Raw genomic sequence first — 83,931 nt, 5'->3', positions numbered from 1 at the left:
TGGGAGAAGACAAGGTTACAATGGACTTGCCTCTTGCCATAGCTTTTAATATCAAAAAAGAATGTGTACAAAACTACTAAAAGCAGGAAAGAGAAGGAGTGCACACACTATATTTATCTTTATCAGACCACGTGTGACTCAAAATACGACGAATATTAAGCCTTATTACCTAATTACTGAAAAAATAGTCGCATAGACAAAAAAAGAGGAATGACTATTTTATATTAAAAAAAGAAGGGGATGTGCCTTAGTTTTGACACAGCCCCCTTCTATTTTCAGACAAGAAAAGAGGAAATCAAAAGTAGCTATCAGTATGACATACTAAAAAAACACCTTTCTTAAAAAGAGAATATTTACACTATTTATGAAGACGATAATTACACATAATTTTCAAGAAAAACCAAAGAACTGCGTGCATTTACAAATACAATATTCCTCTGTATTGCCTTCCGAGACATTCACACATCTAATTGCAGGATTTTCCTCATTTTATCTTTCATTTTTAACCCTATAAAAAAAGTATAGCTACATTATATTATTTTTTTCTCTCCATATTTACAGATCAACTAGAAAAAAATCAGTTCAAAACACCTCTTTTATGACCTCCCTATCGGCTAAAGATAAGTTCCTCGGTGAGGAAAGACGCGTTGGTTTTAAACCAACGGCACTTTGGTTTAAAACCAACAGGTGCTTTTTCTACAAAAAAGCTACATATATCATGCAGTTTTATACAGAATCAGCCTACTTTTCTGCATATTATTGCGTTTTTTTTGCAGTTTAATCTCCAGTTTATTAGTTTTTGAGCTGTTTTCTCCTATAGTAATCTTAAAAACAGAACATTTCGATGATAAGAATGATATGGAACCACAACACAGACATATAAAATTGATAAGGCAGAAAGAAGCGGGACGATTATATAATCATGAAATTGTATCTGTTCATTAGGTTTATATAACCGAAAAGAATTATCTTTGCTACATATCAACAGTTGGACTAAAAGGAATTTATGACGAAAGCTTTATTTTTTGATATAGACGGAACGCTGGTTAGTTTCGAAACACACTGTATCCCGTCTTCTACCATTGAGGCATTGGAAGCCACCCACGCAAAAGGGCTTAAAATATTTATCGCTACCGGACGCCCGAAAGCCATTATCAACAATCTTTCCGAATTGCAGGACCGGAACCTGATCGATGGATATATAACCATGAACGGAGCCTATTGTTTTGTCGGAGAAGAAGTAATTTACAAAAGTGCCATCCCGCAGGAAGAAGTAAAAGCAATGGCTGCTTTCTGCGAAAAGAAAGGAGTCCCCTGCATCTTCGTGGAGGAGCATAATATCTCTGTTTGCCAACCGAATGAGATGGTGAAGAAGATCTTTTATGACTTCCTGCATGTAAATGTCATCCCGACAGTTTCCTTTGAAGAAGCAAGCAATAAGGAAGTGATCCAGATGACTCCCTTCATCACGGAGGAAGAAGAAAAAGAAGTGCTTCCATCCATCCCGACTTGCGAAATAGGCCGCTGGTATCCGGCTTTTGCGGATGTCACAGCCAAAGGCGATACCAAACAGAAAGGCATCGATGAAATCATCCGGCACTTTGGTATCAAGTTGGAAGAAACGATGTCCTTCGGCGACGGAGGAAACGATATCAGCATGCTCCGCCACGCAGCTATCGGAGTCGCTATGGGGCAGGCCAAAGAGGATGTAAAAGCCGCAGCCGACTATGTGACAGCCCCCATTGATGAGGACGGCATCAGCAAGGCTATGAAACATTTCGGGATTATCTAATTCATTTATCCGGTCAGCACATCTGCTTATCCGTCACTAACTTTATGAGCGTAGACACTAATAACGCAGCTTTTCAGGACGCCCTGAATCTTATTCAGTATACCCGCCAGTCGGTTTTTCTGACCGGAAAAGCGGGTACAGGTAAATCTACATTCCTACGTTATGTCTGCGAACATACCAAGAAGAAACATGTCGTTCTCGCACCTACCGGCATCGCAGCCATCAACGCCGGAGGAAGTACGATGCACAGTTTCTTCAAACTCCCCTTCTATCCGTTACTGCCGGACGATCCGAATTTAAGTCTCCAGAGAGGACGCATTCACGAGTTCTTCAAGTACACCAAACCGCACCGGAAATTACTGGAACAGATTGAACTGGTCATCATAGACGAAATCTCTATGGTACGGGCGGACCTCATTGATGCCATCGACCGCATCTTACGTGTATATTCGCATAACTTACGGGAACCTTTCGGCGGCAAACAGTTGTTATTGGTAGGCGATGTTTTCCAGCTGGAACCTGTCGTGAAGAATGACGAGAGGGAGATTCTGAACCGTGCCTATCCTACTCCATACTTCTTTTCGGCAAGAGTATTCAGCCAGATCGATCTGGTATCCATCGAACTCCAGAAAGTATACCGGCAGACTGATTCCGTCTTTGTCAGCGTTCTCGACCATATCCGTACCAACACCGCCGGAGCAGCCGACCTGCAACTGCTGAACACCCGATACGGAAGCCATATCGAAGAATCGGAAGCCGATATGTACATCACGCTTGCCACCCGAAGGGATACGGTTGACTCGATCAATGAGAAGAAACTGGCCGAGCTGGCAGGAGAACCGATCACCTTTGAGGGAAGCATTGAAGGAGATTTTCCCGAAAGCAGTCTGCCGACCTCACAGGAACTCGTTCTGAAACCGGGTGCTCAAATCATCTTTATCAAGAATGATTTCGACCGCCGGTGGGTAAACGGTACCATCGGAGTGATTGCCGGTATCGACGAGGAAGAAGAAACGATATACGTCATCACCGACGATGGCAAGGAATGCGATGTAAAACGGGAATCATGGCGCAACATCCGCTATCGCTACAACGAAAAGACAAAAGAGATTGAAGAGGAAGTACTGGGCAGCTTCACCCAGTATCCCATCCGGCTGGCCTGGGCCATTACCGTCCACAAGAGTCAGGGACTGACTTTCAGCAGGGTAGTGATTGACTTCACGGGAGGTGTATTTGCCGGCGGACAGGCGTATGTAGCACTCAGCCGCTGCACCTCGCTGGATGGCATCCAACTCAAAAAGCCGATCAACCGGGCGGATATCTTTGTGCGTCCCGAGATCGTAAACTTTGCCGGACGGTTCAACGACCGGCAAGCCATCGATAAGGCCCTGAAACAGGCACAGGCCGATGTTCAGTATGCCGCTGCCGCACGTGCATTCGACAAAGGGGATATGGAGGAATGTCTGGAACAATTTTTCCGTGCCATTCACTCCCGTTATGACATAGAGAAACCTGTTCCCCGCCGATTAATCCGTCGGAAACTGGGGATTATCAACACCTTGCAGGAGCAGAACAAAAAGCTCAAAGAGCAAATGCGGGAACAGCAGGAACGTCTGCGGCAATATGCCCACGAATATCTGTTAATGGGAAATGAATGTATCACCCAAGCCCACGACGCCCGTGCCGCCATCGCCAATTATGACAAAGCGCTCAGCCTCGATCCTAATTATATAGATGCCTGGATACGGAAAGGAATCACCTTGTTCAACAGCAAAGAGTATTTTGATGCGGAAAACTGTTTCAATACCGCTGTCAGCCTTCATCCTGCAAACTTTAAAGCTGTGTACAACCGTGGAAAACTGCGTCTGAAAATCGATAATACAGAAGGGGCAATTGCAGACCTGGACAAGGCTACAAGTCTGAAACCCGAGCATGCCGGCGCACACGAGCTCTTCGGAGATGCCCTGTTAAGAGTGGGGAAAGAAGTGGAAGCCGCCATACAATGGAGAATTGCCGAAGAACTCAGAAAGAAAAAATCATAAATAAGTTGGTAGTGTATCAGAAGTCTTCTGATTGTGAAAGTTATTGAATATCATCTTACATCAAAAACTTTTTATTAACTTTGCCTTCGTATGTACGTCAAACTCTTAAAAGAAAAGCAAATGAAAAAAGGTTTGAAAATCGCAGCTATCGTTGTAGGGGTAATAATCATTCTGATGCTCCTCCTTCCTTTCGCCTTCCAAGGGAAGATAGCAGGTATTGTAAAAACAGAAGGCAACAAGATGCTCAATGCACAATTTGATTTCAAGAAACTCAACATTAGCCTGTTCCGCAACTTTCCGCAGGCTTCTGTTACTCTCGAAGATTTCTGGCTGAAAGGCGCGGGAGAATTCGCAAACGATACCCTTGTACAAGCCGGAGAGGTGACTGCCACCATCAATCTGTTCTCCCTTTTCGGAGACAGCGGTTATGACATTTCCAAAGTATTCATAGAAGATACCCGCCTGCACGCCATCGTCCTGCCGGACGGTCATGTCAACTGGGATATCATGAAGCCCGACACGACAGATACGCAGGAAACGCCTGCCACGGAAGAAGAGTCATCTCCTTTCAAAGTCAAGCTGCAACGTTTCGTCATCAAGAACATGAATTTGATTTATGACGACCAGCAAAGTAAAATGTATGCCGACATCCGTGATTTCAACGCCCTTTGTGCCGGTGACCTGGGCAGTGACCGCACTACGCTGAAACTGGAAGCGGAAACCAAATCACTGACTTACAAGATGAATGGCATTCCTTTCCTTGCAAACGCCAACATCTCCGCCAAGATGGATGTAGACGCCGATCTTGCCAACAACAAGTATACACTGAAAGACAATACCATTCGCCTCAATGCCATTCAGGCAGGTATCGACGGTTGGGTGGAACTGAAAGATCCCGCCATCGACATGGATCTCAAACTCAATACCAATGATGTAGGCTTCAAGGAAATACTTTCTTTGATTCCTGCCATTTACGCAACGGAATTCTCCAGTCTGAAAACAGACGGAACCGCTACTCTTGCCGCATCAGCCAAAGGTACGCTGCAAGGAGATACTGTCCCCGCATTCAACATCGATATGCAAGTCAAGAACGCTATGTTCCGCTATCCGGCACTGCCCGCAGGAGTCGATCAGATCAACATTAATGCCAACGTCCGGAATCCGGGAGGAAATATAGACCTGACCAGCATCCAAATCAACCCGTTCAGCTTCCGTCTGGCAGGGAATCCTTTCAGTCTGACTGCGGACGTGAAAACTCCGGTCAGCGACCCCGATTTCAAAGCTGAAGCAAAAGGTACGCTCGATCTGGGCATGATCAAACAGGTATATCCTTTGGGAGATATGGAACTGAACGGAACCATCAACGCCGATATGCAAATGTCCGGACGCCTTTCTTATATAGAGAAAGAACAGTACGACAACATGAAAGCCTCCGGAACCATCGGTCTGACCAATATGAAACTGAAAATGCAGGATATGCCGGATGTGGATATCAAGAAATCACTCTTCACCTTCACCCCGAAATATCTGCAACTGAGCGAAACGACGGTCAATATCGGTAAGAACGATATTACTGCCGACAGCCGTTTCGAAAACTATATCGGCTATGCTCTGAAAGGTACTACGCTGAAAGGAACGCTGAACATCCATTCCAATTATTTCAATCTGAATGATTTCATGACAGCCTCCGCAGATAGCGTTGCAACTACTGAAGCTGCTGCTACAGACTCCACGGCGATTGCCGGCGTGATAGAAGTTCCGCGCAATATCGACTTCCAGATGGACGCCAATCTGAAACAGGTGCTGTTTGACAAGATGACATTCAACAACATGAACGGTAAACTTGTTGTCAAAGACGGAAAGGTAGATATGAAGAATCTTTCTATGGGTACTATGGGCGGCAACGTGGTGATGAACGGATATTACTCTACCGCCAATGCGAAGAAACCGGAAATGAAAGCCGGATTCAAACTGTCGGATATCAACTTCTCACAGGCATACAAAGAACTGGATATGGTTCAGCAACTGGCTCCTATCTTTGAGAACCTGAAAGGAAACTTCTCCGGCAGCATCAATGTGCTGACCGACCTGGACGCAGCCATGAGCCCGGTACTGGAAACGATGCAAGGAGACGGCAGCTTGTCTACCCGCGACCTCAGTCTGAGTGGTGTGAAAGCAATCGACCAGATAGCCGACGCCATCAGCCAACCGAGTCTGAAAGAAATGAAAGTAAAAGATATGACACTGGACTTCACCATCAAAGACGGACGGGTGGAAACCAAACCGTTTGATATCAAAATGGGTGACTATAATCTGAATCTTTCCGGTAGCACAGGACTTGACCAGACCATCGACTACTCCGGCAAGATCAAGCTTCCGGCATCCACCGGCATTTCCAAGCTGATGACGCTCGATCTGAAGATCGGAGGTTCATTCACTTCCCCGAAAGTCAGTGTCGATACAAAGAGTATGGCCAATCAGGCACTTGAATCCGTAGCCGACGAAGCGATCAGCAAACTGGGAGAAAAGCTCGGACTGGATTCTGCCACGACTGCCAACAAAGATTCCATCAAACAGAAAGTGACGGAAAAAGCTACAGAGAAAGCACTTGATTTCTTAAAGAAGAAACTTAAATAAGAAAAGGAGAAGAGAGTATGCTTCTGAAACTGTACGATAAAAACAATAACCCGCAGGACTTGCAACGGGTAACCGACATCCTGAACGACGGCGGACTGATCATCTATCCTACGGATACGATGTACGCCATCGGATGCCACGGGCTGAAAGAACGTGCTATTGAACGGATTTGCCGGATCAAAGATATTGATCCGCGCAAAAACAACCTGTCTATCATCTGCTACGATCTAAGCAGTATCAGCGAGTATGCCAAAGTGGGTAATAATGAGTTCAAGCTCATGAAGCATAATCTCCCCGGCCCGTTCACGTTTATCCTGAATGGCACCAACCGGCTGCCCAAAATCTTCCGTAACCGAAAAGAGGTGGGTATCCGTATGCCGGACAACAATATCATCCGTGAAATCGCCCGCTTACTGGATGCTCCTATTATGACCACCACACTGCCATATGATGAGCATGAAGATCTGGAATATATGACCGATCCCGAACTGATTGACGAAAAGTTCGGTGATATCGTGGATCTGGTAATCGACGGAGGAATAGGAGGCATAGAACCTTCTACAGTAGTGAAGTGCACAGAAGATGAACCGGAAATTGTCCGTCAGGGAAAAGGCTGGCTGGAAGGGATTTAATCCCGAAGACTATTAACTTAGAGAATATATAAATCAGGCACGGACTACACGGATTTCACGGTTTTAAAAGATTACATATCTAAAAAACGTGTTAATCCGTGAAATCCGTGCCTGAATATTTCTTACTTAATCAATGATTCCGGATCCAGATGACCTGCTTCGATATCCTTGAAGTAACGGTAAGTACCTACTTTCAACTCTTCCGTAGCAGCATCGTCACAAACGATAATACCCTTTTCGTGCATCTGCAAAGCACTGATAGTCCACATCTGAGTGATAGAACCTTCTACTGCATGATATAATGCGCGGGCCTTATTGTGACCATTTACGATAATCATCACTTCTTTAGCAGAAAGCACAGTGCCTACACCAACAGTCAGAGCTGTCTTCGGAACTTTGTTAATATCGTTGTCAAAGAAACGGGAGTTCGCAATGATTGTATCCGTAGTCAGCGTTTTCTGACGGGTACGGGAAGTCAGTGAAGAGCCCGGTTCGTTGAATGCGATGTGTCCGTCTGGACCAATGCCACCCATGAAAAGGTCGATGCCACCATAAGACTTAATCTTTTCCTCGTAGCGTGCACATTCTGCATCCAGGTCGGGAGCATTACCGTTCAGGATATTCGTATTTTCCTTTTTGATATCGATATGGCTGAAGAAGTTATTCCACATAAAAGAGTAATAGCTTTCCGGATGTTCTTTCGGCAAGCCTACATATTCATCCATATTAAATGTTACGACGTTCTGGAAAGAAACGATTCCTTTCTTATTTAAATCGATCAAAGCTTTATACATACCCAGAGGTGAAGATCCCGTAGGACAGCCCAATACAAAAGGTTTTTCCGGAGTTGGGTTGGCAGCTTTTATTTTTGCGGCAACGTAATGTGCAGCCCACTGAGATACGGACTGATAGTCCGGCTGAATAATAAGTCTCATAAGTCGATTGTTTTATAGGTTAGTAAATAATTGTTCATTCTTTATTTAGCGGTCTTTTTTCAAGCGGTCCGCCATCGCACGTGCCAGATTCTCACACTGGGTATAGGTAATATCCTGCATCGCCTGTTTCATCTCTACCGGATCGCCTACCAGTTCGAACTTACTCTTTTCCGCAAATTCAGCCATACGCTTCACAGCAGCTCCTGCCCAGGTGAAGGAACCGAAGTATCCCAAATAACGTCCTTTGAGTTCGCGAACCAGAATCTTAGACAATAACGATTCCACTTCCGGGAATATCTGATTACTGTATGTCGGAGAACCGACAATCAATCCTTTATAACGGAAAATATCTGCAAGGATATAAGAAGGATGACTCTTCGTCACATTGTGCATCACAATATTCCTGATTCCCTGTGCTGAGAGTTCCGCAGCAATAGCTTCCGCCATCTGTTCCGTATTTCCATACATACTGCCATATACGATAACCACACCTTCGTCCGCATCATAACGGCTCAGACGGTCGTAGATACCAATCACCCTGGAAATATTCTCTGTCCATACCGGTCCGTGTGTAGAGCAAATGGTAGTGATAGGCAGTCCTCCCAATTTTTGCAGGGCTTTCTGTACCGGACTACCGTATTTGCCAACGATATTGGAGTAGTAACGCACCATTTCACCCCAGTACCTATCTACATTGATACGGGTATCCAGAAATCCTCCGTCTACAGTGCCAAAGCATCCGAATCCGTCACCTGAGAAAAGGATTCCGTCCGTTTCATCAAATGTCATCATCGTTTCGGGCCAGTGCACCATCGGAGTCATATAGAAACGAAGCATATGCTTGCCTAATGCAAGGAAGTCTCCGTCTTTCACCAGATATTGCTCGCCGGTAACACCGTAGAATCCTTCAATCATACCGAAGGTTTGCTTATTGCCGACAATAATAATATCCGGATAGTGTTGTTTAATCAATCGGATGGAGCCCGAATGATCCGGTTCCATGTGATTTATAATCAAATAGTTAATAGGACGTTCGCCGATTACTTGCTTGATCTTGCGCAAGTAGACTTCAAAATAACAGATATCTACAGTATCCACCAACGCCACCATTTCATCATCAATCAAATAAGAGTTATACGAAACTCCATAGGGCAACGGCCATAACGCCTCAAAACGGTGTTTATTACGGTCATTTACTCCCACATAGTGGACATTTCCTTTAATTCTTGTTTTCTGTTCCATTCTTCAACTTTAATTAATTTCTGCTCACCAGCTATGATCCTCTGAGGACAGAGATTTATTCTGTGGTGAAGTTATCTTCCGCAAAAATAACTCTTTTTTCTGAATCCCTGTACTTCTTACCTTGATAAGCTCCCCTTTCTTTCATTCTTTTTTGCAAACGAGTTACAAATTCATAATTCTTCAGTCCCCAGTCCGGAGCAATCAGCAATTCTTTGGGAGACTGCGAAACAAAACGTTCCAATACCAGATCCGGGCGGAGATGCTCTACATAGTCAATCACCAGGTCAATATATTCGTCCACTTCCGTAAACAGATGAAAACCTTCCGGATTCTCTTCGTATTCATGCGCCATGCGAGTACCACGAATCAACTGTAACTGATGAATTTTGAGTGTGGACAAAGGAAGCGCGGAAAGGATTCCTGCCTGCTCTACCATTGTATCATGTGTCTCTCCCGGAAGACCGAGGATGACGTGCCCGCCCGTCAGTATGCCACAGGCGGCGGTACGCTGAACAGCCTCTACCGTATCCGCATACGTATGTCCGCGATTGATACGCCGCAATGTCTCATCACTGGCACTCTCAATGCCATATTCCACCATCAGGAATGTATGGCGGTTCAGTTCTTCCAGATACTGGAGCAGTTCTTCCGGCATACAATCCGGACGCGTACCGATCACCAATCCTACTACCCCGTCTACCTGCAACGCCTCTTCATATTTACGTTTCAGTCCTTCCAGTTCTGCATAAGTATTGGTATATGCCTGGAAATACGCCAGATATTTCATCTCCGGATATTTATGGGCAAAGAAACATTTCCCCTCCTCCAGTTGGGTAGCAATCGACTTTTCCGTCCGGCAATAGTCCGGGTTGAAAGTCTGGTTATTGCAATACGTACAACCGCCCCATCCCTTCGTCCCATCCCGATTAGGACAAGTAAAACCGGCATTTAATGATATTTTCTGCACTTTGTAAGGAAAATGTTTTCGCAGAAAGGTTGGGAAATCATTATATTGTATTTGATAAGACATATCTATTTAATTCATTTGTTATTTGTGTGGCAAACATAAGAAAAAACAGCGAGTTACGGAAAGATGCCCCAAAATATCTTCAATATATTAAAAAAAACATAAAGTGCATAAGATAAATTAATATTTATTGCGAAAGCAGAAACTATTTAGTTAGTTTTGTGTGATTTTAAGCATTGACGGGAGGATACTTGTGAAAGTCTTGTGCAATTATTCCCCAATTATGATTTCATCTCACCATACCCCATGCGACTCTCGTCAATAAACTATCCTCTTTATGTTCTAAAAACAGAATATAAAGAGGATTTTTAGCATAAGCAGGCAGACAAGACAGCGAAAGGGAGGAAAAAATAGGCAAACTTTCGTATTATCCGTTCAATGTAGCGTCCGGGCTTCTTGTTTTCCATCCTTTTACTTATTTTTGTTCTAACAAAAAACACCGATATTATGAAACGCGCCTGGCTCCTTCTTATTTCTCTTTTTAACTTTTGCATATTAGTGGCCCAGCCTACCTATCAGATCAAGCATTATTCCGTCAATGACGGAATGTCTCAAGGAATAGTACAGACGATCATACAAGACAAAAAAGGATTTCTATGGTTCGGCACCTGGAACGGGCTGAATAAATTCGACGGATATACATTCAAAAACTATAAGACATCTTACAAAGACGGCTATATTCTGAATACCAACCGGATCAGTCAGATAGCGGAAACGAAATATGGGGATATCTGGTGCCAAGCCTATGACGGACGGGTGTATATGTTCGACAATCAGACAGAGAAGTTCATCGACATTTTAGGTTCAGTAGCAGAAACGATGATAACGAATAATTATGCCGACCATATTTATACCCTTTCCAAAGGAATCTCATGGATCACCTTTCAAAACGAATGTGCCGCCATCCGCATAGATGACCAACTTTGCAAACAGGGGAAAGGAATCACTCTATACAGCTCCTTCAAACAAAACTTGAAGGGAGACAAGATATATACCGTTTTCGAAGATTCCGAAGGAGATGAATGGATACTGACCAACAAAGGAATTTCTATCATAGGAAAGAAGCAGGTAGACAGCGATTTCCCGTTCCAATATATTAAAGAAGCGGATGGAATTATTTATCTGGTTTCCCAATCGGACAAATTGGCCTCTTACAACTTTAAGACCAGACAATTCAAATTCATAGAGATTCCTTATCATGTTTCGATGATTAACGAAGTCAAGAAGTTTGACTCCAATACACTTTTGCTGGCTACAGATAACGGACTGATTATTTATAAGATAAAAGAAAAAGAATTCCAGTTGATTGATATACGCACATCAACGCAACCTTCCAACGTCGTACAGTCAGTTTATCAAGACCATTACAAGGAACTATGGCTATTCCCCCAAACGACAGGAGTGATCCGTTATAATCCATCCACCGAGGAAATGCAGCATTTGTTCACACCGGCCGACGAAGTGATCAGATATGAACGGAAAAATAAGAATGTGATCTTTGAAGACCGGCAACACACGTTATGGGTTCTCCCCCCGGAAGGGAATCTGTCTTATTATGACCGTGAAAACAAAGAACTGAAACCCATGCTGAAGGACAGCAACAATCCGAAGTCTGTTTTCAGTCCGCTCGTCCGCTTTTACACACTGGACAATCAAGGCAACTGCTGGCTGACCAGTACACGTGGCATTTACAAATTGTCCTTCTTTCCACATACCTATAATCTGGTGCATATTGACAATGGATTCGAGACCCGCGCTTTTTTATGCGACAGTGAAAAGAGGCTGTGGGTTTCTTCGAAGGCACAGGTGATCAGAGTGTACCAACCGAACGGACAGTTGGAAGGCTATCTGACGCCACAAGGAAAAATAAGCAAAGACAAACAGAGTTTTACAAGCGTATATTGCTTTCTTGAAGATCATGAAGGCAATATCTGGATAGGAACAAAAGAAAACGGCATTTATCTGTTAAAGAAAAAATCACCGGATTCCTATTCCGTACAACAATTCACTCATCAACCGAATATGCCATACAGCTTGAGTGGCAACAGTGTATATTCCATTTTTCAAGATAGCCATAAACGTATCTGGATAGGCTGCTATGGCGGAGGAATCAATTTGCTAACCTACAATAAGGACGGTAAGACAGAATTTATACACAGCGATAATGAGTTGAAGAATTACCCGACCGGCTACGCTTCGAAAGTCCGCCACATATCCGAAGCGCCGGGCGGTGTGCTGTTAATAGGAACCACCAACGGATTACTGACTTTCTCCAATCAATTTGAGAGACCGGAAGAAATCAAGTTTTATCGTAATTGTTGCGAGTCAGGAATAAGTACCAGCCTGAGCGGAAATGATGTGATGCATACGTACACCGACAAGCAAAAACGAACCTATATAGCCAGCTTTACGGGAGGCATCAGCCAAATCGTATCCAAGAACCTGCTCAGCAACAAGATTGAGTTCAAGACATATACAACGGATGACGGACTGGCTTCGGACTTGGTACAAGCCATGCAGGAAGATCAACAAGGCAACTTATGGATTCTTTCGGAAAACGCTATATCCAAATTCGACGCTCAAAGAGAGACTTTTGAGAATTACGGGCTTAACTCTCTGCACCAGGAATTTAACTTCTCAGAAGCGGCACCGGTGATCAACGCGCGAAATCAAATCGTATTCGGTACAGACAAGGGCTTCATTGAGATTTCTTCCAAAGAGATGCAGAAAAGTTCCTATGTTCCTCCCATTGTCTTTACCGGTTTGAAAGTGCAGGGACAATCTTCTGTCATCGCCATTGACGATCTGGAAGAATTACGCCTCACTCCCTCTCAGCGTAATGTTACTTTCCAGTTTGCGGCACTCGATTATGTCGATTCCAAAGAAATCCGTTACGCATACCGACTGAAAGGACTGGAAGAAGAGTGGCACGACGGCGACAAGAACCGTTCTGCCAGCTACATCAACTTGCCGAACGGCAAATATAAACTGCAAATCAAATCCACCAACAGCGACGGCGTATGGATGGACAATATCCGCACTTTATCCATCAACGTACTGCCTACTTTCTGGGAGACGGGCTGGGCATGGCTGCTCTACGTTATTCTCTTCGTTCTCTTTACGGGCAGTATCGTATATGTACTTTTTTATATTTATCGGTTGCGCCACCAAGTGGATATCGAGCAACAACTATCCAATATCAAGCTCCGTTTCTTTACTGACATATCTCATGAACTCCGGACACCGCTGACTCTGATCAGCAGTCCGGTCAATGAAGTTCTGGAAAATGAAGACTTATCCGCCACAGCCCGTGAGCACTTGACTGTGGTACAAAAGAATGCCGAACGTATGCTACGTCTCATGAATCAGATTCTGGACTTCCGTAAGATACAGAATCAGAAGATGAAAGTGCTGGTGGAGAAGACAGACCTGATTCCACTTCTTGAAAAAGTAATGATCAACTTCCGATTGATTGCAGAAGAAAAGAAGATTAATTTCCGGTTGGAAAGCGAACTTAAATCAATATATGCATGGATAGACCGCGATAAGTTTGAAAAGATATTCTTTAATCTGATATCCAACGCATTCAAATATACACCGGCTGAGAAGGCGATTACAATAGAAGTGACAAAACAGACAGATAAAGTGACAATCTCTGTGGTGGATGAAGGCATCGGAATTGAACCGACTAAACTGCGTACTTTGTTCCAGCGCTTCGAAACACTGGCACAGCAGAATATGCTCCAACCGTCTTCCGGCATCGGCCTGTCATTGGTAAAAGAAATGGTCGACATGCATCACGGTACAATCAAAGTAACGAGCGAACCAGAAGCAGGAAGCCGTTTCATGGTAACTCTGCCTCTTCAAAAAGAAGTCTTCGAACAAGACAGTCAGGTGGAATTTATTCTGAATGACAGTCAAAGTCCGACTACCCATCCGGACAGCAGCCTCCAGACTGAGAAAAGACCAGAAGCGGAAGACAAAGAAGATATGGAGAATAATGCGGCTCCGGATACGTTTACTATATTGGTGGTTGAGGACAATGAAGAACTGAAAGCTTTCTTAAAAAACATCTTGTCTGAGAATTATACTGTTATCACCGCTCCGAACGGAAAAGAAGGATTGCAACACGCAGTTGATAATATCCCCGATCTTATCATCAGTGACGTAATGATGCCGGTTATGGACGGCTTGGAGATGATTCGGAAAATCAAAGAAAACAATAACATCTGTCACATTCCCATTATTGTATTATCGGCAAAAGCCTCTTTGGATGACAGGATTGCCGGACTGGAGCAAGGTATAGATGACTATATCACAAAACCTTTCAGCGCCACATATCTGAAAACACGTATCGCTTCACTGCTCCGCCAACGCAAATCCTTGCAGGAAATCTATATGGCCAAACTGACGGAAGGGAAAGAAATAGCTGTCGCAGAAGCTCTTACCCCGTCGCAACCGCAGATTACTCCCTACGACGAGCAATTCATGCAAAAGGTAATGGAGTTCATAGAAGAACAGATGGATAATGCCGAACTGACCATCGACGAATTTGCAGAGCATCTGATGCTCAGCCGCACCATCTTCTATCGGAAACTGAAGTCCATCATCGGACTGACTCCTGTAGACTTCATACGTGAAGTACGCATCAAACGTGCAGCACAGCTAATAGACAGCGGGGAATATAATTTCTCACAGGTAGCCTATATGACCGGTTTCAATGACCCGAAGTATTTCAGTAAATGCTTCAAGAAGGTAGTAGGTATCACGCCTTCCGAATATAAAGAGAAGAATAAATAAAAAAAGAAGCCGACCGTACGCATTCATTAATCACCATAACCGGCTATTTTCTTTCGTAGCACCTAGGTCAGACAATTGTAGCACCCAGGTCAGATAACTGAAGCACCTAGGTAACACATTCGTCTCACCTAGGTGCAACGAAAGAAAAACGACTAAAGACATAAAAGATTTTGGCTAGCAGGATACTTATTTATCCCTATGTTCCAATAAGTTAGCAACAGTTCCGAATCTGTTAATTCCGCTGATTTCCGGAAAGCAGCATTTTTCCGGAATCCTTTTTATATTCTTTCCCGTTAATAATAATGCCTGTAGCATTTTTTATCTGTATGCCCGGAGCCTCGGGATCCTCCACTTTGATATTCTCCATATTCACCTGAGAAGCCTGATTGATTACAATACCTTTCTTGGCATTGGTTACAGTCATGTTCTTGATAAAGATATTCTTAAGAGGCATTTCCGGCAGCCCGTTGAAATATACTGCCCGTCCCGCACCTCTGCAAAGAACATTTGAAATATAAATGTTCCTGAAAACAGGAGTTTCCTCATTCACATCCGGTATCGGAGTTTCCGGAAAGTCATTGACAGCATAATACAAATCCATCGTCAGAGCATCATTGGGAATATCAATCATGTTGATATTATCTATGAAAATGTTCTCCACTACGCCACCACGTCCGCGGGTACTCTTAAACCGCAAACCGACATCTGTGCCCACGAAAGAACAGCCCGATACGTATACATTCCGGACACCACCGGACATTTCGCTGCCGATTACAAATCCGCCATGCCCATGCAAAACCGTATTATTCTTAATAATCACATTCTCACAAGATTCTCCCCGCCTGCGTCCATCCTCATCTTTACCCGATTTCAGACAGATAGCATCATCCCCCGCATCAAAAAAACAATTAGTGACCAGTACGTTTTTACACGACTCCACATCCAGCGCATCGCCATTTTGCGAATACCAAGGATTGAACACCTTCACATCATTCAAAGTCAAAGATTCGCAGGACAAAGGATGGATACACCAGCCCGGTGAGTTCTTGAAAGTCACCCCTTCCAGCAGAATCCGTTTGCTCTTTACTATACTCAGCATGACAGGGCGCAACCAGCTTTTCATGTAAGTCCACTCTTCATCGGTTATTTCTTTCTGCCCGTTATTTTGTCCGGTCATAAGTACAGAAGCTTTCAAAGCACCCGCATCAGGATACCATACTTTTCCGTTCTCATCCACTTTACCACCCGAACTCACCAGATTTTTCCATTGCCGTTCCGTCATCTTGTCTTTCTTGACCGGACGCCATCTATCTCCTGCCCCATCGAAAACACCATTGCCGGTGATGGCTATATTTTCAGCATTCATTGCCGAAATCGGCGATTGGCAGCGCTTAGTGTCCAGCCCTTCGAAAGAAGTGTCGATAATGGGATATAGAGATGTATCGCTGCTAAATACAATGAGAGCATTCTTCTCGGCATATAGATTAACGTTACTCAAAAGTACGACGGGCCCCGTCAACCATAATCCTTCGGGTATGATAACTTTCCCCCCTCCTTTGGAACTTACCGCCTTGATTGCATTGTTTATCGCCTCTGTGTTCAAGGTCACACCATCGCTGAGTGCGCCGAAATCACGGATATTAACCTCATAATCGGGAAAGGAAGGTTGGCTCACTTCAGGCATTGAAAACGGAAGATTCCTGTATACGTCTCCCTGTTCTTTTGTTCCACTTTCCGGATTTGAATAAACCTGATATGATATAAATATCATAACGCCTGTCAGCACAACTCTCAAATCCTTTTTCAAAATTCCATTCATCTCTTTTTAATTTATTTTATCGGGTTCCTATTGATAACTACTTACAGAAATATCCATATCTTCATTGATATGTTTTTCCCATTTCACAAGCAAAAGTAATGGAAGTCTACTCCCCCTAAGTTCAATTATTGACAGATTAGGAGTAAAAAATAGTCATTTACCTGTTCGTCTATTAAAATTGTACTCAAACAAAGTATATCTCCGGAAAATAATTCATAAAAAAGCCATAGTAGAAAAGTATTATAAAATTCTTCCTTACTATGGCCCTTAATCTAATCCTGAAAACAGTTTTAATCTATGGTCAGAGTTTCATCATCTTGCCAATCTATAGTTCCGGCAGCACCATTTTGGTCTGTCCAGCCTTTGGTCTGTCCGAGCCAGGAGTTATTGTCCAAAATATCTTTTGACAGACCCATTATATAATAATTAGATCGCCATCCGATCTTAATCCATTCATTGCTGTTGTTCTTATCAGGTTGCACATTGGGCTCCCCGTACTGGAAATTAGACTCCCAAAAATCAGCCACTTCTTTAAGTTGCTTCTGGAAATCGGCAGATTCAGGGTCTGCAAATATATTCTTACGCAGTTCCGACAACACATCTTTACTGCCTGGAGTATATCCATCTTTTACATCCACATATTTAGCTGTACGATATCTTTCGGTCAACGGAGTTACTCCCAGGAATGAACAGGTATTAGTGGTACTCAACTGCATAGCTTCTCCCCGTCCTCCATCATAAAGCATCCAACGCCAAATATCCCAATATCTTTTGCCTTCATATGCCAGTTCGACCTGACGTTCACGCAAACAGGCAGCCAACGCCGATGCCCGGTCAAACACATAAGTATCCAAACCGTAATTATTAGTGGAAGGAATCCCAACCCGCGCACGCAATTTCCCGATTGCCTGTTTACATAAATCAATCTGATTGGTTGCCGCATAACACTCGGCAAGATTCAATTGCAATTCCGCATAACGGAAATCATAGATATGCACTCCCGAAGCTTCGTAGTTGTTGGCAGAAGCAGTATTGAGTCCACTCATCTTACGTACGAATACCGGACTGGTTATATTTACTCCTTCACTATAGGCAAAGCCGCTGGTAGTTGACTCCGAAGTTCGCCAACGATAAGCCCAGACCGTATCATTGGTGACATCTTTATGTCCCCACTTCAAACCATTAAAGGCAAATGTCTGGTAGAAACGCGGATCACGGTTTTCCATAAAGCGCAAACTACCTTCGGTAACCTGATGAGCGGCATCAGGAAGTGTACCGTCAGCCATAGGGAATACATCGATCAACTCAATAGGAGCACCTTTTCCACCGCTTCCTCCTTGAGAACTCAAACGGATATTCTTCTCCCAGCGATTATTCTTGTAACCTAATGACGAGTTGCTTTCCTTAGCCAATAGTCGGACAACTAATGTTTCTCTGTTAGAATGTTCATTATCGTCATCCGCCAATATTTTACTCCAGCTTGCAGCATCCGTCACACCGTCCAATCCACTGGCAGTAATACCGGAAATAGCGTTCTGAGTAGCTTCCAGGGCTTTTTGCCAACGAAGGTTGCCCGGATCATTCCAATTCTTATTAAAGATGGGGCTGGCATAGAATAATAACACACGGCTCTTGTATGCCAATGCTCCGCCACGTGTGAGACGTCCGTAATCGTTTGTTCCCCATTCATCCGGCAGCAAAGCGGCCGCATCGGTCAAGTCTTTCACAATCTGTTCCACACATTGGGTCACAGAGGCTCTTGGCAGTCCTGCATCGGTCACCTCAGCATTCAGCACTGTTGTCACAATAGGTACGCAACCATACATACGAACCAAATCAAACAACTGCATGGCACGTAGAAAGAGGGCCTGCCCTTTTGCCTTATCTTTGGTATCCTGCGAAACCGAGGAAGCATCAATGTCACGAAGCAGGATATTGCAGTTACGTATACGCGTATAAGCATTGTTTGTAACACTTGAACCTAGTGCCTTGCCGAAATAACCGGCAAACAACGGGTCGTAACTTTTACCGCTGGATACATCTGTCTGTGTTTTTATATCATCAATGGTCGAATATTGCGTACTCGGGTCAATCCGGCTGGTAGACGTGATTCCCCACATCTCATCCGTGAATTCGTTAAAATCCTGCGCATAAGAAGTATACAATCCCAAATACTGAGACGTCGGAGATGTATAGTTTTCAAAACTAGTCTGATATAATCCGGCCAGATACCAGGTGATTTTCGTTTCAGAATTAAAATCATCATAAGCTCCGTAATTATTCATATCCAAAAATGAATCACTGCAACCGGACATAAACATACCGAGGGCTAAAGTTCCTGTATATAAAAAGTTTTTCTTTTTCATCGTTGACACAATTATTAAAATGTAACATTAACACCTAATGACCAAGTTCTTAAAGTAGGATAATCTGTAGAAGAAGCATCATACATATTACGGTAATGGTTAGGGTACGGATTGTACAAATCCCACAAATTATTACCGGTCAGATTCAGACGGACAGCCGACATTTTCAACGGAGCAATCCACTTTTTAGGAAGTGTATAGCTGACAGACAGATTACGTATGTAACAACGGAAGGTACTAATCATCCAGAAATCAGAGTTGGCGATAGCCGAACTGGAAATCAGAGATTCTGTTCCCAAGTTAGGGTATTTACCATTCGGATTGTACATTTCGTCAAACATATCTCCCCAGAAAGAATCCGGCGCCCATATCATTGTACTCTTATTACCACCCATAGAAGCACGATCTATAAAGCGTACTCCACCCCATGAAGTAGCGATATTGGCACTGATAGCAAGTCCTTTCCAGCTGGCACCCAGTCTTGTCGATACATTATAAGTCTTATTCTTTTCACATAACTTTCCATAATCCTGTTCCAATACAATCTGTCCGTTGGGACCTTGTTGAACTCCATTGACCATTTCGCCCCCTAAATCCTGGTAAGCCAGCATACCCGGACGCAAATCGTCTTTACTTGTCTTATCCAGATATTTAGTTTGTCCGCCTTCGGGAGTATATGATTCCAGATAAGACCAATACCTGTTAATATCATCCTGCGTACGCAAAATTCCGTCACCATTCGAGGTTCCTTTCCATACCTTGAATCCCCATACCGGCAGATAAGTAGACATTCCTTCCTCCCAGCTTGAGCTGGACGGATATTTGTTATAGCGCAAACCCGGCACCCACTCTTTCACTCTACTACCGTTCAGACCGAAATCCATACCGATATTATAGTTCACCTGTCCTACCTTGTCACGCCATGTCAAAGACAACTCGCCGCCATATGTATCAACACGGCCAAAATTTTCTTCAGCATACGAACCACCGGCATACACGGGAATTCCCGGTTGGCTAGCCATAAACTGATTCAAGATGTTATCATTGATATCATAGTAGAAATCGAATACCGCACTTAAACGACCATCAAAAAAACGAGTATCAAAACCAAGATTAAACTTGTCGGAAACATCCCATTTCACATTACGGTTCGGAGATGACTGTGGGATCAGACTGGTACCTGGCTTTCCGCTTTCGGCACCGAACTGCATTCCTTTCAAGTCCATCTTGTACTGTTCTTTCCATTTCCACATTTTGATGTTGTCACGTCCCGTACGTCCCCAGGATGCACGTACCTTCAAGAATTCAAACCAAGGAAGCGAGCGTTTGAACCATGATTCTTCAGACATGATCCATCCTGCAGAGATACCGGGAAAGAATCCCCAGTAATTCTCCGGAGCAAACTTAGTCGAAGCGTCCGAACGGAAAATAAACTGCAACATATAGCGGTCAGCATAAGAATATGCCACACGTCCCAAGTAAGAAAGCGAGCCCGATTCACCTTTAAGCGTCACTGTATTGTCGGAAGCCAGAGCTGACTTGCCGTCCGGCCCGACGATGGAGGGACCGCCGACTCCCAGATAAGTATCAGAAATGTCATGAGCCAGATCGGCATATTCAATATCACGAGAATCATAGAATGATTCATAACGCTCGATGGAAGCCATAGCCGAAATGCTATGTTGGCCAAACGTACGGTCATAGTTTACGTAAAAGTTCATCTGACGTCTTTCCGCCTGTTTATCTTTAAATGATAATGTACTGTTTTTATCAAAGATAGCCGTTTTAAAGGAACTGCTCGGGATGGTATAAACCAAATGCTGATCGGCAGGCATTCTGCCGCCTACATACGCCAGTTCATAAGGGAAACTAGCCTGCTCGGTTGCTTCACTTGAGTGCGAAGACGAATAAGTGGCACGGAGTGACAAACCTTTCACAAAAGGAACTTCGTAGGTCAATGAGATATCAGCATTCCAGCTGTTGCTTCTGTTCTTACTGAACGAACCACTATTATTCAACGCAAAATAATTCCAGGAAGTGACATAATCTCTATTAAAACTCGGACTACTATATGTATTCTCTATAGGTCCCAACCAATATTCCTGATCTTGCCCGTTCTCATCCGGTAAAGTCACACTCCAAGGCATATGGTTGGGCATATGATGCAAAGCACTATAGTCTGATTTTTCCGTACTTCCACTCATCCCGTACAGTTTAAAGCGAGCCCCTTTTGTATAGATCTGATCGGATTTACCCTCATTACCGGCAACCGTGGCTGATAATTTAATATCATTCGTCAAACGCACATCAACACCGGCACGGTAAGTATAACGCTTATAGCTTTGATCACCCAAATTAGCTCCCTGGTCAAAATAAGTAGCTCCGGCATAATATGTAGCACGTTCACTTCCACCGGTAACATTCAGTGTATGTGTCTGTTGGAAAGCCGATTTCCAACCTGCTTTATCCAGCCAATCATAATTCAGGTTGTCCATCTCAGCCAGTTCCATATCACTATACAGCACGTCGAGGTCATCATAACCACTCGCTTTATTGGAACCTATCGCCAAAGCATTATAGAAACGTCCATAAGCAGAACCTTTCAGCACCTTGGAATGACTAACGGCATCATTCACGGCAAATTTACCTGAATAGGAAATAACAGGTACTCCTTTTTTCCCTCTTTTGGTCTTTACAAGAATTGCACCATTGGCAGCACGAGAACCGTAAATCGCTGCGCTGGCATCACGTAACACAGTTATACTTTCTACTTCCGAAGGGTCCAGCATATTAAACTGCTCCATACTCGGCTGACCATTCGTTCCTAACTGAATGACATCATCAATAATAATCAAAGGGGTGGAATTACCACCATCCTTGGATATTCCGGTGAAAGTCCGGTTCTGACGGATATAAACCTCATTGGCATTCGTACCCGGACGGCTGGAGCCTAACTGTACATTCAAGCCATTCACCATTCCCTGCAAGGCTTCCGAAAGATTGGATACCGGAAGATCTTCCAGTTCTTCAGCAGAAATAGTCGATACGGAACCGGTAATGTTTTTCTGTTTCATACTACCGTAACCTACTACGACTACTTCATCAAGTTTCTGGTTATCTTCCTGAAGAATGACTTTCAAAGTATCGCCTTTCGGCAGGATTACTTGTTTCAGATATCCGATATAAGATATTACCACCTTTTTTCCATCCGGCACATTCAGCGAAAAGTGACCGTCAATATCAGTAATAGTACCTGTCGTAGCATCCTGTAACCGTATAGTAGCTCCGATAATCGGCTGACCACTTTCGTCCACTATCTGTCCTGTAACCTTTCGGGTCTGTGCGTTAGCTGACAGCGCAAATGCTACGAAACACAATAACACTCCTACCTTTTTAATGAATGAAGAACTTTTGAACTTCATCAATACAATGTGTTTATTCATATTATATATATTATTTAATGCGCGGTTCATCGTCTCCATTTTGAAGCACCTACGCTGGAACAACCTGTGAATAACTCGTTCAATTTAAAATTGTTAGTCCCCGGAGCAGTGAACAGAGTGGTAGTTGACATTTTAGAATCACTCAGTCCGAGGTTTCCTTTGCTTGAGGTACGATCATTAGCCTGAAAACTATTAACCGAACTGAAAGGATATACGCCGGTATAATCATCCTGTCCTCCGGACCCCAGTTCATTAAATTTCGGAAGTTTTCCATCTATTTTCATGGAACCGCCAAATACACAATTTTCAATCTTGACAGCAATACTCGGATCTACCCGGAATAAGAAGGAGTTTTCCATCGGCGCATAACAGAATGTAGTGTTTGTAATCGAAATACTCTTTCCGCTGCTACTATTCCGCAAATCTGCAATACCGCAAATATTAGTGATAGTACACTCATCAAAAGAGACATCATTGATGTAATTTCCATTTTTGCCATCAGTCGAAACTATACCCTGATTACCGATTGCGTTAATGGTACATTCTTTGAAAGCAATAGCTCCTACATTTCCTGTAGCCTTTTTTGAACGGACAATAGAACGGAAATTCTCAATATAGCAATTAGTGAAATCAATCGTGTTAATCAGAAAAACATCGGACTCCGGACAAATCACTTGTTTACCACTCAAACTGTTATCAGCAACCTCACTTAATGATTTGGAAGCCCTAAGATTGATGCGTTTAAAAGTAACCTTGTCTACAACTCCGCCTTCTACTATACGGAAAGCGTTATCAAAACTAAATGTCGGATAATCTTCCAACGTTTGCGGAGTAACAAAATGAACTGAATGTGCAAACTCAATAACAGTTTCTCCACTATTCAACACGTACGTCTTACCTGCCGGAAGCACAAAGGTTGTACCTTCTGCCAGAGAGTTCCAGTCAAGTTTATTAAAATAATCAGGATCAAATGCTTCGTTACGCAAATCTATCCGGTTTGCCGTCCCATAATCTTCATCCAGATTTTCGGTTACAGTTGTCTTTACTTCTATGCGTGCCTGATAAGTATCCGAACTCTGTTCATCACCCGAATAAAAACTAACACGATAAGAAGTCTCCGGAGTTAAATCATCTATAATTTTGGAGCCGGCCAGATATTCTTCGGAAGAAACGTTATAAACCTTTATATCTTGAAAATTAACAGTCTCCAGCCCCATCGGAACAGCAGTCAGAGCTGTAATCACAACAGTATCATTAGGCATCCACGAAATAAGAGCCTGTGTATCTATAGTACGAGCTTCTCCTAACTCTATCGACAAAGGGCGGTAAAGAACACCCGTCACCTCTGTTTCCCAATAACCGGACAGCCTTCCGTTACCTTCACATTTCACCTTAAACTTGTAGTTTTCTTCCCAGTCTAAATCTATCACACAGGAAGAACGGTCACCCGGCACGGTCTCCGTCTTATAAAGTTCTTCCCCTTTATCCACCACCTTATACACCTCAACGATATATTCGGTCGCTCCTTCTACGCTTTTCCAACTAAGATATGCCTTGTTTTGCACTATCTCCATAGCAGTAACCGGTCGTAACAATACTTTTGAGCCGGCATCATCATCGTCCGAACAGCTTGTCATCAGTCCTGAAAAACAACTTAACAGGCACCCTACTGTCATTAATTTCAATAAATTCATAGCATTCTATTTTAATATTAACACTGATTTCACTTCTTAAAGTTGTAGGAAATACTTTCACCTACCAGACTATTAAGATATACTTCCAAAGCTGTATAACCAACCTCTGTTGTCCTGTTACGGTCTTCCGGATTAGCAGGGTCCAAACCAACCTTTTTCTCCCAGGCATCATCCATGCCATCCTGATCCGCATCCGTAATGGTTCCGCTGGTTTTATACGTCAGTCCATCCAGACCTTCAGCCTCATCCGGGCTATTTATTATGCCCGGGATAGCACCACTATTGGCGTCTCCGGCTCCTGTATAAGTACAAAGTCCGCTCTTCACTTCTTTTACAATACGCGCATCTACTTTATCACGGGGAAATGCGCCGGCACCACTTTTATCAGCCAACACAGATTGATAAGCTTTCTCCGCAGATTCATATTGGTCAGATAAAGTGTATGATTCCCAGTCGAACCAATATTGTTCATAATTCTCTTTCCCTGAAGGAATAATGAAAGAAGAAGCTTTCATCTCATCGATAGAATAAGGATAATTACCATCCGTATATACACCTTCCCAATTGTCGGAAGTCAGTTGAGAATTACCCTCCATTACATTACCATGAAAGTACCACTTTGAAACGGCACGCAAAGGTGCCTTATTGGGTTCACGGGCGCTTGATTGCCGGAAGAATTTCAGTTCTTTTACCCGGGCTGTCGTAGCGGGCCCCGGTTTATAATAATTATTCACAAAGTTACATGACCATCCATGATGTTCCGGATCTTGAGACTCGTCCATACCTCCATAAGTAGCCATTTGGCTACCCCAATTATAATTCACATTATTAATATATTCCATATAAACAACGATATCCTGTCCAGGATCCTTCCCCCGTGCGCCATTCATCAATGGTGTCCGGCTATTACAATGAGCAAACAGATTATGGTGATAAGTAGATGAAGTTCCTCCCCACGCACCACCATAAGCACGTGCACCTTTTTTATTGACCGAATAATAAAGCCCCTCGCTGGAAATGCACCATTGCACTGTAGAAAAATGAGTATCAATAAAATCGGTATTCTCTTCACTAGCCCAGCTGAAGGAACAGTGGTCAATTATAAAGTTATTCGCATTTTCCACCCGCAGACAGGCAGCATTATGTTCCTTTCCACTCGCATCTTTTTCACCGACACGAAAACGCATATACCGAATAATAAAGTTCTCCGAACCACCAAAATTTATTTCATTCTTTATGATACAAACACCATCACCGGGAGCTGTTTGTCCAGCCAGCGTGAAGTTCTTAGCTTTGCAACGGATTTCCGACTTTAATTCTATTTTGCCCGAAACTGCAAAAACAACAGTAGTTGCTTCGTTTTGTGAGCATTGCTGCAATGCCCATCTAAAAGAGCCCTCTCCGTCATCGTTGGTATTGGTCACTATAACGACTTTTCCTCCACGACCTCCCGTAGCATTTTTACCGAAGCCTTCAGCTGTAGGGAAAGCCTTTAATACCTCCGGTCCTTTCGCATAGGGACCTAACTCCATATTAGTAAACCCTTTGACATCGGTACACGCCCCTAAAAATAAAAGACAAGCACAAAAAGGATATTGTACCAGGTAACGTCTGAAAAAGACTGGAGTTACCACAAACGTCGTTCTAATAAGCACAGGAAAGCGTTGATACCAGGATTTCCATTTCTTAATAAATGCACAATTTTTCATTCATTTCAATTTAAAGTTAATACATATTACTATCTAATCAATACTTATATTACATGCAAATCAATCGTTGAAAACATGGGGAAAATTGAAACAGGAATTATCTTATGTTTATTCATTAATATTCCTGGTTTATAGTTCTTATTTTTTGTTTCATATGTGCAAAAGAAGTTATATAAAACATAAAGCGAGGGGACTTTTTGAGCGTTTAGGTGCACTATTTTATCACTAAAATATCAGATACGAGATTTTGGGATTAAAATACCAAAAATTCCATATTTTACTTTACATAGTAATTTCGACTAGTCATTTTCAGTATTTGCTTGGATTAGAATAAAAGTGTCCATCAGGCGACTAGCATTCATTACTCTAAATGCTAGCCGCCTGATGGACACTCAAATTTTAGCTGATAACGAACGAAAATGAATCATCCGTTGATCAAATAGCTATTTCTTATAGTCCTAAACGTTCTTTTAATAACCTGTAACCCGAAAGGCTTACCCGAAGTTTAACCCCATTTTTCAATAATAGCTGGTACGTTTCCTTCCCAAACAATTCTACACGGGAGATTTGAGTGACATTGACAATCGTTGAGCGATGGACACGAACAAAGGTATCGGAAGGCAAATGAGTCTCAAAATACTTCATCGTCTGTTCCTTCAGATATTCCCCCGAAGGAGTAATCAGCATAACGTAGTCTCCGCATGCTTGTATGTAGATTAATTCATCCGTTTTAATCAAATGAATTTTCGAACCGTCTTTCACTGTGATACGGTCGATCTGCTCTATCTGCGGTTCTTCCGGCAGGCTAACCGGTTGATGCATTATCAATTCTTTTTCCAGTTCCTGATTCAGTGCATCTTCTTTAGCGACAATCAAACGATACCAAAGAAGAATGGCAACCCAGGTCGGAATGCCAAACAACAGACGAAAAGGGATGGTAGACGCAAAAGTGATATAGGGTATACCGGCTATCCTTGTTACAATATCGTAAACCATAAAGCTGCCGGCTATCCAGATCAGTATTCCTGCCACCAGAGTAATGACTTCCGTCTGAAAGATAGAGACTACTCCGACAACAAACCAGACCAAATAACCTAATGCCATCAACCAACCGATTGTCGCTATTCCGTCTATGACAGCAGGCACATAGTCCGCACCTGTGTATACACTCATTATCATTACCTGAGCTACCACCAGAACCAGCGCTACCACCAGTACCGGCACCCAACGATAAGGATAATCTATAATCGGATGTGTTTTCATACGTTAGTCTTTAACTTCCAGTCCGCCAAAAGAAAGCCTTCCCCGAATGACTAATACACTTTCCTTGTTAATATTCCCGTTTTGCCAGCGTTTGTCATCACAACCGCCAAAGAAAGCATTGCACTTAAATACTACTTTCCAGTCAGAAGGGACATATATTTCGATGCCTCCCCAGCTGCAATCCAAATCGATGTATGTTTCTCCCGGTGCGATATGAGTATGGCGCAGGTCAATCGTTGTTCCTCCACAAGAGGTACGGACGACTGCTCCTTTAAAAAGTTCATCAAGCACAACATGACGTGCAGCTCCAAAAGTGTTATCAGAACGCAGAAAGCCATCTTCCGATTCACTTTGCTGCTGATTGTTGGCAAAGTTCATACCCGCATGACCATAATGTCCATGTTTCATCCATTCTCTATGGTCACGAAACATACGCTGTTTATCATTCCATGGTCCTCTGTGTCCGGATTTAAAAAGAAATAAAACTCCGACTATGATCAAAGCTAAGGGCCAGACCATTGCCTGAGAATTCTCAGGCAGCCATGAAAGACCTCCTAGCAAAAAATAAACACCTATCAATACAAGGATAATTCCACCAACAAAATGACGGCGTATCATCGAATAAATTCCCATTATAATAAAAAGAGAATACCATGATACTATTATACTAAATAATTCAGCAGTAATCCAACCCATATTGCGGGCGAACAACAAAATCCCTGAAAGGATAAATAATGAAGCTACCAAAAGTTTTCCTGAAAAACCTGTAGGAGATGAGAATTTAGATTTCTGTTCCATCGTTTCTATGATTAATGATTGATGGTTCAAAGATACATCATTTCTTTGTGCTCTTACAGGCTTTTCAGATGATTTCCGGTCAGTAAACCGATGAATACCGGATAAAAATCGGTGAATGGAACAGAGTAAAGCGCAATAAATTATGCTCTAATTGAATCTAATAACAAAAAATACAATGTGAAAAACAAATATTGCACACCGACGTCTTTTCTTCCCTATACATTTGCAACCATATAATTAACACAATACGTGAGTACAACCAATATTTTAAAGAACTAATGCCATGAATAAAACTTTTTTAGGAGCTTTTCTTGCATCTGTCTTCATATCATTCACAGCCTGTTCGGAAGAAAATCTCGAACAGGACACAAATCCTCCAACAGAACAGCCGGGAGATTCTACTGATCCGGATGATTCGGGAGAGGATCAGCTGCCGGAGTATCCGACTCCCGACCGTTCGACAGTCGCAGCTTTTCCCGGTGCCGAAGGAGCCGGAAAACGAACTAGTGGTGGAGCCGGAGGAACAGTATATACAGTAACTTCTCTCAAAGATGACGGTTCAGAAGGTACTCTCCGTTGGGCGATAGAGAAGTCGGGCAAAAGAACGATTGTATTCGCTGTAGGTGGAGTCATCCCTTTAACCAAACAGTTGCAAATAAAGAATGACGATATAACCATTGCAGGTCAAACTGCTCCCCACCCCGGTATTTGCCTGAAAAATTACACTTTACGTGTCAACGCAAACAATGTCATTATCCGATTTATCCGTTCACGTATGGGGGATGAATGTAAGACGGAAGATGATTCGATGAATGGGTATCAAGATTCTTATCCCGGCAAAAGGAATATTATTATCGACCATTGCTCAATGAGCTGGAGTACGGACGAATGTACTTCATTTTATGGAAATACCGACTTTACCATGCAATGGTGTATCATCAGCGAGAGTCTGACAAATTCTCTTCATAACAAAGGAGGACATGGATATGGTGGAATATGGGGAGGCAGCCCTGCAACCTTCCACCATAATCTGCTGGCTCACCATAGTAACCGCACGCCCCGCCTCTGCGGAAGTCGCTACTCCAACAGAGAGGATATGGAAAAAGTCGATTTATGCAATAATGTAATCTATAATTGGACTGGCGAAGGGGCCTATGCGGGAGAGGGAGGTTCTTATAATATCATGAATAACTATTATAAACCGGGACCTGTTAATGCCATAGCGAAAGTACATTGCCGTATTTTCACCGCTTATCTGGATGATGGCAAGAATCAACAGGCAAAAGGAGTATATGGAAAATTCTATGTAAACGGGAATTATTTCGAAACACATGAGAAGTTATCTAATTCACAAAAGACAGAATTGACCAATGCAAATGCAGATAATACCTCCTCAACCGCTTTTTGCGTAAAAAACAACGAAGTTTCAACAAAAGATTTGCTTGTATCTTCACGTTTTCCTATCTTAGATGATTATTCGTTCGTTCAGTCTGCACAAGATGCCTATCAGTCTGTATTACTATACGCTGGTGTTTCCAACCTGCGTGACCATATCGATGAACGTATTGTAAAAGAAACCCAGGAAGGCACTTTCACATACACAGGCTCAAACGGAGGAACGAACGGACTGATCGATACACAAGCTGATGTGGAAGGATGGAGTGAATACGCATCCACTACCACCGCACAGCAGGATAGTGACAAAGACGGGATACCGGACGAATGGGAAACAGCCAACGGACTGAATCCCAACGACAGTAGTGACGGAAACAAATATAACTTAAGCAAGGAATATACCAACCTTGAAGTCTATCTGAATAGTTTGGTAAATTCCTTATACCCAACCAATAACTAAGTAGCTATGAACAAAAAAATCCTGATAGGGCTATGTGCCTTATTTATGCTCCCTTCTATTCAAGGGAATACAAATACTAACAATTCGTACAAAGAGAATATTACTCCCGACCGTTCAAAAGTTCCAGCCTTCCCGGGTGCCGACGGTGCAGGGAAATATACAACAGGAGGTGCCGGTGGAACAGTATACACTGTAACTTCACTGGCAGATGACGGTTCGGAAGGAACTTTCCGCTGGGCTATCAACAAAAAAGGCCCCCGTACAATCGTTTTCGCAGTCAGCGGCATCATTGAATTGCAGAAGCCTTTAAAACTCAGCAATGGAGATGTGACAATCGCAGGTCAAACAGCTCCCGGAGATGGCATCTGTCTGAAGAACTACACCTTTTCCATTCAAGCAGACAATGTGATTGTCCGCTTTATCCGTTCACGTATGGGAGCGGACATCAAGCAAAAAGGTGACGATGCAATGAACAGTACCAAAGGAAACAGTAACATAATCATAGACCATTGCTCTCTGAGCTGGTGTACGGATGAATGTGCCACTTTCTATGATAACAGTCAATTCACCCTTCAATGGTGTATCATCAGCGAAAGCCTCGCCAACTCTATTCATGAGAAAGGAGCACATGGCTATGGTGGCATCTGGGGTGGACAAAAAGCATCCTTCCATCATAATCTGCTGGCACATCACACCAATCGTACTCCACGACTCTGCGGCAGCCGTTATACCGGCAAACCGGAAGAAGAAAAGGTGGAATTATTCAATAATGTAATCTACAATTATGGTAGTGACGGGGCTTATGCCGGTGAAGGCGGTTCGTACAACTTTCTCAATAATTACTATAAGCCGGGGCCCTATAGTGCTACCAAAGGTTCATACCGACGCCTGTTCACCGCTTATGCAGACGACGGCAAAAATCAAAATGAGGCAGGGGTACATGGAATCTTCCACTTCAAAGGAAACTTTATGGACGCCACCTGTCCCAGCCTGACTGACAAGCAGAAAGAAGCTCTTTATAAAGTCAATATGGATAATACATTTGGTCTGATCGTCAAGAACGACTTCGCACCGGAAAAGAATTTATTATCCAAAAAAGCATTTGATATAGCAGAGCATACTTCATTGCAACCGGCAAAGAAAGCCTATAAAGATGTACTGCAATTTGCCGGAGCTTCTCACCGCCGCGATGCCGTAGACCAACGAATCGTAGAAGAAACCCGCAAAGGGAATTACACTTATGAAGGGTCTCATGGAAGCACCAACGGAATGGTTGACCAACCGATAGATGTAGGAGGCTGGCCCGAATATAAATCCGAACCGACCCCAACCGACTCCGACGGAGATGGCATACCGGACGAATGGGAGAAAAAGTACAATCTGAATCCGAATGATCCAAGCGACGGCGCACAATATGGTTTGAGTAAAGAATACACCAATCTGGAGGTATATCTGAATGAACTGGTGAATCATCTGTATCCTGCGGATTCTAAAAAATAAAACTAAAAGCCCGAATAAACAGTTATAAAAGATTAAGACGAGAGTACATTTCCCCATAAACGCTCGTCTTTATTTATTTTATGCCGGAAAAACAAAAAATACTATCGTAAAAACAAATATTACACATCCCACAAGCCCCAAAAACATAATTTTGCACCAGTGAGAACTCTAAGAGTGGACACACTCGAATATTAATAATCTAATATAAAAGAACAAAAGATGCCTAAAGGAATGAAAAACATGCGCACTTTGCTGCTAATGATTTTCGCAGCATTATCGCTCAGCGTATCAGCGCAGACTATTACCTTAAATGGTAATGTGAAAGACACAACCGGAGAACCGATTATCGGTGCTTCCATTGTAGAAAAAGGGAATACTACCAATGGTACAATCACAAATTTTGATGGTAATTTCTCTCTAAAGGTTCCTGCCAACGCCACTGTAGTTATTTCATATATTGGTATGAAAACGCAGGAAATCGCAATCAAAGGAAAAAGCAAGATTGATGTTACACTATCAGATGATGCAAAAGCGTTGGATGAAGTTGTAGTTATCGGTTATGGTACTGCCAAGCGTAAAGACATAACAGGATCAGTAGCATCCGTTAATTCAGAAACTTTAGCAGCCATTCCTGTAGCGTCTGCGACTGAAGCATTGCAAGGAAAAATGGCAGGTGTACAAATTACAACTACAGAGGGCTCTCCTGACGCACAAATGAGTATTCGCGTACGTGGAGGTGGTTCAATCACACAAAGTAACGAACCTCTCTTTATTGTAGACGGATTTCCAGTGGAAAGTATCTCAGATATTCCACCTACAGATATTGAATCAATCGATGTATTGAAAGACGCTTCTTCAACTGCTATCTACGGTGCACGTGGTGCTAATGGTGTAATTATTGTTACTACCAAGAGTGGTAAAGAAGGCAAAGTCAGTGTTAGCTACAATGCTTATTATGCGTGGAAAAAAGTGGCAAAAACATTAGATGTACTTTCCGCAAGCGATTATACCAAATGGCAGTATGAACTGGCTCAACTTACAAATAAGAATGATGATTATATCAAGTATTTTGGTAATTATCAAGACCTTGACATGTATGACAACGTAGCTACCAATGACTGGCAGGATTTAACTTTCGGACGTACCGGACATTCATTTAATCACAATCTAAGCATCAATGGTGGTAGCGATAAGTTCAAATATTCGTTCAGCTACTCTCATATTGATGATAAAGCTATCATGCAAATGTCTGACTATGCACGTGATAACCTCAATTTAAAATTGAATCACAAGCCTCTGAAGAACGTTTCTTTAGATTTTTCAGCACGCTTTTCCAAAACCAAAATCAATGGTGGAGGTTCCAACGATGCCAACAGTTCATTGAACACGGACAAACGCCTGAAATATTCTTTGTTGTATACTCCATATCCTGTACCTGGTATCTCTGATGCACTCAATGCAGACGAAGAAGATGCCAATTCTCTATTGATTAATCCGTTAATCTCCCTAAGAGATAATGACACCCGCAAAGAACGTATCAACTATAACCTTGCCGGCTCTATCACTTGGGAAATAATCAAAGATTTAAAACTAAAAGCAGAAGTTGGTTATGACGATTATCGAAATAATGCAGACCGCTATTATGGTGTGACTACTTACTATGTAAGAAATAACGTAGACGATGAAGATAAGAGTAAACCTGCTATTTCTTTTACTCGTGGTACAAGAACTGCCTTCCGCAGTACAAACACCTTAAGTTATGACTTCAAGAAGTTCTTTAAGAATAACAAAAACCATTTAAACCTATTGGCTGGTCAAGAATATATTGTTACCAGAGAGAGAGAATTAAGAAACGTTGTACATGGCTTCCCGACTGAATATACGGCAGACGACTGCATCAACTATTCCACAAAAGGAAACCCATATGAAGTGACCAATTATGGTTATCCGGATGATGTGTTGTTCTCATTCTTCGGACGTGCAAACTATGACTTTGACAGCAAATACTTGTTTAGCGCCACTTTCCGTGCCGATGGTTCTTCGAAGTTTGCCAAAGGTAACCAATGGGGATTCTTCCCTTCTGCCGCTGTCGCATGGCGTATATCTTCTGAATCATTCATGGAGAATACCAAAAATTGGTTGGATGACCTGAAGCTCCGCTTTAGCTATGGTACAGCCGGAAACAATAATATTCCTTCGGGACAGATCTCTCAATTATATGAGTTAAATAAAACTCCATGGATCAATGGTGTCAATTCCTACATTGCTCCAAGCAAATATATGGCAAACAGCGATCTCACCTGGGAAACAACCATTACAAGAAATGTCGGTTTGGATTTCACTACTTTAGGAGGCAGATTAAGCGGAACAATTGAAGGCTACTGGAATAATACAAAAGACCTGTTAATTATGTTCCCGACATCCGGAACTGGTTATAACTACCAATACCGTAACATGGGCGAGACTGAAAACAAAGGTCTTGAAGCCAGCGTCAACTGGGTAGCCGTTGATAAAAAGAATTTTGGTCTGAGCATTGGAGCCAATATCAGTTTTAATAAAAATAAGATCAAATCTCTCGGTTCTTTACAGAAGCTTACTAACGAACAAGCACAATCTTATTGGGCTTCTACAGAAATAGGTCAGGATTTCTTGCCGGAAGTAGGTGGTTCTGTTGGAAAAATGTATGGTTATGTAAGTGCCGGACGTTATGAGGTTTCCGATTTTGAGAGTTATGATGCAACAACCGATACCTGGACTCTGAAGAAAGACGTCAACAAATCTTCTGCCGTAGGAACTGCGCGCCCAGGTATGATGAAACTAAAAGATTTGGATAATAGTGGAGATGCGAATGGTGAAAAGGATAAAACGATCATTGGCGATGCCAATCCCCTGCATACAGGTGGATTCAACATCAATGCCCGCCTATATGGTTTCGACCTGGCAGCCAACTTTACATGGAGCTATGGTAACGACATCTATAACGCTAATAAGATCGAAACAACTTCTACTTCCAAGTACTTATACAGAAACATGACTTCTGAAATGTCCGCTGCAAAACGTTGGACTAATATTGACGGAAACGGCAATTTGGTAACAGACATGAACCAATTGGCGCAAATGAACGAGAACACCACGATGTGGTCACCTTATATGAGCAAATTCGTATTCTCGGATTGGGCTGTTGAAGACGGTTCATACCTTCGTCTGAGCACTTTGACATTGGGATATACTCTGCCTGCTCATCTAACCAAGAAAGTTGGAATCAATAACCTTCGTTTCTATGTAACGGGATACAATCTGTTCTGTATCACGGGATATAGCGGTTACGATCCGGAAGTTTCTACTTGCCGCAGAAATGGCAGCCAACTGACTCCGGGTGTAGACTATTCAGCATATCCTAAGAGCCGTCAGTTTGTAATCGGTTTGAACCTTAATTTTTAATCAGTAAAACTAGTAAGTAATGAAAAAAATATTATATACAGCATTAGCAGCATCACTATTTGCTTTTTCTTCTTGTGATGACATATTAGATACTTCCAAAAAGTCATCTATGGAAAAGACAGAAGTTTTTTCTAACGAGGCTTTGGTCAATGATGTAGTGATGGGACTGCACCAGTCATTCGGTGAAACAAACTCTTATCGTGGACGTTATATTGCCTACTTCGGAGTCAACAGCGACTGTGAAATCTGGAATAATACGGGGAAGAAAGGAGCTTTCACTGATAAAGAAGGAGCCTTGGTAACATACAATGCCACTACCGATAATCAATACATGAATACGGACAACAACGTTTGGGCCAAACTTTATGAAGCCATAGAACGTGCAAACAGCGCTATAACCGGTATGGACGAGTACAGCGATATGAGTAGCGCCAATATGCGCCAGTTTTACGGTGAACTATTGACCTTAAGAGCTTTTATCTATTTCGATCTGATTAAAGCGTTCGGTGATGTCCCTGCCCGTTTTGAGCCCAACACCACAGAAACAATCGACTTGCCTAAGACCGACCGTATGGTTATCATGAGAAGACTGTTGAACGACTTACTTATAGCACAAGACTACGTAGGCTGGCCTAACGAAAACAGCTTTACTAAATCAACAGAACGAGTAAGCCAAACCTTCACCAAAGGATTACGTGCGAGAATTGCATTATTTGCGGCAGGTTACTCACAACATCCGGATGGGATCCGTTACAATACAGAAGATGCAACAGAAAGACAGGAACTATATACAATTGCAAAAAATGAATGTCTGGACATCATCAGCAAAGGCTATAACACATTAGGCACATTTGAAGCTAACTTTAAAGCACTATGTGCTGAAGGAACAATTGCAGGAGCAGAATCTATTTTCGAGATTCCATTTTCGGCATCCCGTGGACGTGTCATCTACACTTGGGGAGTGAAACACGAAAAGAAAGACCAATGGACAAAACTTGCCAAAGGAGGCATAAACGGCCCTATTCCGACTTTGTTTTATGATTATGATGTAGAAGATGTTCGTCGTGATATCACTTGTGTACCTTTTAAATGGACAAGTGACAACGATGGAGACATTGCCTGGAAAGCACCCAATAAATGCTGGGGTGGATGGAGTTTTGGTAAAGTTCGTTTCGAGTGGATGAACCGTGTAGTTGACTCTTCAAATGATGATGGCATGAACTGGCAAGTAATGCGTATGGCTGATATTTATTTAATGGCAGCAGAAGCTATCAATGAACTGGAAGGTCCTAAAGGATCGTCTGATGCAGGAAAATATTTGAAAGCAATCCTCGACCGTTCATACCCGGCCGAAAAAGCAAGTGCTATATTAACGAAGGCAAAAGCCAGTCAGGATGCATTCTTTAACGTAATTGTAGACGAGCGTAAATTTGAATTTGCAGGAGAAGCAATACGCAAAGTCGACCTGATCCGTTGGAATCTTCTAGGAAGTAAAATGAATGAAGCCAAAGAGAAAATGACACGATTATATAACCGTGAAGGTGAATACGCTGATCTTCCTTTGAAAATCTATTATAATGAGGGCTTGGATGGAACAGATGCAACTTCCTACAAAATGTATGGATTAAACCATGGAGATACAGATGAAATAGGACAAACATTAGGCTACTCTAAAAGTAAGGAATGGATTGTACCGAAAGAATCTGCAGACCAGGCTGCTGCTTTGCTGCTTATTGACCAATTGTATGATAACAATCCCGATACCAAGCAATTCTGGCCTATCTGGAAAGTATTTATAGACGGAAGTAACGGTGTGCTAACAAACGATTATGACTATTAATGATGAATGAATTATGAAAAAGAATTATATATATACAGTATTATTTAGCCTGGTTCTGTCTGCCTTTACAGTAAGCTGTTCAGAACCGGATGACGAAGTCACGACGGGAATATTTGACCGATTATTCTCACCGACAAATGTAGAAGCTGTTATCCAGAAAAAGACAAATGTAAAGTTTAAATGGACAGAAGTGACAAATGCCACATCATATACGATCGAGCTTTATGAAAATCAAGATATGACTTTCGAAGGTACTCCGAAAACATATGAAGGGATTACGGACAACACATATACTGTAGAAGGACTATTGGGTGAAACTCAATATACAGCAAGAATCAGAGCCTTGAGTGAAGAGATCAATGAATCAAAATGGTCGGCTGTTTCCTTCATGACAGAAGCAGAGAATATCTTCAATTCTGTGAAAGACGAAAATATAGAAGCACATGCAGTAACGCTTACATGGGATGCTATTGATGCAACGGCAACCAAAATCGTGCTGAGTGCAGATGGAAAAGCAGACATAACATATACTCTGAAAAGTACAGATATAGCCAACAAAAAGGCTTATATAGACGGACTGGAAGAAAGCACATCGTATACAGCCAAGTTATACAATGTAGATAAGCTCCGTGGTACCGTTACATTTAAAACAGCCATTGACTTTCAGGGAAAGACTCCTGTATATGAAGGTGATGATCTTGCTACCGTACTCGAAGGAGCAGCAGATGGTGCAAACATCGTTCTTGTATCCGGTTCGTTTGTTTTGGGAGATTATGCACTAAACAAATCTGTTATCATCAGCGGTTATGACAAGGCAAACATGCCTACCATCTATGGCCGCTTACAAGCTGAAGCCGGCGCTTCTTCCATAGAAATCAACAATGTAATTTTCCGTGGTGACACTCCGGGAGCAGAAGAGTTGGTTTCAAACTTCATAGAGTTGCAAGGTGGAGCTAATATTTCAACTTTAACAGTCAGCGGTTGCGAAATCAGAAACTATAAGAATCAGATTCTTTACTGTAATGTAACGGCAACTTTAGGAACAGCCTTGTTTGAGAACTGCTGGGCAGATAATATTACAGGTTCCGGTGGTGACGGCTTCGACCTTCGAGCCAATACGATATTAGGAACATTAACTATCCAAAACTCAACCTTTAGTAATGGTATACGTACCTTCCTACGTTGTAATATGACATCAGCTACTGTAAATGTAACCAATTGCACTTTCTACAAAGTATGCTCTTATGATGGCGGCAGCAATAATAATGGATTGTTCTTAATGGATAAGGTTTCTACTTCTACAGGCAAATTAACTGTTGAGAGATGTGTATTCTCCCAAATCGGTGTCGGAACATTAGGATACTGGGCAAAGAAGGGAAAGATGAAAGCTCAGGCTAGCTATTCTAAGAATTACTACCATAACAGTGCCAACCTATGGGATGCAACCAATGGACTTTATACAGACCCGTCAGCATGTAATGCTACAGAAATAGACCCTAAATTCACAAATCCTGAAAGTGGAGATTTCACTGTTGGAGCTGAAGATATCAAAGATTCCAAAGCTGGCGACCCTAGATGGATTAAAGAATAAATCTGATAATTAATAAACCCTAAGTGTCTGTTTCAGACACTGTATATAAAAAGATAGCGATGTCCGGATTCGAATATCGCTATCTTTTTATATTCTTCCAAAGAAGTGCATGATTCACTCCCGTCTTGTACATCATTCATCCAATTCTTATACATCTTTTCCTTAAATCTTCTATATCCTTGGAGTGACTCTAGTACATCATCATAACAACTCTTGTACTTCTTTCTATTTACTCTAATACAAATAAAAAGCCTGCTTGGCAGGCTAACAATGAAAGAATCAGCCACCTACTAAATAAAGTTGAAATCCAGGTATTCAGTTCTTTCAGTTATCTCCGCAAAAGCCCTATCAGAAGGAGATACAGCTGAAAGCAGTAGTCTCTGAAAAGAGGTTTCAGCATTCAGCTCTTTCAGTTTCAAAAACAGAGCCTGCGTTTGTTCCAATCAGAAGTTCTATTTACTAAAAGTAAAAGGTCTGTTTTACTTAAACAGAGGCTCTATTTATTCATCATATTTTCAGCGCTGTTTCTATCATTCTCACCTTATTTGTCAGCAAACTTTAGCTCGGAGGTCAGCAAGCCTAAGCCTACACGTCAGCGAGCCTTTGCCCGTACGTCAGTCAGCCTTTGCCTACATATCAACCAGCCTTTGTTCAGAATTTAAGATATACATAGCTTATCGACTATAAAAGCAGAAACTCAAACTATAAACCTGAAAGAACTGAAACCACGCCCCCCCGCTCAGAGCACGTCTACGCAAGGGTACGAAATGGTGCCTTCAGCCGCTATCACCTTCTATCAAGGCTTTTCCGAAGAAAGCTGAAACGGCTGAACGCTATTTATTCAATGAAACTTCTAAGGAGATAAAACTGCAAAAAGCTCCAATTACCGACCGACTTTCTCCCGATACTCTGTCGGAGTCATACCGACCTGCGCCTTAAAACATTTACTGAAATAACGCGGGTCATTGATACCGACCATATAAGAAATCTGAGTCATATTAAACTCTCCCGTTTCAATCAATTGTGCGGCACGCTTGATACGCATTTCCTTTATGAACTCGATAGGGGCCAGTCCCGTAAGCGTTTTTAGTTTCTTGAAGAACACCGAACGGCTGACAGCCAGTTCACGAACCAAATCATCCACTACCAATTCCCCGTTATCCATATTCTGCTCCATCAAATCAACCAGTTTATCCATAAATTTACGATCGTTAGGAGACATTTCCGGCATCACAGGCTCTTCCGCTGCAACACTATCGGGTTCAGCAGATGCATGACCTGCTAAAGTCTCCCCTTGAGCAACCGGAGTTTCAGACACCGTCACATGCGTCAGACTATCACGATAGAAATTTTGCAGTTTCTTACGCTGCATCAGCAGGTTCTCCACACGAGCCTGAAGATAAGTCGCACTAAAAGGCTTGGTAATATAATCATCCGCCCCATATTCCAGTCCTTCCAATTTACTTTCTATCGTCGTCTTGGCAGTAAGCAGGATAATAGGAATATGACTGGTCGTCATATCCGCACGAAGTTCACGCGTCATTTCGATACCGTCTTTCTCCGGCATCATGACGTCGCTGATAATAATATCCGGCAGATACTTCAAAGCCTTGCTCCATCCCTCCATACCCTCGGAAGCCTCTACCACCCGATAAGTTGAAGCGAAAATACTGCGCAGGAAGGAACGCAATTCCTGATTATCCTCTACCAGCAACATAAGCTCTTTCGAACTGCTTTCCTCAGCCTCTTCTTTGACAGCAGATACTTCCAGGTCCGGTGCATCTGCGATGGCAGCTTCTGTCTGAAGCGAAGAATTAGCGATATCCACAATACGTTCCATGCTCAGCGGAGCAACCGAATCTTCGAGAATAAATTCCACTGAACTATTATAATGCTCTTTGCCCTTCAGAAAGTCCACTTTAAAACAACTTCCCTCACCGAGCCGGCTGTCAACGGAAATCGTAGCCTTGTGCATCTCTACCAGTTCCTTCACCAAAGAAAGACCGATGCCGGAGCTTGCCTGATTGAAAATATTCTTGTCCACCAGGTTCTCAAAGCGTACAAAGAGAGACTTACGTTTATTTTCGGCAATACCAATCCCCTGATCCTGTACGCCGACAGACACCGTGCCCTCATCTTCACGGATAAAGACGGTGATCATTTTCCCATTAGGAGTATATTTAAACGCATTGGACAGAAGGTTAAACACAATCTTTTCAAACTTATCGGCATCCACCCAAAGATTCAAAGCCTCTTTCTCTGTCTGGAAAAGGAAATCGATGTTGTGTTCTTCCGCCACCGACTCAAAATTATCCATAATCTTGCGGACAAAGGCAACGACATTCAACTGTTGTACCTGCATCTTCATCTTCTTGTTCTGAATCTTACGAAAGTCCAGAATCTGATTGACCAGACGAAGCATACGGTTGGTATTCCGTTCGACCACTACCAGCTGTTCCCGTGCATCAGCCGGCAGTTTATCGTTCTTCAGAACTTGTTCCACCGGACCTGCAATCAATGTCAGAGGAGTACGGAGTTCATGGGATATATTCGTAAAGAAGCGCAGCTTGATATCAGAAATCTGTTGTTCTACAGACACCTCATGCTTCAACCGATAAATGGTAAACAGGATATAAACCGCAACAAAAATAATCAGCAGCACAAAGCAGACATACAGCACATACGCCAAAGGCGTCTCCCAGAAAGAAGGGAGAATCGTAATGTTCAAGATGCGCTCATTGTCCACCCACACCCCGTCACTATTGGTAGAACGGACACGGAATATATAATCTCCCTTCGGAAGGTTAGTATAAGTCACGCTTCTTTGCCGGTCGGCAAAAGTCCACTGCTTCTCGAAACCATCGAGAATGTATGCGTACTGTATGTTCTGCGGATTCGTATAATCGAGTGCAGCATACTGAACGGAAAAGATATTCTCATCATGAGAAAGCACCAGTTCCTGTGTATCATCCAAATCGACTTTCAATATGGACTTCTCTCCCGGAATTACATCTTCATTCGCTACCATCAACTTAGAAAAAACTACAGGAGGCACATAGCTACTCTTCCGGATAGAATCCGGAGTGAACATGAATAATCCGTTGCTGGTTCCAAACAACATATCTCCGCCGGATGTCAGCGTAGAAGCCGCTTCACTGAAACGGACACGGAAACTGATACTACGTTCATCGTAATTCTCAAAACGCTCGCCGGAAGGAACAAACTTACAGATTCCATTTTCCGTACTGATCCAAAGGTTCTGTTTATGATCTTCACGGATGGAAAGCAAGACGTCCGAAGAAAGTCCGTCGAGCACTGAGTAGGATTTAAATTCACCGTGACCGTTTTCGCTGATGGAAATCAGTTTATTCAGTCCCCCTCCGAAAGTAGCCAGATAGAGTTCCTTCTGCTGGGTAGCGATAATCCAATGCACGTCATTATTACTTAGACTCTTCGTATCGTTCGGGACACGCGAGAAGTGGTGGAACTGTATATCTTCCGGCTTTTTGAAATTCTCATCAAAGGCAACGGCGCCTGTGGTAGTACCTACCCAAAGGCGTCCGTTATTATCCGAAGTGATAAAACGTGCTTTGTAACAGACATCAATCGGATATCCTTTCAGATTATTCCGGTGGTTGATAAAGACGGTCTCTCCATGTTCTCCCTGGGAAATATAGTTGATACCGCCTGCAAAAGTAGCCGCCCAGATACGACCATGATGATCTTCATAAACACAATATACATTGTTGTCACTCAGACTGTACATATCGTTGGAGTCGTGCTGATAACGGGTCAGTTTATAAGACATACTTGTGGGAGAAATCTGTTCGGCACGCACCAGACCGTTTCCTTTGGTAGCAATCCAGATAATCCCTTTTGAATCCTGCATAATGAAATAGGCTGTACCCTCCATAGGTGTACCTGTCATCGAAATGGTTCCATTACCTGTCAGATGCCCTATGAATTTCCGGTTCGAGTCGTACAGGCGGATCATTCCGTCCTTCAGTCCGACCCACAAATTCCCCTGTTTATCTTCGCATACCGACCGCACTTCGTTGCTCAAAGATTCATATTCATGCGGAACGGGAGTCAGCATTGAAAACGGTACGTTGCGGAATGTTACTTTCTCCAGTCCTTTGGAGTGGGTACAAAGCCACAAATTCCCCTGTTTATCAGAAAAAGCGGCATGTATCTTGTTAGAAAAGCGCCAGTTGTTACTGCCCAAATCATCATAAAAAGGAACGAGACAGTTCCGGTCACGATCAAAATAGGAGAATCCTCCGCCATAAGGATGTACCCATATATGCCCGTGTACATCTTCATGGATATGAAAAGCGGGACGCGAACGATCGGCGTTACTATATTCCACCCGCATCTGCTCACGCCTTACCACGCCGGTGGCAGGATTAAAATGAACGACAACTCCCGGCTCTTCCTGTTCGAACCATACCTCTGACGTGCGGTCTACATAAGCCGAAAGAATCGGTTGTGCAGACAATTCCTTACAGGTCACGGGAGAATAATGCGTATGTTTGTTTGTCTTCAGGTTGCAAAGAAAGAACCCGTCCGAATCTGTTGTCACTACAGTATTGCCATTGCTCACGGTGTGTATAGAAGTAATGCGGGCTTTCGTCGGAAGTTCGAGCAGGCGAAACTCTCCGCCCTGTTTCTGATAACACCAGATTCTCCCTCTGTCTGAAGCAAAGCAGATATCGTCTTCACATTCCCGGACCGCATAAAATGCCTGATTCATGCCGTCTTGTTTCCCTTTCGTCTCCACAAAGAAGTTCACGGGTTGCTGCTCACCGGGGCGTATCATTCCCAAACCGTTATCAGTCAGCAGCCAGTGATTGCTGGCTTTGTCCTGATAGACCTGATAAAAGTGATCGGCAGGAAACAGACCGGACTTCGTTGAATAAATATCTGATTTCGTTGTATAATTCTTCTGAGGAAGCGTGACTACACGGATAGCTCCATCATGCTCCGTCAGCAGCCAGACCGTACCATCGGGCAATACCTGAATAGCGTGAATGTTGTATGTACTACCCTCTTCACCTGCTGCCGGAACCTGTTCGAACGTCTCCGTTTTCGGGTCAAAACGGTGGACACGGTTGTCATAAGTCAATAACCACAGAAAGCCGTACCGGTCTTCATACATCCGGTCGGCACGGTTATTGGTCAGACTGATGTAATTGCCCTGACGTGCTTTATAAGTTTTAAAGTTATAGCCATCAAAACGATTGATTCCATCCCATGTGGCAAACCAAAGGTTGTCTTTGTGATCCTGCAACATGCTCATCACCGTGTTTTGAGACAACCCATCCTCGGTAGAATAATGGGTGAAAAAACTGTGTTGTTGTGCCTGCACTACAGGCGCGGTCAGGCACAAAAGAATTAGATATAAGATTCTTTTTATCATTATTACACACATATATTGAATGGTGTAAAGATAATGATTTAGCTGAACTTACATCTATATTCAGTGTTTATTTAACAGAATCGTTCTCTTATTTTTGATCAAATAATGTTACTTTCCGATCCGGTCAGCGTTTCACTTCCACCATCCGATTTCCATTCTTTACCGGATTCCAGCCATCTTCACCTGCCAAAACCGTTTCCATCTCGTAGCCTTTCAGATTCTTCAGTTGACGAGAGAAAGCTGCGCGGGCTTTCGGATTGGCTCCCTCACCACGACTATCGTATTCGGCATAAAATACGGTTTTCTCCGCTTCTTTCTTTCCCCAGTTGTGCCAGCCTTCCGGAAGGATATGTTTGCCCAGTTCACAACGGATAAATACAGCCTGTGCATACGGACGCCACGGACGAGACAGATATACTTTGGCAACATCCGGATCAGCAGTCAACCGGCAATCATAAAAAACATATCCATACTTTTTGCCTTGATCTGTAGAGGGTGCCGTCACATAACCATCACGTTTGCTATGGATATGGCAACGATTGAATACGGCTACAGACCATCCGAAGATAAAGTCAACCGTTCCTTCGATATAGCAATCCTCGTAATATTGACGGCTGTGCTTGCCATACGTATAAAGGGTATCCTGATAACCGAGAAAACGACAATTCTTAAAGAACGCACGGTCGGCAGATACAAAACAGGCTACCGCCTGTCCTACCGGTCCTGCCGAGTTTTCAAAAGTGATGTTCTCCGCATAGAAATCGGGAGCATAAATGTAGCAACTCGACGATCCCGAAGTTCCCATATTCTCACCAAACACATTTTTCTTATTGGCAAAGTCATCATTTGTCAGTACCGCACCGTCCTCTCCTATCAGAGAGATATTTATTTTGGATTCCGGAATAATAATCTTCTCTTTATAAGTGCCTTTACGGACCAAGATAGTAGTACGCACATTCTTGCGAAAATCGGGTACTGCATTTATCGCTTCCTGCACTGTGAAAAAATCACCTGTTCCGTCTTGTGCCACTACGTAATCATAATGACGGACATATTTTGCCAGTTCCGGTATTTCTTTTGCGATGGCATCTACAGTCAGCCCGGCGATAGTCCGTGCTCCGTACACATTCAAATGGGTATTATCTTCCCGGCCTTTCGGGAAAGCCGGAACTTTTTCAGGTTCGACAAACATAAACAACTTCTTCGACTCTGCGGGGCCCAGTCCCTGCACCAGATCATGGGTAATTTTGTTCATATCGATAAACGCTACTCCCATCTCTTTTGCCACATTACGCGGAGAATCAAGGTAGGCACCGTGCGTATCGTACAAGACGTTTCCTTCTTTCGGCAGTTCCTGTTCACCCGGAGCACGACGGGCATCTGTGGCAATCGAGGCATCTTCCGGCTGTACAAAATTACGACGAACAATGGAGTTGAACAACACAGGAATCCCTCCTTTGGCACGAGTTTCATTGACGAAACGACGGAGATTGTCATCAAAGGTCGTTCCCGGATCAGTATGGCGTGCAGAATCAGCCTTTTCATCATTGTGTCCGAACTGGATAAAGACATAATCTCCCTTCTTTACCTGAGAAATCACTTTTGCCCATCGGCCTTCAGATATGAAACTTTTGGAACTGCGGCCATTGGCGGCATGATTATCAACACGTATATCTTCTGAGAAAAATCCGGGGAGCACCATACACCAGCCGCGTTCGGGATTTCCACCGTACAGATTTTTGTTAGCCATCGTAGAATCACCTATCGTAAAGATGGTCAATACAGGTTTATCCGCACGAAAAGCGGAGAAAAGGATAAATACTATAAGCAGTAATAGCAGTCTGTTTTTCATAATCTTATTTTGTTGGCTCAAAATCAAAGTTCCCTTATGACTTCTATTTAACGTGAATTCGATATAAATTTGAGTAACTCAATTCTCCTCCTTCCAAAATGCGGATTACTCTTATATCGAACTGATGTTATTTATAAGGATCCAATTACTGCATTCCTTAAATATATTCTGCGGAGTATATTGCACCGCTTCTTTATCAGTCAGTTGTTTAGCCCATTTCACACGTCCGGAAGCATCCGCACCTTCACCCGTGTTTTTAAATTCAGCGTAACGGGCAGTCTTTTCGTTTTCCGGATTCTTCCAGTTGTGCCAGCCTTCCGAACGGATATGTCCGCCAAACTCGCAATTAATAAAAGCCGTAGCAGCATAAGGTCTCCAAGGACGTCCCAGATAGACTTTCTTGATACCGGGAGCGGCTGTCAGCTTACAGTTCTTGAAAACATAACCAAACTCCACCTCCTTCGGAGTAGAAGCCGCGGTAATATATGAATCGCGTTTGCTATGCAATTCGCAATATTCAAACAAAGCTGTAGAAGGGCCGAAGATGAAGTCTGTAGTTCCTTCAATATAGCAGTTAGTAAATAACAGGCGGCTACCCTCCGATCCTGTATAAATAGTATCCTGATTTCCCAGAAAACGACAGCCGACAAACATCAGCCTGTCTCCTTCGGTATGGAGCGCAACTGCCTGCCCCAAAGGAGCGGCATTGTTCTCAATGGTCAGATTCTTAAAAGTAATGTCACTTCCTTCTACCTTTACAGTATAAGTGCGGAAAGTGCCCATTTTATTGATATTGGCATGATCATCATACGTGATGATCGTCTTTTCGGCATCTTCGCCTACCAGCTGCACGTTCTTCACCCATGAAGGAATCACCAGTTTTTCTTTGTATATACCATTCTTTATAAATATAGTCACCGTATAATCCATAAAAGCACGTACCGCTTCCACGGCTTCCTGAATATCCCGATATTTTCCCGTTCCGTCTCGTGACACGACTATTGTGTCTTGCTTTTGCTGTTGTGCACAGGCCAAAGTTCCTCCTGAACAAAGCAGAAGAAACAACGCCATTCCTTTCAAAATACTCCTTTTCATCGATAGAATTTACTTTTGCAAACGTTCGTATTCCAGACTTGCCATAATAAATGGTCCTACTGCTTTCGGGTCGTTATTACGGATTGTTTCATTTATATAATAGTCATAATCGCCGGAACGATAAACCTTCCCTCCCAGCCCTGCTACCGCACAGGCTTTCGTTATAGTCACCACTCCATCTTTATCCACTTCAATAAAATTTTTCAGAAAACCTTCATAACCAGCCTTTGCTACATCCAGATAAGACGGATCGATATATCCCATACGTACTGCCTTAAACAGGCTGTATATGAACATTGCCGAACAGGATGATTCCAGATAATTACCCTTGTCACCGCTTCTGTCCATCACCTGATACCATCCACCGGTCTCCGGATCTTGCAGTTTCTTTACCTGAACCGCTACATTATCCAAGATTGCAAGCAACGAATCTCTTCCGGCCTCATGCTTCGGAATAAAATCAAGCACATCTACCAACGCCATCGCATACCAGCCTAATGCACGTCCCCAACAATGTTTTGACTGTCCTGTCACCGGATCGGCCCAGCGCTCCGTGCGACTTACATCACACGCATGACGATAAAGACCATTCTTCGGATCATACGTATGACGGGCACAGGTAATAAACTGATTTATGACGTCTGCATAATCCTGCGGGCGATTATTACGGAAAGCATATTCTGCATAAAAAGGAGCTCCCATATAAAGTCCGTCCAGCCACATCTGATGCGGATATATCTTTTTATGCCAGAATCCTCCGTCTTCATTACGAGGTTGTCCGGCAAACTGGCTATAGAGCAAGTCTAATGCCTTCTTATACTTTTCATCCTTGGTCTGCTCATAGATACGAAACAGGATTTTTCCGGAATTGATACGGTCCAGACTGTAATCGGTCAATTTGTATGCAGTAATACTTCCATCCTCATGCACCATCGTATCTGCATAAGCAATTGCATAATCTCGTATTTTCTTGTCGCCATAAGTATCGTATACATCAAGCATCGCCCCCAATTCCAGTCCGTGGCAATAGTCCCATTTCAGTCTGGGCTGAAAATCAAGCTGCCAGGATTCCGGGCAACGGATCATCTCCGATTCAGTCATCCGCACCGACCAAGGCAGTTTTTCATCCACCTGCTGCGCCGACAGTGAAATGGTGCTTGACATTATTATTACTAATATCAAAAATTTATAAAAAGAGCTTCGTCTCATGGTTTATTGTTTTAAGGATTATACATGCTATTTTTTCATGCTACGAAAGTAGTGTATTTCCTCCAAACAGAGTGGGATTTTTTAGTTAAGAAGGTGTATTTTTTGTTTTTCGTGCACGGAAACGACTAATTTTGTGCACGTAAACGTCAAAAATGTCCATTTTTGATGCATTAACTGATAAATTAAGAGTTTCGTTTTGGAATAAAGCGGAAAAGGTCGTACTTTTGGCACGGTTTACAACTAATACCCTCTGGGGAAACACAGTAATTTATCATTAAAAACAGAGAAAAAATAGAACAGAATGGAAGAAGTATTCAAGTACATTATCGGTCTGGGAGCGGCAGTAATGATGCCGATCATTTTCACAATTTTAGGAGTATGTATCGGTATTAAACTCCCCAAAGCGCTCAAAAGCGGTTTGTTGGTGGGAGTCGGTTTCGTCGGCTTATCTGTAGTCACAGCCTTGTTGACCAGTAGTCTTGGTCCGGCATTAAGTAAAATGGTAGAAATCTACGGATTGGAACTCGGTATTTTCGACATGGGATGGCCTTCGGCAGCAGCAGTTGCCTATAATACCTCGGTCGGCGCTTTCATTATCCCTGTTTGTCTGGGAGTAAACCTGTTAATGCTACTGACCAAAACAACCCGTACTGTTAATATTGACCTTTGGAACTACTGGCACTTCGCATTTATCGGGGCTATCGTATACTTCGCCTCCGATAGTATTTTCTGGGGATTTTTCGCCGCTATCATTTGCTACATTATAACGTTGGTAATGGCAGACATGACTGCTCCTGCTTTTCAGAAGTTCTATGATAAGATGGACGGTATCTCTATCCCGCAGCCTTTCTGCCAGAGCTTCGTTCCGTTCGCGATTGTAATCAACAAGCTTTTAGATAAAATTCCGGGATTCGACAAACTGAATATCGACTCTGAAGGAATGAAGAAGAAATTCGGTCTGATGGGTGAACCGTTATTCCTGGGTATCGTGATTGGTTGCGGTATCGGAGCTTTGGGCTGTGCCAGCTGGAAAGAAGTACTGGACGGCATTCCGGGTATCCTTGGATTGGGTATCAAAATGGGAGCGGTTATGGAGTTGATTCCACGTATCACCAGCCTTTTCATTGAAGGTTTGAAACCTATCTCTGATGCAACCCGCGAACTCATCGCTAAAAAATATAAGAATAATACAGGTCTGAGCATCGGTATGAGCCCTGCACTGGTTATCGGTCACCCGACTACTCTGGTTGTATCTCTGCTTTTGATCCCGGTTACTATCTTCCTTGCAGTGATCCTTCCGGGTAACCGTTTCTTACCGCTGGCTTCTCTGGCCGGTATGTTCTACCTATTCCCGATGATTCTGCCCATCACCAAAGGTAATGTGGTGAAATCATTCATCATCGGACTGGTAGCATTGATCGTAGGTCTGTACTTCGTAACAGAACTGGCAGGATTCTTCACGATGGCTGCCAAAGACGTATATGCCGCTACGGGTGACCCGACAGTAAATATCCCCGCCGGCTTCGAAGGCGGAGCGCTCGACTTTGCATCCAGCCTCTTCTGCTGGGGTATCTTCCACCTGACTTACAGTCTGAAGATTATCGGTCCTGCCATCCTCGTAGCCCTTGCACTGGGAATGGCAGTCTACAACCGTATCCGCATGAAAAGAAATGATGCGAAAAACGCAGCTAACGATTAAATATAAGTATAATCCAAATAAAGATTCGAAAGATGAAAAAATTAGCAATTGCAATGATGATGGGTATCGCAGCTATGTCTGCTTCTGCCCAGGTAAATTACAAGATGCAGGTGGCTTGCAATCCGCAAGACGTGAAAACGTATGATACAAACCGCCTGCGTAGTAGCTTCCTGATGGAAAAAGTAATGGTTCCTGATCAAATCAACGTGACTTATTCCATGTACGACCGCCTCATCTTTGGTGGTGCCGTACCTGCAACAAAAGAGCTGGTACTTGAAACTATCGATCCGCTGAAAGCTAAGTATTTCCTCGAACGTCGCGAACTGGGTGTTATCAACATTGGCGGCGAAGGTATCGTAACTGTTGACGGCAAGGAATATACGCTGAACTTCAAAGATGCATTGTATGTAGGCAGAGGCAAGCAGAAAGTTACTTTCAAGAGCAAAGATGCCAGCAAACCTGCAAAATTCTATATCAACTCCGCTACTGCCCACAAGGAGTACAAAACTCAGTTGATCACCATCGACGGACGCAAAGGTTCTCTGAAAGCAAATTCTTTCGCGGCAGGAAAGATGGAAGAAAGCAACGACCGCGTTATCAACCAGCTGATTGTTAACAACGTACTTGAAGAAGGTCCTTGCCAACTGCAAATGGGATTGACTGAACTGAAACCGGGTAGTGTATGGAACACCATGCCGGCACATACTCACACTCGTCGTGTGGAAGCATATTTCTACTTCAACGTACCGGAAGGCAACTCCATCTGCCACTTCATGGGCGAACCTCAGGAAGAACGTATCGTATGGATGCAGAACGAACAAGCTATCATGTCACCGGAATGGTCGATCCACGCAGCTGCCGGAACCAGCAACTATATGTTCATCTGGGGTATGGCCGGTGAAAATCTTGACTATGGCGACATGGATAAAATCAAATATACAGAAATGCGCTAATCTTTGCGCAGCTCTTTAGCACATATCAAGTGATCCGAAAAACTTCATTCTTTCCTCGAAACGGGGAGAGAATGAAGTTTTCCGGATTTGTCATATTCTTCCCCCAAAGAGACCAAATTGTTACGATAATACATTACTATGTACAAATAATATGTATAATGCAACGAATTATACATGATTTTGACCAATTATTACAAAAAAAATCCAGCTGAAATACCGACCTTTGTCAGCAAATCAAAATCTATTTAAATCCATTATCATGAATGCATTTCAAAAAACAGGCGAAAAAATGACAAACTACAGATGGACGATCTGTGCGATGCTATTTTTTGCTACTACAGTTAACTATCTCGACCGCCAGGTACTATCGCTCACCTGGGATGAATTTATCAAACCGGAATTTCACTGGGATGAATCACACTACGGTACTATCACTTCCGTATTTTCTATTGTTTACGCAATATGTATGCTCTTTGCCGGTCGTTTTGTGGACTGGATGGGAACGAAGAAAGGATTCCTCTGGGCTATCGGCGTATGGTCTGCCGGTGCCTGCCTGCACGCAGTCTGTGGTATTGTAACAGAAGCGCAGGTAGGACTGCACAGTGCTGCCGAACTTGCCGGAGCCACCGGAGACGTGGTGGTAACCATCGCTACTGTCAGTATGTACTGCTTCCTGGCTGCACGCTGTATACTTGCTCTCGGAGAAGCCGGTAACTTCCCCGCCGCTATTAAAGTAACTGCCGAGTACTTCCCGAAGAAAGACCGTGCTTATGCTACTTCCATCTTCAACGCCGGTGCTTCTATCGGTGCCTTGATCGCTCCGCTCACCATTCCTATCCTTGCCAAAGCTTTCGGTTGGGAAATGGCGTTTATCGTTATTGGTGGACTTGGTTTTATCTGGATGGGCTTCTGGGTATTTATGTATGATGCTCCTTCAAAGAGCAAGCACGTAAACAAAGCCGAACTTGAATATATCGAACAAGACCAGAATGAGGCCGGTGCAGGTCCGAAAACAGAGGAGAAAGACGAGAAAAAGATGAGATTCTGGCAATGTTTCAGCTACAAACAAACTTGGGCATTTGTCTTCGGTAAATTTACCACTGACGGTGTATGGTGGTTCTTCCTGTTCTGGACCCCGTCTTACCTGAACTCCCAATTCGGTATCAAAACTTCCGATCCTCTGGGAATGGGACTTATCTTCACGCTTTACGCAATCACGATGTTATCCATCTACGGTGGCAAGCTTCCTACTATCTTCATCAACAAGACCGGCATGAACCCTTATGCGGCACGTATGAAAGCAATGTTGATTTTCGCATTCTTCCCGTTAGTGGTATTGCTGGCACAGCCATTGGGAACATTCTCTCCGTGGTTCCCCGTGATCCTGATCGGTATCGGCGGAGCTGCCCACCAGTCGTGGTCGGCCAATATCTTCTCTACAGTAGGTGATATGTTCCCCCGAACAGCGATTGCAAGTATCACCGGTATCGGTGGTATGGCCGGTGGTATCGGTTCAATGATTCTTCAGAAAGTGGCAGGTAACTTATTTGTATATGCTTCCGGAACAACTATGGTTGACGGTAAAGAAGTGGAAATGACGAAAGAACTGCTGGAACAAGGATCACAGTTTGTACATCCTGCGATGACATTCATGGGCTTCGAAGGCAAGCCTGCCGGTTACTTTGTAATCTTCTGCGTATGCGCAGTAGCTTACCTGATCGGTTGGGTTATTATGAAAGCACTGGTTCCTAAATATAAACCTATCGTATTGGATTAATCCGATATAATTATATAGAATAAAAAACAGGAGGGCACTCAGCATGAGTTTGTCCTCCTGTTTTTTTAACCAATTATTTATTCAAAAAGTTCCAAAAACAAAAAAGCCTCTTCTCACGAAGAAGGCTTTTTAGGTTTACTTATTCTTCATAGCCATCCTGTACTATTTTACAAAATATCTTGCACATTCAAACAATGAAGGATAGTAAACGTTAAGATGAAAAAAAGGGAAGTCTCACGACTTCCACAATTCTTCTAACCTTAAATCTAAATCTCTATGAAAAAAACGTATTGCAAAGATAGGGGTTTGTTCAACAAATAGGTGTTAATGAATTGCATAAAGAGAGAATAAAAACTAACGTCTGCAAAAATTATGCAATATTCCGGAGGCTCTCTATTAATTTTAATAAACTTTTATAGAGTGGATTACGCTCCAACAGCGTCGGCACACCTGTCAGCAGCATCTGTTTTCTTGCACGTGTCAAGGCAACGTTCAGTTTCCGGTCAATCAGAATTCCGTCTTCTTCTGTCAGATTGGAAAGAAATTTCAACTGATACGGATAGTTCACACAGAATGAATAAATAATCACATCGCGTTCACTTCCCTGAAAACGTTCTACAGTGTCAATCAATATCTGATTCAGTTCGGAAATGCCGAGAGCTTCTATTTCCTTCTTGATTAAAGCTATCTGACTGCGATATGGAGTAATGATCCCCAATGTGCGGGAGGCGTCAAATGCTTTCGAATGTTCTTTATAGATAGTTGCGGCCAGACGAGCAGCAATCTTTGCTTCCGAATGGTTTGTTTTAGCAGAAGAACCCATCGGTTCGGGCTGCGAAGGATAGAAAGACAGCCGGTTGATATTTCCGGAATCTTCCAGTTGATGCGGCAGTCCGACAGGCAGCAGCCGACCTTCATAGAAAGCTTGATTGGCGAACAGAGCCACTTCGGGGTGCATACGTCCCTGACGGCAGAGCATATCGTAAGTACGATGGGCATCGGTATGCTGACGGGCTGTGCGATACAGTCTTTCAAACAGAGAATCTTTCAAGTTCTTCAGTCCGACAGCAGACAGGGCTTCATCGTATACTTCCGATTGTTCCGTATTCTGCAAGACGACAGCCGGAAGTTGCTTATGATCGCCTATCAGGATAAATTTGCCAACGCCCTCTTTTCCGTTTTCTCCTTTGGCACAAAGTATACCCAACAACTGAGGTTCCAGTATCTGAGTAGCCTCATCTACAATAGCCACATCGAAATGCTTCAATCGGAAAAGTTCCGGTTTGCCGGAGATAGACGCTACTGTACCGACTAATATACGACAGCGGTTAATACGTTCGCAAACCTCTGTACGACGCATACAGGTAGCAAGTTCATTCTCTATCAAATGATCCCGATAGTTCTCGTCACATGAAAAGCTCGCTTCCCACACGAATGAAATCTACTTCCGGACGAATGGAAGAAAGTGCTTTACAGATTTCATCTACGGCACGGTTAGTGTACGAGAGCAATAAAATTTGGGCTCCTTCCTCTTTATAAAAGGTTTCGACCATCTTCTTCAGTGCACAAGACGTTTTACCAGTTCCCGGAGGCCCTACCAGCAGAAAATAGTCCTTTGCTGCTTTCGCTTTCAAAGCAATACGAGTAAAGTCATCGGCAGCTTCGGCTATCTGCTTATCCAATGCCACATCAAATTGCGGCTCCCGTTGAGAGAGCAGCAAATCACGACGCTCTTTTGTAGCAGACATAAAAGCATAAAGTCCCTGGTACATGCTACGGAAAGTAGTATCCATCGCATCGTGCTCAATAGCATAGAGGCTATCAGACGGAAGTACGGAGGAATTCTGCTGGGTAGCACGCAGACGGATGCAGATTTCATTCTCGTTCAGATAGTCGATATTGCCTTTGAATACCATCTTGTTGGTGACGTTATCCGTATCCGCATTCCGTTCGTAAAGCACGATGGCATCGCCCTGACGGAAGTTAGGGAGGGTGTGCTGCGCATCATCCGCCACCGTTCTCTGAAGTTCTCCGGACGGTACCAGCAACAGGTGGGATTTATGTTCGTCGGCTGCGTGATTCTCTTTAATTCTTAAATCATAGATGATCTCCCCCGATTCGCATTTCTCCGCCAAAGTGGAAAGCCATAAAGAAGCGGCTCCTGTACGTCCCTCATAATCCACATCACCGGACTTGGACGTATAAAGTTCCTTCGTTATAAAATTATAGAGTGCATAGAAGTAGCTTTTCTCTAAAGTGGAGAGAGATTTCAACTTCTCATGGAAATTATCGATAGAAGGGCGCAGATACGTCTCCCAAAAACGTCCCGACAATCCCCGCTCGTTTAGTACCGAGGCTTTTATTTCTTCCAGTTTTTGTGACGTATATTCCAGGCTGTTCCGCAACTGGATGCCATATTCATCCGCTACAATCCGGTTGCGCAGATCGATCACACGGCGGACCATTGCCCATGAAGGACGGGAAGGATAAAGCAACGGATAGCGTGTATAGAGCAGATAAGCCTTTACCTTCCGGTGATCCATCCCCATCGAATATTGCAGAACTGCCTGATAAAGCAGCATCTGCACCTTATTATTCTCTTTCGGTTCCACTTTTCCGCGAATCGCATATTCGTCAGCCTTTCCCGATTTCATTTCGATGAAAGAAGACATATCGCGCTGCATATAGTCGAGCCGCCCTTGCAGGCCGAGCGCTTCACATATATAAGAAGGTTCGAGCACGGCATCCGTCTTGTCCAGTTCGTAGCCGGCGGCATGAAAAGTATCATTCACCGTCTCACGGATATGATCAAAATGGAGTTTGCAGTCATCAAAGAACTGACGTTCCTTCTCCCGATCACGCAGGTCGGCACAAGCAGCCAGTTCAATCGGATAACGCCGGAAAGCTTTCTGCATACATTTCAGATAATCCACCTCCCCTTCCGCATGTATCCACTCATCGAGGAAAAGGTTGGCTATATTTCCTAAAAGCAACGGGCGTGCATTCTCTATCGGCTGAAGACGGGAAAGGAAATAGTTTGCCGGATGATGTCCATAATCACGGTAACATTCTGCCAATGAACTGATATCAAGCAGATAATCCGGTTCAAGGACAATGAACGAAGGGGTCAGAATTCCTGCTTCGTCAACAGCGACATCCAGCAAGTTGAGTTGTGCATGGCGCCAGAGCAACTGACAGGTTTCCGCAAATTCTTCATTGATCTGAGGAATATTGTAACGGACACGCAACGATTCGTCAGCTATTTCATCCAAAGGAGTCACATACAGATACTGCTCGTCGGAATACTGGAAACAGACGCGCATCCGCTGCACCTGCTTGTGTGCTGGAGGAGCTACGATATAAGTTGCATCCGTCCGGGGAAGCAAACGATACAGTTCCTGTGGAATATCTTCCTCAAAAAGTTTACGGATGAAGAAAGCCAGCGTTTTCGCATCCCGCAGAAGGTGTTCGCGGGTAGGTTCCTGTTGTCGGTTCAGAATGGCATTGGAGGTCAGTCGGAAGGTATGCAGTCTGTTTTGCTCCGCTACAGAAAGCCCCACTTTGGCCGCTACAAAACTAATTCGTGCGGAAAGATCGGTCATCTGCAGACTACCGTTGTGCATATGTAGGCGGCAAAGCCTTTCCAGCAAGTCGCGCATCTGTTTGTAGCCAATAGTCAGCTGCAAATGATCCGCCTTACAAACGGCTAAAAGAATTTCATAAGATTCTCTTCCTTCATTTTCCATACGACAAAAGGGATATTATAAAAATTACATGTGTGTGTCAAAAGTCAGCCTCAATTGAGTTACTATCGACTTTTGACACACACTTGGGGAAACGAACGATAAATAATTGGCTTATCAGACTTTTGCCACGCCTTCTTCTTCCTCTTCTTCTTCCAACTCAGGAACTTCCTTCTTATCCTTTATCATCAGAATACTCATTTCATAGAGCAGATAAAGCGGAATAGCCACAACACTCAGTGTGAACGGGTCGCCCGTCGGAGTGATGATAGCGGCAGCTATTACGATAATGACAACTGCATGACGGCGATATTTGCGCAGGAAAGACTTATTGACGACTCCCAGCAAAGACAACAACCAAGTCACCAGCGGAAGTTCAAAAGCCAGTCCCATACAGAGAATCAGCATCATAAAGTTATCGATATACGAATTGAGCGACAGAATATTTTCGACTTCCGAACTCAGCTGATAGGTAGAGAGGAAACGGAGTGTCAGCGGATATACCATAAAGTATCCCATAAGCACCCCGATAAAGAACATACCGGTTCCTATGGTCAAGGCTTTCCTGACTCCTTTCCGCTCATTCGGATAAAGGGCCGGATTGATAAAACGCCAGACCTCAAAGAAAATATAGGGCATAGCCGTCACTACCGACATCCAGAAAGCTGTCGACATATGTATAAAGAAAGGAGCTGCCAAATTGATATTGACAAGCTTCACCTTAAACTCCTGCGTAAAAAATTCATCAGTCAAATCGAATTTCTGACCGATAAAGCGTAGTAAGTCGTAAAATACAAAATCATTATGGCAAGGCGCCAGTATTACATGGTCGAACAAATAAGGCATCGCTACGAAATAGCCGATTGCCAATACAAACCAGACTCCGATAACACGAAAAAGTACCCGACGCAACTCATCCAAATGATCCCAGAAGGTCATTTCTGCCATTGCTTATTATTTCTTAGCTGAATCTGCCGGTGCGTCGATTTCGTCTTTTGCCTTATTGATTTCTTCTTTTGCCTCGTTCACACCATCTTTAAAGCTCTTTACTCCTTTACCTAAGCCACGCATCAGTTCGGGTATCTTCTTACCACCGAAAAGGAGAAGAATAACAAGAGCAATAATGATCCATTCAGAGCCACTAGGCAAAAAGCCTAATAATAATAAGTTTGTCATATGTTTATTAATTATAGAGGTTTATTAGTTGGTGCAAATATAAAGAAAAACGGCAGACTATAAAAGAAAAACAGGAAACTATAAACAGGAAACGGGAAATAATTTAAGTATACCCGTTATCATTTACCGCCCATTTACCCATCGTTAACCTTTATAGTCTTCCATTCACTATTCTACTACATATAATTCTGTTTTTACCGCCTGCGCTTTAGTCCTGATAGTAGACTCGCTTCACACGGTTCGAGATGCTGGTCAGCACTTCGTAAGGGATCGTCCCCAACTTATCCGAAAGTGTGGTTATCGGCAGGTCGTCACCGAAGATGACAGCTTTGTCCCCTTCCCTGCAATCGATATCCGTCACGTCAATCATACAGACATCCATACAGATATTTCCTACATAGGGAGCTTTCTTGCCATTCACCAGACAGTAAGCATTGCCACGTCCCAGATGGCGGTTCAAGCCATCGGCATACCCGATAGGAATTGCCGCAATGCGGGAAGGACGCGTCAGATGTCCCATCCGGCTATAGCCTACCGTATCTTCTCCGGGCACGTCCCGAATCTGAAGAATCGTAGTCTTAAGCGTACTTACATTATTGATAATCGAATTGTCGATTGGGCTTACCCCATAGAGTCCTATCCCCAGACGCACCATATCAAACTGCGCACCGGGAAAACGTTCGATACCGGCTGTATTGCAGATATGACGCAGAATCTTGTGTGAGAAAGCTTCCTGCAATTCCTGCGAACCTTTCTCGAACAGTTCAATCTGCTGACGGGTGAAGAAGTCGAATTGCGCCGAATCACTTCCCACAAAATGAGAAAATACCGATCGGGGAATAACCGCATTCTGACTTTTCAGACGACGGATCAACAACGGAATTTCATCGACGGAAAAACCAAGACGGTGCATACCCGTATCCAGTTTGACATGAATCGGGAAGTTGGTGATTCCTTCTTTCTCGGCCGCCTTAATCAGTGCGTCGAGCAAATGGAAGTTGTACACTTCCGGTTCGAGTTTATAATCGAACATCGTTTTGAACGATGTCAGTTCGGGGTCCATGATGATAATGGAGGAGGTGATGCCTGCTTTACGCAGTTCGGAGCCTTCGTCGGCAACGGCTACAGCAAGGTAATCTACATGATGCTCCTGCAATGTTTTGGCAATCTCGTATGATCCGGCTCCGTAGGCAGCAGCCTTCACCATACAGATCATTTTCGTCTCCGGATGGCGGAGCATGGAGCGATAGTGATTCAGATTGGCAACCATCGCACCCAAGTTCACTTCCAGAATCGTTTCATGCACTTTCAGTTCCAGCTCTTCCGATACCAGATCAAAGTTGAATACGCGGGAACCTTTTATCAGAATGACTTCCGAATGAAGGGTTTTGAAAATGCCCGATCTTAGCAAGGCGTCTGTATCGGGGAAGAAGTATCGTTCCGGCGTACCTTCGAAGCGAGCGGCACACGAAGAAATCTCCGCTCCTACACCGATCAGCTTGTTGATGCCCCGGCTCTTTATCAGTTGTGCTACCCGACGGTAAAGCGTAGCCGTACTCTGCCCTGTCTCCAAAATATCCGATAAGATAAGTGTCCGTTTCAGTCCTTTCTTTTCCGAACGGCGTACCAGGAAATCCAGTGCTATATCCAGAGAAGCCAAGTCCGAATTGTAGCTATCGTTGATGAGTATACAATTATTCTTGCCTTCTTTTACTTCCAGGCGCATGGCGATCGGTTCGAGCCGTGCCATCCGTTCGGTAATCTGATCGGCAGGAGTCATCAGATAAAGACAGGCTGCCAGGCAGTTCAACGCATTTTCGATGGAAGCATCGTCTATAAAAGGAATACAGAAGATATTATCCATATCCAGATAGCGGTAAGCAATCACAGTATGATCTTCTTTCTTTGTCACCTTGCTGATATAAAGAGGGCGCTCGATATCCTTGCAGCTCCATGCAATCTCACGGGCTGTCAGCATCGACTTTGCCACACAATTACTGATCAGCTCGTTATCTCCATTATAGATCACCACATCGCAATCTTTAAAGAGTGTCAACTTCTCCATACATTTCTCCTGCAATGAGAAGAAATTCTCCTGATGGGCACCGCCTATATTAGTCAGAATACCGATAGTCGGTTTAATCATGCGCTTCAAGGCCCCCATCTCCCCCATTTCGGAGATACCGGCTTCGAAAATGCCCAATTCGGCTTCTTCATTCAGTTGCCAGACGGACAAGGGAACGCCGATCTGAGAATTATAACTGCGGGGCGAACGGACAATGCAGCGGTCCGGACTCAATAATTGATGCAACCACTCTTTCACAATGGTCTTTCCATTACTGCCCGTGATACCGATTACCGGAATCTTGAAATTCTCCCGATGAGCCTCGGCCAGCTTCTGCAAAGCCTTCAAAGGATTCGCCACGATCAAGAAATTGGAGAAATCGAGAATGGAGAGTCGAGAGTTGGGAGTAGGCTGCGCACCATCCTGCTGCATAGCATTCTCCATTTTCCATTCTCCATTCTCCATTCTCTTAAAGTCTTCTTCCGTAACCACGAAGTTGCGCACTCCCCGATCATATAGTTCGGAGATATAGCGTGCACCATTATTACGTTTGGTGGGCAAAGCAAAGAAAAGGGTTTCTTCCGGAAAGCTCAAAGAGCGGCTATCTGTAAGTAGCCAATCAATCGTCGCTTCATGCTCTCCGACACGGCGTGCACCGATATATTCGGCTATGGATTCAATCGTATATGACATAGTTCTGTTTCTTTTTGAAAGTCTAAGTACGGGTATTTTCCGTTAAGTCGTTCGATTTTTAACACTATTTGTCCTAAAAAGCGTTGATACGCTTCCGACTCTGGATGAAAAGGCTTGTGTGACAAGTCTTTAGTAATATCTTCTATGGCAGTGATCACCTGCTTCGTTTCGGCAGAAAAGAAGGCCTCCGAAAAGCGTTCCCACAAATAACGGACAGCCAACGGAGACGGATGGAGCATGTCATCGGCATAGAAACGATAATCACGCAGTTCATCCAAAACGATCTCATAAGAAGGAAAGTAGAACACATGATCCGGGAAGAGCTGTTGCAGGCGGTCGATGGCAAGCAATAAGGTCGATTTACTCAACTGGTTGGCATGCATCCCGTCACGTATATGCCGGATAGGGCTGACCGTGAACAAGACCTTCAAGCGAGAGTTACGCGCCACCATACTGGTAATCAACGAAGTATATTCGTTCACGATCTCATCTACCGAAAGAATCCGGCGGTTGAAGCAGTTCTCCGGCAGTTTATGGCAATTGGAGACTACCTGCCTTGTTTCTTTCTGTTCATATACGTAGGCAGTGCCGAAAGTCAGCATCAGCCAGTCTAGCTCGTGAACCGAACGATGGGCCTGCGACAAGCGAGTGTTTATCTTTTCAAGTACTTCCTCCAGCGATGACGCAGAGAACAAACCATGATGCATCGGACTATGCCAGCACTCCTTATATAGGAATAAGTCTTTCTCCTGATACACCTTCCCCTTCAATATCTCCACCAAAGCCGTAGAGACCGACAGCGGATTATAGAGAATCCCGAAAGGATTCATATCAACACGAAACTTATTTTCAGCCAGCAACCTGCCCACGTTCTCTGCAAAACAAGACCCCATCAAAAGAATCCGTTCCGCATGACTGACAGGCGGCAAGCCCGCCGGTAGTTCTACCTTTGTTTGAAAATCCATATACTCTCCTTCTTTCGATTGTTTCTCTCTTGCAAAAGTACGACAAAGATACGATATTCCGCTTTATTTTAATCGCAAATCTATTCAAGGCTTGACAAATGGCTTTTTATGTTGTATATTTGTAGACCGAAAACAGAAAATCAATGAATAACGGATATAAAAGAATAGAAAACATGGATAAAACACAGTATCATATTACAACAAATACAGCTTATTCCTTCTCATTTTACTAAGGAATAAGATGATTGATATAGCCCAAAGGCTGCAAGCTCTATGAAGTTTGCAGCCTTTTTTGTTGCATTAATTCAATCTTTTTCCTACAAAATCTCATTTTAGAGTTTCTAATAAACGGAAGACACGTCTATAATAAACGATCATCAAATTTATTAATAACGATACGAACGTTTCTACAAGTTCATGTTCTCTTTTTTCATGCAACTTTTATTTCCCTAATAGAGATTCTATTTGATTAGTAATATTAGTCCACATTTCATATAATATAAAGAAAGTTACAGTTCTTCCGGGAACCCGACGGCACATACTTCAATATACCAACGACCGAATGGCATTCCACCCGCGTACTTCGCTTTAACAATAAGAATTTAGATAAAAAGAAAGGGCTTCCGCTTTCTTTTTCGTATTTTTGCACCAAATTTTCTCGAATCATGAAGAATGAACCGATATATAACTTGCTAAACTCAATCAACAGCCCCGATGATCTGCGCCGTCTGGAAGTAGACCAACTGCCGGAAGTATGCGATGAATTAAGGCAAGACATTATTAAAGAACTCTCCTGCAATCCGGGGCACTTCGCTGCCAGCCTCGGAACAGTGGAACTGACCGTAGCCCTGCACTACGTCTACAATACACCTTATGACCGTATTGTATGGGACGTGGGACATCAGGCATACGGCCACAAAATCCTCACAGGACGGCGTGAAGCATTCTCCACCAACCGGAAACTGGGAGGTATTCGCCCCTTCCCTTCTCCCGAAGAAAGCGAATACGATACATTTACCTGCGGACACGCTTCCAATTCGATCTCCGCAGCCCTCGGCATGGCTGTCGCCGCCGCCAAGAAGGGAGACGACCAACGTCATGTAATAGCCATCATCGGAGACGGTTCGATGAGCGGAGGACTGGCTTTTGAAGGATTGAACAATTCTTCTACCACCCCGAACAACCTGCTTATTATCCTGAATGATAACGACATGGCTATCGACCGCAGTGTCGGCGGTATGAAACAATACCTGTTCAACCTGACAACCTCGAACCGCTACAACCAACTGCGTTTCAAGGCTTCCCGCCTGTTGTTCAAGCTCGGCATCCTGAACGATGAACGTCGCAAGGCACTGATCCGCTTCGGCAACAGTCTGAAGTCAATGGCCGCCCAGCAACAGAATATATTCGAAGGAATGAACATCCGCTACTTCGGTCCTATCGATGGCCATGACATAAAGAACCTTTCGAGGGTATTGCGTGACATTAAAGACCTCAAAGGTCCCAAAATACTGCATCTCCACACGATCAAAGGAAAAGGCTTCGCCCCTGCCGAGAAACACGCCACCGAATGGCACGCTCCCGGCAAGTTCGATCCCGTCACCGGAGAGCGTTTCGTAGCCAATACGGAAGGAATGCCTCCCCTGTTCCAAGACGTTTTCGGAAATACACTGGTGGAACTGGCGGAAGCCAATCCAAGGATCGTAGGTGTAACTCCCGCCATGCCTTCCGGCTGTTCGATGAACATCCTCATGTCCAAAATGCCCAAGCGGGCTTTCGACGTAGGTATTGCCGAAGGCCACGCCGTCACCTTCTCCGGAGGAATGGCAAAGGATGGCTTGCAGCCTTTCTGCAACATCTATTCATCGTTCATGCAACGGGCTTATGACAATATGATCCATGATGTGGCTATTCAGAATCTTCCCGTAGTTCTCTGTCTCGACCGTGCCGGACTGGTAGGCGAAGACGGTCCGACACACCACGGTGCGTTCGACATGGCTTATCTGCGTCCGATACCTAATCTGACCATCGCCTCCCCTATGAATGAGCATGAGCTGCGACGACTGATGTACACGGCACAACTGCCGGATAAAGGTCCGTTCGTACTCCGCTATCCGCGTGGCCGTGGCGTATTGGTGGACTGGAAATGCCCGCTTGAAGAAATTCCTGTAGGCAAAGGACGGAAATTGAAGGACGGAAAAGATATAGCTGTCATCAGCATAGGACCTATCGGAAATAAAGCAAGGAGTGCCATCGCCCGTGCCGAGTCCGAATCGGGAAGAAGCATCGCCCACTATGATCTGAGATTCCTCAAACCGCTGGACGAAGAACTGCTGCACGAAGTGGGCCGCACATTCCGCCACATCGTCACCATAGAAGACGGAACGATTCAGGGAGGAATGGGAAGTGCCGTACTTGAATTCATGGCCGACCATGAATATACCCCGACAGTCAAACGCATCGGAATTCCGGATAAATTCGTGCAACACGGCACGGTAGCCGAGTTATATCAGCTCTGCGGAATGGATGAAGACAGCCTGACAAAAGAATTGCTGAAGCAATGTGAACTTCTGCCCGACATGAGCAAAATAAAAGAATTAACTAACTGAAGATGAAGATAATTATCGCAGGTGCCGGAAACGTAGGCACCCACCTGGCTAAATTATTGTCCCGGGAAAAACAGGACATTATCCTGATGGACGATGACGAAGAAAACTAAGTGCCCTCAGCGCCAACTTCGATTTGTTGACTGTCACGGCTTCTCCTTCTTCCATCTCGGGACTGAAAGAGGTAGGCGTGAAAGAAGCGGACTTGTTCATCGCAGTCACCCCCGACGAAAGCCGGAATATGACTGCCTGTATGCTAGCCACCAATCTGGGTGCCAAAAAGACTGTCGCCCGCATCGACAACTACGAATATCTTCTGCCCAAAAACAAGGAATTCTTCCGGAAACTGGGTGTAGACTCATTGATCTATCCGGAAATGCTTGCTGCCAAAGAAATCGTATCTTCCATGCGTATGAGCTGGGTACGTCAATGGTGGGAATTCTGCGGAGGCGCCTTGATACTGATCGGTACCAAGATGCGCGAAAAAGCGGAAATACTGAATATTCCCCTCCATCAACTGGGTGCACCGGACATCCCTTACCACGTGGTAGCCATCAAACGCGGAACGGAAACCATCATTCCGCGCGGAGACGATGTTATCAAACTGCACGATATTGTTTATTTCACCACTACACGCAAATATATTCCTTATATCCGGAAAATAGCCGGCAAGGAGGATTATGCCGATGTACGCAACGTCATGATCATGGGCGGAAGCCGTATCGCCGTCCGTACCGCTCAGTACGTGCCGGATTATATGCAGGTAAAAATTGTAGATAACGACATCAACCGTTGCAACCGGCTGACTGAATTATTGGACGACAAAACCATGATCATCAACGGCGATGGTCGTGATATGGACCTGCTCATCGAAGAAGGTTTAAAGAATACCGAAGCATTTGTCGCCTTGACGGACAATTCGGAAACGAACATCCTCGCCTGTCTCGCCGCCAAACGTATGGGAGTGGAAAAGACGGTGGCGGAAGTAGAGAATATCGACTATATCGGCATGGCGGAAAGTCTTGATATCGGCACGGTCATCAATAAGAAAATGATTGCCGCCAGCCACATTTATCAGATGATGCTGGATGCCGATGTATCCAATGTCAAATGCCTGACGTTTGCCAACGCCGATGTGGCTGAATTTACCGTACCCGCCGGAGCAAAGATTACAAAAATTTAATCAAGGATCTGGGATTGCCCAAAGGAACAACCATCGGAGGTATGATCCGCAATGGCGAAGGAGTGCTCGTAACCGGAGATACGCTGATTCGTCCTGGAGACCATGTCGTTGTATTCTGCCTGAGTATGATGATCAAGAAGATTGAGAAGTTCTTTAATTAAGTAATAGGTATTAGGTAATAAGTAATAACCGTAGCTGCTTGTACTTGACATTATATCTGATACTTGGCGCATAATACTTAATACCTATTACTTATTACTTAATACCTATTACTTAATACCTATTACTTAAAAAATGATTAATTCGAGGATGATATATCGCATCATGGGGTTTCTGTTACTGATAGAAACGGCTATGTTAATGTGTTGCGGTGGTGTTTCACTATTTTACAAGGAAGATGATTTAAACAGTTTTCTGCTTTCATCAGCTATCACGGCCTTTGTAGGTGTGATTATGCTTGCTATTGGAAGAGGGGCCGAAAAGTCACTCAACCGCCGCGATGGATATGTGATTGTCAGTGTAGCCTGGATTGCTTTCTCCTTTTTTGGAATGTTGCCCTATTATATAGGCGGGTATATTCCAAGTGTCACCGATGCCTTCTTCGAGACAATGTCCGGCTTCAGCAGTACCGGTGCCACCATCATGAATAATATAGAATCGATGCCTCACGGAATCCTTTTCTGGCGGGCAATGACTCAGTGGATCGGTGGTCTGGGAATTGTATTCTTTACGATTGCCGTTCTTCCGATTTTCGGTATGGGAGGTATTCAGGTATTTGCCGCCGAAGCCAGCGGGCCGACTCATGACAAAGTACATCCCCGTATTGGTGTTACCGCCAAATGGATCTGGGGCATCTATGCCGGTATGACGGGGACATTGATTATATTACTGGTATTCGGGGGCATGGGACTTTTCGACAGTATCTGCCACGCTTTCACCACGACCAGTACAGGTGGGTTCTCCACCAAGCAGACAAGTATCGAATATTACCACTCGCCTTACATAGACTATGTAATATCTGTTTTCATGTTCCTCTCGGGAGTCAACTTCACGCTATTATTGCTGATGTTCAATGGGAAAATAAAGAAGTTTATCCATGATGCCGAGCTGAAGTTTTATTTTATGTCTGTTGCCTTTTTCACGGTTTTCATAGCAGCCTGGCTTTATCAGACCAGTTCGATGGGAGCAGAAGAAGCATTCCGGAAATCTCTGTTCCAAGTAATCTCCCTACAGACTTCAACCGGTTTTGCCACTGCCGACTATATGCTCTGGCCTTCCATTCTCTGGGGCTGTCTTCTTATCGTAATGATAATGGGTGCTTGCGCAGGCAGTACGACAGGTGGTATCAAATGTATCCGCATGGTTATCCTCTTCAAAGTTGCCAAAAATGAATTTAAACATATTCTGCATCCCAATGCAGTATTGCCCGTACGGGTGAATAAACAGGTGATCTCCCCCTCTATCCAGTCTACCGTACTGGCATTTACATTTTTGTATGCAATCATCGCCATTATCAGCATTCTTGTCATGATGGGCTTCGGAGTGGGATTTCTCGAATCTATCGGAACGGTCATATCAAGTATAGGAAACATGGGACCGGGACTCGGCACGTGTGGCCCTGCCTTCTCGTGGAGTGAATTGCCTGATGCAGCCAAATGGTTGCTCTCCTTTTTGATGCTTCTCGGACGTCTAGAGTTGTTTACAGTATTGCTGCTGTTCAGTTCCGATTTCTGGAAAAGAAATTAAATCAAATATCATACATAAAAAAGGTGCCGACTATTAGCCGGCACCACCATACACCAATTCAAACCTTTCTTATCTAAAGAAATATTATATTTTTCTCAGAACAATCTTTCTTACTACTGGCTTGTTGATTTCGTAGATCTTGGAAATCAGAACATCCATCTCTTGTTCACGTGCGTCGCGAATTTCTTTAAACATCATCTTTGAATAAAGATCCCGACGTCCTTTCAACCACATGTTCTTCTCTACATTTTCATCCATCACTTCAATAGCCTTTCTGTCATTAGCAAACAATAAGCCTTTTTGTTGAAAGAAACCAAACTGGCACCACGCATATTCTCTAAATGTTCTTTCAAGTTCCCAACGATACTCATTGAGGTGCATGATAGTTAATGCCTGCTGGTATTGTGGAGTTTTAGATTCTGCAGCTAAATTTATACCCTTTGCCAAATCAGCAGCATCCCAGGTTCCTATTTCCTGATCGTCAATCAACAGTTTATATTGCCCCTTCAAACCGGTAACTTTCAGCAATTCAGTATTCATCTCTTCCATAAAAGGAACTTCTTTTATAACTTCTGCCTGACTCTTCTTAGAACCCCAGCCTCGTGCAATAGTATCCAAAGGATATGGTAACGCCTCTGCCAGATAATCAAAACTAATATCTTTACCTATTTTCTTAATATTTGAGATGGTACAACCTTCTGCCTTCACTGCTTGCTTCTTATTTGCATTGATTTCCATGTTGGCCACATCTTTACCAGCAAAACCTTGTGCTTTCAAGAAAAGATAAGCCATCACCATATGACCGTCATTGTCCGGATGGATACGATCGTTACCACAAAGAGTAAAACTAGGATCTTTTTGTTGAAGTTCCTGATTTATAGCTACCATAGGCGCATTCCAATCTGTAAATTCCCAACCATTTCTTGCAGCAGATTCTCTTTGATATTCTATAATTCTCTTAATAGTCTCATTTTTTTTCTTAAAGACCGTATTATCCTTTATTTGCGCAGTTTCATCATAAGGAGAAGTTCCCGTCATTACGATACGAGTATGTGGCAATTCCTTGAAACGTTTTTCCATCTGCTGGAAGTTCTTGATGCTTTCCTGATACTTCTGTTCACCAAATTCTTTCGCATTATCACCATTATATTCATAATAACCGGAATCATTCATACCGAAAGTCACCATCAATACAGTAGGATTTTTGCTAAAAATGTCACCATCCAAACGTTTATTCATATCATACGCTGTATCACCACCAATACCTCCATTGAATACACGAATAGGCATATTCGGGAAGCGGGTCATGTAATACAACCAGATAAATGAATGGTAACGACCACCATCCGTAATACTATTTCCTAAAAACACAGCTCTATCACCTTCCTTAAAAGGTTTCACGGTCTGAGCAAACGCAGTAGTATATGCCATGCAAACTGCTGCAACTAATACTAAAAACTTTTTCATGTTATCAATCTATATTTTACAAATACTGTTAATCTACTATGAGGGATAATTTAATAGTATAAACTAAAAATTTTATCACCATCTACTTTCTTTTTATTTTAAATTCTTCATTTTAAAATAAGAAAACTCTGCCGGTACATCCTTATCTCCATAATGTAGTAATCCCGGACGCTGCACTCTATCCCAACGAATCAAGGATTTACCCTTGAAAGGGGTATTCTGCACAGATTGCCATGTTTTTCCATCCAGACTTTTATAAAAGTGGAATATACACCCCTGTTCAACTTCCAATTTCAAATATATCTCTTTACTTGCAAAAGCTGAATCATAAAGTACTGACTCAATATCGTCTTTCACCACTTTCAAAATAAGTTTATCTCCTTCAATTCCCCAAGCAATCAGGTTTTTATCATCGCCATACAAGGTCAATCCTTTCAGTCCTTTGCCTGTGTTCATTACTTTCGTCTCACAGCTATACTGTGGAGATTGAGGACGTAAACATAATGCTGTACCATATTTATTGTTATTCTTTGGAGTACCGGATAAAAATAACTTTCCTTTCTTTAGCACAGCGTGTATATCTGAATAAGGATAATTCCACGTCCAATCAACTTTCAATTGATTCCCCTTAAAATTATCTTCAAAATCCGAAAGAGACTCTTGCTTTGTACCGACAAAAGGTATAGGCTGTTCAGCTATAGCCAAATTCCCAGTCTTGAAACGCACCCAATGATTATCCGTCATTTCCATTTCTTGCAAAATCGGTTGACGCCCGATAAAGAAACCATCTCCCTTCAAATAAGCGTGACACATATAAAACATACGACCATCAGATGTTCTCACCACAGTACCATGACCACATGATTTATAATCTCCTTCTCCGCCATGAAGAATGGGGTTTCCAGAATATTTTTCATAAGGTCCACCATAATTCCTTGCACGTGCTACATACACATCATAGTCACTAGAAGGACCACAACATCCATGAGCAGCGTATACTATATAATAGTAGTCGCCTTCTTTAAAATGGTACTGTCCTTCCATACCGATTCCCTTTTCATCTACTAAAAGAGTAAAAGGTTCACCATCCAAATGCAAACCATCAGCGGACAGTTTACATCCTAACAATTCTATCGGACGCGTATCCAAACCATAAGCTTTCCAACTGATATACAACTGCCCGTTATCATCATAAATAAATGCATCGATAGCTTCCTTTCCATACTCTACAATCGGACCATGATCGGTAAATTCATGTAAAGGAGAATCAGACGTAGCTACTCCGATATATGATATCCCGGTACTTTTTTGGCGGGCAGTATAATAACAGTAAACTTTATTATTATGATAAAACAATTCTGGTGCCCAAAATGAATTAGAAGTCCAGGACGGTTGCTTGGTAAAAACATGCCCTACCTGTTTCCAGTTTACCAGATCCTTCGAGGTAAACATTGGATAAAAAGGCGCCCATTCCGAAGAGGTACCCGTAGCATAATATGTATCTTCAATCCGAATGACAGAAGGATCGGGTACATCTCCCCGAATAACAGGATTTGTGAAGTAGTTTTGTTCTTGTGCCACCATTTGCAATGCAAAACAAATACCAAACAAAAAGAGTCCTATCTTTTTCATTGCATTTTATTTCTTAAAAGGATCATACATAGCAACTGCTACACGTGAATCTGCACAACCATAATATAAGTACCATTTCTGATTATGGAATACTAAACCTTCTATAAATACTGTTCCCGCGGGATATTGTCCGCTCTTCTCAAAATCTGATTCCGGAATATAGAATGGTTTATCCAATCGGTCAATCAATTTAGTCGGATCTTTAGCATCGAATAATGCTTGCCCGGCACAATAAGAATTAGCAGTATACAATGTATCACCCTCTGCACCTGACTTATTCTTACCATTATAAAGTAATAAAATACCTTTATCAGTCATGATTGCAGGTGGACCACACTCTGTCAAGTCACTATCAAATTTACCTTTACGAGGAGTAATTACTTTCAGAAAGTCTCCTTTTTCATCAAGCATCGGTTCCCAATTAATCAAATCCGTGGAAGTAGCTACGTTCACAAACTTTTCTCCCCAATACATCCAATATTTTCCATCAATTTTAGCAATCACTTGTTTGCCATCTACCAATTTTGTGACAATAGAAGCAGATTTGGAAAATTCATCAAAAAAACGTCCGCCATATGCTTTTGCAAAAGCCGGACCATATTTTTCCCATATCTGAAGATCACGAGAAGTAGCTACGGCAAGACGGGCCTGCTTACGATTCCATTGTGTATAAAGCATTACATAAAGGCCATCATCTGTCACAGCAACTCGCGGATCTTCACATCCCCCTGGCCATTCCAATTCTTTCTGGTTATCATCTGCCGGATAAAATACAGGAACAGTCATCCGGTTAAAATGCAAACCATCATCAGAATAAGCATACCCTAAGCGAGAAGTGCGTGAACCAATTCCTACCGCCGAATTATCTTCTGCCCGGTAAAGCACAACCACTTTACCATCATAAATTGTAGCAGCCGGATTAAAAGTATCACTAGATTCCCATGCTACCGAATCCTGCCTCATTGGGCAATAAAAAACAGTAGTGGTATCAGGAGAGACAATTGGGTTAATACCTTCCGGACGTTGAAAATCCGCCCATGCCCAATCGGGGAATTCGGATGTTTGCTTCTTCTCTCCACAGGAAGTAATCACTGCTGCAACCATCAGTAAATAAGCTATATGTTGAAATTTTCTTTTCATGATTGTTCTTTATAATAATTCATTAATTAAGGAAAAGATGGTGGAACGACCTTTGCTCCCCACTTCATGTCCGGTTTACCCGAAGTACTGTATTCGATAGTAGCTCCGCTGTTGAGCTGGTCCCAGTCTATCCATGTATTTTCATATGATTTTCCGTTTAGTTTCATGGATTTGATATAGATGTCCTTTTCTGAACCTCCCTTTATCACAATATCACCTTTTTTCAAATGTACCTTGACAGATGAAAAGATTGGAGTATTTACCGTAAATCCCCCCACACCCGGGATTTCCGGATAAAGCCCGATACAAGCAAACACATACCAAGCCCCCATTGTGCCCAAATCGTCATTTCCCGGGAGACCGTCTATCTTACTTGAATATTGCTCATTCAACACACGATTAATGATTTCCTGTGTTTTGTATGGACGACCAATCCAATTATATATCCAAGGTATGTGAAAACTCGGCTCATTACCGGAAGCAAACCATGCATCGTTATATCCGGCATCCAGGCGCGTAAAGAATTCATCCAACCGTTTCTCGGCTTTTTCCTTACCACCTATTATTTCTACCAGACCGGCAATATCATAAGGCACCATCCAAAAATAATTCTTATAAGTAGATTCACGAAAGTCTTCACCAAGAGATTTCCACGATCCGTCCGGATTACGTGATTGTAGCCAACCTGTGTCCGAATTATACAAATTCTTCCATGAACGGGCAAAATGAAAATAACGCCAACTGGCAAATTCATCTCCCACTGCATGCAATGCAAACTGTCCGATAGCAAAATCTGCTGAGGTATACTCCAATTGAATAGATGCATTATAATAACCCTTATCCAAATATTGCTTCAATCCCGGGCGAGTCTCCACATCTTGCGACTTAGAACCCGGTTCCTCCGCTCCTTTTCTCATAATCTTAAAGATAGGTTTCGGATCATAATTACGAGCTCCGAAAGCATAGGCATTAGCAATCAGAATAGGAGTCGGATCTCCCTGCATTACCCCTGTTTCAATATTAGCCATCACCCAACGAGGAAAAGAGCCACCGGACTGTTCTGCAAACAATTGATGGGAAATAACAATATCGGAAGCTACCTCCGGATCAAGCATGGATAATAATTGAATTTGTGTACGATACGTATCCCAATTACTAAAAGAAGTATAGTGTTTAGAACGTGACTTATGCACTCTGAAATCCGCTCCCATATATTCCCCATTCACATCGCTACAAACATTCGGGTGAATGAAAGAACGATATAAATGTGTATAGAATTGGGTCGTACGATCGGGATTGGTGCCCTCCACTTCAATCATACCCAAATAATGATTCCATTTTGCCTCCGCCTGATTCTGTATCTTTTGGAAATCCCATTCTGCATTTTCGGCTTTCAAATTTTCACGTGCATTTTCTACTGAAACATAAGAAACTCCAATCTTATATTGAATATTCTTCTTTTTGTTTACATCAAAAGTAAAGTATACACCAGAATACTCACCTTCTGCAAAAGTTGTATTTGGCATCAATTCTTCTCTCTTCCATGTACCGGTTTCAAAAGCATCAGTATCAAACTCTGCTACAAAATAGACTTTATACGGAGTACGGAGCCCACAGAAATTTCCTCCTTCTGCATAACCTTCACACTTATTCGGGGCAGTAATAACAATTGCTGCTTGTTCAATAGGAGTTGCAGAAATACCTCCACCAATGATTATTGTACCATACTGTTGATCTGCCGGATATTCATAACTAGCCATCCCCGTTCGCTCGGTCACTGTCAGTTTTGCCTTGATATCCTCTTGCACCATAGCCTCATAATAACCGGCATGTCCTTTTTCTTCAGATACATTTATACGATAGTTGAGGATGTTATCAGGTGACATTTTCAGTTTTCCCTTCACAGGGAAAGTGGGAAAATTTCCCATATGTTCACAACCACCACCACTCAACTGATTGATAACGAATCCCGACCTTTTGGAAAAATAAGATGGAGTAAATTGTACCATCCCATAAGGATAAGTTGCTCCCGGATAAAGATATCCGGAAGTCAGTCCGGTACCTTTTGTTCCAATCAACGTATTGACTTGATGGACATAGTCACCAGCCACAGCTTGTGTTGTAACCATTCCTTCTAAAACAAGAGAGAATAATAAAATAAATAAGAATTTATGTTTCATTCCGGATGTTCTTTTAGTAGAGTCTATTTCGAATAAGAAACAGGAATACCACTAATAGTACCCTGTTTCGCTATTCGGATAAAATCGATCGTATTATTGAACTTTATTCTTTGATTCTTTATTCTTTAGACAAAGAGAAAGGCGCAGCATACTTCGAAGTACATCTTTCTTTATTAGGCTGGCTTCCCATTTCAAATTTCAAGACTCCTCCTTCTGCTATATCATCATAATGGATATAGTTTTTATCTAAAAGTCTGCCATTCAAAGTAGCTGATTGTATATATAAATTTTCTTTACTATTTTCTGGTGCTTCAATCACAAACTTATTGCCATTTTCCATAGTTATGGTAGCCTTCTTAAATAATGGGCTGCCAATCACATATTCATCTGTACCCGGGCAAACAGCATATATACCCAATGAGCTCAGAATATACCATGAAGACATACCGCCTTGGTCTTCATCACCCGGATAACCTTTTTCTGTTGAATTATATAATCTCTCAACAATCTGACGTACCCAATATTGAGTTTTCCACGGCTGACCTGCATAGCAATACAAATAAGGCATGTGTTGAATCGGTTGATTTCCGTGTGCATATTGTCCCATATTAGCCAACTCCATTTCTTTCATTTCATGAATAACTCCACCATAAGTGCCCGGTTTAATTATGTTAGGAATAGTAAATACAGAATCTATTTTAGTAGTAAACTTTTCATCACTTCCAAACAAGTCAATCAAGCCTTGTACATCATGGAACACTGACCATGTATAATGCCATGCATTTCCTTCACAGAAAGGCCCCCCCCATTCCAGTGGATCGAATGGTTCCTGCCATTTACCATCAACACCCTTTCCACGCATAAATCCGATAGACTTATCAAAGACATTTTTATAGTTGTACATCTGACGGGCAAATACTTCTTGGTAATGTTTATTTCCAACCATTTTAGCAAGTTGATATCCGCAGAAATCATCATATGCATATTCCATAGTTTGTGCACTAGAACCCATTGATTCAGGATAAGGAACATATCCTAACTGGAAATATTCTTTCCAGAATCCACGTCCGTTAGCACCACCCCAAGGACCTTTATTCATTGCTTCATGCGCATAAGCCTTCAGTGCTTTTTCAGGATCAAAATCACGAATTCCTTTTGCCCATGCATCTGCCAGCAATGAAATAGAATGATTTCCTAACATTCCTCCTGTTTCACCCGGGGAAGACCATGAAGGCAACCAGCCGCATTGTTCCTGGGCTGCCAAAAGAGCATTCATATAACGTCCCTGCATTGTTGGATGCAAAATATTTGTCAAAGGGAATTGAGAACGGAATGTATCCCAAAATCCATTATCAGTATACATGTAACCATCATAAATTTTACCATTATATGGGCTATAATAATATGGTTCACCATTTTCTTTGCGTTCATAAAATTTGCGAGAGAATAAATTAGCACGGAAAAGACAAGAGTAGAAAGTCTTCATCTGTTCGTCCGTACATCCTTCAACTACAATTCTATTCAATACTTCATTCCAAGTCTTCTGACCGCGTGCTTTCGTTACTTCCAGATTCTTATCTTTACCGAGTTCTTTATTTAAAGTTATCAGAGCCTGCTCTGCACTTATGTATGAGGAAGCTGCTTTAGCCTGAACCTTCGAGCCTTTTTTAAATTTAATAAATGCACCATATCCTTTACCTGCTCCATCTAATTTCTGTGGAAACACTTCATCCTTTTGGTTTTCCCATACGCCGTAATCTTCGAAAGGTTTATCAAATTGAACAACAAAATAATTACGGAATGATTTTGAATCGTTCACAAAACGTTGATTATTTACCCAACCGGAGATTTGTCTCTTAGCCGGATCAATTTTGATTTCACTCATATCCGTATATCCGTCAAGTACCAAATAAGCATCTCCCGTAGTAGGATAGGAAAAACGTAAATGTACACCACGGGTAGTCGGAGCCATTTCAGTAGTAATGCCATTATCGAATGTTACTTTATAATAATGAGGTTTAGCTATCTCATTATTGTGACTAAACTTGGTAGCACGAGCATCTTGATTTACAACCAGCTCCCCTACCATCGGCATGAAAGAATATACAGCATAATCACTCACCCAAGGACTACATTGATGTGATTGGCTAAAAGCACGAATCTTATCAACAGCATACATATACTTAAATCCATCCCCATTTTTACCTGTTTGCGCAGACCACATATGCATACCATAAGGCATACCTGTAGTAGGATAAGTATTACCGTAGCTCAAACCAAAATTAGAATCGGTACCTTGTAGCGTATTCACATACTGTACCAGATCTTTTAGCTGAGCATTCATCACAGTCGAATACAAAAAGAAGATAATTAAATAAACTAGTTTCTTCATGGTTTATTATTGAATATATTAATTAAATAAAGACTTACTATTTATTGACATAAGTAATACCTTTCCAATCATCAGTACGGAAAGGAGACATTGGCAGATCCGCACCGTTATACATATTGCATATCGGATAATCAGCCCATGCATAACGTACTGCAACCGGGAGGGTAACTTCAGATGAGGAAACAACAACTGTATTTCCTTCGATCACAGCATCTGCCCAATGAAATTTATGGTCTACACCAGCAATGGTAAATCCTTTCGGCATTTCGCCATTCGCCGTCTTCAGACCACCATCAATATGATCAAAGAAGATACGAATTTTATTTCCTTCAATCTTATAAGATTTATATATCGGACCGGAATAAGGAATCTTCTCGCCATAAGTCTGCGCCCGGGCCGCTAATGCCAAGCGTCTACCCACTTCTTGCTTGTTCTTCGGATGAATATCAAACTCCTCACCTATATCAATTGCCACAGCCATACCTGTATTTTGCAAATGTAAAGTCCGAGTTTGAGCTTCTCTCAATTCCGCCCAAGTAGATTCAACAGGAGCTGTTTGTTTCGCTGTAAAACTAGCTAACTGCACCATATAGAAAGGAAAATCATATCCCCAGCGATTTCTCCAATCAGTAATCATCAACGGCATTAAATCACGATACTGAAAAGCCTCTCCCGCATTTGATTCTCCCTGATACCAAATGGCTCCTTTGATAGCATAGGGAATCAGTGGATTAAGCATAGCATTAAATAAGAAAGTAGGAGAATTCGGATTCCATGACATATCAACAGGCATTGGTGCAACCTCTCTCATATCTAAAGAAACCTGATATTTCCAATTACCAGCCAACTGGATAGCTTCTGTATCGGAAAGATGAAGTGAAATACTTTCAGGACTTCCATTGATACCACCAGTACCACCAGTATCCATTACACGTACAGCAATCACCGCTTTTCCCTTCTTCACAAGTTCTTTCGGAATCTTATAGCTTCTAGGTGCCATCCATCCTTCTGTATGTCCTATCTGTATACCATTGAAATAAGTAAAATCATTATCATCAATAACACCTAAATTCAAGATCAAATCTTTTCCTGCCCAACCAGCAGGAATATCAATTGTTTTCCTAAACCAAACAAGCCCACTAAATCCTGGTAAATCTTGTTCTTGCATCAAACCTGGAACTTTCATAGATTTCCATGCCGCATCGTTAAAATCAGGAGCTGCCCATATAGCCTCCCCATTAACACACCCCTTGTCAATTCTTTCAACTTCAGCTTTCCAAGTCTCAACATCTTCTTCAAACTTTTTCTTGCGTCCTTCCTGAGATGCAGGCAAACCGACCAATGCTTCGAGTCTTTTCTTCATACTCGGTATAGTGGATAGTGCCTCATTACTGGTCCATGTTTCTATAATTGTTCCTCCCCAAGATGTATCAATCAATCCTATTGGCACATTACGGTATTTATTCAAATCACGTCCAAAGAAGTAACCTGCTGCAGAAAAGTCCGCTACACTCTTTGATGTACACACTTGCCAACCATTCTCTTTTACTGTAATATTCTCAACAGGTGTAGGACTCATCGCATTTTCTACCAATAAGAAACGAATATTAGGATAATTATTTGCCTCTTCTTTCTCCTGTTCATAGTTCTTCACCTTACCCCAACCTTCTACCTGCATTTCCATGTTGGATTGTCCGGAACATATCCAAACTTCACCAATCATTACATTAGAAAGCTTCACCTTTTTACCATCAGAAATTGTAATATTATAAGGGCCACCCGCTACTGGGGTAGCAACTTTCGTACTCCACTTCCCTTGTGCATCAGCCTGAATAGTATATTTTTTCTGATCCCATGAGGTCGTAATTTCTACTTTCTTATTAGGCTTAGACTCGCCCCATATAGGGGCTTGCGTTTGTTGCTGTAACACCATATTATCCGAAAATATCGGAAGCAATTTCACTTGTGCAGAGAGTGTAGCACTCCCTAATAGAAAGAATAGAGAGATTACAAAATTCTTATTCATATTAACTACTTTTTTATAGTATACAATTTTTCAATTTACTTTATGACGAACAAATATACAATAACCACTAAACTAACTTCTTAAAAAAGTAAAAGAGAATAATGTTTTTATAGCAAACATTATTCTCTTGTTATCTAAACCCTACTTATTTACTAGAAGCCCAACTGAACTCCAAAGTTTATAACACGCTGATTCATATAAGCATCACCAGCTGTATTGGTCTTAATTTCAGGGTCTTGCTGATATTTATCATAACCGGTAAAAGTCAGTAAGTTATAAGCATTTACATAAAAACGGACATTGTCTAAGAACTTAGGTAATGCTGTCTTGGGAAGTTGATAGCCCAAGTCAACAGTCTTCAAACGAATATACCATGCATTAATCAGCCAAAAATCCGAATTATAAGCAGAAGCACTATTTATTGTACCATCTTGCATTGTCAAACGTGGGAACTCAATACTTTCTCCATTTTCATAACGTTCCTGTGTCCAACGCTTTTGGTGAAGTGGCTGGAACTGACTCTTACCAGACTCAATCCCTGTTCCATTGATAGCAAAACTATAATCAAACGATCCTTGGAATAAAACACTGATACTAAACCCTTTCCAACTTCCTCCAATCGTCCATCCTAATGTTGTAGTAGGCAAGTTCGGTTTGCCAATAGCACGTTTATCAAAATCATTGATAGTACCATCACCATTCAAATCTGCATACTTTAAGTCACCTGCCTGCACAGCAATATCAGGTTTAGCCGGAGCGTCCGCAGCACCAGAATTAATCTTTTCAATATCTTCCGGTGTATAATAGCCAATCCAATGATAGCCAAAAGGCTGCCCAATCTGTCTACCCGTTTCTCTCAACCATTCATATTTCTGTTGAGCCTCAGCTTTATAATCGACTCGATTTTTAGCATAACCAAATACAAAATTGGTATTAAAATTGAAGTTACCAAAACGGTCTTGATAACCAATCTGTCCATCAAAACCTTTATTGGTAGTTTCTGCTACATTTTCAGGAGACAAGCCGATACCTAATATGTCCGGAATATCATTTCTGGTAACTAGCTGATCATAACGTTTATCTATAAACCAGTCGAAAGTCAAGGAGAATTTATCAAACAAATTCATATCTACACCAACATTAAACTTTCTCGCTTTCTCCCACGTTACATTTAAATTTCCTAAATCACCTTCTTTGATGCCACTAACACCAAAGTTGTTACCTTCACCAAACGTATAAGAATCACCTGTTTTATATACTTGCCGATACAGATAACGATCGCCGCTTGCTACATCTGACCCTACAAGACCATAGGAAGTTCTAAACTTCAATAACTGCACATTCCTTCCCAACCAATCTACATTCTTGAAAAAGTCTTCTTGAGAGATAGCATAACCTATAGCCAATGCTGGAAAGAATCCGAAATTGTTATCTTTACCAAAACGATCGGTCCCATTATATGCCATGTTCAAATCTACCAAATATTTATTTTTATATTTATAGCCTAGCTGCATCGTATAACCTTCGAAATTATTGGGAACAGCTGCATCCTTTTCATTTGTTGTACTCTGACGATTGTACAAAAACATAACATTTACATCATGTGCATTATTGAAAACATGAGCATATTTCAAAGATGCTTTGATATTCAAATCTTTGATAGCTTTATCTGTACTGTTATATACAAAATACTGCTCATAATCATAGACTCCATTCGGATTGATATTATACAAACCTGTTGCAGAATCGTAATGATAAGTCGGATATCGTGTACGCATCACTGCACGATAATTTTCATCACTACTGGAATATGCCAATTGAAAATCAGCTGCAAGCCCTGGCGTTAAGAAGTCCATCTTCCATGTTGCACCATACAAAATATTATTATCATTACGTCTAGTACGTTTATATCCTTCATTTGCCAACCGTGCGTTCAATGTCGGTTTTCTATCTTGCGTATCATATAAATAAGCAAATGAACCATCCGGATTCAAAAGTGGAGCCGAATAAGGGTGCATTTTAGAGAAATCATAAAGCTCACCTGTTACATTCATATTGTACGGTTCATTGATATCCATGAAGCGTGAAGAAACGTCCAAACGCATATTGAAGTTATCAGTCACATCAAAATCAAGATTAGTGCGATAATTGAAACGACGATAGGAATAATTAGGATTCACACCATCACCAGAATTACCCCCAAAGTCTTTTACCAAGCCATTCTGAGTAAAATATCCCGCAGAAACAAAATATCTCAATTTCTTAGAACCACCTGAGACATCAACATTTATGTTCTCCTGAAATGCCATTTTCTTAAAAATCTCATCATACCAATTGACATCAGGATGCCCATAAGGATCAGTATGATCTCTGAAAGCGATCATATCGTCTTCAGTATACGGGAAATCAGACAAAGTACCATCATTCGTATGTGCTTCCTTTACTAATTGTAAAGATTCGTAAGCGTTCAGAAATTTAGGCGTACGAACTGGGGTTTGCATACCAGTTTCCAAACGTACATTAATTTTCGGTTTACCTTGCTCCCCACGACGAGTCTTTACTACTAATACACCATTAGCACCTTTGATACCATAGATGGCCGTAGTAGAAGCATCCTTCAATATTGATATACTTTCAATTTCGTTGACATTAATTTGAGACAACTGTTCATAAGTATACTGCATGTCATCCACCATAATCAACGGTTTATTACCATCATTATTCAATGAACTGACACCGCGGATAAAGAAGTCTGAAGCATCTTTACCTGGTTGACCAGACTGTTGCTGACTAAAAAAACCCGGCAGCTTTCCTGTCAAAGCATTCTGTACACTACTAGTTGGAACATTACGAATCTCACGTGCCTGTATTCCACTAACTGCACCTGTCAACGTTATACGCTTAGCCTTACCATAACCAACGACAACGACTTCATCCAAATTTGTTTGATCAGGAGCCAATTCTACATTCAGCATTTGCTGACTATTTACTTTAATGCTTTGTTTCTTAAAACCGATATAAGAAAACTCCAATACAGCACCTTTGTTTACATTTAATTGGAAATTACCGTCAATATCGGTAATTGTACCCACTGTTGTACCTTGTATTTTTACATTTACCCCCGGCAACAACTCACCATCGGCTGAAGAGACAATTCCCTTCAAAACGAACGATTGACCGAACGCCGAGATAAAAAGGCTTATACATACTAATATTAATAATAGTCTTTTCATAATATTACCACTTCGGATTTTGAATCATGTTATCATTCTTAACTACCTCATTATATGGGATCGGATATAAATAGCGTTTCACATCAAACGTCGTACTTAGGACATCCACTTCATTGAAACTCGTAGTATTTCCTTTTACCCTAATCTCCAAACCTTCCAAAGGATTCTTAAATATCTCTTCAGCAATTCTCCATCTGCGAATATCCCAATATCGTTGTTCTTCAAATGCCATTTCAATACGCCGTTCGTTTTGAATCACTTCACGCATCTCTGCCTGTGTCATATTTTTCTTAAGCCCATAAGGAGATTCATCATTACCTGATTCAATACCAGCACGTGCCCGTAATGCAATGATAGCATCGTACACATCCTGAGAAGGAGAAGAAAGGTACTCATTCATTGCCTCTGCATAATTCAACAACATCTCTGCATAACGAAACATAACCCAAAGATGTATTTTATTCCCATATTGAGACTCTTCACCAAATTTACCCATAAACTTACACATATAATAGCCCGTCTTAGAATATTCAGCAGAGTTAGATGGATTATTAACTCCTCCGATTGAAATATCAAGCGTATTATTCAACCAAGATGACCCATGATGCAGTATTGTATAATCCAAACGTGGATCACGGTTTTCATATGGATTACTCTGATTAAGAGTATATTTACTACCTTGTCCAGCAAACATGCCGTCCTTCATAGGGAAAGCGTCTACCAAATTTTGAGTTGGAAGCGTACGTCCTTTACCTAAATTGTCACCAGAAAATCCTAAAGGCCCATTATTGCTTTCTATAGACTTATCTTCCCCCCCCGGACGATAAAAAATGACTTCAGGATTATTAGTTTTATTATAAAAACCTAAAAAGACGTCACGAAAATCCCGATTATCGCCATCAGATGTAGACTGTGTTAAACCATATGCCCCATTACCATTCGGACCGTACTCATCAATAAATGTCTTGGCAGCCTTAGCCGCATCATTCCAACGCTCTCTATCATAAGAAGCATAGCCTATCAATTCATTACCAATCTCAATAGGACGTTCATTAAATAAAGGACTCGCTGCATATAATAGTACTCGAGACTTTAAAGCTAGACAAGCCTCACGAGTAGGAGTATGTGCATATTGTTCAAAATCAGGCATTGGATTGGTACGCAAATCATCTTTAATATCATCTAATTCATCACAAATATACTGTACACATTGCTCAAAAGTATTTCTTGGGATCTCCATATCATCACCCAATATATGTACATCATCACCCATCAAAGGAACACCACCATAGCGTTTCACTAATTCGAAATAGAAATAAGCCCTCAAGAAACGCGCTTCTGCTTTCATTGTAACATTCAATGGTTTGGTTTCTCCCTTTGCGTTCTTATAAGTCAGCATAAAAGGGACAACATCAATATGATTAATCAGAATGTTTGCCTTACGGATTCCTGAATAATACTCTTTCCATCGCATATCCGATTCAACACGTGTACTCGCAGTATACCGTCCCATTGCCAACTTATAAACATCCGGGTCAGAAACATTTATAGATATAGCATCATCAGACGCAGCATCTAAATAATCACTTCCTACACGATTGTGCCCGTTTTGCAACGTGGCATAAATATTATTCATAAACTTTACCGCATTCGTACCAAGAGAATCGGTTTTTGAAAATACAAAATCAATTGATACCAGTTCAACTGGCTCTGGTTCATACCCATCGGTACAGGATACAGCTGTAAACAACAATCCAACTCCGATTAGCGTCAAATATTTATTTCGTATCATAGATATCATAGTATATTAGAATTTAACATTAATACCTGTGCTGATGCAACGTTGTAGCGGATAGTTACCGAAGCTAACTTCGGGATCAACGAGTTCATTAGCAGCTTTTGTGAATAAGTTTTGTCCACTTACGAAAACTTTCACACGTGCTCCACCCAAATAATTACGACAGAATGAATCAGGTAAGTTATATCCTAAACTAACATTTTTCAACCGAATATAATTACCGGAACGTAACCAAAAAGAAGAGCCCCAGCCATTGCCTTGATTATACTTATTACCACCAGCACTCAACCTCGGGAAAGTTGCAGTAGCAGCAGTTTCTGGAGTCCATCGATCCAGCATATTCTCATATGCCTGTCCATAAACTTGTCCTTGAGTTTGAAAACCTTCCAATAAATTCCAATCACTCATTAAAACATCTTTATTGTACACTCCTTGCCAAAACATTGAGAATTCTAATCCACGCCATTCGAAACCTAAATCAATACCAAAATAAGAGAGTGGTTTATCGCCACCAATCATTACCTTATCAAAGTCATTGATAACTCCATCGTTATTCTGATCTTTGTACTTGATATCACCAGGCTGAATATTGTTAAATCCTTCAATTACAGGACTCTTTGTAATTTCGTCTTGAGAAGTGAAAAAACCTTCTGCTACCAAACCGAAGATTGCCCCTTTGGGTTTACCTGTAGTACGCAGATATTCATAAGGCACTTTTTGTTCATCTTTATATAACACTTTACTTTGCTCACAACTCCAGTTAGCAGATGCATAATAATTAAAATCGCCAACGTGATCTTGATAGGTAATTGAAAATTCGCCTCCATACCAACGTTCTTTAGCAATATTTTCATCTGGATAATTCTGGCCAATTAGTTCGATACTTTTTCCACGAGCCTGCAACAAGTCATAATATTTATCATTAAAATAATCAGCAGTTACCTGTAATTTGTTGTTAAACAAAGCTATATCTACACCAATATTCAGTTTATTGCCTTTTTCATCGGGTAAGTCAAGGGCATTGCTGCCCCCTTCTCCCCTAAGAACCGTACATGAGAGTTTCCCCTCATACGGCTCAAGCAACTCAATATTTCTATTTGTTGTTAGAAATCGGCTCATACTTTCAACATTTTCGTTTATTTCGCTTGTAGCAGTTGTTGTGGACAAGTTGCCGTACAATCGAACCACCAACAGATATTTCGTTGACGTTCCATGCTTTTGTACAATCTATTTCCTTGCCGCATAACGGACAAATCCGGTTCTGCTTGTTCCATAAATATAAGAGAGACTTACGTCCCTTGAGAGATTCCAGCATTTGTTGCTCCTTTCGCTGAAAGAAATAATCATCGTATTCCGGGTCGAAAGGGTTTGCCTCACCTTTGATTTGCTTGTACGGGGTATAATGTATATCCGACAACCTTTTAAGGGTCAGGTAGTTCACTTTCTTGCTCTTGGT

Annotated in this window: 41 protein-coding genes and 5 pseudogenes; 17 read left to right on the top strand and 29 right to left on the bottom strand. The window is 42.5% G+C overall.

The features are described from left to right. The 5 genes and pseudogenes from HMPREF9007_RS26000 to HMPREF9007_RS16330 form a co-directional block, all read left to right on the top strand. Positions 1-196 (top strand): annotated as a pseudogene (locus HMPREF9007_RS26000) (IS5/IS1182 family transposase); the annotation flags it as partial. 810 nt (positions 197-1,006) lie between these two features. Next, positions 1,007-1,792 carry a Cof-type HAD-IIB family hydrolase gene (locus HMPREF9007_RS16315; protein WP_008761013.1) on the top strand — a complete coding sequence of 262 codons (786 nt, stop codon included), beginning with the start codon at positions 1,007-1,009 and terminating at the stop codon, positions 1,790-1,792. 44 nt (positions 1,793-1,836) lie between these two features. Continuing rightward, positions 1,837-3,834 (top strand): AAA family ATPase, encoded by a 1,998-nt coding sequence (locus HMPREF9007_RS16320; RefSeq protein WP_008761012.1) that lies wholly within the window; start codon positions 1,837-1,839, stop codon positions 3,832-3,834. 120 nt (positions 3,835-3,954) lie between these two features. Beyond that, on the top strand, positions 3,955-6,471 hold the full coding sequence (locus HMPREF9007_RS16325) for an AsmA-like C-terminal region-containing protein (RefSeq protein ID WP_008761011.1): 2,517 nt from the start codon (positions 3,955-3,957) through the stop codon (positions 6,469-6,471). A gap of 17 nt (positions 6,472-6,488) precedes the next feature. Then, positions 6,489-7,103, top strand: coding sequence for an L-threonylcarbamoyladenylate synthase (locus HMPREF9007_RS16330; RefSeq protein ID WP_008761010.1), 615 nt, complete (start codon positions 6,489-6,491; stop codon positions 7,101-7,103). 122 nt (positions 7,104-7,225) lie between these two features. Here the strand turns inward: HMPREF9007_RS16330 and nagB are convergent, their stop codons facing one another. From nagB to HMPREF9007_RS16345, 3 genes are read right to left on the bottom strand one after another with little or no spacing between them, the layout of a single operon-like run. Beyond that, the gene (gene nagB / locus HMPREF9007_RS16335) at positions 7,226-8,038 is read right to left on the bottom strand and encodes a glucosamine-6-phosphate deaminase (protein ID WP_008761009.1); all 813 of its coding nucleotides are present in this window, start codon (positions 8,036-8,038) and stop codon (positions 7,226-7,228) included. 45 nt (positions 8,039-8,083) lie between these two features. Continuing rightward, a complete protein-coding gene (locus HMPREF9007_RS16340) occupies positions 8,084-9,280 on the bottom strand; it encodes an FprA family A-type flavoprotein (RefSeq protein ID WP_008761008.1) in 1,197 nt (398 codons plus the stop codon). A 55-nt stretch (positions 9,281-9,335) separates the two neighbouring features. Beyond that, positions 9,336-10,310, bottom strand: a complete 975-nt coding sequence (locus HMPREF9007_RS16345) for a TIGR01212 family radical SAM protein (protein ID WP_008761007.1) — start codon at positions 10,308-10,310, stop codon at positions 9,336-9,338. Between the two features lie 444 nt (positions 10,311-10,754). Between HMPREF9007_RS16345 and HMPREF9007_RS16350 the strand changes: the two genes are divergently transcribed. Further along, the gene (locus tag HMPREF9007_RS16350; protein ID WP_008761006.1) at positions 10,755-15,107 is read left to right on the top strand and encodes a hybrid sensor histidine kinase/response regulator transcription factor; all 4,353 of its coding nucleotides are present in this window, start codon (positions 10,755-10,757) and stop codon (positions 15,105-15,107) included. A gap of 232 nt (positions 15,108-15,339) precedes the next feature. Here HMPREF9007_RS16350 and HMPREF9007_RS16355 read toward each other — a convergent pair whose 3' ends face one another. The 7 genes from HMPREF9007_RS16355 to HMPREF9007_RS16385 all read right to left on the bottom strand — a co-directional run bounded on the left by HMPREF9007_RS16355 (position 15,340) and on the right by HMPREF9007_RS16385 (position 28,199). Continuing rightward, positions 15,340-16,926 (bottom strand): glycoside hydrolase family 28 protein, encoded by a 1,587-nt coding sequence (locus HMPREF9007_RS16355; RefSeq protein WP_008761005.1) that lies wholly within the window; start codon positions 16,924-16,926, stop codon positions 15,340-15,342. 290 nt (positions 16,927-17,216) lie between these two features. After that, on the bottom strand, positions 17,217-19,292 hold the full coding sequence (locus HMPREF9007_RS16360) for a RagB/SusD family nutrient uptake outer membrane protein (RefSeq protein ID WP_008761004.1): 2,076 nt from the start codon (positions 19,290-19,292) through the stop codon (positions 17,217-17,219). 14 nt (positions 19,293-19,306) lie between these two features. Beyond that, entirely contained in the window at positions 19,307-22,735 is a 3,429-nt protein-coding gene (locus tag HMPREF9007_RS16365) for a TonB-dependent receptor (RefSeq protein ID WP_008761003.1), read from the bottom strand. 26 nt (positions 22,736-22,761) lie between these two features. Continuing rightward, entirely contained in the window at positions 22,762-24,429 is a 1,668-nt protein-coding gene (locus tag HMPREF9007_RS16370; protein WP_008761002.1) for a fibronectin type III domain-containing protein, read from the bottom strand. Between the two features lie 29 nt (positions 24,430-24,458). Next, the gene (locus HMPREF9007_RS16375) at positions 24,459-25,961 is read right to left on the bottom strand and encodes a pectate lyase (protein WP_008761001.1); all 1,503 of its coding nucleotides are present in this window, start codon (positions 25,959-25,961) and stop codon (positions 24,459-24,461) included. 627 nt (positions 25,962-26,588) lie between these two features. Continuing rightward, positions 26,589-27,401 (bottom strand): LytTR family DNA-binding domain-containing protein, encoded by an 813-nt coding sequence (locus HMPREF9007_RS16380; protein WP_008761000.1) that lies wholly within the window; start codon positions 27,399-27,401, stop codon positions 26,589-26,591. A gap of 3 nt (positions 27,402-27,404) precedes the next feature. Then, positions 27,405-28,199 (bottom strand): LiaF domain-containing protein, encoded by a 795-nt coding sequence (locus tag HMPREF9007_RS16385; RefSeq protein ID WP_008760999.1) that lies wholly within the window; start codon positions 28,197-28,199, stop codon positions 27,405-27,407. A gap of 283 nt (positions 28,200-28,482) precedes the next feature. Here HMPREF9007_RS16385 and HMPREF9007_RS16390 point away from each other — a divergent pair, with 283 nt between their 5' ends. The 5 genes from HMPREF9007_RS16390 (at position 28,483) to HMPREF9007_RS16410 (ending at position 38,426) form a co-directional block, all read left to right on the top strand. Continuing rightward, positions 28,483-30,054: a pectate lyase gene (locus tag HMPREF9007_RS16390; RefSeq protein ID WP_008760998.1), complete on the top strand. Its 1,572-nt coding sequence runs from the start codon at positions 28,483-28,485 to the stop codon at positions 30,052-30,054. Between the two features lie 6 nt (positions 30,055-30,060). After that, positions 30,061-31,554: a pectate lyase gene (locus HMPREF9007_RS16395; RefSeq protein WP_008760997.1), complete on the top strand. Its 1,494-nt coding sequence runs from the start codon at positions 30,061-30,063 to the stop codon at positions 31,552-31,554. A 219-nt stretch (positions 31,555-31,773) separates the two neighbouring features. Continuing rightward, entirely contained in the window at positions 31,774-34,995 is a 3,222-nt protein-coding gene (locus HMPREF9007_RS16400; RefSeq protein ID WP_008760996.1) for a TonB-dependent receptor, read from the top strand. Between the two features lie 19 nt (positions 34,996-35,014). After that, positions 35,015-36,835, top strand: coding sequence for a RagB/SusD family nutrient uptake outer membrane protein (locus tag HMPREF9007_RS16405; protein ID WP_008760995.1), 1,821 nt, complete (start codon positions 35,015-35,017; stop codon positions 36,833-36,835). Between the two features lie 13 nt (positions 36,836-36,848). Further along, a complete protein-coding gene (locus HMPREF9007_RS16410; RefSeq protein ID WP_008760994.1) occupies positions 36,849-38,426 on the top strand; it encodes a DUF5123 domain-containing protein in 1,578 nt (525 codons plus the stop codon). An 883-nt stretch (positions 38,427-39,309) separates the two neighbouring features. Here the strand turns inward: HMPREF9007_RS16410 and HMPREF9007_RS16415 are convergent. The 4 genes from HMPREF9007_RS16415 to HMPREF9007_RS16430 form a co-directional block, all read right to left on the bottom strand. Next, positions 39,310-43,845 (bottom strand): two-component regulator propeller domain-containing protein, encoded by a 4,536-nt coding sequence (locus HMPREF9007_RS16415; protein WP_008760993.1) that lies wholly within the window; start codon positions 43,843-43,845, stop codon positions 39,310-39,312. A 124-nt stretch (positions 43,846-43,969) separates the two neighbouring features. After that, complete coding sequence (locus HMPREF9007_RS16420; protein ID WP_008760992.1) at positions 43,970-45,697, bottom strand: pectinesterase family protein; 1,728 nt, start codon at positions 45,695-45,697, stop codon at positions 43,970-43,972. Between the two features lie 111 nt (positions 45,698-45,808). Further along, a complete protein-coding gene (locus tag HMPREF9007_RS16425) occupies positions 45,809-46,792 on the bottom strand; it encodes a pectinesterase family protein (protein WP_008760991.1) in 984 nt (327 codons plus the stop codon). A 9-nt stretch (positions 46,793-46,801) separates the two neighbouring features. After that, the gene (locus tag HMPREF9007_RS16430; RefSeq protein WP_008760990.1) at positions 46,802-48,001 is read right to left on the bottom strand and encodes a glycoside hydrolase family 88 protein; all 1,200 of its coding nucleotides are present in this window, start codon (positions 47,999-48,001) and stop codon (positions 46,802-46,804) included. A gap of 301 nt (positions 48,002-48,302) precedes the next feature. Between HMPREF9007_RS16430 and HMPREF9007_RS16435 the strand changes: the two genes are divergently transcribed. The 3 genes from HMPREF9007_RS16435 to HMPREF9007_RS16445 all read left to right on the top strand — a co-directional run bounded on the left by HMPREF9007_RS16435 (position 48,303) and on the right by HMPREF9007_RS16445 (position 52,430). Next, positions 48,303-49,700, top strand: coding sequence for a PTS transporter subunit IIC (locus HMPREF9007_RS16435; RefSeq protein ID WP_008760989.1), 1,398 nt, complete (start codon positions 48,303-48,305; stop codon positions 49,698-49,700). 32 nt (positions 49,701-49,732) lie between these two features. Further along, a complete protein-coding gene (gene kduI / locus HMPREF9007_RS16440; protein ID WP_008760988.1) occupies positions 49,733-50,653 on the top strand; it encodes a 5-dehydro-4-deoxy-D-glucuronate isomerase in 921 nt (306 codons plus the stop codon). A 259-nt stretch (positions 50,654-50,912) separates the two neighbouring features. Then, positions 50,913-52,430 (top strand): MFS transporter, encoded by a 1,518-nt coding sequence (locus HMPREF9007_RS16445; RefSeq protein WP_008760987.1) that lies wholly within the window; start codon positions 50,913-50,915, stop codon positions 52,428-52,430. Positions 52,431-52,800: 370 nt separating this feature from the next. Here HMPREF9007_RS16445 and HMPREF9007_RS16450 read toward each other — a convergent pair. The 5 genes and pseudogenes from HMPREF9007_RS16450 to HMPREF9007_RS16470 all read right to left on the bottom strand — a co-directional run bounded on the left by HMPREF9007_RS16450 (position 52,801) and on the right by HMPREF9007_RS16470 (position 61,072). Continuing rightward, a pseudogene (locus tag HMPREF9007_RS16450) lies at positions 52,801-56,176 on the bottom strand (AAA domain-containing protein). Positions 56,177-56,290: 114 nt separating this feature from the next. Then, on the bottom strand, positions 56,291-57,121 hold the full coding sequence (gene tatC, locus HMPREF9007_RS16455; RefSeq protein ID WP_008760986.1) for a twin-arginine translocase subunit TatC: 831 nt from the start codon (positions 57,119-57,121) through the stop codon (positions 56,291-56,293). Positions 57,122-57,127: 6 nt separating this feature from the next. After that, on the bottom strand, positions 57,128-57,349 hold the full coding sequence (tatA, locus tag HMPREF9007_RS16460) for a twin-arginine translocase TatA/TatE family subunit (RefSeq protein WP_008760985.1): 222 nt from the start codon (positions 57,347-57,349) through the stop codon (positions 57,128-57,130). 208 nt (positions 57,350-57,557) lie between these two features. Next, entirely contained in the window at positions 57,558-60,107 is a 2,550-nt protein-coding gene (locus HMPREF9007_RS16465) for a bifunctional UDP-N-acetylmuramoyl-tripeptide:D-alanyl-D-alanine ligase/alanine racemase (protein WP_008760984.1), read from the bottom strand. After that, positions 60,083-61,072, bottom strand: a complete 990-nt coding sequence (locus HMPREF9007_RS16470) for a GSCFA domain-containing protein (RefSeq protein ID WP_008760983.1) — start codon at positions 61,070-61,072, stop codon at positions 60,083-60,085. The genes HMPREF9007_RS16465 and HMPREF9007_RS16470 overlap by 25 nt, the downstream gene beginning before the upstream one ends. 665 nt (positions 61,073-61,737) lie before the next feature. On the opposite strand from HMPREF9007_RS16470, the gene dxs reads away from it, so the two are divergent. The 3 genes and pseudogenes from dxs to HMPREF9007_RS16485 all read left to right on the top strand — a co-directional run bounded on the left by dxs (position 61,738) and on the right by HMPREF9007_RS16485 (position 66,607). Then, positions 61,738-63,681, top strand: coding sequence for a 1-deoxy-D-xylulose-5-phosphate synthase (gene dxs, locus HMPREF9007_RS16475; RefSeq protein ID WP_008760982.1), 1,944 nt, complete (start codon positions 61,738-61,740; stop codon positions 63,679-63,681). Between the two features lie 2 nt (positions 63,682-63,683). Beyond that, a pseudogene (gene trkA / locus HMPREF9007_RS16480) lies at positions 63,684-65,022 on the top strand (Trk system potassium transporter TrkA). Positions 65,023-65,155: 133 nt separating this feature from the next. Continuing rightward, positions 65,156-66,607 (top strand): TrkH family potassium uptake protein, encoded by a 1,452-nt coding sequence (locus HMPREF9007_RS16485; protein ID WP_008760981.1) that lies wholly within the window; start codon positions 65,156-65,158, stop codon positions 66,605-66,607. An 84-nt stretch (positions 66,608-66,691) separates the two neighbouring features. Here the strand turns inward: HMPREF9007_RS16485 and HMPREF9007_RS16490 are convergent, their stop codons facing one another. The 10 genes and pseudogenes from HMPREF9007_RS16490 to HMPREF9007_RS16535 all read right to left on the bottom strand — a co-directional run. After that, complete coding sequence (locus HMPREF9007_RS16490) at positions 66,692-68,074, bottom strand: SGNH/GDSL hydrolase family protein (protein WP_008760980.1); 1,383 nt, start codon at positions 68,072-68,074, stop codon at positions 66,692-66,694. A gap of 93 nt (positions 68,075-68,167) precedes the next feature. Beyond that, positions 68,168-69,706, bottom strand: a complete 1,539-nt coding sequence (locus HMPREF9007_RS16495) for a family 43 glycosylhydrolase (protein WP_008760979.1) — start codon at positions 69,704-69,706, stop codon at positions 68,168-68,170. A 6-nt stretch (positions 69,707-69,712) separates the two neighbouring features. Then, a complete protein-coding gene (locus tag HMPREF9007_RS16500) occupies positions 69,713-70,846 on the bottom strand; it encodes a glycoside hydrolase family 130 protein (protein WP_008760978.1) in 1,134 nt (377 codons plus the stop codon). A 26-nt stretch (positions 70,847-70,872) separates the two neighbouring features. Continuing rightward, entirely contained in the window at positions 70,873-73,026 is a 2,154-nt protein-coding gene (locus HMPREF9007_RS16505; protein ID WP_008760977.1) for a GH92 family glycosyl hydrolase, read from the bottom strand. Positions 73,027-73,144: 118 nt separating this feature from the next. Further along, the gene (locus tag HMPREF9007_RS16510; RefSeq protein WP_008760976.1) at positions 73,145-75,418 is read right to left on the bottom strand and encodes a GH92 family glycosyl hydrolase; all 2,274 of its coding nucleotides are present in this window, start codon (positions 75,416-75,418) and stop codon (positions 73,145-73,147) included. A 37-nt stretch (positions 75,419-75,455) separates the two neighbouring features. Beyond that, entirely contained in the window at positions 75,456-77,444 is a 1,989-nt protein-coding gene (locus HMPREF9007_RS16515) for a sialate O-acetylesterase (RefSeq protein WP_008760975.1), read from the bottom strand. Positions 77,445-77,596: 152 nt separating this feature from the next. Next, the gene (locus HMPREF9007_RS16520; RefSeq protein WP_008760974.1) at positions 77,597-80,677 is read right to left on the bottom strand and encodes a TonB-dependent receptor; all 3,081 of its coding nucleotides are present in this window, start codon (positions 80,675-80,677) and stop codon (positions 77,597-77,599) included. 4 nt (positions 80,678-80,681) lie between these two features. Further along, positions 80,682-82,478 (bottom strand): RagB/SusD family nutrient uptake outer membrane protein, encoded by a 1,797-nt coding sequence (locus HMPREF9007_RS16525; RefSeq protein WP_008764317.1) that lies wholly within the window; start codon positions 82,476-82,478, stop codon positions 80,682-80,684. A gap of 6 nt (positions 82,479-82,484) precedes the next feature. After that, positions 82,485-83,477: pseudogene (locus tag HMPREF9007_RS16530) on the bottom strand (SusC/RagA family TonB-linked outer membrane protein); the annotation flags it as partial. A gap of 121 nt (positions 83,478-83,598) precedes the next feature. Then, a pseudogene (locus HMPREF9007_RS16535) lies at positions 83,599-83,931 on the bottom strand (group II intron reverse transcriptase/maturase); the annotation flags it as partial.

The sequence above is a fragment of the Bacteroides sp. 1_1_14 genome (genome assembly GCF_000162515.1).
Taxonomy (GTDB): domain Bacteria; phylum Bacteroidota; class Bacteroidia; order Bacteroidales; family Bacteroidaceae; genus Bacteroides; species Bacteroides thetaiotaomicron.
This window is presented reverse-complemented; position numbering and strand designations above follow the sequence as displayed.

Excerpts from the sequence above, each read along its gene's own strand:
- HMPREF9007_RS16315 (WP_008761013.1), top strand. The coding sequence starts at position 1,007 with ATGACGAAAGCTTTATTTTTTGATATAGACGGAACGCTGGTTAGTTTC.
- HMPREF9007_RS16320 (WP_008761012.1), top strand. The coding sequence starts at position 1,837 with ATGAGCGTAGACACTAATAACGCAGCTTTTCAGGACGCCCTGAATCTT.
- HMPREF9007_RS16325 (WP_008761011.1), top strand. The coding sequence starts at position 3,955 with ATGAAAAAAGGTTTGAAAATCGCAGCTATCGTTGTAGGGGTAATAATC.
- HMPREF9007_RS16330 (WP_008761010.1), top strand. The coding sequence starts at position 6,489 with ATGCTTCTGAAACTGTACGATAAAAACAATAACCCGCAGGACTTGCAA.
- nagB (WP_008761009.1), bottom strand. The coding sequence starts at position 8,038 with ATGAGACTTATTATTCAGCCGGACTATCAGTCCGTATCTCAGTGGGCT.
- HMPREF9007_RS16340 (WP_008761008.1), bottom strand. The coding sequence starts at position 9,280 with ATGGAACAGAAAACAAGAATTAAAGGAAATGTCCACTATGTGGGAGTA.
- HMPREF9007_RS16345 (WP_008761007.1), bottom strand. The coding sequence starts at position 10,310 with ATGTCTTATCAAATACAATATAATGATTTCCCAACCTTTCTGCGAAAA.
- HMPREF9007_RS16350 (WP_008761006.1), top strand. The coding sequence starts at position 10,755 with ATGAAACGCGCCTGGCTCCTTCTTATTTCTCTTTTTAACTTTTGCATA.
- HMPREF9007_RS16355 (WP_008761005.1), bottom strand. The coding sequence starts at position 16,926 with ATGAATGGAATTTTGAAAAAGGATTTGAGAGTTGTGCTGACAGGCGTT.
- HMPREF9007_RS16360 (WP_008761004.1), bottom strand. The coding sequence starts at position 19,292 with ATGAAAAAGAAAAACTTTTTATATACAGGAACTTTAGCCCTCGGTATG.
- HMPREF9007_RS16365 (WP_008761003.1), bottom strand. The coding sequence starts at position 22,735 with ATGAATAAACACATTGTATTGATGAAGTTCAAAAGTTCTTCATTCATT.
- HMPREF9007_RS16370 (WP_008761002.1), bottom strand. The coding sequence starts at position 24,429 with ATGAATTTATTGAAATTAATGACAGTAGGGTGCCTGTTAAGTTGTTTT.
- HMPREF9007_RS16375 (WP_008761001.1), bottom strand. The coding sequence starts at position 25,961 with ATGGAGTTAGGTCCCTATGCGAAAGGACCGGAGGTATTAAAGGCTTTC.
- HMPREF9007_RS16380 (WP_008761000.1), bottom strand. The coding sequence starts at position 27,401 with ATGAAAACACATCCGATTATAGATTATCCTTATCGTTGGGTGCCGGTA.
- HMPREF9007_RS16385 (WP_008760999.1), bottom strand. The coding sequence starts at position 28,199 with ATGGAACAGAAATCTAAATTCTCATCTCCTACAGGTTTTTCAGGAAAA.
- HMPREF9007_RS16390 (WP_008760998.1), top strand. The coding sequence starts at position 28,483 with ATGAATAAAACTTTTTTAGGAGCTTTTCTTGCATCTGTCTTCATATCA.
- HMPREF9007_RS16395 (WP_008760997.1), top strand. The coding sequence starts at position 30,061 with ATGAACAAAAAAATCCTGATAGGGCTATGTGCCTTATTTATGCTCCCT.
- HMPREF9007_RS16400 (WP_008760996.1), top strand. The coding sequence starts at position 31,774 with ATGCCTAAAGGAATGAAAAACATGCGCACTTTGCTGCTAATGATTTTC.
- HMPREF9007_RS16405 (WP_008760995.1), top strand. The coding sequence starts at position 35,015 with ATGAAAAAAATATTATATACAGCATTAGCAGCATCACTATTTGCTTTT.
- HMPREF9007_RS16410 (WP_008760994.1), top strand. The coding sequence starts at position 36,849 with ATGAAAAAGAATTATATATATACAGTATTATTTAGCCTGGTTCTGTCT.
- HMPREF9007_RS16415 (WP_008760993.1), bottom strand. The coding sequence starts at position 43,845 with ATGATAAAAAGAATCTTATATCTAATTCTTTTGTGCCTGACCGCGCCT.
- HMPREF9007_RS16420 (WP_008760992.1), bottom strand. The coding sequence starts at position 45,697 with ATGAAAAACAGACTGCTATTACTGCTTATAGTATTTATCCTTTTCTCC.
- HMPREF9007_RS16425 (WP_008760991.1), bottom strand. The coding sequence starts at position 46,792 with ATGAAAAGGAGTATTTTGAAAGGAATGGCGTTGTTTCTTCTGCTTTGT.
- HMPREF9007_RS16430 (WP_008760990.1), bottom strand. The coding sequence starts at position 48,001 with ATGAGACGAAGCTCTTTTTATAAATTTTTGATATTAGTAATAATAATG.
- HMPREF9007_RS16435 (WP_008760989.1), top strand. The coding sequence starts at position 48,303 with ATGGAAGAAGTATTCAAGTACATTATCGGTCTGGGAGCGGCAGTAATG.
- kduI (WP_008760988.1), top strand. The coding sequence starts at position 49,733 with ATGAAAAAATTAGCAATTGCAATGATGATGGGTATCGCAGCTATGTCT.
- HMPREF9007_RS16445 (WP_008760987.1), top strand. The coding sequence starts at position 50,913 with ATGAATGCATTTCAAAAAACAGGCGAAAAAATGACAAACTACAGATGG.
- tatC (WP_008760986.1), bottom strand. The coding sequence starts at position 57,121 with ATGGCAGAAATGACCTTCTGGGATCATTTGGATGAGTTGCGTCGGGTA.
- tatA (WP_008760985.1), bottom strand. The coding sequence starts at position 57,349 with ATGACAAACTTATTATTATTAGGCTTTTTGCCTAGTGGCTCTGAATGG.
- HMPREF9007_RS16465 (WP_008760984.1), bottom strand. The coding sequence starts at position 60,107 with ATGTCATATACGATTGAATCCATAGCCGAATATATCGGTGCACGCCGT.
- HMPREF9007_RS16470 (WP_008760983.1), bottom strand. The coding sequence starts at position 61,072 with ATGGATTTTCAAACAAAGGTAGAACTACCGGCGGGCTTGCCGCCTGTC.
- dxs (WP_008760982.1), top strand. The coding sequence starts at position 61,738 with ATGAAGAATGAACCGATATATAACTTGCTAAACTCAATCAACAGCCCC.
- HMPREF9007_RS16485 (WP_008760981.1), top strand. The coding sequence starts at position 65,156 with ATGATTAATTCGAGGATGATATATCGCATCATGGGGTTTCTGTTACTG.
- HMPREF9007_RS16490 (WP_008760980.1), bottom strand. The coding sequence starts at position 68,074 with ATGAAAAAGTTTTTAGTATTAGTTGCAGCAGTTTGCATGGCATATACT.
- HMPREF9007_RS16495 (WP_008760979.1), bottom strand. The coding sequence starts at position 69,706 with ATGAAAAAGATAGGACTCTTTTTGTTTGGTATTTGTTTTGCATTGCAA.
- HMPREF9007_RS16500 (WP_008760978.1), bottom strand. The coding sequence starts at position 70,846 with ATGAAAAGAAAATTTCAACATATAGCTTATTTACTGATGGTTGCAGCA.
- HMPREF9007_RS16505 (WP_008760977.1), bottom strand. The coding sequence starts at position 73,026 with ATGAAACATAAATTCTTATTTATTTTATTATTCTCTCTTGTTTTAGAA.
- HMPREF9007_RS16510 (WP_008760976.1), bottom strand. The coding sequence starts at position 75,418 with ATGAAGAAACTAGTTTATTTAATTATCTTCTTTTTGTATTCGACTGTG.
- HMPREF9007_RS16515 (WP_008760975.1), bottom strand. The coding sequence starts at position 77,444 with ATGAATAAGAATTTTGTAATCTCTCTATTCTTTCTATTAGGGAGTGCT.
- HMPREF9007_RS16520 (WP_008760974.1), bottom strand. The coding sequence starts at position 80,677 with ATGAAAAGACTATTATTAATATTAGTATGTATAAGCCTTTTTATCTCG.
- HMPREF9007_RS16525 (WP_008764317.1), bottom strand. The coding sequence starts at position 82,478 with ATGATATCTATGATACGAAATAAATATTTGACGCTAATCGGAGTTGGA.